General features: G+C 42.0%; 113 protein-coding genes, 7 tRNA genes and 3 rRNA genes (2 of these 123 only partly in view). 54 read left to right on the top strand and 69 right to left on the bottom strand.

The genetic code is table 11. The features are described from left to right. From ftsH3 to coaBC, 4 genes are all read right to left on the bottom strand, one after another. On the bottom strand, positions 1 to 1,367 hold the 5' portion of the coding sequence (gene ftsH3 / locus SOI82_RS05395; RefSeq protein ID WP_320666450.1) for an ATP-dependent zinc metalloprotease FtsH3. Its footprint begins 484 nt before the window's first position; the window shows 1,367 of its 1,851 coding nt (coding positions 1-1,367); the start codon lies at positions 1,365 to 1,367; its stop codon lies beyond the left edge, outside the window. Positions 1,368 to 1,413: 46 nt separating this feature from the next. Further along, on the bottom strand, positions 1,414 to 2,586 hold the full coding sequence (gene sat, locus SOI82_RS05390) for a sulfate adenylyltransferase (protein WP_320668342.1): 1,173 nt from the start codon (positions 2,584 to 2,586) through the stop codon (positions 1,414 to 1,416). Between the two features lie 159 nt (positions 2,587 to 2,745). Beyond that, positions 2,746 to 3,540, bottom strand: a complete 795-nt coding sequence (gene psbO / locus SOI82_RS05385) for a photosystem II manganese-stabilizing polypeptide (RefSeq protein WP_320668341.1) — start codon at positions 3,538 to 3,540, stop codon at positions 2,746 to 2,748. A gap of 217 nt (positions 3,541 to 3,757) precedes the next feature. Further along, the gene (gene coaBC / locus SOI82_RS05380) at positions 3,758 to 5,044 is read right to left on the bottom strand and encodes a bifunctional phosphopantothenoylcysteine decarboxylase/phosphopantothenate--cysteine ligase CoaBC (protein ID WP_320666449.1); all 1,287 of its coding nucleotides are present in this window, start codon (positions 5,042 to 5,044) and stop codon (positions 3,758 to 3,760) included. A gap of 346 nt (positions 5,045 to 5,390) precedes the next feature. On the opposite strand from coaBC, the gene SOI82_RS05375 reads away from it, so the two are divergent. Then, the gene (locus tag SOI82_RS05375; protein ID WP_320666448.1) at positions 5,391 to 5,732 is read left to right on the top strand and encodes a DUF565 domain-containing protein; all 342 of its coding nucleotides are present in this window, start codon (positions 5,391 to 5,393) and stop codon (positions 5,730 to 5,732) included. A 39-nt stretch (positions 5,733 to 5,771) separates the two neighbouring features. Here the strand turns inward: SOI82_RS05375 and SOI82_RS05370 are convergent, their stop codons facing one another. Together SOI82_RS05370 and SOI82_RS05365 are read right to left on the bottom strand one after the other, a co-directional pair. Further along, positions 5,772 to 6,788: an aspartate carbamoyltransferase catalytic subunit gene (locus tag SOI82_RS05370; RefSeq protein ID WP_320666447.1), complete on the bottom strand. Its 1,017-nt coding sequence runs from the start codon at positions 6,786 to 6,788 to the stop codon at positions 5,772 to 5,774. Continuing rightward, entirely contained in the window at positions 6,785 to 7,429 is a 645-nt protein-coding gene (locus SOI82_RS05365) for a DNA-3-methyladenine glycosylase (protein WP_320666446.1), read from the bottom strand. The genes SOI82_RS05370 and SOI82_RS05365 overlap by 4 nt, the downstream gene beginning before the upstream one ends. Positions 7,430 to 7,703: 274 nt before the next feature. Between SOI82_RS05365 and SOI82_RS05360 the strand changes: the two genes are divergently transcribed. Together SOI82_RS05360 and gatC are read left to right on the top strand one after the other, a co-directional pair. Further along, positions 7,704 to 8,504, top strand: a complete 801-nt coding sequence (locus SOI82_RS05360; RefSeq protein WP_320666445.1) for a creatininase family protein — start codon at positions 7,704 to 7,706, stop codon at positions 8,502 to 8,504. Then, a complete protein-coding gene (gene gatC, locus SOI82_RS05355) occupies positions 8,501 to 8,794 on the top strand; it encodes an Asp-tRNA(Asn)/Glu-tRNA(Gln) amidotransferase subunit GatC (protein WP_320666444.1) in 294 nt (97 codons plus the stop codon). Before SOI82_RS05360 ends, gatC begins: the two co-directional genes overlap by 4 nt. Here gatC and crtR read toward each other — a convergent pair. Beyond that, positions 8,791 to 9,834, bottom strand: a complete 1,044-nt coding sequence (crtR, locus tag SOI82_RS05350) for a beta-carotene hydroxylase (RefSeq protein WP_320666443.1) — start codon at positions 9,832 to 9,834, stop codon at positions 8,791 to 8,793. The two genes, gatC and crtR, sit on opposite strands and share 4 nt — an antisense overlap. A gap of 54 nt (positions 9,835 to 9,888) precedes the next feature. Then, positions 9,889 to 9,970 (bottom strand) — tRNA-Leu (locus tag SOI82_RS05345). Between the two features lie 53 nt (positions 9,971 to 10,023). On the opposite strand from SOI82_RS05345, the gene SOI82_RS05340 reads away from it, so the two are divergent. Both SOI82_RS05340 and ileS read left to right on the top strand, forming a co-directional pair. Then, a complete protein-coding gene (locus SOI82_RS05340) occupies positions 10,024 to 10,572 on the top strand; it encodes a Ycf66 family protein (protein ID WP_320666442.1) in 549 nt (182 codons plus the stop codon). Positions 10,573 to 10,593: 21 nt separating this feature from the next. Further along, on the top strand, positions 10,594 to 13,503 hold the full coding sequence (gene ileS / locus SOI82_RS05335) for an isoleucine--tRNA ligase (protein WP_320666441.1): 2,910 nt from the start codon (positions 10,594 to 10,596) through the stop codon (positions 13,501 to 13,503). Between the two features lie 129 nt (positions 13,504 to 13,632). On the opposite strand, the gene SOI82_RS05330 is transcribed toward ileS, so the two are convergent. After that, a complete protein-coding gene (locus SOI82_RS05330) occupies positions 13,633 to 14,244 on the bottom strand; it encodes a DUF3177 family protein (protein ID WP_320666440.1) in 612 nt (203 codons plus the stop codon). A 107-nt stretch (positions 14,245 to 14,351) separates the two neighbouring features. Here SOI82_RS05330 and trmB point away from each other — a divergent pair, with 107 nt between their 5' ends. Continuing rightward, the gene (gene trmB / locus SOI82_RS05325) at positions 14,352 to 15,035 is read left to right on the top strand and encodes a tRNA (guanosine(46)-N7)-methyltransferase TrmB (RefSeq protein ID WP_320666439.1); all 684 of its coding nucleotides are present in this window, start codon (positions 14,352 to 14,354) and stop codon (positions 15,033 to 15,035) included. 57 nt (positions 15,036 to 15,092) lie between these two features. Here trmB and glmM read toward each other — a convergent pair whose 3' ends face one another. Continuing rightward, a complete protein-coding gene (glmM, locus tag SOI82_RS05320) occupies positions 15,093 to 16,496 on the bottom strand; it encodes a phosphoglucosamine mutase (protein WP_320666438.1) in 1,404 nt (467 codons plus the stop codon). Between the two features lie 275 nt (positions 16,497 to 16,771). Between glmM and SOI82_RS05315 the strand changes: the two genes are divergently transcribed. Further along, positions 16,772 to 17,341, top strand: a complete 570-nt coding sequence (locus SOI82_RS05315) for a thioredoxin domain-containing protein (RefSeq protein WP_320666437.1) — start codon at positions 16,772 to 16,774, stop codon at positions 17,339 to 17,341. A 6-nt stretch (positions 17,342 to 17,347) separates the two neighbouring features. On the opposite strand, the gene thyX is transcribed toward SOI82_RS05315, so the two are convergent. Genes thyX through SOI82_RS05300 form a run of 3 tightly spaced genes read right to left on the bottom strand, consistent with a single transcriptional unit; the run spans position 17,348 to position 19,187 of the window. Beyond that, the gene (thyX, locus tag SOI82_RS05310; protein ID WP_320666436.1) at positions 17,348 to 17,980 is read right to left on the bottom strand and encodes an FAD-dependent thymidylate synthase; all 633 of its coding nucleotides are present in this window, start codon (positions 17,978 to 17,980) and stop codon (positions 17,348 to 17,350) included. Between the two features lie 2 nt (positions 17,981 to 17,982). Continuing rightward, positions 17,983 to 18,576, bottom strand: coding sequence for a dCTP deaminase (dcd, locus tag SOI82_RS05305; RefSeq protein WP_320666435.1), 594 nt, complete (start codon positions 18,574 to 18,576; stop codon positions 17,983 to 17,985). After that, positions 18,576 to 19,187 carry a cob(I)yrinic acid a,c-diamide adenosyltransferase gene (locus tag SOI82_RS05300; protein ID WP_320666434.1) on the bottom strand — a complete coding sequence of 204 codons (612 nt, stop codon included), beginning with the start codon at positions 19,185 to 19,187 and terminating at the stop codon, positions 18,576 to 18,578. Before SOI82_RS05300 ends, dcd begins: the two co-directional genes overlap by 1 nt. A 139-nt stretch (positions 19,188 to 19,326) precedes the next feature. On the opposite strand from SOI82_RS05300, the gene rph reads away from it, so the two are divergent. The 4 genes from rph to SOI82_RS05280 all read left to right on the top strand — a co-directional run bounded on the left by rph (position 19,327) and on the right by SOI82_RS05280 (position 22,289). After that, on the top strand, positions 19,327 to 20,049 hold the full coding sequence (rph, locus tag SOI82_RS05295; RefSeq protein ID WP_320668311.1) for a ribonuclease PH: 723 nt from the start codon (positions 19,327 to 19,329) through the stop codon (positions 20,047 to 20,049). Positions 20,050 to 20,129: 80 nt separating this feature from the next. Then, on the top strand, positions 20,130 to 20,864 hold the full coding sequence (gene ntcA, locus SOI82_RS05290) for a global nitrogen regulator NtcA (protein WP_320668310.1): 735 nt from the start codon (positions 20,130 to 20,132) through the stop codon (positions 20,862 to 20,864). Between the two features lie 58 nt (positions 20,865 to 20,922). Beyond that, a complete protein-coding gene (locus SOI82_RS05285; protein ID WP_320668309.1) occupies positions 20,923 to 21,855 on the top strand; it encodes a DUF3084 domain-containing protein in 933 nt (310 codons plus the stop codon). Continuing rightward, positions 21,852 to 22,289 carry a resolvase gene (locus tag SOI82_RS05280; RefSeq protein WP_320668308.1) on the top strand — a complete coding sequence of 146 codons (438 nt, stop codon included), beginning with the start codon at positions 21,852 to 21,854 and terminating at the stop codon, positions 22,287 to 22,289. The genes SOI82_RS05285 and SOI82_RS05280 overlap by 4 nt, the downstream gene beginning before the upstream one ends. On the opposite strand, the gene SOI82_RS05275 is transcribed toward SOI82_RS05280, so the two are convergent. Genes SOI82_RS05275 through psbH form a run of 4 tightly spaced genes read right to left on the bottom strand, consistent with a single transcriptional unit; the run spans position 22,267 to position 23,673 of the window. Next, positions 22,267 to 22,524 carry a DUF3146 family protein gene (locus SOI82_RS05275; RefSeq protein WP_320668307.1) on the bottom strand — a complete coding sequence of 86 codons (258 nt, stop codon included), beginning with the start codon at positions 22,522 to 22,524 and terminating at the stop codon, positions 22,267 to 22,269. The genes SOI82_RS05280 and SOI82_RS05275 overlap by 23 nt on opposite strands. Before the next feature lie 8 nt (positions 22,525 to 22,532). Further along, positions 22,533 to 23,138 (bottom strand): aminoacyl-tRNA hydrolase, encoded by a 606-nt coding sequence (gene pth / locus SOI82_RS05270; RefSeq protein ID WP_320668306.1) that lies wholly within the window; start codon positions 23,136 to 23,138, stop codon positions 22,533 to 22,535. A 43-nt stretch (positions 23,139 to 23,181) separates the two neighbouring features. After that, positions 23,182 to 23,424 (bottom strand): TatA/E family twin arginine-targeting protein translocase, encoded by a 243-nt coding sequence (locus SOI82_RS05265; protein ID WP_320668305.1) that lies wholly within the window; start codon positions 23,422 to 23,424, stop codon positions 23,182 to 23,184. Positions 23,425 to 23,472: 48 nt separating this feature from the next. Next, positions 23,473 to 23,673: a photosystem II reaction center phosphoprotein PsbH gene (gene psbH / locus SOI82_RS05260; protein ID WP_320668304.1), complete on the bottom strand. Its 201-nt coding sequence runs from the start codon at positions 23,671 to 23,673 to the stop codon at positions 23,473 to 23,475. A gap of 370 nt (positions 23,674 to 24,043) precedes the next feature. Between psbH and SOI82_RS05255 the strand changes: the two genes are divergently transcribed. After that, complete coding sequence (locus SOI82_RS05255; protein WP_320668303.1) at positions 24,044 to 24,172, top strand: photosystem II reaction center protein I; 129 nt, start codon at positions 24,044 to 24,046, stop codon at positions 24,170 to 24,172. 107 nt (positions 24,173 to 24,279) lie between these two features. Continuing rightward, a complete protein-coding gene (locus tag SOI82_RS05250) occupies positions 24,280 to 27,477 on the top strand; it encodes a DUF3769 domain-containing protein (RefSeq protein WP_320668302.1) in 3,198 nt (1,065 codons plus the stop codon). 65 nt (positions 27,478 to 27,542) lie between these two features. Here SOI82_RS05250 and SOI82_RS05245 read toward each other — a convergent pair whose 3' ends face one another. The 5 genes from SOI82_RS05245 to SOI82_RS05225 all read right to left on the bottom strand — a co-directional run bounded on the left by SOI82_RS05245 (position 27,543) and on the right by SOI82_RS05225 (position 32,387). Then, positions 27,543 to 28,172: a 3-isopropylmalate dehydratase small subunit gene (locus tag SOI82_RS05245; RefSeq protein WP_320668301.1), complete on the bottom strand. Its 630-nt coding sequence runs from the start codon at positions 28,170 to 28,172 to the stop codon at positions 27,543 to 27,545. An 18-nt stretch (positions 28,173 to 28,190) separates the two neighbouring features. Next, complete coding sequence (gene leuC / locus SOI82_RS05240) at positions 28,191 to 29,606, bottom strand: 3-isopropylmalate dehydratase large subunit (protein WP_320668300.1); 1,416 nt, start codon at positions 29,604 to 29,606, stop codon at positions 28,191 to 28,193. A 34-nt stretch (positions 29,607 to 29,640) separates the two neighbouring features. Then, positions 29,641 to 30,915, bottom strand: coding sequence for a competence/damage-inducible protein A (locus SOI82_RS05235; protein WP_414153524.1), 1,275 nt, complete (start codon positions 30,913 to 30,915; stop codon positions 29,641 to 29,643). Positions 30,916 to 30,926: 11 nt separating this feature from the next. Further along, a complete protein-coding gene (glyA, locus tag SOI82_RS05230; RefSeq protein ID WP_320668299.1) occupies positions 30,927 to 32,195 on the bottom strand; it encodes a serine hydroxymethyltransferase in 1,269 nt (422 codons plus the stop codon). Positions 32,196 to 32,313: 118 nt separating this feature from the next. Continuing rightward, positions 32,314 to 32,387, bottom strand: a tRNA-Arg gene (locus SOI82_RS05225). 90 nt (positions 32,388 to 32,477) lie between these two features. Between SOI82_RS05225 and SOI82_RS05220 the strand changes: the two genes are divergently transcribed. Together SOI82_RS05220 and SOI82_RS05215 are read left to right on the top strand one after the other, a co-directional pair. Continuing rightward, the gene (locus SOI82_RS05220) at positions 32,478 to 32,768 is read left to right on the top strand and encodes a DUF3181 family protein (RefSeq protein WP_320668339.1); all 291 of its coding nucleotides are present in this window, start codon (positions 32,478 to 32,480) and stop codon (positions 32,766 to 32,768) included. A gap of 25 nt (positions 32,769 to 32,793) precedes the next feature. Beyond that, complete coding sequence (locus tag SOI82_RS05215) at positions 32,794 to 33,057, top strand: cytochrome-c oxidase (RefSeq protein WP_320668298.1); 264 nt, start codon at positions 32,794 to 32,796, stop codon at positions 33,055 to 33,057. Here SOI82_RS05215 and murJ read toward each other — a convergent pair. After that, on the bottom strand, positions 33,044 to 34,651 hold the full coding sequence (gene murJ / locus SOI82_RS05210) for a murein biosynthesis integral membrane protein MurJ (RefSeq protein WP_320668297.1): 1,608 nt from the start codon (positions 34,649 to 34,651) through the stop codon (positions 33,044 to 33,046). The genes SOI82_RS05215 and murJ overlap by 14 nt on opposite strands. Before the next feature lie 82 nt (positions 34,652 to 34,733). Here murJ and sfsA point away from each other — a divergent pair, with 82 nt between their 5' ends. The 4 genes from sfsA to SOI82_RS05190 all read left to right on the top strand — a co-directional run bounded on the left by sfsA (position 34,734) and on the right by SOI82_RS05190 (position 39,128). Next, positions 34,734 to 35,483: a DNA/RNA nuclease SfsA gene (gene sfsA, locus SOI82_RS05205; protein ID WP_320668338.1), complete on the top strand. Its 750-nt coding sequence runs from the start codon at positions 34,734 to 34,736 to the stop codon at positions 35,481 to 35,483. Between the two features lie 169 nt (positions 35,484 to 35,652). Next, positions 35,653 to 37,116, top strand: a complete 1,464-nt coding sequence (locus SOI82_RS05200) for an ammonium transporter (protein WP_320668296.1) — start codon at positions 35,653 to 35,655, stop codon at positions 37,114 to 37,116. A gap of 109 nt (positions 37,117 to 37,225) precedes the next feature. Beyond that, complete coding sequence (locus SOI82_RS05195) at positions 37,226 to 38,440, top strand: 4-hydroxy-3-methylbut-2-enyl diphosphate reductase (protein ID WP_320668295.1); 1,215 nt, start codon at positions 37,226 to 37,228, stop codon at positions 38,438 to 38,440. A gap of 127 nt (positions 38,441 to 38,567) precedes the next feature. Further along, positions 38,568 to 39,128, top strand: a complete 561-nt coding sequence (locus tag SOI82_RS05190) for a DoxX family protein (RefSeq protein WP_320668294.1) — start codon at positions 38,568 to 38,570, stop codon at positions 39,126 to 39,128. 96 nt (positions 39,129 to 39,224) lie between these two features. Here SOI82_RS05190 and purH read toward each other — a convergent pair whose 3' ends face one another. Beyond that, complete coding sequence (gene purH, locus SOI82_RS05185) at positions 39,225 to 40,781, bottom strand: bifunctional phosphoribosylaminoimidazolecarboxamide formyltransferase/IMP cyclohydrolase (RefSeq protein ID WP_320668337.1); 1,557 nt, start codon at positions 40,779 to 40,781, stop codon at positions 39,225 to 39,227. A gap of 62 nt (positions 40,782 to 40,843) precedes the next feature. Here purH and SOI82_RS05180 point away from each other — a divergent pair, with 62 nt between their 5' ends. Next, positions 40,844 to 41,452, top strand: a complete 609-nt coding sequence (locus SOI82_RS05180; RefSeq protein WP_320668293.1) for an alpha/beta hydrolase — start codon at positions 40,844 to 40,846, stop codon at positions 41,450 to 41,452. A gap of 12 nt (positions 41,453 to 41,464) precedes the next feature. Here SOI82_RS05180 and SOI82_RS05175 read toward each other — a convergent pair whose 3' ends face one another. Further along, the gene (locus SOI82_RS05175; RefSeq protein ID WP_320668292.1) at positions 41,465 to 41,833 is read right to left on the bottom strand and encodes a DUF3155 domain-containing protein; all 369 of its coding nucleotides are present in this window, start codon (positions 41,831 to 41,833) and stop codon (positions 41,465 to 41,467) included. A 383-nt stretch (positions 41,834 to 42,216) separates the two neighbouring features. Here SOI82_RS05175 and SOI82_RS05170 point away from each other — a divergent pair, with 383 nt between their 5' ends. Beyond that, positions 42,217 to 43,353, top strand: a complete 1,137-nt coding sequence (locus tag SOI82_RS05170) for a HAMP domain-containing sensor histidine kinase (RefSeq protein ID WP_320668291.1) — start codon at positions 42,217 to 42,219, stop codon at positions 43,351 to 43,353. Here SOI82_RS05170 and cobS read toward each other — a convergent pair. Next, complete coding sequence (gene cobS / locus SOI82_RS05165; RefSeq protein ID WP_320668290.1) at positions 43,322 to 44,110, bottom strand: adenosylcobinamide-GDP ribazoletransferase; 789 nt, start codon at positions 44,108 to 44,110, stop codon at positions 43,322 to 43,324. The genes SOI82_RS05170 and cobS overlap by 32 nt on opposite strands. A gap of 65 nt (positions 44,111 to 44,175) precedes the next feature. Here cobS and tgt point away from each other — a divergent pair, with 65 nt between their 5' ends. Both tgt and SOI82_RS05155 read left to right on the top strand, forming a co-directional pair. Further along, positions 44,176 to 45,294: a tRNA guanosine(34) transglycosylase Tgt gene (tgt, locus tag SOI82_RS05160; protein ID WP_320668289.1), complete on the top strand. Its 1,119-nt coding sequence runs from the start codon at positions 44,176 to 44,178 to the stop codon at positions 45,292 to 45,294. Positions 45,295 to 45,324: 30 nt separating this feature from the next. Next, positions 45,325 to 45,468 (top strand): photosystem II reaction center protein K, encoded by a 144-nt coding sequence (locus tag SOI82_RS05155; RefSeq protein WP_320668288.1) that lies wholly within the window; start codon positions 45,325 to 45,327, stop codon positions 45,466 to 45,468. 324 nt (positions 45,469 to 45,792) lie between these two features. On the opposite strand, the gene SOI82_RS05150 is transcribed toward SOI82_RS05155, so the two are convergent. The 3 genes from SOI82_RS05150 to SOI82_RS05140 form a co-directional block, all read right to left on the bottom strand. Continuing rightward, positions 45,793 to 46,797 (bottom strand): Gfo/Idh/MocA family oxidoreductase, encoded by a 1,005-nt coding sequence (locus SOI82_RS05150; protein ID WP_320668287.1) that lies wholly within the window; start codon positions 46,795 to 46,797, stop codon positions 45,793 to 45,795. A gap of 33 nt (positions 46,798 to 46,830) precedes the next feature. After that, entirely contained in the window at positions 46,831 to 48,117 is a 1,287-nt protein-coding gene (locus SOI82_RS05145; protein ID WP_320668286.1) for a hemolysin family protein, read from the bottom strand. A 12-nt stretch (positions 48,118 to 48,129) separates the two neighbouring features. Then, positions 48,130 to 48,202, bottom strand: a tRNA-Ile gene (locus SOI82_RS05140). 109 nt (positions 48,203 to 48,311) lie between these two features. Here SOI82_RS05140 and pyrE point away from each other — a divergent pair. Beyond that, positions 48,312 to 48,896: an orotate phosphoribosyltransferase gene (pyrE, locus tag SOI82_RS05135; protein ID WP_320668285.1), complete on the top strand. Its 585-nt coding sequence runs from the start codon at positions 48,312 to 48,314 to the stop codon at positions 48,894 to 48,896. Then, a complete protein-coding gene (locus SOI82_RS05130) occupies positions 48,893 to 49,744 on the top strand; it encodes a tRNA-modifying protein YgfZ (protein WP_320668284.1) in 852 nt (283 codons plus the stop codon). The genes pyrE and SOI82_RS05130 overlap by 4 nt, the downstream gene beginning before the upstream one ends. Before the next feature lie 9 nt (positions 49,745 to 49,753). On the opposite strand, the gene SOI82_RS05125 is transcribed toward SOI82_RS05130, so the two are convergent. Beyond that, entirely contained in the window at positions 49,754 to 51,217 is a 1,464-nt protein-coding gene (locus SOI82_RS05125; RefSeq protein WP_320668283.1) for a TM0106 family RecB-like putative nuclease, read from the bottom strand. Positions 51,218 to 51,276: 59 nt separating this feature from the next. Here SOI82_RS05125 and SOI82_RS05120 point away from each other — a divergent pair, with 59 nt between their 5' ends. After that, the gene (locus tag SOI82_RS05120) at positions 51,277 to 52,737 is read left to right on the top strand and encodes a phosphoglucomutase/phosphomannomutase family protein (protein ID WP_320668282.1); all 1,461 of its coding nucleotides are present in this window, start codon (positions 51,277 to 51,279) and stop codon (positions 52,735 to 52,737) included. Beyond that, a complete protein-coding gene (gene rdgB, locus SOI82_RS05115) occupies positions 52,730 to 53,332 on the top strand; it encodes an RdgB/HAM1 family non-canonical purine NTP pyrophosphatase (protein ID WP_320668281.1) in 603 nt (200 codons plus the stop codon). The genes SOI82_RS05120 and rdgB overlap by 8 nt, the downstream gene beginning before the upstream one ends. Before the next feature lie 44 nt (positions 53,333 to 53,376). Here rdgB and SOI82_RS05110 read toward each other — a convergent pair whose 3' ends face one another. The 3 genes from SOI82_RS05110 to fabI form a co-directional block, all read right to left on the bottom strand. Further along, positions 53,377 to 54,870, bottom strand: a complete 1,494-nt coding sequence (locus SOI82_RS05110) for a carotenoid oxygenase family protein (protein ID WP_320668280.1) — start codon at positions 54,868 to 54,870, stop codon at positions 53,377 to 53,379. Between the two features lie 84 nt (positions 54,871 to 54,954). Continuing rightward, complete coding sequence (gene hisB, locus SOI82_RS05105) at positions 54,955 to 55,566, bottom strand: imidazoleglycerol-phosphate dehydratase HisB (protein WP_320668279.1); 612 nt, start codon at positions 55,564 to 55,566, stop codon at positions 54,955 to 54,957. Positions 55,567 to 55,602: 36 nt separating this feature from the next. Beyond that, positions 55,603 to 56,385 carry an enoyl-ACP reductase FabI gene (gene fabI / locus SOI82_RS05100; protein ID WP_320668336.1) on the bottom strand — a complete coding sequence of 261 codons (783 nt, stop codon included), beginning with the start codon at positions 56,383 to 56,385 and terminating at the stop codon, positions 55,603 to 55,605. A 125-nt stretch (positions 56,386 to 56,510) separates the two neighbouring features. On the opposite strand from fabI, the gene SOI82_RS05095 reads away from it, so the two are divergent. After that, positions 56,511 to 57,143, top strand: a complete 633-nt coding sequence (locus tag SOI82_RS05095) for a thioredoxin family protein (protein ID WP_320668278.1) — start codon at positions 56,511 to 56,513, stop codon at positions 57,141 to 57,143. Positions 57,144 to 57,185: 42 nt separating this feature from the next. Beyond that, positions 57,186 to 58,379 carry a DegT/DnrJ/EryC1/StrS family aminotransferase gene (locus SOI82_RS05090; RefSeq protein WP_320668277.1) on the top strand — a complete coding sequence of 398 codons (1,194 nt, stop codon included), beginning with the start codon at positions 57,186 to 57,188 and terminating at the stop codon, positions 58,377 to 58,379. Positions 58,380 to 58,451: 72 nt separating this feature from the next. On the opposite strand, the gene SOI82_RS05085 is transcribed toward SOI82_RS05090, so the two are convergent. Together SOI82_RS05085 and folK are read right to left on the bottom strand one after the other, a co-directional pair. Further along, positions 58,452 to 59,012 carry an NUDIX hydrolase gene (locus SOI82_RS05085; RefSeq protein WP_320668276.1) on the bottom strand — a complete coding sequence of 187 codons (561 nt, stop codon included), beginning with the start codon at positions 59,010 to 59,012 and terminating at the stop codon, positions 58,452 to 58,454. 67 nt (positions 59,013 to 59,079) lie between these two features. Then, positions 59,080 to 59,661: a 2-amino-4-hydroxy-6-hydroxymethyldihydropteridine diphosphokinase gene (gene folK / locus SOI82_RS05080; protein ID WP_320668275.1), complete on the bottom strand. Its 582-nt coding sequence runs from the start codon at positions 59,659 to 59,661 to the stop codon at positions 59,080 to 59,082. A 48-nt stretch (positions 59,662 to 59,709) separates the two neighbouring features. Between folK and bchD the strand changes: the two genes are divergently transcribed. Then, entirely contained in the window at positions 59,710 to 61,860 is a 2,151-nt protein-coding gene (bchD, locus tag SOI82_RS05075; protein WP_320668335.1) for a magnesium chelatase ATPase subunit D, read from the top strand. A gap of 22 nt (positions 61,861 to 61,882) precedes the next feature. Here bchD and SOI82_RS05070 read toward each other — a convergent pair whose 3' ends face one another. Both SOI82_RS05070 and SOI82_RS05065 read right to left on the bottom strand, forming a co-directional pair. Continuing rightward, positions 61,883 to 62,740 carry an MlaD family protein gene (locus tag SOI82_RS05070; protein WP_320668274.1) on the bottom strand — a complete coding sequence of 286 codons (858 nt, stop codon included), beginning with the start codon at positions 62,738 to 62,740 and terminating at the stop codon, positions 61,883 to 61,885. Positions 62,741 to 62,745: 5 nt separating this feature from the next. Then, on the bottom strand, positions 62,746 to 63,489 hold the full coding sequence (locus SOI82_RS05065; protein ID WP_320668334.1) for an ABC transporter ATP-binding protein: 744 nt from the start codon (positions 63,487 to 63,489) through the stop codon (positions 62,746 to 62,748). A 255-nt stretch (positions 63,490 to 63,744) separates the two neighbouring features. On the opposite strand from SOI82_RS05065, the gene SOI82_RS05060 reads away from it, so the two are divergent. Further along, the gene (locus SOI82_RS05060; protein ID WP_320668333.1) at positions 63,745 to 65,061 is read left to right on the top strand and encodes a gluconeogenesis factor YvcK family protein; all 1,317 of its coding nucleotides are present in this window, start codon (positions 63,745 to 63,747) and stop codon (positions 65,059 to 65,061) included. On the opposite strand, the gene SOI82_RS05055 is transcribed toward SOI82_RS05060, so the two are convergent. Genes SOI82_RS05055 through SOI82_RS05045 form a run of 3 tightly spaced genes read right to left on the bottom strand, consistent with a single transcriptional unit; the run spans position 65,058 to position 66,746 of the window. Beyond that, complete coding sequence (locus tag SOI82_RS05055) at positions 65,058 to 65,639, bottom strand: NAD(P)H-quinone oxidoreductase subunit J (RefSeq protein WP_320668273.1); 582 nt, start codon at positions 65,637 to 65,639, stop codon at positions 65,058 to 65,060. The two genes, SOI82_RS05060 and SOI82_RS05055, sit on opposite strands and share 4 nt — an antisense overlap. Beyond that, on the bottom strand, positions 65,636 to 66,379 hold the full coding sequence (locus tag SOI82_RS05050; protein WP_320668272.1) for an NADH dehydrogenase subunit K: 744 nt from the start codon (positions 66,377 to 66,379) through the stop codon (positions 65,636 to 65,638). The genes SOI82_RS05055 and SOI82_RS05050 overlap by 4 nt, the downstream gene beginning before the upstream one ends. 4 nt (positions 66,380 to 66,383) lie before the next feature. After that, positions 66,384 to 66,746 carry an NAD(P)H-quinone oxidoreductase subunit 3 gene (locus SOI82_RS05045; protein ID WP_320668271.1) on the bottom strand — a complete coding sequence of 121 codons (363 nt, stop codon included), beginning with the start codon at positions 66,744 to 66,746 and terminating at the stop codon, positions 66,384 to 66,386. Positions 66,747 to 66,919: 173 nt separating this feature from the next. Between SOI82_RS05045 and SOI82_RS05040 the strand changes: the two genes are divergently transcribed. The 6 genes from SOI82_RS05040 to SOI82_RS05015 all read left to right on the top strand — a co-directional run bounded on the left by SOI82_RS05040 (position 66,920) and on the right by SOI82_RS05015 (position 69,168). Beyond that, entirely contained in the window at positions 66,920 to 67,279 is a 360-nt protein-coding gene (locus tag SOI82_RS05040) for a rubredoxin (protein ID WP_320668332.1), read from the top strand. A 17-nt stretch (positions 67,280 to 67,296) separates the two neighbouring features. After that, on the top strand, positions 67,297 to 68,310 hold the full coding sequence (locus tag SOI82_RS05035; protein WP_320668270.1) for a photosynthesis system II assembly factor Ycf48: 1,014 nt from the start codon (positions 67,297 to 67,299) through the stop codon (positions 68,308 to 68,310). A gap of 109 nt (positions 68,311 to 68,419) precedes the next feature. After that, on the top strand, positions 68,420 to 68,668 hold the full coding sequence (psbE, locus tag SOI82_RS05030) for a cytochrome b559 subunit alpha (RefSeq protein ID WP_320668269.1): 249 nt from the start codon (positions 68,420 to 68,422) through the stop codon (positions 68,666 to 68,668). Positions 68,669 to 68,671: 3 nt separating this feature from the next. Next, positions 68,672 to 68,809: a cytochrome b559 subunit beta gene (gene psbF, locus SOI82_RS05025; RefSeq protein WP_320668268.1), complete on the top strand. Its 138-nt coding sequence runs from the start codon at positions 68,672 to 68,674 to the stop codon at positions 68,807 to 68,809. Positions 68,810 to 68,829: 20 nt separating this feature from the next. Continuing rightward, positions 68,830 to 68,949, top strand: a complete 120-nt coding sequence (locus SOI82_RS05020) for a photosystem II reaction center protein L (RefSeq protein ID WP_320668267.1) — start codon at positions 68,830 to 68,832, stop codon at positions 68,947 to 68,949. Between the two features lie 12 nt (positions 68,950 to 68,961). Further along, positions 68,962 to 69,168 (top strand): photosystem II reaction center protein J, encoded by a 207-nt coding sequence (locus SOI82_RS05015; RefSeq protein ID WP_320668266.1) that lies wholly within the window; start codon positions 68,962 to 68,964, stop codon positions 69,166 to 69,168. Between the two features lie 107 nt (positions 69,169 to 69,275). On the opposite strand, the gene mtnP is transcribed toward SOI82_RS05015, so the two are convergent. After that, complete coding sequence (gene mtnP / locus SOI82_RS05010; RefSeq protein ID WP_320668265.1) at positions 69,276 to 70,190, bottom strand: S-methyl-5'-thioadenosine phosphorylase; 915 nt, start codon at positions 70,188 to 70,190, stop codon at positions 69,276 to 69,278. A gap of 216 nt (positions 70,191 to 70,406) precedes the next feature. Between mtnP and selD the strand changes: the two genes are divergently transcribed. Then, on the top strand, positions 70,407 to 72,644 hold the full coding sequence (gene selD, locus SOI82_RS05005) for a selenide, water dikinase SelD (protein WP_320668264.1): 2,238 nt from the start codon (positions 70,407 to 70,409) through the stop codon (positions 72,642 to 72,644). Positions 72,645 to 72,687: 43 nt separating this feature from the next. Here selD and SOI82_RS05000 read toward each other — a convergent pair whose 3' ends face one another. From SOI82_RS05000 to SOI82_RS04990, 3 genes are read right to left on the bottom strand one after another with little or no spacing between them, the layout of a single operon-like run. Next, positions 72,688 to 73,944 carry a CCA tRNA nucleotidyltransferase gene (locus SOI82_RS05000; protein WP_320668263.1) on the bottom strand — a complete coding sequence of 419 codons (1,257 nt, stop codon included), beginning with the start codon at positions 73,942 to 73,944 and terminating at the stop codon, positions 72,688 to 72,690. A gap of 57 nt (positions 73,945 to 74,001) precedes the next feature. After that, positions 74,002 to 76,428 carry a UvrD-helicase domain-containing protein gene (locus SOI82_RS04995; RefSeq protein WP_320668262.1) on the bottom strand — a complete coding sequence of 809 codons (2,427 nt, stop codon included), beginning with the start codon at positions 76,426 to 76,428 and terminating at the stop codon, positions 74,002 to 74,004. A 57-nt stretch (positions 76,429 to 76,485) separates the two neighbouring features. Beyond that, a complete protein-coding gene (locus SOI82_RS04990) occupies positions 76,486 to 76,710 on the bottom strand; it encodes a hypothetical protein (protein WP_320668261.1) in 225 nt (74 codons plus the stop codon). 311 nt (positions 76,711 to 77,021) lie between these two features. On the opposite strand from SOI82_RS04990, the gene SOI82_RS04985 reads away from it, so the two are divergent. The 3 genes from SOI82_RS04985 (at position 77,022) to SOI82_RS04975 (ending at position 78,875) form a co-directional block, all read left to right on the top strand. Then, a complete protein-coding gene (locus SOI82_RS04985; RefSeq protein WP_320668260.1) occupies positions 77,022 to 77,570 on the top strand; it encodes a bleomycin hydrolase in 549 nt (182 codons plus the stop codon). A 59-nt stretch (positions 77,571 to 77,629) separates the two neighbouring features. Then, positions 77,630 to 78,097, top strand: coding sequence for a bleomycin hydrolase (locus tag SOI82_RS04980; RefSeq protein WP_320668259.1), 468 nt, complete (start codon positions 77,630 to 77,632; stop codon positions 78,095 to 78,097). Between the two features lie 142 nt (positions 78,098 to 78,239). Then, positions 78,240 to 78,875 (top strand): HEAT repeat domain-containing protein, encoded by a 636-nt coding sequence (locus SOI82_RS04975; protein ID WP_320668258.1) that lies wholly within the window; start codon positions 78,240 to 78,242, stop codon positions 78,873 to 78,875. 15 nt (positions 78,876 to 78,890) lie between these two features. On the opposite strand, the gene SOI82_RS04970 is transcribed toward SOI82_RS04975, so the two are convergent. Then, entirely contained in the window at positions 78,891 to 79,784 is an 894-nt protein-coding gene (locus SOI82_RS04970; RefSeq protein WP_320668257.1) for a HEAT repeat domain-containing protein, read from the bottom strand. A 225-nt stretch (positions 79,785 to 80,009) separates the two neighbouring features. On the opposite strand from SOI82_RS04970, the gene SOI82_RS04965 reads away from it, so the two are divergent. Further along, a complete protein-coding gene (locus tag SOI82_RS04965; protein WP_320668256.1) occupies positions 80,010 to 81,359 on the top strand; it encodes a HEAT repeat domain-containing protein in 1,350 nt (449 codons plus the stop codon). Between the two features lie 17 nt (positions 81,360 to 81,376). Here the strand turns inward: SOI82_RS04965 and SOI82_RS04960 are convergent, their stop codons facing one another. The 15 genes from SOI82_RS04960 to psbB form a co-directional block, all read right to left on the bottom strand. Beyond that, complete coding sequence (locus SOI82_RS04960) at positions 81,377 to 81,988, bottom strand: chromophore lyase CpcT/CpeT (protein ID WP_320668255.1); 612 nt, start codon at positions 81,986 to 81,988, stop codon at positions 81,377 to 81,379. 21 nt (positions 81,989 to 82,009) lie between these two features. Next, complete coding sequence (locus SOI82_RS04955) at positions 82,010 to 82,543, bottom strand: phycobiliprotein lyase (RefSeq protein WP_320668254.1); 534 nt, start codon at positions 82,541 to 82,543, stop codon at positions 82,010 to 82,012. Beyond that, a complete protein-coding gene (locus SOI82_RS04950; RefSeq protein WP_320668253.1) occupies positions 82,533 to 82,721 on the bottom strand; it encodes a hypothetical protein in 189 nt (62 codons plus the stop codon). The genes SOI82_RS04955 and SOI82_RS04950 overlap by 11 nt, the downstream gene beginning before the upstream one ends. A 49-nt stretch (positions 82,722 to 82,770) precedes the next feature. Further along, positions 82,771 to 83,724, bottom strand: a complete 954-nt coding sequence (locus SOI82_RS04945; RefSeq protein ID WP_320668252.1) for a phycobilisome rod-core linker polypeptide — start codon at positions 83,722 to 83,724, stop codon at positions 82,771 to 82,773. Between the two features lie 108 nt (positions 83,725 to 83,832). Next, positions 83,833 to 85,233: a BCD family MFS transporter gene (locus SOI82_RS04940; protein WP_320668251.1), complete on the bottom strand. Its 1,401-nt coding sequence runs from the start codon at positions 85,231 to 85,233 to the stop codon at positions 83,833 to 83,835. A 579-nt stretch (positions 85,234 to 85,812) separates the two neighbouring features. Further along, a complete protein-coding gene (locus SOI82_RS04935) occupies positions 85,813 to 86,055 on the bottom strand; it encodes a hypothetical protein (RefSeq protein ID WP_320668250.1) in 243 nt (80 codons plus the stop codon). 337 nt (positions 86,056 to 86,392) lie between these two features. Further along, positions 86,393 to 86,465 (bottom strand) — tRNA-Phe (locus SOI82_RS04930). A gap of 168 nt (positions 86,466 to 86,633) precedes the next feature. Then, positions 86,634 to 86,906, bottom strand: a complete 273-nt coding sequence (locus tag SOI82_RS04925) for a DUF2470 domain-containing protein (protein WP_320668249.1) — start codon at positions 86,904 to 86,906, stop codon at positions 86,634 to 86,636. A 208-nt stretch (positions 86,907 to 87,114) separates the two neighbouring features. Then, positions 87,115 to 88,353: an FGGY-family carbohydrate kinase gene (locus tag SOI82_RS04920; RefSeq protein WP_320668248.1), complete on the bottom strand. Its 1,239-nt coding sequence runs from the start codon at positions 88,351 to 88,353 to the stop codon at positions 87,115 to 87,117. A 48-nt stretch (positions 88,354 to 88,401) separates the two neighbouring features. Then, the gene (gene metK / locus SOI82_RS04915) at positions 88,402 to 89,625 is read right to left on the bottom strand and encodes a methionine adenosyltransferase (RefSeq protein ID WP_320668247.1); all 1,224 of its coding nucleotides are present in this window, start codon (positions 89,623 to 89,625) and stop codon (positions 88,402 to 88,404) included. 24 nt (positions 89,626 to 89,649) lie between these two features. Next, on the bottom strand, positions 89,650 to 90,438 hold the full coding sequence (locus SOI82_RS04910) for an HAD-IA family hydrolase (RefSeq protein WP_320668246.1): 789 nt from the start codon (positions 90,436 to 90,438) through the stop codon (positions 89,650 to 89,652). Positions 90,439 to 90,452: 14 nt separating this feature from the next. Then, the gene (locus tag SOI82_RS04905; protein ID WP_320668245.1) at positions 90,453 to 91,559 is read right to left on the bottom strand and encodes a 30S ribosomal protein S1; all 1,107 of its coding nucleotides are present in this window, start codon (positions 91,557 to 91,559) and stop codon (positions 90,453 to 90,455) included. A 115-nt stretch (positions 91,560 to 91,674) separates the two neighbouring features. Then, the gene (nrdR, locus tag SOI82_RS04900; RefSeq protein ID WP_320668244.1) at positions 91,675 to 92,151 is read right to left on the bottom strand and encodes a transcriptional regulator NrdR; all 477 of its coding nucleotides are present in this window, start codon (positions 92,149 to 92,151) and stop codon (positions 91,675 to 91,677) included. Positions 92,152 to 92,352: 201 nt separating this feature from the next. After that, a complete protein-coding gene (locus tag SOI82_RS04895; protein WP_320668243.1) occupies positions 92,353 to 92,454 on the bottom strand; it encodes a photosystem II reaction center protein T in 102 nt (33 codons plus the stop codon). Between the two features lie 45 nt (positions 92,455 to 92,499). Then, a complete protein-coding gene (gene psbB / locus SOI82_RS04890) occupies positions 92,500 to 94,059 on the bottom strand; it encodes a photosystem II chlorophyll-binding protein CP47 (RefSeq protein WP_320668242.1) in 1,560 nt (519 codons plus the stop codon). A 667-nt stretch (positions 94,060 to 94,726) separates the two neighbouring features. On the opposite strand from psbB, the gene psbM reads away from it, so the two are divergent. From psbM to SOI82_RS04870, 4 genes are all read left to right on the top strand, one after another. Beyond that, the gene (psbM, locus tag SOI82_RS04885) at positions 94,727 to 94,879 is read left to right on the top strand and encodes a photosystem II reaction center protein PsbM (RefSeq protein WP_320668241.1); all 153 of its coding nucleotides are present in this window, start codon (positions 94,727 to 94,729) and stop codon (positions 94,877 to 94,879) included. A gap of 185 nt (positions 94,880 to 95,064) precedes the next feature. Then, a complete protein-coding gene (locus SOI82_RS04880; RefSeq protein ID WP_320668240.1) occupies positions 95,065 to 95,502 on the top strand; it encodes an acyl-CoA thioesterase in 438 nt (145 codons plus the stop codon). 52 nt (positions 95,503 to 95,554) lie between these two features. Continuing rightward, complete coding sequence (locus SOI82_RS04875) at positions 95,555 to 96,427, top strand: HemK/PrmC family methyltransferase (protein ID WP_320668239.1); 873 nt, start codon at positions 95,555 to 95,557, stop codon at positions 96,425 to 96,427. Further along, positions 96,424 to 97,047 (top strand): L-threonylcarbamoyladenylate synthase, encoded by a 624-nt coding sequence (locus tag SOI82_RS04870; RefSeq protein WP_320668238.1) that lies wholly within the window; start codon positions 96,424 to 96,426, stop codon positions 97,045 to 97,047. The genes SOI82_RS04875 and SOI82_RS04870 overlap by 4 nt, the downstream gene beginning before the upstream one ends. Positions 97,048 to 97,323: 276 nt before the next feature. On the opposite strand, the gene SOI82_RS04865 is transcribed toward SOI82_RS04870, so the two are convergent. The 6 genes from SOI82_RS04865 to ctpZ all read right to left on the bottom strand — a co-directional run bounded on the left by SOI82_RS04865 (position 97,324) and on the right by ctpZ (position 102,278). Then, positions 97,324 to 97,395: transfer RNA gene (locus tag SOI82_RS04865), tRNA-Thr, on the bottom strand. 277 nt (positions 97,396 to 97,672) lie between these two features. Next, positions 97,673 to 97,996: a cell division topological specificity factor MinE gene (gene minE, locus SOI82_RS04860; protein ID WP_320668237.1), complete on the bottom strand. Its 324-nt coding sequence runs from the start codon at positions 97,994 to 97,996 to the stop codon at positions 97,673 to 97,675. Between the two features lie 4 nt (positions 97,997 to 98,000). Then, a complete protein-coding gene (gene minD, locus SOI82_RS04855) occupies positions 98,001 to 98,816 on the bottom strand; it encodes a septum site-determining protein MinD (protein ID WP_320668236.1) in 816 nt (271 codons plus the stop codon). Positions 98,817 to 98,991: 175 nt separating this feature from the next. Then, complete coding sequence (gene minC, locus SOI82_RS04850; protein ID WP_320668235.1) at positions 98,992 to 99,666, bottom strand: septum site-determining protein MinC; 675 nt, start codon at positions 99,664 to 99,666, stop codon at positions 98,992 to 98,994. Positions 99,667 to 99,708: 42 nt separating this feature from the next. After that, the gene (locus SOI82_RS04845) at positions 99,709 to 100,950 is read right to left on the bottom strand and encodes an HD domain-containing protein (RefSeq protein ID WP_320668234.1); all 1,242 of its coding nucleotides are present in this window, start codon (positions 100,948 to 100,950) and stop codon (positions 99,709 to 99,711) included. Next, a complete protein-coding gene (ctpZ, locus tag SOI82_RS04840) occupies positions 100,950 to 102,278 on the bottom strand; it encodes a carboxyl-terminal processing protease CtpZ (RefSeq protein WP_320668233.1) in 1,329 nt (442 codons plus the stop codon). The genes SOI82_RS04845 and ctpZ overlap by 1 nt, the downstream gene beginning before the upstream one ends. Positions 102,279 to 102,345: 67 nt before the next feature. Here ctpZ and petB point away from each other — a divergent pair, with 67 nt between their 5' ends. After that, positions 102,346 to 103,002 (top strand): cytochrome b6, encoded by a 657-nt coding sequence (gene petB, locus SOI82_RS04835; RefSeq protein ID WP_320668232.1) that lies wholly within the window; start codon positions 102,346 to 102,348, stop codon positions 103,000 to 103,002. Positions 103,003 to 103,069: 67 nt separating this feature from the next. Further along, positions 103,070 to 103,552, top strand: coding sequence for a cytochrome b6-f complex subunit IV (gene petD, locus SOI82_RS04830; protein WP_320668231.1), 483 nt, complete (start codon positions 103,070 to 103,072; stop codon positions 103,550 to 103,552). A 16-nt stretch (positions 103,553 to 103,568) separates the two neighbouring features. Here the strand turns inward: petD and SOI82_RS04825 are convergent, their stop codons facing one another. Then, positions 103,569 to 105,023, bottom strand: coding sequence for a glycoside hydrolase 100 family protein (locus SOI82_RS04825; protein ID WP_320668230.1), 1,455 nt, complete (start codon positions 105,021 to 105,023; stop codon positions 103,569 to 103,571). Positions 105,024 to 105,719: 696 nt separating this feature from the next. Between SOI82_RS04825 and SOI82_RS04820 the strand changes: the two genes are divergently transcribed. The 5 genes from SOI82_RS04820 to rrf all read left to right on the top strand — a co-directional run bounded on the left by SOI82_RS04820 (position 105,720) and on the right by rrf (position 111,138). After that, a 16S ribosomal RNA gene (locus tag SOI82_RS04820) occupies positions 105,720 to 107,204 on the top strand. Positions 107,205 to 107,382: 178 nt separating this feature from the next. Continuing rightward, positions 107,383 to 107,456 (top strand) — tRNA-Ile (locus SOI82_RS04815). A 9-nt stretch (positions 107,457 to 107,465) separates the two neighbouring features. Next, positions 107,466 to 107,538 (top strand) — tRNA-Ala (locus SOI82_RS04810). A 495-nt stretch (positions 107,539 to 108,033) separates the two neighbouring features. Continuing rightward, positions 108,034 to 110,909: ribosomal RNA gene (locus tag SOI82_RS04805) — 23S ribosomal RNA — on the top strand. Positions 110,910 to 111,021: 112 nt separating this feature from the next. After that, positions 111,022 to 111,138: ribosomal RNA gene (rrf, locus tag SOI82_RS04800) — 5S ribosomal RNA — on the top strand. Together the 16S, 23S and 5S rRNA genes with 2 tRNA genes alongside form the textbook arrangement of a ribosomal RNA operon. 205 nt (positions 111,139 to 111,343) lie before the next feature. Here the strand turns inward: rrf and SOI82_RS04795 are convergent. Further along, positions 111,344 to 112,219, bottom strand: coding sequence for a DNA-formamidopyrimidine glycosylase (locus SOI82_RS04795; protein ID WP_320668229.1), 876 nt, complete (start codon positions 112,217 to 112,219; stop codon positions 111,344 to 111,346). Between the two features lie 10 nt (positions 112,220 to 112,229). Next, positions 112,230 to 112,442 carry a photosystem I reaction center subunit IV gene (locus SOI82_RS04790; protein WP_320668228.1) on the bottom strand — a complete coding sequence of 71 codons (213 nt, stop codon included), beginning with the start codon at positions 112,440 to 112,442 and terminating at the stop codon, positions 112,230 to 112,232. Positions 112,443 to 112,573: 131 nt separating this feature from the next. On the opposite strand from SOI82_RS04790, the gene SOI82_RS04785 reads away from it, so the two are divergent. Further along, positions 112,574 to 112,874 carry the 5' end (the start) of a hypothetical protein gene (locus SOI82_RS04785; protein WP_320668227.1) on the top strand. 746 nt of this gene lie beyond the right edge of the window, so the window shows 301 of its 1,047 coding nt (coding positions 1-301); it begins with the start codon at positions 112,574 to 112,576; the stop codon falls past the right edge of the window.

Raw genomic sequence — 112,874 nt, 5'->3', positions numbered from 1 at the left:
AAAGTGAGTCCCCCTGCTTGACCTCTGGGAATAATCGAAATTTTCTGAACAGGATCATAATCTGGCATTAGAGCACCTACTAATGCATGTCCTGATTCGTGATATGCAACAAGCCTTTTACGCCTTTCGCTCATAACACGATCTTTCTTTTCTGGTCCTGCCATCACCCGTTCGATTGCATCGCTAACTTCGTCGTTGCTGACTTCAGTTAATTCACGCCTGGCTGCCAAAATCGCAGCTTCATTAAGCAAGTTGGCTAGATCAGCTCCTGTAAAACCAGGTGTTCTACGTGCCACTTTATCAAGATCAACATCTTTTGAGAGTGTTTTGTCGCGAGCATGAACTTTGAGTATTTGTAGTCGGCCGGAATAGTCAGGTCTGTCTACTACAACTTGACGATCGAATCTGCCTGGTCGCATGAGTGCCGCGTCAAGTACATCAGGTCTGTTGGTGGCAGCAACAATAATGATGCCTGAATTACCTTCAAACCCATCCATTTCAGTGAGGAGTTGGTTCAGGGTTTGTTCCCTTTCGTCATTGCCGCCACCTAGACCTGCACCACGTTGACGACCGACAGCATCGATTTCATCAATAAAAACTATGCAGGGAGCATTTTTTTTTGCTTGCTCAAAAAGATCACGTACCCTGCTCGCACCAACACCCACAAACATTTCAACAAATTCGGAGCCAGATATTGAAAAGAAAGGTACTGCTGCTTCTCCAGCAACTGCCTTTGCAAGGAGAGTTTTACCAGTACCAGGAGGGCCGACAAGAAGTACTCCTTTAGGTATCTTTGCACCAACAGCAGTGAAACGATCAGGGTTTTTGAGGAAATCAACTACTTCAGTAAGTTCTAGTTTGGCCCCTTCTATTCCAGCGACATCTCCAAACGTAACTTGAGTAGATGGCTCCATTTGCAAACGAGCTTTACTCTTCCCAAAATTCATTGCGGGGTTGCCTCCACCTCCATTGCCTTGTGCCCTACGGAACAGAAAAAACAGACCTCCTAGTAGCAAAATGGGAAAAAGCAGACTGCTGGCTGCTTGTTGCCATGGACTGGGTTGGCGGGTTGGTTGAACAGCGATATCAACATTATTTTCAGTCAAAAGTTTTAATAGATCTTTGTCAGGGGCGAGATTCACTACTGCACGACCACCATCACTTTCTATGACTTGAGCAGTTCCTTTGTCTGGTGATAGAAGTACACGGCTTACTTGATTGTCTTGAACTGCTTCTACGAAATCGCTATAGCGAAGTGAGCGTGTAGCAGTAGCAGGATCTGGCCGATCGAAAAAAGCGGTGCCAACAATGATTACAAATATCACTATGAGCACGTAGAGCCCAACGTTGCGTAAGCGTTTGTTCAAGGTTCTTTTCTCTCTAATGAAAGGATGTTAATAGGATTAATTGCGGTTATGTGGTTCGAAGGACTTCTACCACGCTACGAAAAGCAAACCATTCTGGAATTTCTTCTCCACTGCGAAGCATTTTGCGGAACTGTGTCCCGCTGAGTTTTTTGACATGTAGACCACGTGCTTCAGCATGTTCAGCTGTGACATAGCCTTCTTCTTCTGTAAAAACAAGATTTAAGGAGGGAACTGTTTCCATTGCTAGTTCGGGAGCACATTCTCTGGCGAAGTTTTGAGCTTCATATGCATCGTAGAAATCCTCACCAGTTAAATGGGACTTACAACCAGCCATATCACGACCAATTATGAAATGTGTGCATCCATAGTTTCTTCTGATGATCATGTGTTGTAGAGCTTCTCGAGGACCTGCCATATGCATTGCATATGGCAGGTAAGCCCATTTGATACGTGGATTATTTACTTCTGAAGCTAGTCGCTCATAAGTTTGAAAGCGAATCGTCCCTGGGATGTCATCGTGTTGGGTTGGCCCACAAGTGGGATGTACTAAAACGACAGCGTTCTTACTCACATTGTTTGCATTTAATGCTCTTGTAAAAAGCTCGTAATGTGCACGATGAATAGGGTTTCGACATTGAAAAGCAACTACGTCTTCCCCAGCAGGCAATTGACTTCTTACTTCTGCTGGTGTTTTGCAAGGAAATATTCGCTTGGGTAGTTCTAGACCTTGTAGTTTTCCTCCTAAGTAGAAGCGTTTTCGTTCAGTTGCAATCATTCGAACAGCTGGATGTTCTAGTGAGGTTGTCCCATAACAGCCTTTTGCTTCAACTACTTTGTCTGGTTCCCATTTGTCATCTATGTCCATTACAGCCAAAGATTGGCCTTTATAGTTCAGAAGTACCTGATCTCCTATCTTCAAATCATCGCGATCAGTATCCATGACAACTGGGAGTCCAAATAAATATCCAGAAGTTGTTCTATGTCCTTTAACAACCGCTTGGTAATCAGCCTGATGCATGAATCCACGCTCAGGAGAAAATCCACCAGAAATAAGTAATTCAATATCGCAAGCATTTCTGTCAGAGCATTCCAATGTTTTGGTAATGCTTTTTTTGATTATTTCTTTTTGGTCCTTCGGGACCATTAGATCTACCAGGGTTCCTCCATATGGAGCGATGACTCCTGCTTTCTTTGCAGAGGGTGATTGGCTGGTGATCATTACAAGCCTGAGGGTTCCGAGAAATTCTCCCAGATCAATGGCCATAATTCCTAAAAATTGGCTAGTAAAATTCTTTCAATAAAAAAAGGGCCCTTGGGCCCTTTTTTTATTGAATTCTGTTCAGTTAGGTTTGAACAGAGATAGTGATAAGCAATTTGATTAGGCTTTGCGGCCATACAGATTGCCAGTCAGCTTCACATCTACTGGTTCTTTCGATCCCAGATCATTATCTGAAGGCTGTATAGCCTCGAAAGTGCCAGCAAATTCATTTCCAGCCACACTGCCTATTGAAAGGGTTATTTGGCCATCCCCACCTAGATCTTGTTTGATGTTTTCTTTGGCAAGCTCTTCATCATCACCACCTAAGGCAACGAGACCCTGCGCATAATCAACACCAGTGTCCTTAGCGCGACTCTTGGGATCAAGGAAGTCACCAGTACGGTAGCTAGGAATGGATGTTGTTCCAGTGAACTCTTCTCCAGGAGCTATGGACTTGCCTCCACCTGCGACCATATCTTTAACAGAGAAGGCTAAAGGAAACTCTTCTCCATTAGGAGCAAGAACTGTAATTAATGAGAAATCAATGCCACCTTTTGCAGTGAACTTTCCGCCGGATAGGTCACCGTAGACCTGGTCAACGCTGCTGTTAAAGCGGGGGCTGATAATTTTTGCAGGGACAAATTCAGCTGATTGGCGCTTGTTGGATGCAACCTTCACAAATATCTTTGTTGGTTGTAAACAGAGTTCTTTAAAACTTCCATCAGCGCTGATGGAACCTGAAGACCCAGCAGGAAGGGTTCTGCAAACTCCGTTTTGCCCTGAACTAACGGACTTGCCAAACTGGGCATTACCCCGTTCGCGACCTTGTACGAACGCGGCAGAAACACTGTTTGGGGCAGCTGCAAAGGTAAGACAGAAAGCTAGCACCAAGGCCAGCAAAGGACGAAATCGCATGAGAAGAAGCCGAAAGGCCAGATGACTGCGGTATAAACCGCCCAATGAATCAGTTGGGATACTACAGGGGGCAAATGCTCCTAAAGGCCAGCCTTTTGCAGCTCTCAACAACCTGTCGCTTCTTTAAATAGTATGAATGCCTTCTTTTACTTCGAAACTCCTTTGATACCAATGCTTTTTCGTTTTTAGGCGCAAGCTATAAAGAGATAAAACTTTATTAATTTTTTTTGGAAAAATTTGGCTTTAACCCGATTAAGGCATCGAGCAATTGATGCGCTAAGGCCAATTTTGAGGTTACAAGCATGGGTTTTACCATCCCTTCAGGTCCCAAAAGGATCCCTCCATTGGCATTTTCTTCAAAGCCTTGACCAATTCGATCAATGGGATTTGCCATTAGAAGATCGCAACCTTTGCTTTGCATTTTTTTTCTACCAAGTTGTTCAAGTTCTATGTCGTTACCAGTTAGTGCGGCAAATCCAAGTATTGCCTGATCTTTTGGCCGTCCACTGGCTATCTCAGCGAGGAGATCAGGAACCACTTCAAACTCCTGGCTTATAGAAGCCAATAAAGCTTCTTTGCTGATCTTCTTGGATATTGGGCCTCCTTTTTTCCTTAAATCTGTCACTGCAGCTGCCATGGCAATTGCGTCTGCAGATGGTTGTAATTTTGTCAGTGTTGTTTGCATTTCTATAGAGCTTTTTACAGGGTGAGTCTTTAACCCCTCTAACCAGCTGTGGGGTAGTTGCAGTGGACCATGAATTAAATCAACCTCTGCCCCTCTACACTTTGCGGCTTGAGCAAGCATTACACCCATCAGCCCGCTACTTCGATTAGTCATTTGCCTTGCGGGATCCAATGCTTCGATAGTTGGCCCTGATGTGACAAGCAATCTTTTCCCTCGCCAATCACTTTTAAGTACCTCGTCTTTACTTTTATTCACTAGGCAATGAGCTATTGAGAGCTGAATAAATTCTGGATCAACCATCCGACCGTCCCCTAAGCGGTCACAGGCCAATAAACCCGAAGAAGGAGATAAGGCCATGACTTTAGGGTTGTCTTTAATTGCCGCCCAATTCTTCTGAACTGCTTTGTTTGCCCACATGCCCGTATTCATTGCAGGGGAAGCAATGACAGGACATTCACAGGCCACTAGCAGACTTGCTAAAAGCCCATCCGCAAGTCCTTGACTCCAACGAGACAAAGAAGAAGCGCTTAGCGGTGCGATCACAACAATTTCAGCCCATTCTGCTAATGCGATATGTAAAGGCCTTGCTTCTTTTGAGCTCCATTGATCTTCATCTTGATAGCAACGATTTCTACTTAAGGTTGCAAGTGAAACTGGACTGACAAGGCGTGAAGCACTTGGAGTAACAACGCAACGAACTTCAGCGCCTGCTTTGATTAAGTTGCTTACAAGTATTGGGGTTTTTACTGCCGCGATACTTCCACAGGCCGCCACTAGGAGCCGCCTGCCCTTTAAGGGACTTATTTCCTCAATCATCATCGAATGTTCTTTGCACTATTAAACTTAAGAAATTAATTGTTAAATCAAGGGGGGTGTAGGACTAATCATTCCAAGCAATAAACCCTAAGAAGAATAATAGACAAAACATCGCTTTAGAAGAATGAGTATTACCTCTTCAATAGACTAATTCCTAAGATGAGCGAAAAGAGCGCTCTAAATTGAAGTTCAAGTTTTGAGAGTTAACTGTATAATTGCTTCATCTAAGCTCTTTTTGGTTGAGTGTTATGAGGGTCGTTGGAAGAATTAGGAGAAAAGACTATTTTTACCTCTTTTTACTATTTCTTTGAAAGTCAACGAGCTCTTTCCTTTGACTACTTAATTCCTCATGACGAAGAGACTGCAATCTACAAATTTACATAAAAGTTTTGGAAAGGCCTTTGAGAGATTAGAGGATTGGGCTATTAATCCATGGAGAAGATATTCAATACTTTTAATTGTTCTGCTTATAGGTTTTTTCCTAGGTAGCTCTATTGGAATGATTAATGGTACTTTGGCACTAATGGATCCAGTAGGTGCATTCTTTACAGTTTTGATTTTGGAAGTAATGGTTCGATTGCGAAGGAATTGGCAGCTTGGAGAAAGGAATTCACTTTCATTAGAGTTGATTGATTCAGCAAGAATAGGAATTTTATATGGACTCTTACTGGAAGGGTTTAAATTATTGTAACCCTTTTTTTTCGCTTTTAAGTGTTGCTTGCGTTGTTTTTTAACTCCTTGTTGTTACTAATAGATAAAGAAGTGCCATGCGAATAGGAATTCCATTACTTACTTGCTCCCTAACTAGGCAAATTGAATCATCTTCCAGAAGAGCACTGCTCATTTCTACGCCTCTATTTACTGGCCCAGGGTGAAGAACTGGTACATTTCCTTTACACCATTTGAGCGATTCATGAGTTACTCCATATTCACAATTGTATTGATATAGATCTGTAAGTAAGTTTTCTCGCATACGTTCTTTTTGAAGTCTTAGCGTTATTACTGCGTCCGCTCCTTGGAAGGCATCTTTTAAAGACCTCATTACTGTTATTTGTCCACGCTTAACGATTGGGTCATACTTTTGGCCAGATGGTGGGGCATCAACAAAAGAGGTAAATTCTTCAGGCAAAAGAGTGGGTGGGCCACATAGGACAATATTTGCACCACAGGCAGTGAGAGCCCATAGATTGGATCGAGCCACCCTTGAGTGAAGAATATCGCCAACAATGACGATTCTTTTGCCTTTAATTGCTTCAGGCGAAGGATTATTAGGGCTGAAAAATTTTGCCAGTGTATATAGATCTAATAATCCTTGACTTGGATGGCTATGAAGACCATCGCCTGCATTCAGGACTCCAGTTTTGTGCCCACTTTTCTCTAAACAGTGAGCTAATTGTGCAGGAACATTTGTTGAACCATGCCGAATGATTAGGATATCGGCTCCCATTGCTACATATGTCAGGGCAGTATCTAATGGTGTTTCCCCTTTGCTTAGAGAGCTGCTGTTAGCAGAGAAGGTTTGAACATCCGCTGAAAGTTTCTTGGCGGCAAGTTCAAAACTGCTTCTTGTCCTAGTGCTTGGTTCAAAAAATAATGTTGCAATTAAACTTCCTTGTAGGGCGGGCAACTTTCGAGTGCCTGTATTGATTACGGCTTTGAATCGATTTGCTAGCTCCAGAACTGAGGAGAAATCCTCAATGGAGAAACTTGCAAGATCCAGAACATGACGATGACTCCAGCCGCTCATGGATTATCGCCTTCGCTTGGTTTCCAAGCCTTCATTTTGGTTGGAGTGCGATCATTTTTTGCTCGCTTGCTTACACTTCTGCTGTTCTGCAGATACCAACGCCAAGGTAAATCTTTTGCTTCTGAGATGCCAATTCTGGTTGTTTGAATAATCTTTTGCATACTTACCTTTGATGACCGGCCAGCCAGCCATAAACCATTCTCTAATGAGATGGGCAAACTGTCATGAGTTCTGTTTAATTCAAATTTTTTGGCCAACAAGCCAGGCCCAGAAGCAACTCTTTCATGCTCCCCTGGTAAAGCTATAGAGCGCAATAGAACTCCACTTGCCCAGTCAGCTTTATCAGTCACAATATTTACACAGTGGTAAATGCCGTAAGTCAGATAGACGTAAAAATGTCCAGGCTTGCCAAAGAGTGTTTCGTTACTTGAAGTTCGACGCTTGTATCCATGGCAGGCTGGCTCTTCTTGTGAATAAGCTTCTGTTTCTACAATTATTCCAAATAGATAATTATTACCTGCTTGTTCCTTAACAAGCATGCATCCAATTAAATCAGGCGCCACGTATTGTGCAGGACGGCAAAAGAACGAATTTGGCAGCATTGTTTGAGTATCTATAGCAATAATACTTTTAGGAGACATATTGAAATTCTCTTACTTTGATAGGACCTTTTTGATTGTGTACTTCATTGGAACTTTGCGGATTCACACTGTAATAAAAAATGTCAAAGATTTTACAGAAGTATTTAGTATTTATATATGCAACTCTTTGTCTAATTTCAACATTGCCGGGAATCTCATGTGGATTTGTAACTTTTTCTCCAACCAATCTTCCCTATTACTCTTTAAGGTGGCCTAGACATCATTCACAATGACCTCGAAGAGTGTGAACCCTTTGAGATTGAATTACTTAGCAATGTCTTCTGATATCTCGTCCAATTTTCTTGGCCCTGTAAAAGATTCTTCTTCTATTCGTTTAGATCTTCACACTTGGCCAGAAGTAGATGACTATCTACAACATTGCAAGGGTATTATTTTGCCACTTGGCTCAACAGAGCAACATGGCCCCACTGGGGCGATCGGAACAGACGCATTAACAGCAGAGGCTGTTGCAATGGAGGTAGGTCGTCGAACCGGAGTGCTTGTTGCACCCACTCAATCTTTTGGCATGGCTGAACATCATCTTGGGTTCCCAGGAACAATGAGCCTTAAGCCTGCGACTTTGCTTGCCTTGCTGCATGATCTTGTTTTGTCATTGGCCAGTCATGGCTTTGAAAGAGTTTTCGTTATTAATGGGCATGGAGGCAATATTGCAACCGCCAAGGCAGCATTTATGGAGGCTTACAGTACGGTTTTGAATCGAAAGCTTCCAGTTGCTTCAAGATTTCAATGCAAGTTAGTTAATTGGTTTATGGCGGCTTCGGTCTTTACTTATGCCAAAGAGCTTTATGGTGAAAGAGAAGGACAACATGCAACCCCAAGTGAAATTGCATTAACATTGCATTTGGAGGCAAGCTTGCAAAGTAAGCAGCAACCTCTTCCCGAGCCTGCTCCCGTTGGACCAATTCATGGTCCTGAGGATTTTCGCCTTAGATATCCAGACGGTCGCATGGGTTCAGACCCTTTTTTGGCCAAGGCGGAACATGGGTCGGAAATTCTTGATAAAGCCTCAACTGCCTTGACGGAGGACCTTTCTAATTTTCTTAAGCAATCATGAGCAAAATTACTTCTGAAGATGTACTCAAAGTTGCAAAGTTGGCTCGCCTAGAAATACCTGATGATCAGATCGAAATCTATACCAGTCAGTTGGAAAAAATTCTTGGCTATGTTGCTCAGCTTGAGGAAGTAGAAACTAAAGACGTATCTCCCACAACAAGAGCTGTTGAAGTGGTAAATGTGGTTAGAGAAGATGTAGTAATTGAATCAACTATTAAAGAGGACTTACTAGATCAAGCTCCTCAAAGAGAAGGTAATTTTTTTAGAGTACCTAAAATTCTTTCTGATTAGTCACCATTGCGCTTACTTGTAGGTATTACAGCTGTTCGTTGAAGTAATCCAATCCACTGACGCCTTAAACGACTGTTAGGTAGAAGCTTCGCTATAGGTCTCATTTTGCTTCTACGTTTTTTGTGACTTCTTATGCCTAGAAGTACATCATATAGAAAATTAAATCCATCTTCACGGGTCTCAAATATGCCTATTCTTTGTGGTGAGCCTTTTGCATCTAAAAGTGGCTTTGTTGCTTCATAGGCAGGCTTGTATTCAAACCAGGGAATAGAAGGCCAAAGATGATGAACTAGATGATAATTTTGTCCCATTATTAACCAGTTCATCAACCTGCTTGGATAAACTCTTGCATTTTTCCATTTACTTCTTGAAAGGAAAGGCCTATGTGGTAAATAGTCAAAGAAAATACCTAACGTCACCCCAACCATCAATGCTGGCCCAAACCAGAGGTTATAAATGACATTCATAAAGTCATAATGTATTCCAGCAAGCACAATTGAAATAAACAAACTTCTCTCAAAGCCCCATTGAATCAGTTCGAATCTGCGCCACAGCTTTCTTTCGAAGAAGAAATATTCGTGATAGAAAAATCGTGGAGCAATTAGCCAAACTGGGCCAAAAGTACTCACAATGTGATCGGGATCATTTTTGGGGTCATTGACATGAGCATGATGCTGGAGATGCACTCTTTTAAAAACTGGAAAGCTGAAACCGAGCAAAATTGCTGAGCCATGGCCCATAGCCTGATTGATCAATGGGTTTGGGTGTGCAGCATTATGAGTTGCATCGTGAATGACTGTGCCTTCCATATGAAGGGCTAGAAATGCCAAAGTGATTAGGACTGGTAACGGCCAAGTACCTTGATACCACTGCCAAATACTTAGTGCAGCTAAGACATAGCCTCCTAGGAATAAGCCCACTGTGATATTCCATCCCTTAGGAGGGTCCAAATATTGCCGAATGACTTTTTGCCAATCAGCAGTACTAAGAAATTTTTGTGACAACTCATTTGAGTGAGGTGTCTGTAATGCCTTGGTCATTGATTTAAGTGATTATCGCAAAGAAGCAAACACCTAACCAAGTTACGAAACAAATGCCCACCGGGGGACTTGAACCCCCACGACCTAGGTCACTGGTACCTAAAACCAGCGCGTCTACCAATTCCGCCAGATGGGCTTCAGCATTAACTCTAATCTCACGTACAAAATAGATCAGGGTATAGGTAAATCATGCTGGCTATTTTTATTGGCGCTTTAGCTCTTTTACTAGGGTTTTCGATAATGCTGTTACCTCTTCTTGTAACAGAGCTTAGTCGTCCTAGAGATGCTCTTTGGGGTGCTATAGCAATTTTGTTGGGTCTTGTGCTTATTACGTCTAATGACCGTTTAAGTATTCTTTCCTCCCTGGAAGTCTCTTTAGGCGCTCTCTTAATTGGAAGGCTGGGTTATGAAGTTGCAATAAGTCGTTGGCAACTTCTCAGCAAGGAAGAAAAGCTTCGAATTGTTTCTATTGAAAGATGGACGACTGGCTTCAAGCAGATAGGTGCAAGTTTTCTGCAATTAGGCGGGATTGGGAGCAGTGTTATGAAATTTGTTTTTCGCAAGTCCAGTTCTAATACCATTCAAAAAAAATGGGTGCGCCCAGAAAATAGTGATGATCTAACACCTGCAAAACTCTCTAAGAGCAATTCAATGGAGAAATTACAAATCTCAAAAGATGGCTCGCAACAACAGCCTAAAAAGACATTGGAAGGACAGAGTGCCCCAAAGGATTCATAATCGCTTTACTGAAGCGAGATTGTGACCAAGGAGCCGTCTACTAAGGGTGAGGACCGCCGCCCGTCTTACAAAGGGACATTAAACCTTTTGCAAACGAACTTTGGCATGCGTGCTAATGCGAGGCATAGAGAGCCTGAATTGCAAAAATTTTGGAAAGAGAAAGGAATTGATTTACGGCTCGGTCTAAGCAACAGAGGCCGAAGTTTTACATTGCATGATGGTCCTCCATATGCAAACGGCTCCTTACATATGGGCCATGCTTTGAACAAAGTGCTGAAGGATATTATTAATAAGTACCAGATTTTGAGAGGGCGAAAAGTACATTTTGTACCTGGTTGGGATTGCCATGGTCTACCAATAGAATTGAAGGTTTTACAAACTCTTCATAAAAAAGAAAGGGAACAATTAACTCCTCTCGGCTTAAGAAAAAAAGCCGCTGCTTATGCACTTAAACAGGTTTCTTCTCAAATGGAGGGCTTTTGTCGCTGGGGTATTTGGGGCGATTGGGAGAAATCTTATTTAACACTTCAGAAGGATTATGAGGCTGCACAGATAAATGTTTTTGGTCAGATGGCTCTTAAGGGATATATCTATAGGGGTCTGAAGCCAGTCCATTGGAGTCCAAGCTCTAGAACAGCACTAGCTGAGGCTGAGTTGGAATATCCTGAAGGTCATACTAGTCCAAGTATTTACGTCGCCTTCCCAGCTATAGAGGTTCCAGATAATTTACGAATAGCTCTTTCTAGTCAAGATTTAAATCTGCCTCAAAGCAAATCTGAGTTAGAGAAAGTTCTTAAGATTGCAGTATGGACGACAACACCATGGACATTACCTTCCAATTTAGCAATATCAGTCAATGATCGCCTTGAATATGTTTTTGCCTCAGATGAAAATGGTCAGGTATTTATTTTAGCTGCTGCACTTTTATCTATTGTTAGTCAAACTCTTGACTTGAAATTAACAGTTAGAGCCACTATTAAAGGAAAGTTTTTAGATGGTCTTTTATATCGACACCCTTTGTTAGATCGAACAAGTTCAGTAGTTATAGGAGGAGACTATATAACTACTGAATCTGGCACAGGACTAGTGCATACTGCGCCAGGGCACGGCATAGATGATTTTAAAACTGGTGCTAAATATGGCTTGCCCATTCTTTGTCCAGTTGATGAAAGAGGAGTTCTGACATCTGAAGCTGGTAGATTTGCAGGTTTAGATGTTTTAAAAGATGCAAATCTAGTGATTATTGATGCACTGAAAGAGGCTAATTCTTTATTAAAACAAGAAAGCTATTCTCATAGATATCCATATGATTGGAGAACAAAGAAGCCAACTATTTTTCGTGCAACTGAACAATGGTTTGCTTCAGTAGAAGGTTTTCGTGAGGATGCTCTTGCGGCAATAAAAACTGTTGAATGGCTCCCTAATTCTGGACGTAACCGTATAGAGGCTATGGTTCGTGACCGTGGGGATTGGTGTATTTCACGTCAACGAACATGGGGAGTTCCTATTCCAGTTTTTTATGAAAAAGATGGGGGAGAAGTGCTATTAAATTCTGACACCTTGGAGCATATTGAGAGTTTGGTCGCAAAGCATGGGGCAGATATTTGGTGGGAAGAAGATGAATCAGTGCTACTTCCACCTTCTTATGCCAATCAATCAGAACGGTGGACAAAGGGTACTGACACGATGGATGTTTGGTTTGATTCTGGATCAAGTTGGTCAGCTGTTACAGATTTAAGAAAGGAAATCACATATCCTGCTGACCTCTATTTAGAGGGCTCTGATCAACATCGTGGATGGTTTCAATCCTCTTTGCTCACATCAGTTGCAGTAAATGGGAAAGCCCCCTATCAAACTGTTCTTACACATGGCTTTGCATTAGATGAAAATGGACGGAAAATGAGTAAATCTCTCGGAAATATTATTGACCCCTCGATAATTATTAATGGTGGCTCGAATCAGAAAAAAGAGCCTGCATTTGGTGCAGATGTGTTGCGACTTTGGGTTAGTTCGGTTGATTATTCAGTAGATGTTCCAATTGGCTCTAATATTTTGCGTCAATTAGCAGATGTATATCGAAAGGTAAGAAACACAGCAAGATATCTTTTGGGTAATCTGCATGACTTTGAACCATCTAGAGATAAAATTAATATCGATGAATTACCACTTTTAGATCGTTGGATGCTTCATCGAACAGCTGAGGTCATCGATGAAATTACGATTGCTTTTGAAAAATACGAGTTCTCTAGATTCTTTCAGCTTCTTCAGAGCTATTGTGTTGTCGATCTTTCAAATTTTTATTTGGATATTGCTAAAGATCGACTGTATGTGAGCGCACCATTTGACTCACGTAGACGTAGTTGTCAAACTGTTTTGTCTCTTATAATTGAAAACTTAGCAGGAGTTATCTCACCAGTTTTATGTCATATGGCAGAAGATATTTGGCAAAATTTGCCTTATACGGTCCTTGAAGAATCAGTTTTTCAACGAGGATGGCCAAAGATTCCTGAAATATGGAGAGACCCTTCTTTAGTTAAGCCCTTTAATGATCTAAGAGAATTACGTAGTTCTGTTAATCGTGTTTTAGAAGATTGCCGCAGTAATCATTGCTTAGGTGCAGGCCTTGAGGCGGCCGTTCGCTATGAGCCTAATTTAGAATCTATGGATGAGGCTCTCAAATGGATAAATAAGAAGGGCGACTCTGAAGTTGATTGTTTACATGATTGGTTGTTAGTCTCTCAATTGCAGGTTGGAGGTGAGCCTTGGGCAGAAGTCTTAGTGACTGAAGAGACCGAGATTGGTCTGATCGAAGTAGCTAAGGCTCGGGGCGTTAAATGTGAGCGCTGCTGGCATTACGTCACAGATGTAGGAAAGAATATTGAATATGAAGATCTTTGTGGACGCTGTATAGATGTTCTTGAAAGATTGTAAGAAGTAAAGGGTTCTAATTCTTCTTTAAAATTTATATTTAATTGAGTAATTGTATGATTTCTATATAAACTTTTGCTTTCCTTAAGCATAAAAATTTTCTCGGGTTTAAAAAAGTTTGATAAAGAACTTTTAGAAGCCTCCTGCAATTCTCCCATGTTTTGGCATATATACGAGGAGCCATTGCAAGATGCCGATGACATATATCACTAAAGCTAAGTATCCAATAAAGGAAGCTAAGGGTTCGTTCCAATTCCCACCAAATAGGAACCCGAATATTCTTTCGGTACTTTGGTGCAAAAGTTGTGGTGCCTCAATCCATGCAAAGCATTTTGTATTTTCAATTGTTTTGATGCAAGGGAGTGCAAATGAGGAAAGAGTTGCAAATATCACGCCAAAGCCAGTTAATGCCCATCGCCAGAGCCTTACTGTTAGGGGCAATGGTCGCCAGGGAGGAAGATCTGCTAGCTCTTCATTTAGATCTACCCAGAACCATACTGAGGTAACCATCAACAATGGTGCTATAAAAAAAGTTAGATACCCAATAGGGCTTTGATTAGTTAGTAGAAGCATGCTGATAGCCATTAGACTGGAAATCTTCCAGTAGATAGATAGCAATCTCACCATGGAAGCTTCTTTGCGGAATGCAGCCCAAATCAGAATTATTAAAGGCACTCCAAGAGCAAATGTTGCAGCAAGGCGATAGGAAAGCCACACAAAAATACGATAAGAAAGCTCTGTCACTGATTAGCTTCGTAAGAGGTCATTATCAATCCTGTGCTCATTTTTACAAGGCTTGTTAGGTTTTAGTTAGATATACCATTGTCTTTTTTAATCCTAGAACTTACTAAGTGCGTCAACATGTCAACCCACTGAGCAGCTTTTTTCAGCTTCCTCTTGAGCTGCCAGGCCCTTCTGAATTATTTGAGAATGCAGAATTACCAATGCACCTAGATATTGGTTCTGCTCGAGGCAAGTTTTTGTTGGAAATGGCTAGCTTGCAACCTGATTGGAATTATCTTGGAGTTGAGATTCGTAAGACTTTGGTTGATGCCGCTGAGAGAGATAGGAATCAGCTAGGTCTGAAAAATCTAAGATTTATATTTTGCAATGCCAATGTAAGTTTAGACTCTTGGCTATCTGACTTGCCAATTAATTTTCTTGCAAGAGTATCAATACAATTTCCTGATCCATGGTTTAAAAGGCGTCATAAGAAAAGAAGGGTTTTGCAACCTCGATTATTAATTTCATTGGCCAAATCACTTGGACCTGGATGCGAATTATTTATACAAAGTGATATTTTAAATGTTATAGAGTCAATGACTTCTCTTGTTGAACTTAGTAAATGCTTCAATAGATCTGAAGACTCTAGTGGAATATGGCTAGAGAAGAATCCTTTTCCTGTAAAGACAGAACGAGAGAACTATGTTCTTGCTAACTCTTTGCCAGTTTATAGAGCTTTATATATACGCAATTCGCATTCATTGCCTGACTTGCAAAGATTAAACCTTGAATATCAATTGTTGAAGAATTAATCATTTTTAGATTGTCAAGATTTTATGTTTTAATTTCGCTCAATTCAGCTTTGCGTATTATGCAGCATCAAGATGCTCTTCTATTGTTTTAGCTATATGTGAGCTCCAAGAATCAACATCAAGTTGATTCTTGGCTTCAACCATTACTCGAATTAATGGCTCAGTGCCACTTAAACGTAAAAGAACTCGTCCATCTTCCCCCATAGCAGCTTCTGCCTTATTAACAGCTTTTTGGATGGGCTCACAGCTTTCCCAGTCTGTTTGGTCATTGAGGTTGGGCAGAGGTACATTTACCAACTTTTGGGGAAAAGCCTGAAAACTTTCATCTCGCCATTGCTCAAGGGTGAGTCCCTTTTCATGGCAAATAGTCGCTATCTGCAGTGCTGTAAGTAATCCATCTCCACAAAGACCATGTTTGGCGGAGAGGATGTGACCAGATTGTTCTCCGCCTAAAGCTGCTCCTGTGGAAATCATTTTTGAATGTACATTTTGATCACCTACAGGAGTTCTTTCTAATAACCCTCCTCTTGCTTTCCATGCTCTTTCAAACCCTAAATTTGACATAACTGTTGCCACAAGTCTGTTGCTTGGAAGTTGTCCATGGTCTTGAAGGTTTGATCCCCAGAGATAAAGGACATGATCTCCATCGATTAACCGGCCATGCCTATCCACAGCAAGCATTCGATCAGAGTCCCCGTCGAATGCGAAACCCATGTCGGCTTGAGTTTCAAAAACTGCCTTTCTCAATGGAGCTAGGTGCGTGGAGCCGCAACCTACGTTGATTTGCCTCCCATCAGGCTTGTCATGCAGGACTGTCAGATCAGCACCTAGAGATTTAAAAACTTCTGCACCACAAGCAGTAGCAGAACCCCAGCACAGGTCTAGTACTACCCTGACGCCATCTAGCTTTTTGTTTTCAACAGAAGAAATCAGTCCTTCTTGGTAAGTATTTAATAGATCTGTACGTTGATGTGTGGTTCCAAAATTGGTGGTCTTAGAGAGAACTTTTGGATTGGATAATTCTCCTCTAAGTCTTGATTCAATTAAACGTTGTTGTTCTGAATCAATTTTACTTCCATGCTCATTAAAGATTTTGATTCCATTGTCTTCAGGTGGATTATGACTCGCAGAAACCATTATTCCTCCTGACGCACCTACATTTTTTATTAGATATGGCACTGCTGGGGTAGGACATAGACCAATTAGCCATACCTCTTTACCAGCAGCAGTTAATCCAGCAGTTAACGCAGCAGAGACCATGTCTCCACTCTGGCGTGAGTCTTTACCTATTAGTACTGGCCCTTCCCTAGGTAGAACATGACTTGCCCAGAAGCCTAATTGCATTACTAGAGCTGGAGTTAAAGCTGTACCAACTTGGCCCCGGACTCCATCAGTTCCAAAAGTTGCGGTGTTTATGCTGCCTACTGGAAGGCCAACAGGATGCATCGCATTGCTGACCATTTGATTCAAGAGTGAATTAAACGTTAAATTTGAGGAGACCTTAGCTTAAACAAAGCTAATTTTTAGAAAATTGGAGATTGAATTTAAGAGAAAAGCTCTTTGCCTGAAATCCTGGGTTAGCAAGGAACATGCTTCTCTTTTAGAGAATTATTTTATTTATTAGATCAAGTTTGTTTATTTAAAATGGAGCTTTTAAGATAGATCTTCTTTTTTTAGTAAAATAAAATTAGAGAGATTTTTTTAGTAGGCGATCAAAACTTTTTAAATATCACACTATGAATTCTAATACTAACAATCCTTCCATTGGCCAGGCCCAAAGAGTTGCATTACTTCTGATCGCATTTGGTTTATCAGCACTGCTTTTCTTTATTCGAGGTGGGATAAACTCACAGGCTCCTCTTGATCAACTTGCTCGTAACTCCCTCTCTCCAGAAGTTGCGCTTTCAAATGGCAAACCAACAATTTTTGAGTTTTATGCTGATTGGTGTGAAGCATGCCGACAAATGGCACCAACTATCTTGGCTATTGAAAGTCAAATCGATAAGCAGGTTGACATTGTTTTGTTGAATATAGAAAACAATCGCTGGTTGGACCTTATTGAGAAATATGGGGTAAGTGGGATACCTCAATTAAATTTCTTTGATGATCAAGGTAATTTTGCTGGAACAGCAATCGGTGTACAAAGTGAGGAGAAACTGAGGGAGTTAACACTCGCTCTGATCAATCATCAAGAATTGCCAATGATATTAAATCCTGGAAAAGTTAGTAATTTGGAAAAAACAATTAACCAGAAAATTGGTTCTCAGAGTCCTACTAAAAATCCTAAGCCAAGAAGCCATAGCTGAGTATTCCTACCATTCCAAAGCCTTAGATACTGTAGGAAACTGGGCACAAAAAATATTCTTGCATTTATTAGCAATTTGCATATGCTCTTTTTGGGTTCCATGTCCTGTCCTAAGCTTGATATAGTGAATCCAGGAACGGCAAGATCCAGTCATATATATTCGTGTCGGAGTTGCAATAGGTAATACAAAACGCGCACATTCTTTTGCAACCCCTGACTCAATCATTTCTTCATAGAGTTGTGTTGCTTGTTCGAATTGAATTTTTATTCTTGATTTGAACTTATTCGCAACTTCACTGGGTAAGTCAGAGAATGAATTTTGCCTGTTTTTATTATCTTGACGACGTAATTCTGGAATTGGAATCTTTCCAAGTTGCGTACTGTCGGCATATCTCTGAGAAAACTCTTGGAAAGTAAAAGACCTATGGCGTAAAATTTGCGCTGCAATTCCCCTATTAGTCTCTATTTGTAAAGTCATATATGCTTGTTCAAATACACTCCAGTGTTCATGGTTTATACAATATTGAATTAACTTTGTGAAGTCTTGATTATCTTGATTTTTAGGATTACTTACTCTTGCAACATATGCCATTGTTTTCTCTGCATCTGGAGTTGTTGCAACCAGTTCAACAATATTCATGATTAAATCTTTGCGAGCGTAACGCGCTCAGGTTGATGCTGGTATTTACCTTTGCGATCACTATAAGTCGTTTCACAAGGATCACCTTCAAAAAAGAGTAATTGGCATATGCCTTCATTGGCATAAATGCGGCAGTCAGCACCAGAACTATTACTGAATTCAAGTGTTAAATGACCTTCCCAACTGGCTTCGGCTGGTGTTGTATTTACTATTATTCCCAGCCTTGCATATGTACTTTTACCTAGGCATATGACGGTAATATTGGGGGGAACTTTCATTTTCTCAAGCGCTACACCTAGTCCATAGGAATGGCCTGGAAGTATAAAATAATCTCCATCTTTATCCTGGTGGAGGGCAGTTGACTCTAGGTTTTCTGGATTAAATCTTTTGGGATTCATTATTGTTCCTGGAACATGTCGAAAAATAAGAAATTCTTCAGAGGAAAGTCTCAGGTCGTATCCATAGGACGAACATCCGAAACTAAGTACAGGATTTTTGTTGGACTCTGGTTGAAGATGTCGTACTAGTGATTCTTGAAAGGGTTCAAGCATTCCCTCTTTGGCTTGTTTGGTTATCCAGCGATCGTTTTTTAGCATTAGTGTCCTGAGCGTAATTCTGTGACTTGATCAGCCATGGACATTATTCTTGGTGGGATAGCAGGACCTGTAAGGATCACATCCATAGCGTCTGGACGTTGCTCAAGAGTGGTGATCAAATCATCTTCTTTGAGATAGCCAAGGGCAATGGCTAGGCCCACTTCGTCTAAAACAAGTTGATCGATGATTCCTTCAAGAATGTTCTCTTTGCAAACCTGCCATATTTCTCTAACGGCATTTCTTTCATTTGATTTGTTTTCGATGCAAGACTTTTCTTTTGCGTTCTCAACTAGACAGCAGGAGATGGAAGGTCTTAGCCATTTCAGTCGTCCACATAGTTGAACAGCTCCTTCGGGGCCTTGGGAGACTCCTCCTTTTAAGAATTGCGCCACAATTACTCGACTTCCTAATCCTGCGGCTCTTAGTGCCTCGCTAAGGACGCCTGAGAAACTTCCTCTAAAGGGTGCGGTGTGTACTTGCAGTTGACCTTCTGAAGTAACTAAATGGAGATGTGCTCGCTTGCCAGGAGTAGAAACAGGATGCAGGCCTGCTCTAGTTTCAATTGCTCGGCTTTGTTTAGGAAGATACTCAGGGCTAATTCTTGAGATCATAAAAACTTCAGGCCCCAAACCTCTATTCCATGAATCTAGCGGTGAGAATTCAATAAACAACTTTTTTGACACTATCTATAGTGTATTGCTAGAAATTCTTTAAGGCTTAAAGCAATCTGTATATTTGTTTTTCGAAATCATGAGTTCTGTTCCTGAGATGAGAGCAACGGGCCGTTTTTCAGATGAATTAAGGCATTGCCAGGTAACCCTGGACCCGATGGGATTTGCTCTTAGTTCCTTGATTATCAAGACAGGTCACACAAGTGTCCTTTGCAGTGTGTCCATGAGGGAAGGTGTGCCTTCCTGGTTGGAAGGGAGCGGGAAAGGCTGGCTTAGTGCTGAGTATCGGTTATTGCCTGCTTCTACTCCTACTAGACAAAATCGTGAGTTAATGAAGCTTTCAGGTCGAACTCAGGAGATTCAGAGGCTTATTGGGAGAAGTCTTAGAGCAGTGCTGAATATGGAAGTGCTTGGAGAAAAAACTTTCTTGATTGATTGTGATGTGATTCAAGCTGATGCGGGTACTAGGACAGCTTCTATCACTGGATCCTGGATCGCACTCAAATTGGCTTGTTTAAGGCTTTTAAAGAAAGGCATTTTAATTAATGATCCCATTGCAGGCCAAGTCGCGGCAGTCTCTGTGGGTTTAAAGGATGGGACTTGTTTGCTTGACCTTGATTACAATGAAGATTCATCAGCGGATGTTGATATGAATGTTGTCATGGACGCTGATGGCCGTTTGCTTGAGCTTCAGGGCACTGCTGAAGGTAAGCCTTTTTCAAGAGCAGAGCTCAATAATTTGCTCGATATTGCTGAGCCAGGTATTAAGCAACTTCTTGCGGTTCAACTTTCAGTTTTATAAAAGTAAGATTCAAAAACGTCATTATTGCTACAAGTTATTTGAAGCGCTCTCCTTAGCGTCCTGCAATCTGCTTCGCCGAAATGGCCGGCGCTATTCGCGGCTTTAGCCGCTATGCACCACAACCAGACTCACCAAAAACAACAAATCTGATTAATGGGCCGGGGCCTGTTAGTGGAACCTTGCTTGATGTCATGAGAGGTCTTGATGGAGCGAATACTGAGTTGATAGAGCGATCGAAAACTATTTTTTTTCCTGGAGACCCAGCTGAAAGAGTTTATTTAATACGTCGAGGCGCTGTTCGATTATCGAGAGTTTATGAATCTGGTGAAGAAATTACAGTGGCTTTGCTAAGGGAGAACAGTTTATTTGGAGTTCTTTCTTTGATTACGGGCCAACGTTCGGATCGTTTTTATCATGCTGTCGCTTTTACAAGAGTAGAAATGGTGACAGCTCCAGCAGCTTCAGTTCTGCATGCTATAGAAGGTGATGCAAGTGTTGGGCTTTTACTACTGCAAGGGTTATCTACAAGGATTTTACAGACCGAAACTATGATTGAAACCCTGACTCATCGTGATATGTCATCGCGCTTGGTGAGCTTCCTTCTTGTCCTTTGTAGAGATTTTGGAGTCCCAGGACAAAAGGGAATCACAATAGATTTAAAGCTTTCACATCAAGCAATTGCTGAAGCAATTGGTTCTACGAGAGTAACAATTACACGATTGTTAGGTGACTTGCGGAACTCCGGCTTGCTACAGATTGAGAGGAAGAAAATATCGATCCTTGATCCAATAGCACTTGCTAAACGATTTAGTTGAGTCACGCGTTGTTTCAGGATGGTAATACAAAGGCTCATTACTAAATTCACTTTTTTCTGTGTCTGGTTGGCTCCTGATCATTGCTTTGTTATTTCTCGGTGGCATCCTCGCAACTTTGGGGGATTTGCTTGGAAGTCGGATTGGGAAAGCCCGCCTTAGCTTCTTTAATCTCAGGCCACGTAGGACAGCAGTTTTAATAACAGTTCTTACTGGCAGCCTCATTAGCGCTATTTCTCTTGGCTTGATGCTTCTAGTAAGTAGGCAACTACGTGTTGGGTTATTTGAGTTAGAGGCTATACAAGCAAAAATTAAATCAGGAGAGAAGGATCTGAAAAAATTGGGGAAGAATTTGTACGCTTTGCGTAGGGGCGATGTTGTTATTAGTAGCGGTCAACCTTTAGCCACTGCAACAATTCAATTGGATCAATCAATGAATGCAAAAAAAGAAGTTGATCTTTTACTGCAAAGAGCAAATTATGAAGCCTATCGAAGAGTTATGCCTGGACAAAGGCCTTCAAGGAGAATAGTTCTAGCATTAAGAGGAGACATTAAAAGACTAGAAGAGATAATAAGTAAAAAAGGCTCATGGGCAGTTAATATTCGCTCTGCAGGTAATGTTTTGTTGGGTGAAAAAGCAGTCTATGTTTTTCCTGAAGTAAGGCCCAATATAAATATTGTTAATGAGGGAGAGGTAATAATTAGCACAGCTATTGAATTAAGTCAGATGAATAACGAATCTTTAGCTAAACAGATTCAATTGTTGTTTGAATCAACATCTGCTGAGATTAAGAGAAGAGGTTCTTTGAGCTCAGTAATTCAATTTAATTCCAGTGAAGTTAATAAAATGGCTAAGGAATTGCTAAAGAGGAAAGAAGGTTTTGTTGAGTTGGAAGCAATTTCTTTGCGTACTAGTCAGACTGCTGATCCCGTGGCAATCTCTTTACAAGTCAGGGAAAAAGTACAAGGGAAGATTTCAAAATATAAATTATGAGAAGCTTTATTGCTATTGACCCAGGCAACAAAAAGTGTGGACTATTACTCGCTGATCTTGAAGCAGATCTTGTTTTAGATGGGAGAGTAATAGATAGTAATGCGGTGATTGATTGCATTCTTGAGTGGAGAGCTCAGGGGCCTATAGATGGCATTGTTCTAGGCAATGGCACTACCAGCAAATATTGGGAAGTGAGGTTGAAAGGTCTTGCTCCTATTGAGATTGTTGAGGAAAGGGGTACTACTTTGCGTGCTCGAGAGCGCTATTGGGAACTTTGGCCGCCAGGTATTTGGTTGCGTTGGTTGCCAAGAGGTTTGCTCTTACCAACGAATCCTTTGGATGCAGTGGCTGCATTGGTGCTATTAGAAGATCATTTGAGCAAGAAGTTGAATTGGACAGGCCCACCAAATTTCAAAATTTCGCTCGAACGGTAAAGATATAGTCCCCACCAGCTTCTAGTTTGTAGTCTGCTTTTATAAGAAATCGCATTAGAGCATCTTGAATCAGGGCTCTTCCCAAGGAAGGTTCAAGTATTAGCTCTCCTTTGTTGAAAGTCCATGTGAATTGCCATTCAAAACCTCCTGCTGAAACTTCTCCATCAAGACATTGATCAATAAAACTTTGACGATATATCCGTAAGTGAGCTTTGGTAACTGGTAGTTGACTCATTTTGGCTATCACTGTTTGGGTCTATAAGAATTAAGGCGATTGGTTCCATGCTCTAGACCAAGAGCTTGAATCAAGTCCAATCCTTCAAGAACTTCTTGAATTACTTCATTAACTATTGGCACTTCTTTTGATGAGAATGTACCTAGAACATGTGGGATTGTCTTTTCCTTGCGCTCTTCTTGTTTAGCAGCTGGAGAACCAATACCTATTTTTATTCTGCAAAAATTTTCAGTACCTAAGTGTTGAATGATGCTTCGAAGGCCATTATGGCCACCAGAACTGCCTTGAGCCCTAATTCTTATACGACCTAAGGGTAGGTCCATATCATCGACTAGTACTAAAAGCTGGCTTACTTCAATATCAAACCAATCCAATGCAGCCCGAATAGATCTGCCACTCTCATTCATATATGTAGTTGGCATAAGTACACGGGTTGCAGTTTTGCCAAATTCAACCTCAGAGAGATTGCCATGAAGTTTTTTTGCATGACGAAACTTCACTTGCTTCTTTGTTGCAAGTTCCTCTAAAACCCAAAATCCAATGTTATGCCTTGTTGAGGTGTATTGGGAACCCGGATTTCCTAGACCTACCAATAACCGGAAATCTCCGGACATAAAATTTCAGCTTTTAAGAGAATTTGTTACCTCATAGTTGTGATTATTTTTGTTCGGTCGAATCTTTTGTGTTTGCAATTTCATCCTTGGAAACTTCCTCGATAGATTCATTCTCTGACATTGCCTGTTGTATTTCTTTTTCGAACTCTGTTGAGGCTGTTTGAAGACCTTTTAGTGTTTTACCAAGAGTTCTTCCTAACTCAGGCAATCGTTTGGGGCCAAAGATAATCAGCGCCAAAGCGCTGATTACAGCTATCTCAGGCAGACCTACGCCAAAGATGTTCATCAGCGCTCCTCAGCACCTTTTACTTTTTTAAACTGATTTTCATTTGGGTTAGACCCCATTCCAATCGACTGAGAAGCCTTGAAGGAGAACTGATTGGTTGTAGATATTCAGCATGATTAGTAGAAAGATAATAAGCATGGCACCAACAAAAGCCATAACTGGTGTTGCCCCCCATCCTGGAACTACCTTGCCTTGGTTACTATTTCCAATTCTTTTAAGCAGGCTTCCAAGCGCAGTTTTCTGTCCCATGACGTTGCTCGAGTCTGAATCGATGAATTAGTGACAACATTGTATGGGCATGCCCCTTCAATGCTGCCTCCTTTGGGGATATTTGATGCAAATTTCTTCTCTGTTGCCTTTTTGAACCAGCCTAATTTCCATGAATTCTTGGTTTTTCTATCCCAAAGCTAGGTTTTGATGAATGAACTCAGCTCAACTTTACGAAGATTGAGGTTCATTGGAGTGTGTTTTGAGGACCAGATTTGGCGAGATTTACATGAGAGCTACTTCGAAACATTTCAATCCACGCCAATCGAAGGGTCTAGAGAGGCATTTTTAGTGCGATTACACCTCAAAGCCTCATAAGATGAGATTGCTTAAATAGTCGTGGTCGCTTTTCATGCTTGCGCTCAAGATTTCCGTTTACACGGTCGTCTTCTTTTTTGTCGGGACCTTTCTCTTTGGTTTCTTGGCTAGCGACCCAAGCAGGACCCCTGCAAGAAAGGATCTCGAAAGTCCACAAGACTGAGAAAGTGTTTTAAAGGCCTTTCTTTAGTCACGCCACATACTGGACCTGTTCTATCCAGTGTGATGGTTGTTTATGGGAAGATTACGGGCTTTAGAAGGCAGTTCTAGGTGTCGAAAGGCCCGCATATCGTTATTGCCGGGCTGATTGGTTCAGGTGTCTTTAGTTTTCTCAATTTTTTTGAAATTGCTAAGGCTGAAACAAATCTCCCAAATATTCGCTCTAAGGGAAAAGAGGCTTCTTATGGAGACACTCCCAATATTTCCAATGAAAATTTATTCATTCGCGGCCTTACAAAAAATGGCCCTTCTATCAATGGTTTAAGTCCACCTCTTGAATTGCAACTGCGAGCAGATCGTCAAAGCTATGACTCTCGACAGAAGCGTTTCGTCGCAGAAGGAAGGGTTAGCGCAATACTAAATGGAGCCATTCTTAAAGCAGACCGTATTGAGTTTGACAGGGATTTCAACACTCTTCTTGCCAGTGGAAGAGTTCGATTTAAAAAGGGTTTTCAATATTTCCAGGCCAGTTCTTTTCGTTACAACCTAATTCAAAAAATTGGTGAGTTAAAAGATGTATATGGCGTGCTTGACCTTGAGAATTTAGATGAAGATCTGAAGATTATTTCTTCAGATACTTATCGAAAGTCGCTTCTCTCGGAAACTCCAGGGCAAAAGCAGTCTTCATCTCTTATCCAAAATTCTCAATTTGGTTTTAAGCAGCCTTTTTTAGAATCATCTCAGAAAAAAAATGATTTAGATCTTCCTTCGAGCCAATTAATTGCACCCCTCAATTCATGGGCCAGGCCTAATAAACCATTCTCAGCGCTTTTATCGCCTACTGAGGAAAAAGGTGATGTTGCCTGCCCACCTGCTTTGCCGCTTATCTCTACTTGGCATCAACATCCTTGGGCGGTAACGGCCTGGGGTGGGGCGATGACCGATTCTGACTTTGGTGAGTCTTTCCTTTTCGCTGGTGATGCCAGAGATGAATATCTCTTAGGTCTTGGCTTAAGTAAAAGAATTTATCGCAATGGTCCTTTCTCTATTGAACTGGGAGCAGATTTATTTAGGCATTTTGCCAATGAAGAAGCAGGGGGGCCTTATCAAGATGGACCATATGCTGCAACCTCTGCAAAAAGTTTTGGTGAGGGGGTTTTAGGCATAGGAGCAAGAGTTTGGTTGCGACCTTGGTTAAGTGTTGGGTTTATAGAAGGCGTTAGTTACAACACTTCTTTAAGTAACTACGAAAAAACAAATAGGAACAAAGCATCACAACTATTGAATTATCTAGGGGCTGAAATAGAAGCAAAGGTCACAGAACAGTTTTCATTAGTAGGTCGAATTCATCATCGCTCTGGTGCTTTTGGGACTTTTGGAGGCGTTAGAGGAGGTAGTAATGCTTATTTGATTGGATTTCGATATCGCTGGGGAGAAGATAAGCAAACGGAAAAAACAATTTTGCCTGCTCCTATTGGATGCTCTCAATCAGGGACCAGAATTAAGTATTATCCTAAGGAAATTAATGAGAGCTTAGAATCTATTTCACTTAGAAAGCTAAAACCTTTCTCTAAGCATGAGCAACTAAATGGATTTGAGATAGATACTCCATTAAAAGTAAATGCTGAATTATCTAAGACTAAGTCTTCTGCTCTTTCCTTTTCAGAACAAGAACGATTAAGAAAAAGATCAATTGCTTTAATTGATCAAAGAATTTATAACTTACAGAGTAAAGAAGGTTTTGGTATTCGAACTAAAGTTGGGATAAGGAATATTTCAGAAAAAACAGTAGAGAAGAATCAGCCAGGCAGTGTCAAGATTACCCAATTAAACCCGAAAGGTCGTTCCAAACTTATAAGTGGATCTATAACTCGTTGGAGAATTCAATCTGGAAAGATTAAACTCAATCCAGAAGGATGGGAGGCAGATAGAATGAGTTTTAGTAATGATCCTTTTACTCCAACTCAGACACGAATTGAGGCTCGCAATGTAGTAGCAAAAGAAGAAAATAATGGAGATATTGTAATAACATCAAAGCGTAGTAGGGTTATTTTTGAAGAGAGAGTTAGTCTTCCTATTGTTAACTCTACAAGGATTAAAAGAAGTGAGAGTGTTGAAAATCGCTGGGTGATTGGAATAGACCGTGGAGACAGAGATGGCTTGTTTGTGGGTCGTTCCTTCAAGCCAATAGATTTGTCTAAAGGATATGAGCTTTCTCTTCAGCCTCAGTTCCTTCTGCAACGTGCAATTAAAAATGAAACTAATAGTTATATTGCTAATGATTCTTCGGTTACATCTGAAAATATTCGTAGTTCAATTAAAACATCTGATTTGTTTGGATTAAAGACTAGGTTGAAGGGGAAAACATTAGGTTTCGATACAAGGATAGATGGAAACATTAGTACATTTAATAGTGAAAGGATTGCTAATGGAAGTAGGTACTGGGCGAACTTAAAGAAAGTATTGACGTTCCCTATTTTGAATAATGTTGATACTACTTTGTTTGGAGCTTATCGATATAGGGTATGGAATGGCTCAATAGGTGAAACAGATATATACACTGCTTATGGGGGCTCTATAGAGAAATCAAAGACTTGGGATTGGGGCGATTTAAGTAATACATATCGCTTTAGAGTGGGTGTAGGAAATTATCAAGCAGAGACCTCTAAGGGCGGAAGTCTTATTGAACTCTGGAGAGCTAATGTATATTCTTCCTTAAAGAGTAAATATACGATTTGGGAAGGGCAGTCTGCAAAACTAACTCATGATGCGGCTTATCGCTATTCCCCTGTCCCTATCATTCCAGGTTTAACACTTGATACACACTTTAGTACGGCATATTTTTCATATGAGGGTGGTGCTACCCAAAGAATAATTAGTTTTACAAGCGGTCCTACAATTACTTTCGGTACTTTTAGTAAGCCCTTTCTAGATTATACGAAATTTTCTATTTACTCTGGTGGCTCATTAAAACAAGGTGGCAGTCCATTTTCTTTTGATGATGTTGTTGATTTGGGGACATTAGGAATAGGCCTGACTCAGCAAGTAGCTGGACCATTAGTGCTTACTACTGGAGTTGAATTGAATATAGATGGTGGTTCTAATTATTATGGTAAAACCATTGATTCTAATGTTGAGCTTCGTTGGCAAAGAAGGTCATATGACTTAGGCATTTACTACAAACCTTCAAGTGGGATAGGTGGCATTAGTTTCCATTTGAATGACTTTAACTTTAGTGGTACTGGAGTTCCTTTTGTGCCATCAGCTTCTCCTGGATTTAATCAGGAGCAGGTAAACTCTGTATTTTGATTCGCAATTTGCACATAAAAAATTATTGATTAATTCTTGGCAAGATTTTGGATGTGAAACTTTTGCTATTCTTTATGCCATTTAAAATTGTTTAGATAAGGAATATTGTTCATGGTTTTAATTAATAAATCTTTTTTGTTAATTAGTTGTGATGTTGCATCCCACTCACCTGTCGAAAGCATGTCTAAAGGGCCGGTTTCGATATTTACTTTCAAGTTATTTTCGCTATTACTAAGTAGCTTTGTTAGAAGGTTAAGCTCCCAATTCTTTTGAGGGTTTTTGTCAATTTCTTTTTGCAGATAGTTGATTTCATCTGATGTTAGGGTCGCACAAGGAATGCCTAGTGCTAAACAATTCCCAAAGAAGATTTCTGAAAAGCTTTGACCAATTACCGCACGTATACCCCAACGCATTAATGCTTGTGGTGCATGTTCTCTACTGGAACCGCAACCAAAATTATCGTTGACTACAAGAATTGAGCTGCCTTGATTGACAGCAAGATCAAAAGGGTGAGAACCTTTTAACTCTTTTCTGTCATCTGCAAATACGTGATTACCTAAATCTTGGAAACTTACACATTTAAGAAATCTTGCAGGAATAATGCGATCAGTATCTATGTCATTGCCATGCAAAACAATACATCGACCGATCACTTTTTTAATTTCGCCATGAGGGAAGGGAGAGTTCGTTCTCATGAAATTTTCCTTGGATTATTAGGCAAAGTTTTGAAGCATGATTCGTACATCTGTAACTTTTCCATTTATTGCGGCGGCGGCAACCATTGCTGGACTCATCAGTAGCGTCCTCCCATTTGAGGAACCTTGCCTCCCTTTGAAGTTCCTATTACTTGAACTGGCACTAATTTGTCGTCCTTCAAGCTTGTCAGGATTCATTGCAAGACACATTGAGCATCCTGGTTCTCGCCATTCAAAACCAGCTTCTCGAAAGACAATATCTAAACCTTCTTTTTTAGCAGCTATAGCAACTTTTTCGGAACCTGGGACTACAAAAGCTTTGAGGCCTTTTGCTACATGTCGACCTTTTGCAATTGCTGCTGCTGCTTGAAGATCGCTTAGACGACCATTTGTACAGCTTCCTATAAAACATACATCTACAGGAAGACCAGCAATACTATCCCCAGGCTTCAAATCCATATATTCGCAGGCTTCTGCAGCTATTTGACGTTCATTTGGATTTAGAGACTGTAGTAATGGGATATTTTCATCTATAGCTACACCTTGTCCAGGCGTTATCCCCCAAGTAACTGTTGGTGCTATTGATGATGCATCAAAGTGAACCTCATCATCGAAAATGGCTGCAGATTCACTTGCAAGGCTTTGCCACCAATTGATTGCTTGATGCCATTGCTCATCATTGGGCGCGTAAAGTCTGTTTTGGAGGTAGTTAAAGGTCGTTGAATCAGGATTGATATAACCGCAACGAGCACCTCCTTCTATCGCCATATTGCATATCGTCATTCTCTCTTCCATGGAGAGGAGCTCTATTGCTGGTCCTGCAAATTCATATGCATATCCAACGCCTCCTTTAACACCTAAGGATCTAATTACGTGAAGGATTAGATCTTTTGCAAAAACACCTTTTCCTAATTTCCCATCAAACCAAAGGCGTTTGACTTTTAGTTTGTCTATCGCAAGACTTTGACTAGCAAGAACATCCCGCACTTGACTTGTTCCTATCCCGAATGCAATGGCTCCAAATGCTCCATGGGTTGAGGTATGAGAATCTCCACAAGCAACTGTCATGCCTGGTTGTGTTAGACCTAGTTCAGGGGCAATGACATGGACGATCCCTTGTTTACCGCTTCCAAGTCCAAAGAGCTGGATTCCATGTGTTTTGCAGTTTCGTTCCAAAGTGCATAGCATTTCTTCTGCTAATGGATCTGCAAAAGGACGCTTCTGATTAATTGTGGGAACTATGTGATCCACAGTTGCCACAGTTCGATTAGGGCAACAAACCTTTAAACCTCTTTCTTCCAGTGCAGAAAATGCTTGTGGGCTGGTCACTTCATGAATTAAATGCAGTCCAACAAAAAGCTGTGTAGACCCTCCAGGTAGATCAGTCACCCGGTGTAGATCCCAAACTTTGTCGTAGAGCGTTCCTGAGCTCAATTTTGAATTAAGTGGAGTTGCAAGAATGAAAAGATTAGCTCTGTGAGAGCAAAAGCAAACGGAGTTGTTCTAATCCATTTAAAACACTGAGGCGTTGAATGCCTATTCTGCCTCTGTTGGCTCCAAAATTTTGTGGGTTTGATTCACAGCTTCTAGGACCAGCAACAGCTATGTGAACAGTTCCAACTGGCTTATCTTTAGTGCCCCCAGCTGGTCCAGCCAGTCCGCTTATTGCGATTCCCCAATCTGAGTTCAATTTTTTGCGAGCACCTTTTGCCATGGCTCTGACAACTTCCTCTGAAACAGCACCGTGATTGTCAATTAATTCTTTGGGAACTCCTAGTAACTTTTCTTTGATTGCATTGCTATATGCAATAACTCCACCTACAAAGACATCCGAAGCTCCAGGTAAGGCAGATATGGCAGCCCCTAGCCCCCCTCCTGTACAAGACTCTGCAATTGCAAGTGTTTCATTTCTTTGTCGTAGAAGTTCAAGAACAACAGAAGCTAAGCTTTCATTTCCAGATCCATAACATTTAACCCCAACTCTATTGCGTAATTCTTGTTCTAAAGGGAGAAGCAGTTTTTGTGCCTCTTCAATGTTTTTCCCTTTAGCGGTAAGACGTAACTTTACTTCCCCAAGACTTGCATATGGAGCCAAAGTGGGGTTGTTGTTGTTGAGAAGATCAGCTACTTCATCAGAAAGAGTGGATTCTGAAATTCCTGAAAATTTTAGAACTTTACTAATCAAAGTATCTGTTGCACCTCCATGTTGCTTGAGCCATGGGACAGCAGTTTCAGTCCACATTTCTTTTAGTTCTGAAGGGACTCCAGGGAAAGTCAGTATCGTGAAATCTTCTTTGGGATGCCAGATCATTCCAGGAGCAGTTCCTGACCGATTTGGAATTACCTTTGCATTGAAGGGTAACAGGGCTTGCTTACGATTACTAAGGCTTGATATTTGACTGTTGACCGACATTTTGTTTTGTATATCTATCCAAAGTTCTGTCTTTTCTTCTAGTGGCATGTTAAAAGCAGCGGCTAATGCTTCTGTAGTGAGATCATCAGGAGTTGGCCCTAGTCCTCCAGTAGTGATAAGAATTTTGCTGCGCTTGGCAGCTTCAAGAACTGCTCTTTGGAGTCGAGCAATATTGTCTCCTACAACGGTCTGTAAATAATGAGGTAAACCTAAGATTGCTAACTCTTTGGCAATCCAGCGCGCATTACTGTTAAGAATATCTCCAAGAAGTAGCTCTGTACCAATACAGAGAATTTCTACGCCATGTTTTTTGATTGGTTGCTCAGACAAGTTTTTAGAGATTATTTTTTGTATAGAGGAAAACGTCTACAAAGCTCACTAACTTTCTCAAGACATTGACCTTGGATCGAGGCATCCTCGGGGTTCAGTAAACGTTTGGCAATTACATCAGCAACTTCATAAAAAGCTTCCTCAGTAAATCCTCGAGTAGTAAGTGCTGCAGTTCCTAGCCTCATGCCACTAGTAACAAATGGAGACTCCGGATCAAAGGGAACAGTGTTCTTATTCGCAGTAATTCTGACTTCACTGACCAGCCGATCTGCAAGCTTTCCTGTCATGCCAATGGATCGAAGATCTAGTAACACTATATGGTTGTCAGTGCCATTGCTTACAACATCGATACCTTGATCTTGAATACCTTTTGCTAAGGCTTTTGCATTAGCTACTATCTCGCGACTATAGATTTGAAAACTTGGCTGAAGTGCTTCTCCAAAGGCTACAGCTTTAGCCGCTATGACGTGTTCTAGTGGACCTCCTTGGCTGCCTGGGAACACAGATTTGTCGAATTTGCGTCCAAACTCTTCGTCTCTGCATAGGATTAACCCCCCTCTGGGACCTCTCAAAGTTTTGTGAGTAGTAGTAGTTACTACATCGCAATGAGGAACAGGGTTTGGATGTTCTCCTGCAGCTACTAGTCCTGCGATATGGGCCATATCAGCTAGTAGATAGGCATCTACTTCCTTGGCAATAGAGCTGAAAGCAGCAAAGTCGATTGTCCTTGGATATGCAGAAAACCCACAGATAATTAACTTTGGCTTATGAGTTAGCGCTTGTTGTCTTATTGCTTCCATTTCGAGCCTTTGACTCTCTCTGTTGACGCCGTAATTAACGACGTTGAACCACTTACCACTTACGTTTACTGGGGAGCCATGAGTGAGATGTCCGCCATGAGATAAGTCCATACCCATGATGGTGTCCCCAGGATTGAGGAGGGCTAGAAAAACCGCAAAATTAGCCTGCGCTCCACTATGAGGCTGAACATTTGCCCAATTAGCGTGAAAGAGTTGCTTCGCGCGTTGAATCGCTAACTCCTCGATTGCATCTATATGCTCACAGCCTCCGTAATAACGTTTTTGTGGGAGACCTTCTGCATATTTGTTAGTAAGAGCAGAACCTTGAGCTTGCATTACCGCTCGAGAGGCGAAATTCTCACTGGCAATTAGCTCTAGATGAGTTTCTTGTCGTTCTTGCTCTTTTTCAATTAAAAAGGCAATAGGGGCATCTGCATCCTTTAAATCGGCGTTAATCGAAAGCAAGGAGACAACCTCCATTTTGGGATTAGAAGCTTTGGGATAGTAGGCAAAGTCGTCGCAATTGGATACTCAGGGCAGTATTTTTGCCTTTATGATCACAAATTAAAAAAAACTGCCCTTGGGGCAGTTAAAAAAACGCGCCTGGAGAGATTCGAACTCCCGACCCTCTGATCCGTAGTCAGATGCTCTAATCCGCTGAGCTACAGGCGCTTGACCAAATCAATCACACTCCATGAAGGGCACCTTCGTCAACTAAGCAATCGAATTGATATCACAATTAGAGAAATTGGAGTTTTCCTTATGACTTTTGACCAGTCTCACCTGCGTGATATTCAGATTGCTATAGGTGACCGTCTTTATATTCAAGTTGCTAGTTGGCATCTTTATTTAGGAGATGCTGGGTTAGCCGAAACTCTTGCTATTGAATGTCTGGCTCATTTGGATCAAGGGTCAAACGTTGCTGCACGAAAGGCACTTGAGACAGTACAAGTACCACTGGCTGGAGGCAGTATGCGATTACCTCTGTCCAGATTAATTCCGTCAGGACAGATTTTTGATCTTGAAGATATTTTGGACCCTTATTGCAGATAAGGTTGAAATAACTTAGGGAGGCCCCTTGTTGATTATCGAGGTCACCAATGCCCGTGAAGTAATGCGTGAACGCATAGGACTTTTGGGTGACAGGTTAATAGGGAAAGTACTTGATGCTGAAGCTCAGGTAGAGAAAGCTTTGATTCAAGAGATAGAACTTTCTTTTCAGGAATTTGGTATTCAAGCTCGAATCGTTTCAGTTCAAGGACCTAAGTTGACGCGTGATAATCAGCTGGAGTTCCCAATTAAGGTCAGGCAAGAACGTGAGGTTTCATTCAAAGACGAATAATGCCCTTTGTAAGAAGTATGAATAATTCTTTGACTTCTTTAATTTTCATGGAGCTACCGATCAATCCAAAAACAAGCAAACTAGTGGCCCCTGACAGAATGACTTGACTTAATAGTCCTATTCCATTCTCGGGCCATGTCACAGCTGTTTTCATGAACCAGGCAACTAATCCAGAGGTGAACCCTGCTATCAGTAGCTTGATCCCATCCAAGCTCCATTCTTTAAGAGGTAACCTTCCAATGCATGAATTCAACTTAAATAAGAGTGCTGTGCAAGTTAGGAAGTTAATTGCAGCTGTGGCCAAAACAAGACCTGGCGCTCCAAAATTAAAGGGCATTTGATCCCCCCAAGGAGTTGGCCCTCCAACTAATACCCAGTCAAAAAGAATATTTAAGATAATTCCTATACTTGAAAGATAAAAAGGAGTTTGACCATCTCCTAGGGCATAGAAAACCCTTACCAATAAATCTCTACATAAATAAGCTGGCATTCCTATGCCATAGGCAATTAATAAGGCTGCAACTAAGTTAATAGCGTTACTTTCAAAGGCTCCTCTTGCATAGAAAAGAGCAACTATTGGAGTACCTAGAGTTATGAAGATTGCGCCTAGAGCAATCATGCTTGCAGCTGAAAGCATGAGCCCTTGACGAATTCTAGCGATTAGTAAATCTTGTTCATTTGAGTTAGTTAGCTTCGCAAATGTAGGAAGAAGAGGGATTATCAAGGCATTAGAAACTAGCCCCAAAGGCGCTTGAATTAAAAAGTTTGCATAGCTAAGACCAGCTGCAGCTCCTACAATGCCAGATGCGAAAAAAAGATCGGTAAAAACGTTGATTGTCAACATCCCTGACGAGAGTGTTGCTGGTCCAATAATATTTAAGACTTCTTTGACACCAGGATGTCGCCAATCCCAGATTAACTTAACTCTGAAAAGACTTTGCTTAAATAAGGTGGGAAGTTGCACAAGCCATTGAATTAATGCACCTATTAATGTTCCCAATGCCAGTACTAGTCCACCTATTAGGGCAAGTTGCTGAGATTCGTAAATTGCACCTTTATTCAGCCAGAAAATGCCTGTAAAGGTCATTAGAGTTAAACTTGAAATTAAGGGCGATATTGAAGGTAGGAAGAATTTATTATTAGCATTGAGTGCGCCAAATCCAATGCCAATTAGACCAGCTAATAAAGCAATAGGTGCCATTATTTGTAGTTGAAATACGGCAATTTTATGAATATCAGTGTTCAGTCCAGGGCCCAAAATTTTAATTAGAGGATCTGCTGCAATGACAAGAATTGCAGTTATTAAAATTAGCCCGGTACTAATTAATGTATGTATTGCAGAGAGGATATATGAACCTTCCTTTTTGGTTTTGCGGCTAAGTACAGTAACTATTGCATTATGAAATGGGCCATTTATGCCTCCTAGAAGGATCAAAAAAAAGCCAGGCAGCACATATGCATAGCTATAAGCGTCATAGGCGGCACCTATACCAAAAGTACCTGCAATGACGAGTTGCCTGGCAAAGCCACCAATTTTGCTGACCAGTGTCCCTGAGGTGACGACCAGAGCAATGTTTTGGAGGGATCTCGTCATTAGTTGGCCGAGTTAATCAGTTCATTGAGTGGTTTGATTAGGGCTCTTAATGAGCCACTATGTCAGAAATGCATTAATCCCAATGGTGGTAAAGCCATTGCTTACGTTCCCATCCTTAGAAGAGGGAATATTGCTGAAGCGATACAAGCGTTTTTTAGCGGATGTGGAATTAAAAGGTGGGCAAATTGTGACTGCACATTGCGCAAATACTGGGCCCATGAAAGGTATTTTGCATCCTGGTGGTCGTATTAGAGTTCGCTATTCACCATCCCCTTCTCGCAAATTAGATTGGTCTTGGGAGCAAGCAGAAGTACCTGATGAAGAAGGTGGATCATGTTGGGTAGGAGTTAATACATCGTTGCCTAACAAACTTGTGCGACTGGTTATTGAATCTGGTTACTTGATAGAAGAATTGGGCCAAGTATCCGAAATTCGTCAAGAAGTTCCTTATGGTTTTGAAAGGCGAAGCAGAATTGATTTATTTATAAAGCCGAAAGCAGAATCTGCTGATTTAAGGCCGATTTATTTGGAGGTGAAAAACACTACTTGGAAAGAGGGAAAAATCGCTCGCTTCCCTGACACTGTGACTGTGCGTGGCCAAAAACACTTGAAGGAGCTTATTGGTGTACTTCCTGAAGCTAGATCAGTACTAGTTCCATGTCTTAGTAGAAATGATGTGGATTTTTTTGCACCTGGTGATTCTGCTGACCCTACCTATGGAAAACTTTTTCGGATGGCTGTACTTGAAGGAGTTGAGGTGATCCCATGCTGTTTTGGATTTCACCGAGACAAAATCACTTGGGAAGGTAAACGGCCCATTTTAAAAAGTTAAAGTTTGGAGTCCCCTTTTTGGAGGCTGATTAATAAGGATCTTTTCATTTGCCCTTAGAGATTCAAGGTTTTGTATCAACCACCACTTCCTTGAAGCCGACTTTAGACAATCTTTGTACTTTACAAATTGGACCAACTAGTCCCGTTTAATTAGCAGCTTCAAATTTTCTATGACCACTGCTTTCCATGCACCTCCACGGAGACGAGCCTCTCGCCTTCAGGAGGCCAGCTTAATTGAAGGACCAATGCTTCTACTAAGAAGTATTCGTGGATTGAGCTCTTATCGCTCTTTTCTTTGGTTGGCCTGCGTTCCACTTGCTTTTTTAGGTTTAGGCCTTTTTAACCTTTCAGCGCATGCTGCTGATTTGCCTGACTTGAATGCGGCTTTCTTAGCGAATAATCTTTGGCTTTTAGTCGCGACGATTCTTGTCATCTTTATGAATGCAGGCTTTGCAATGGTCGAAGCAGGAATGTGCCGTCAAAAAAATGCAGTAAACATCCTTGCAAAAAACTTGTTTGTATTTGCTCTTGCTGTAACTGCATATTGGTTTGTTGGCTATTCGATAATGTATGGCGATGCCGTCGCTGCAGGATGGCTCTTCTTCAGTGGTCTTTTCTTTGATCCAACTGTTACTCCTGAAGTGATAGGTGAAGCAGGATTGGTTCCAACCGTTGACTTCTTATTCCAAGCTGCCTTTGCAGGTACTGCAGCCACAATCGTTTCAGGTCTAGTTGCTGAACGTGTCAAGTTTGGAGAGTTTGTTGTCTTCTCTTTAGTACTTACAGCGATTATTTATCCAATTTCAGGAAGTTGGCAGTGGAACGGTGGTTGGCTGAGCGAAGCAGGCTTCATTGACTTTGCAGGCTCGTCAATTGTTCATTCAGTTGGCGCTTGGGCTGGCTTAGTAGGAGCAATGCTTCTAGGACCTCGTATCGGCAAATTTGTAGATGGTAAGTCTCAGGCAATGCCTGGCCACAACATGGCTATTGCAACTCTAGGTGCACTAGTTCTTTGGATTGGTTGGTATGGATTTAATCCAGGCTCTCAGCTAGCTATGGATCAGTGGGTTCCATATGTTGCTGTTACTACAACACTGGCTGCTGCAGGTGGAGCAATTGGAGCAACCATTGTTTCTACTCTTACCTCTGGTAAGCCTGATTTAACGATGATTATCAATGGAATTCTTGCTGGTCTCGTAAGTATCACAGCAGGATGCGCAAACCTCACAATGTCAGGAGCTTGGTTAGCGGGCGTTATAGGTGGGGTGATTGTTGTCTTCTCAGTATCCGCTCTTGACTCTTTAGGTATTGATGACCCTGTTGGTGCTTTTTCAGTTCACGGTGTTTGTGGCATCTGGGGAACTTTAGTTGTTGGTCTTTGGGGCTATGACATCCAGGGCTCTGGAGCAGGTCTTGGACTCTTGACTGGTGGCGGAATTGGCCAGCTTTGGATTCAGTTCATTGGTTGCCTGGCTTATGCAATCTGGACTGTTGTGACTTGCTGGATTGCTTGGTCAGTGATCGGTGGATTGTTTGGAGGAATCCGTGTCTCCGAATCCGAGGAAATCCAAGGTCTTGATATAGGTGAGCATGGAATGGAGGCTTATCCTGATTTTGCGTCGTCTGGTAATTAAGATTTTTCAGGAATCATTTTCTTATTAAGCCTGGCAATAAGCCAGGCTTTTTTTTGTCAGTCTTGTGGATTTTCTAATAGATTCACTGCAAAGATGTAGCCTTCCTCATATGGATACTCAAGCTTTTAAGCGTTCGCTGCATCAATCAGAACGTTATAACAGGAGAGGTTTTGGCTCTCCTGCTAAACGAGCACAAGCGCTCGAAAAGGTTTATCAAAGTAATTTGATTAGTTCTATTCGAGATAATGGGTATCTCTTGGAGCATGGAAGATTAAAAGTCAAGCTTGCAGAAGCGTTTGGCTTTTGTTGGGGCGTAGAGAGGGCGGTTGCTATGGCTTATGAAACCAGAAGGCATTATCCAAATGAGCAAATTTGGATAACCAATGAAATTATTCACAACCCTTCAGTGAATGATCATTTGCGCAAAATGAACGTTCGCTTTATATCAGCAGAAAATGGGATAAAGGATTTCTCAGATGTAGAGAATGGTGATGTTGTAATTTTGCCTGCATTTGGTGCAACTGTTCAAGAAATGCAGCTTCTCCATGAGCGAGGTTGTCACATTATTGATACCACCTGCCCATGGGTTTCAAAGGTATGGCATACCGTTGAAAAGCATAAGAAACATACTTTTACATCAATAATTCATGGTAAATACAAACATGAAGAAACTCTTGCCACAAGTTCATTTGCAGGAACCTATCTTGTTGTACTAGACCTTGAAGAAGCTCAATATGTTGCAGATTACATTTTGGGGAAAGGAGATCGTAATGAGTTCCTTAGGCGATTTGCTAAAGCTTCTTCTTCAGGATTTGACCCAGATAAAGATTTAAACCGTATTGGGGTCGCTAATCAGACAACAATGTTAAAAAGTGAAACTGAGGAAATAGGACGGTTGTTTGAATTAACGATGTTGAAAAAGTATGGGCCAAAGGAATTAAATGATCATTTTCTTGCCTTTAATACCATTTGTGATGCTACAGAGGAAAGGCAAGGGGCAATGTTCTCTTTAGTTGATGAACCATTAGATATGCTTGTTGTAATAGGTGGATTTAATTCTTCTAATACTACTCATTTACAAGAGATTGCAATTAGTAGAGGCCTTCGCTCTTTTCATATAGATGCACCGGAGAGAATTAATGAGATAGAAAATACTATTACTCATATGCCATTAGGTCATTCCTTAGTGGAGGAGGAGAAGTTTTTATCTGAAGGAAATATTTGTGTGGGTATTACCTCAGGTGCATCTACCCCTGACAGAGTTGTTGAACATGTGATCCAGAAGTTGATTAAGCTGAGTGAGCGTAAGCTTTTAACTAATTAATTTAAAGTTCTGACTTGGAGGGGGATTCGAAAATTGTTTTTTACTTAATAGCTATTCCTTCTATTTCACTAATTGATTTGATGGAAAGGAAGTAGGAGTAAGATGCTTTGGCTGAAACTTGCCTCAAATGGAAGAAAGCGAATCCCAATTGAGTTCAACCCCTAATTTAAATGCCTCAAAGGCACCTCCCAAGGTTGAGGTTGTCGTCCAGAGTCCAAATTCACAGGGTGAAGTCAACATCACTGCTGAATTGGCTTTATTTATTCTTCGCATCGGCTTTTGTTTGTTGATGATTCACCATGGATTGGAGAAGCTTCAGGACCCAGAAGGCTTTGCTGAGTTTGTTGTAGGAAAATATTTTGGCTTCCTCCCTGGAAACCCTGTTATTTGGACTTATGCAGCAGCTTTGACCCAGCTGATTTGTCCAGTGGGACTTGCTATTGGATTCTTTGCTCGAATTTCAGCACTGGGTCTTTTTTCTACAATGATATTTGCAGTTTATTTTCATCTAGTTGATACGGGCTTGGAAGGATTCCCATTTGCTGTAGTAGAAAATCATAACTATAATTTTGAGTTGTCTGCTATTTATGCAGCAATAGCATTTTATTTTGCATGCGCAGGCCCTGGAAGATTGTCTGCATTCAGAAAGACAAATACCATTACTTACTATCCAAAAAGTGAAAGTTGAGATGGCCTCAATTTATTATTAACTTAATTATTCAATTGTTGAAATTAAGTTTATCTAAATCCAATCCTAAAGAAATAATCAGTGAAGAGAAACTAGTTAATGGAGAAAATGACGCATGCCTGTGAAAAGCATGGTAATTCCTAACTCGTCACAGGCTGCGATTGAATCTTTATCTCTAATGCTTCCTCCTGGTTGGATGATTGCTTTGATTCCATATTCACCTGACATTTTTACGGTGTCATCAAAGGGAAAGAAGCCATCACTTGCTAAAACTGCGCCTTTTGCTTTCTCTCCAGAAGCATCTAGGGCTAATTTAGCTGAACCTACTCTATTCATTTGGCCAGCACCTATTCCCAAACTTTGGCCAGAAGAAGCAATTACTATTGCATTTGATCGTACATGTCTTACTAAACTCCAGGCAAAAGCAAGATCCTTCTTTTCTTTTTCGGTGGGGCACCGCTTTGTGACTACCCTCCAGCTTTCGGGCCTTATTATTTGATTATCTTGATCCTGCACTAAGATACCTCCTAATATACTTCTCGCATGATTTTTGCTAACTTGGGTTAGGGACTCTGGAGTTAATTGCAAAAGTCGCAAGTTTGGCTTTTTGGATAGAATTTCTCTTGCTCCTTTATCAAAAGAAGGTGCAACAACACATTCTAGAAAAAGATTAGTTAGTAAAGTTGCTGCTTCTGAATTTACTGAATAATTAAGTGCAACTATTCCACCAAATGCGCTAACTCGATCTGCTTCTAGTGCGCGACTGATGGCATCACAGGACGAAGTGCTTATTGCTACACCGCATGGATTTGTGTGCTTAACAACTACCGCAGCTTTTTGTTTATCAGGATTTGTCTCATCATTGCTATAGCCAAATTCGCGAACTGTCGATAGTGCTGCTTCTAAATCAAGCAGATTATTTGTGCTCAATTCTTTGCCTTGAAGTTGAGTAGCGCCACCCCAGCCTTTGTTCTTTGAGCTATACCAAGATGCACATTGATGGGGATTTTCGCCATAGCGGAGCTTTTGCTGTAGAGGCAAAACCTCTAGCCATTGTGATTTGTCTAGCTTTAGCTTTTCTGCTATCCAGTTACTAATAGCAACGTCATATGCTGCAGTGTGTTCAAATGCTTCCAGAGCGAATTTTTGACGCATTTGTTCTGTGACTTGATCGGCTTTTAATGCATCGAGGAAATAGCGGTATTGATTTGGATTAGTGAGAATTACAACATCAGAATGATTTTTTGCTGCTGCTCGAACCATTGCAGGACCACCAATATCTATATTTTCAATCGCAGTTTCCCAGTGCACATTTGGATCTGTCACCGTTTGCTGAAAGGGATAGAGATTGACAACAACTAAATCAATTTTGGAGATATTTTGCTGCTCTAAATCTCTTAGATGTGTTGATTCAGTTCTTTTGGCAAGTATGCCACCATGCACTCGGGGATGGAGAGTCTTGACTCGGCCATCAAGTATTTCTGGAGACCCTGTGTAGTCAGCTACTCTTGTAACTACAACATTTGCTTCTTCAAGGCTTTTTGCGGTGCCTCCACTAGAAATGATTTGATAACCATAGTCTTCAGTGAGGGTTTTAGCTAAAGGCACTAAGCCTTCTTTATCTGAAACACTTAACAAGGCTATTGGTGCCATTAGAGATAAGGGGAGAGGCATTCCATTCGTCAACCTACGCACTAGAGATGCAAATTACTGGAATGGAAAACGAACTTATTTGTGAAGGTACTGCGGGTGCCACCCATAGATTGATTTTGCTACATGGTTGGGGTGCAGATGCTGAGGATTTGATTTCTCTTGGTCAAGTGCTAAGAAAAGGACTGAAGAGGAACAAACTTGAATTAATTGCACTTCGGGCTCCTCAGCTGCATCCTGGTGGTTCTGGGCGCCAGTGGTATGGATTGTTTCCCCCTGATTGGTCTTCGGTGCCTGCAGCGATTGATGCTCTTAAGCTTCGAATAAAGGCTTTTTGTAGAACTTCGATCGGTTTAGAGAAAACTGTAATTCTTGGTTTCTCCCAAGGTGGAGCGATGGCATTAGCTTCTGGATGTGAGCTCCCATTGGCGGGATTAATTGGTTGCAGTGCTTATCCACATCCGAATTGGAGCCCGCCAGAAAATTTCCCACCGGTCCTATTGATACATGGACTGCAGGATGAAGTTGTTCCGATTGATGCTTCTCGAAAATTACTGACTTTTTTCAAAGCACAGCAAGGAAACGTCGATCTTTTGATATTTGAAGGTGGGCACCAAATTCCTGAAGAGCTGATAATTAAAATTCAACAGGCACTTGATAAATGGTTGGTTTGATATCAAATATTTTCAAACAAATGCATATTCATACTCTTCAATTTCTTCCCAGTCGTCTGCTGTGAGCTCAAGGCCCTCAAAAATGAGAGATTCGCCGATAGCGTCAACTATTGATCTAAGTGAAGGGAATAGAAAATGATTTTCTTCCGCGTATTGGGCACTAAATAGGCCTTTTTCACCCCAGAAAAACCTGTCGGTTGTGTGCTCGTTTCGGCGGACATTCAAGATTGCTGGTGAAGAGAGCCCAATCTCTGCTATGTAACGACGGGCTGCTGTAACAGGTTTGTGCTCTCCTGTCTCGAGATGGAATATTGGGACATGAGCCAAAACCCTCTGACCAGCTAGGCGTCTGCGGCTGATCCGCTTGCGCTTTTTTGACATTTAAGTGAACTCGTTTAGGAGTGAGATGGGGAGAGAACTGAAGCGGCTGAATGCCGTTCTTTGTAAAATCTCGGGCTATTGCACGAGTAGTGAGAGTCACAACCGACAGAGATCCGCGAGTAATTTTTGTCGTAGTAAAACCAGGACAAGTTATTTAGTGCAAAAATCAACTCGACCGCTTCATAGACAGAATTCATCTGTCTGTGCTGTAGCTTTGGTAGCACTGTGCGTGCGATGCTGCCGAGTCGACCTTTAAGCAACAAACGGGAAAGTGTTGTGACGATCGATACCTCCATCTTAATACTTTTTTTTGAATTTTCAACTTTTTCGCTCTGTCGATTTAGAGCTAAATCTGCTATCAAATCAACCGGGGATAGATGACTATGCAGTTATCGGAACGGTTTTTGAATCTTGTTCAACAGCAGTTAAAAAGTTTTGACAGTGAGGTTGGCGTTCAGCGTCTGGTCGTTTATGTGGCTCAGTCTAAAGATGGTCAATCTCCAAGTTTGGAAGCTGTAGGGCAATGGCCAAGTCTTGGTAGAGCTTTGCCTCCTGTAGAAGATGATCCGGGACTTCGCGCTCCATCCCCTGATAGAAGGTGGTATCCGCTTCAAGAAGGTTCCATCTTGCTAGGAGTCCTTAGGGCTGAATGCATTGGGGGGGATCAAGCTTGGTCTGAAAAACTGGATCAACGCTTGCAGGCGACTGCAGCAGCACTTGCACAGTGTCTTGGGTTAGAACTTGACCGTAGAAGACTTCTTGATGAACTGACTCAACAACGTGAGCAAATAGGGCTCATGGTGCATCAGTTGCGGAATCCATTAGCTGCGTTGCGGACATATGCACAACTTCTCTTGCGAAAACTTGGACCTGATAGTAATCATCGTGTTCTAGTTGAAGGCTTGTTGAGTGAGCAGGATCAGCTCAATAGATATGTATCTGCACTTGATGAACTGAGTCAGTCAAAACTGCTTTCATTTGATGGACCACCTACTTCATTGTTGCTCCCTCCAGTTTTCGCTGGAGGACCTTCATTAGATGTGCAATCTTTGCTGAAGCCATTAATTGAACGAGCGGCTGCTACTGCACATTTGCAAGGGCGTAAATGGTTCGGACCCAGGGAATGGCCAGTTTGGACAAATAGGCCTAGGCCTTCAGGCGATGGAGTAATTGCTGAAATTGTGGCCAATCTTTTGGAGAATGCTTTTCGCTATAGCTCTTCGACGATTCCAATAGGCCTTTTTATAAATGAAAGTGGACTGTGTGTTTGGGATCGAGGCACACCAATCGCTATAGATGAACGAGAAAGGATTTTTCAAAAAGGTGTCAGAGGAAAAGATACTAATGATTGTTCTGGGAGTGGTCTTGGTTTGGCATTAGGACTCCAATTATCAGAACAGATAGGTGGAGAGCTCAAATTAATAATTCCTCCTTCAGAAGTTGACTCTACTTTGCCAAAAGAAGGCAATGCTTTTTACTTAACCCTTCCTAAAGAAACAATGCCAGAAATAGAAGCATAAATGTTTCTACACAAACAACAGATGCTCCATAGGAATCACCATTGTGACCACCCAGTTTGTGACCTATTAGTTCCGGAAAAATAAAAGCAGGAAAAACACCACTTAGCAAACCAATTGTTGCATGAAATTGATTAATTGATTTGATTGGCGTTAGGTTTAAAATCAACAAGAAAACTGTAATAGCAATCAATGTTGCTTTTAGTTCGCTGAACCTCTTCCAGTGCAGCTTATGGAATGAACCTGCACCATTCTTGTGGAGATAAGAGAATTTTTGAATTGCCCAGAATGGTGCACATCTACCCCAGAATGTTGCTATTGGAATAGCAAGTGGAACAAGAGAATTAAGTTTAATTAGTGCTGCCAATTGAATTAGAAGAATAATAATTAAAGCTTGTACTCCACCCGCCCCAACTCTGCTGTCTTTCATTGCTTTTAAACATTTAACTTTTCCTGCGGCAAGTCCATCAGCAGTATCCATTAGTCCATCCAGATGAAGCCCTCCAGTAATCCAAATTCCAACTCCAATGGTCAGAAGAGCTATTGACTCTTTCTCCCAGCCGATTCGAGAAAGTAGTACCCATAAACCCGCTTGAACGAGGCCTATGACTATTCCGATCAAGGGGGCGAATCGGGCAATACGCTCAAATCGTGGCTTTATCCATGGAAAGAAAGGTAGAACAGTATAGAAAATCCAAGCTCCTGCAAGGTCTCTCGGCCATGTGAAATTGCTTAGGGTGCGAAATTTCAGTAAGTTCAAAGCTCAAACGAGAGTTTGGTTAGCTAAAGCTTTAATGGACTTAGGCCTTGTTTGCAAAATTGGATGTGTTTGATTTTCAGATCAAGGCTCAGTGCCCTAATACCAATGCTAGAGCGGGTTGTTTTGTTACCCCCCATGGGCGTGTGCTGACTCCAAGATTTATGCCAGTGGGCACCTTAGGGACTGTTAAAGGGGTCTCGTCTAGCCAACTGGCAGAAACGGGTGCTCAGATGATTCTTGCTAATACGTACCACTTGCATTTGCAGCCTGGCGAGGCAGTAGTTCATGCTGCTGGAGGCTTGCACAAATTTATGGGTTGGACTGGACCAATCCTTACTGATTCAGGGGGTTTTCAGGTATTTAGTTTGGCCCAGCTAAATAAGATTGATGATCAAGGGGTTTCTTTTCGGAATCCGCGTGATGGCAGTCATATTCATTTGACTCCTGAAAAAGCAATTGCGATCCAGATGGCTCTCAGGTCTGATATCGCTATGGCTTTTGATCAGTGCCCTCCCTATCAAGCTACAGAGAATGATGTAGAGGATGCTTGTGATCGCACCCATCACTGGCTTGAGAGATGTATAGAGACTCACGATCAACCAGATCAAGCTCTTTTTGGCATTGTGCAAGGTGGATGCTTTTTACACCTCCGAGAAAAGAGTGCTCAAACTGTTGCGAGTTTTGATCTTCCTGGTATAGCAATTGGAGGAGTAAGTGTTGGAGAGCCAATAAAAGAAATACACAAACTTGTGCGTGAGGTTGCGCCACTGCTTCCAGAGGATCGGCCTAGGTATTTAATGGGGATAGGTACTTTTCGAGAAATGACAATTGCTGTTGCAAACGGTATTGATCTTTTTGATTGCGTACTCCCTACTCGACTAGGCCGCCATGGTGCTGCTTTGGTTAGAGATGAACGCTGGAATTTGAAAAATGCTTGTTTTCGCGAAGATTACCAACCTTTAGATCAAACCTGTACCTGTGAGGCTTGTACCACTTACAGCAGGGCATATCTTCATCATCTTGTTAGAAGTGGAGAGCTCCTTGGTTTAACGCTTTTGAGTCTGCACAACCTTACTAATTTGATTCGTTTTACTAACGCGATAAGGCAATCAATTATTGAAGGATGTTTTTCAGAGGATTTCGCTCCATGGAAATCAGACTCGAAAGCACATCACACGTGGTAGCGTCAGTCGAACGACCATAAATTCCTAGGGATGGCAGCCTTTACTTTTGACTTGCTGGCTCAATTGCCTGAGGCTTATCAGGCCTATGCTCCAACTGTGGATGTGCTACCACTAATTCCTATTTTCTTCTTCTTGCTAGTTTTTGTTTGGCAAGCAGCAGTTGGGTTCCGTTAAGCGGAATTAAAGGAAGAAAGAGACCAAGGGCCTTAAAAGTCTTAAAAGTCGCCCATCCAAACAAGATTTTATAAGTTTTTATTTCTGGCTGCCTATTTTCAGCCGGAAATATTTTTGTGTTTTTTTTTAACCAGAAGAAATAAAATAGAACATTAATCTTTGCGAGTTAATTAAAAAAGAAGTTTCAAGGTCCATGGGGTATTGTTCCAGAAGAAATCTGCTTGATTTTTGGATTTAAATTATTATTTTCAATTGAATAGGCTGAGCTTTGATAAAGCGGTTACTCGTTATATTCCATGAGCTTTGAAGCATAGAAGATGATATTTATACCCAATCTTCTAGACAAAGTTCTCGTTGAGGTTCTTCAACTGCTTTCTCTATTAAATCTGCAAGTTTTAGGGCCCTTGAAGCTTGTTGGCCATCTACAGCAGGCTTTTCTCGTCCTCTTACACATTGCAGAAAATGTTCCAGCTCCGCATAAAGAGGCTCGATTGAGGTTGTACTTACTTCTTCAACGAAACCATCATTTCGGTATAACAATTCCCCATGGTCTGCTGAGTACCACTCATGAGCACGACGATGAATTTGGAGCGTGTGGTTTAAAAAGTCCGTTTCAACAAGGCTCCCTCTGCAATGTGCGCTTAAACTTCGAATTTTTCTGTGACTCATTTTGCTTGCACTCAGACTTGCAATAACTCCATTATTGAAACCAAGGGTGGCATTTACATAATCGATAGGTCCATCAGTGCTGCGCCCTCCAACTGCAGATAATTTCACAACGGGTGCCTGCGCTAACTCCAGAATTAGATCCAGGTCATGGATCATCAGGTCGAGTACTACCGAAACATCATTTGCACGATCTGCATTAGGGCTATGTCGGCGAGCTTCTAGTACTACAACTTCTTCGTTGGCTACTACTTTGATTAATTCTCGAAATGCTGGGTTAAATCTTTCGATGTGGCCTACTTGTAGTAATCGACTAGCTTTACTGGCTGCTTTGATTAATGAAGAAGCTTCTTCTTGACTTGCCGCGATTGGTTTTTCGATTAATACATGTTTAGTTGCTTGAAGACATTCAATGCCTACTTTGTGATGAAGCAAAGTAGGCACGGCAATACATACTGCTTCTACTTCCTTTAAAAGTGTTTGATAGTCCGCAAACCATTTACATCCAAACTGCTGAGTAGCCAGGAGGCCTCTTTCTTTGTCTGGGTCGGCAACACCAATTAGCTCGGCATCTTTTAAAAGACTAAGGACTCTGGCATGATGCCATCCCATGTTGCCTACACCTATAACTCCAACCTTTACTGGAATCATTGGTGGAGTCATTCGATAGATATTGTTGTTCTGATTGATTATCGACTATTGATTTCCCTCTTGAGCATTTGTGGTAAATATCAGTTTTACAAGATCTATTCTTGGGCCTTTCATAGAGCAGATTTCAAATTGAACATTTTTGTATATGAAGGTTTCTCCTGATACAGGAACATGTTGGAGTTTCTCAAGAACAAATCCAGCGAGTGTGTGGTGATCAGCAGATTCCGGTAAATCAATGTTTAATTGTCGGTTTAGTTCAAGAATCTCAAAATCTCCTGTGGCTACCCATTGCCCATGTTGACCTTCTAAAGCTTTTAAAGGTGTTTCTTCTTTATCTGCCTGTAGCTCGTCACCCACTATTTCACCTGTCAAATCTGCAGCAGTGACAAGTCCTTCTGTTCCGCCATGCTCATCTACCACTACAAGGAGAGGATTACCACTACGGAATAGTGGTAAAAGTTCAGCTAGCGTGCTTGCCTCAAGAACCATTTTGGCGGGTTTTAGATAGGGCCTAAGTGGTGTATTTGCTTTTAATGTTCCTTTGGAAATATGTTCGGCGAGTTCTCTGAGATCTAGAACTCCTTTTACCTCATCTAAAGAGTCGCCTATTACTAAGAACCGAGCATGACGAGTACGGTGGACCTCTTGCATTAGTTCTGCAAATTGAACATCCAATGAGAGGGTGACCATTCTTGATCTAGGCACCATTACTTCTCGGACCTGAGTATCTCGTAGTGCAAAAACACCTTCAAGAATGTTTTGTTCATCAGGACGTAGCCCAGTTACACCACCTGTTTCAATAAGGGTTTCTAACTCCTCTGCGGATAATGCTGGTACTAATGAATCCCATTTCGCATTTAAGCCAACTAAACGCAGTAGTAGTGATGTGAATGCCTCTAGGAGCGCGAGTGCTGGAGCCAAGGCTCTCATGACAGCTTCTAGAAGAGGCGCTAGATGAAGAGCTGCGGTGTCTGGTCTATTAAGAACTAGCGCTTTTGGAAGAAAGCCAGCAATTATTGTCGCCAGAAGAACTATTACAAGGAAGAGACTCAGATCCCAGATTCGACTTGCTGGCTGTTCATTAGGCCACCAGCGGGCGCTTAGCCCCCTACCTATCCATCCAAGAGTTACTAAAGCAAGAGTTCCGCCTAGTTGTGAAACCATTAAAGCTCTTCGCAAGCGACGCTGAAGCCGATTAATTGCTTTTGCTCCTGGTTTCCTTTCTTCGACTAAACGTTGTACACGGCTAGGTCGTAGTCGCAACAGAGAGACTTCTCCAGCAGCAAAAAATGCTGGTAGAACAAGCAATAATCCTAGGATTAGCAGTCTCATTAATGGGTTTGATGGGGGTCGCGAGGATCGAACTCGCCTTAGCCGAATTATGAGTTCGGTGCATTCACCAGATTGCTAGACCCCCTTATGTTGGATCTATCAAAGTTGCTTGATAATAATGAAGACCTTGCAGAAATAACAATTACGGTTGTTTATACCAAACTAGGAAATGATTCTGAAACCCATTAGTCACTATGGTTGCTCTCCCCACAACTAAGGAGGCTTGTAAAGACAAACTTCTCAACATGCTTGCAGGAGGAGCATATCGTTCTGGGGATTTCACGCTGGCTTCTGGCCGAAAAAGTGCTCATTATGTCAATTGCAAGCCTGTAAGCCTTAGTGGTGTGGGCCTTTCACTGATAAGTACTTTGCTTTTGGATCAAGTACAGGATGATGCTTTATCTGTCGCAGGCTTAACCCTGGGAGCTGATCCTCTTGTTAGTGGTGTAGTGATGAAGGCAGCACAAATGGGACGCTCTCTCGACGGTCTTATAGTTAGAAAGGAGGCCAAAGGGCATGGAACAGGTGCTTGGCTTGAAGGCCCTCTTCCTCCAAAAGGCTCTTTAGTAACAATTCTCGAGGATGTAGTGACAACAGGTGGATCTTCTTTGAAAGCAGTTAATCAAATACGAGAGGCTGGTTTTTGCGTTAAGCGTGTTGTCACTATTATCGATCGTCAGGAAGGAGGAGATGTTGCAATGAAGAATGAAGGCTTAGATCTGATTAGTCTTTTTCTACTTAAGGAGATTGAGTTAAGGGCAAATTCATTTATGCAATGACTAGAAATAGAAAACTTCTTTGGGATCAAATGATGCCTCTTCTGAGGCTTGAGGGTAGAGGGACTAGATCTTTTCTCCATGGACAGACAACCGTAGATTGTTTAAGTGCCAATCCAGATACATTTGTTCATGGCTGTTGGTTGAGTAGTACAGGTCGAGTTAGGGCCTTATTGGAAATTCGCTTGTTGGATGAGGGGGCAGAGATTTTGATCCTTGGAGGAGATGCTGAAAAGTTAGTGAAAGGATTTGATCAGGTCATATTCCCAGCTGATCAAGTACAGATAAAGCCTCTGAGCACTATAAGGAGAGTCCAATATTTGGCCTCTCCCAATCCCCAAAGGTTTAATGAGGTGTCTTGGCTATACCCTGATCAATCCTTACCAAATGAACTAAAGCCTTTTGAATCGGCAGCTCCAGAAAATTTTGAGAGATGGAGAATAGAGCAGGGGTTGCCAATTTCAAAGGGTGAGTTAAATGGAGAAAATAACCCTTATGAATTGGGTTTGTTCGATTTGATCAGTCTCAATAAAGGCTGTTATTTAGGACAAGAAACATTGGCGAAATTGGCTAATTTGGGCAAGGTGAAACAGGAACTTAGATTTTGGGAATGTGACGGTAAAATTTCCGTTGGGGAAAGGATAGTTAAAGCTTTTTCAAATTTAGATACTAAGGAGAGTGTCGGTTTAGTTACTTCTTCGGTGATTGATTCAGTAAGAGATTGCAGCTATGGCTTGGCAATGTTAAAACGTTCGGTTTTGTTAGAAGAAGAGCTTTTTCTTGAGAAAGATTTAAGGACTATGAGGATTAAAATGCCTCTGGGCTTTGTCGCTCTTCCCAAAGGAGATTGAAGACTTTTTTTAATCAAAAGAGTCTTGCTTTAAAAGCCATGATGCAACTGACCAAGTTGCGAGGCAATCGTCATGGTTGTATTTAAGTAGCCATTTCAAGGCATTTATATGGCCTCTTTTTTTGTCTCCGGCCCCTTTCCATTGTCTCCACCACATCAGTGCCCTTGCACCTTCTGCTCCTGCATGACTCCATTGGAAATTTGTCCAACTCGCGACTGTTTTTAATCCATAGCTATTTAATGGCAGGAGCCAGTAGAGTCTTAAACGAGCATGGATGTCGATAAAACGCTTTCTCAGTTCCTTCAGTTCAATGTCTTGCGCGCCTTGCCTTTTGGCTAGGCTCAAAATGCTTCTAGATTCAGTTTCACCATAATGAAGAATGGGCCAGTCTTTGAAAAAGGCCAGTTTGCGGTTAATTCTTTTCCAGCAAATATCTTCTCCATGGTCACTGAGCGTAAGGATTGGTTGGTATTTGGCGGCTTGTAAGTCCCACTCTCCATTATTTCTTCGGTTTAAGCGAACAAATCCATGAAGGAAGTCATCATGATTGTCTGGATCGGCCTCTATGTCGTACAACAACACACCAGGAGCATTAATAAGCTCTGGTAAGGCTTGAAGTCTAGATAATCTTTTTTCCTTTCCAGTGTGTTGTGCTTCTGCTTGAGCTACAAGTTGATGGGCAATTGCCGCATGTTGTTCTCCAAAACGGTTAAGACTTTTGCTAAGTACTTGAGGATTGGTTTTTGCTAAGTCCTGAAGTTTGTTGATGCCAAGTTCTTGCAACATTTGTTCTCGCTTAGCCCCTATCCCACTTATTTCACTTAATTGACCTTGTTCAGATGCTTCGTTGTTGCAAATTCCTCTCCATGAGCAAAGCGAGCATTTGCGGCGATCTGATGTGATTTGTGGGATTTCATCCCTTTTCAGATCTGCATTTAGCTTGATAAGAGCAACCTTGAGTTGATCTTGCAGCTTTTCAGATAATGAAATTGTTTGTCGCTCTAGATATTCGCCTGCTTTTGAAACAATTACTCCTTGAGTGACTGATGCTTTTTGAACTTGCTCTAGTAATAGGCCAACAAAGCACAAAGTTAGGCGGTGCTCTCGTGTGATTTTTCGCCCTTGCCGAGTCAGGACTGGTCTATAAACATATTTTCCCCATTTACACTCTCCTCCCATTCGTTCAAGTAATGGGGGATGTGCTTCTAACAATTCACCTGATGGCCCTACACCTTTTAGTCGCAAGCCTATGACTCCTTTCTTGCCCTGTTGACACGCCCTTAATCCTTTCCCAGCTTTCATGGGCAGTAGTTCAGCTAAGCACCTTTGCTGGTGATCTAACTGAAGAGCCCTATGAGCAGACCAAACTCGTTTTGTTTGATTACCAAATCGATCCAGCCAAGCTTTGCGCTTGCAGCGAACCCAACTTCGCAACAAACGATCAGTAATGATATTCGAGCTTTGAAAGTTCATATCCATATCTCGACGTTAAGTTCCTTGCCTTTTACTTCAAGCTCATCTAACCCTTAGTCATGGAAAAAAACCCACTGCGGCTATATGCCTCGCCTATTAAATTTGGGACGGATGGATGGCGCGGGGTTTTAGGGGTTGATATCACCCTTGAGAGGCTTCTAATTGTTGCTGCTGCTGCTGCACGAGAGTTGGCCTTTCGAGCACCCCTAGGTTTAAAGAGCCGAGTGATTGTAATTGGATATGATCATCGGTTCCTGGCATCTGAATTTGCAGAGGCCATTGCTTCTGCTGTAAGAGGCTGTGATTTAGACCCCCTGCTAACTACAACGCCAGTCCCTACTCCGTCTTGCAGTTGGGCAGTCGTCAAATATCAGGCTTTGGGTGCATTGGTCATAACTGCTAGTCATAATCCACCTGAATGGCTTGGATTGAAGATTAAAGGGCCTCTGGGTGGTTCAGTAGAAGGAGATTTTACTGAGGCTGTTGAGAAGAGACTCTCTGTGGGAGGTATTACGACTCCTATTGAGGGGAAGACTCAAAGATTTGATGGACGAAAAGAGCACCTAGATGGGCTACGAAAAAAAGCAGATATTTCTTCATTGACCAGGGGGCTTAAGGCAATGGGGCTGAAAGTTATTGTTGATCCAATGCATGGATCTGCTGCAGGTTGTATAGCCGAGCTTTTGGAGGCAGATCGGAATCAACTTGTCTCTGAAATCCGAGGAGAACGTGACCCTTTATTTGGTGGAAATCCTCCTGAGCCTCTAGCTCCATATTTAAAAAAGCTTATTGAGCGTGTGAAAGCATCGGCCTTAAAGGGGCAATCAGCTTTAGGAGTTGTTTTTGATGGAGATGGTGACCGAATCGCTGCTATTGATGAAAAGGGGAGGTTTTGTAGTACTCAGCTGCTTATTCCGCTTCTAATAGATCACCTTGCAAGGGTTAGACAATTGCCAGGATGTGTCATAAAAACTGTTAGTGGTTCTGATTTGATGCGTTTAGTGGCAGAAGATTTAGGCCGTGAAGTCCTTGAGCTGCCAGTTGGATTTAAGTACATTGCTTCTGAAATGCTTATTAAAGATGTACTTATAGGGGGTGAAGAGTCTGGAGGTATTGGCTTTGGTAGTCATTTGCCCGAACGTGATGCATTGTTTGCCTGCTTGCTTTTGTTGGAGGCATTAACTGAATCTAGGCAGACCCTTGCCGAAAGATTAGATGAACTTCAAGGCCGCTTTGGAGCAAGTCACTATGAACGTATCGATCTGCGGCTTAAAAATTTAGATATAAGAAAGCGTTTAGAAGCTTTTCTTCAAGCCACACCTCCTTCCAATGTTCTAGGGCAACAAGTAAAAGATGTCATTAGGATTGATGGTGTGAAGCTCAGACTAGATGTAATGCATTGGGTGATGTTCAGGTTTTCAGGTACTGAACCTCTCTTAAGAATTTATTGTGAGGCGCCTACGAAAGAAAAAGTTGATCAAGCACTTCACTGGGCAAAACAACTCGCCGAAAATGCATGAGCAAACCAAATATTTGAAATCTTGTCTGGTTATTGCCAGTGGAAATGTTGGGAAGATCTATGAATTTAGAAGGCTTTTGGCTGATTTCCCTTTAACTATTCATGGGCAGCCTGAGGGGTTGCATGTCGAAGAGACAGGGAATACTTTTCTTGAAAATGCACGTTTAAAGGCACTGGCTGTTGCAAATGCCACTGGCAAATGTTCTTTGGCAGATGACTCTGGATTAAGCGTGGATCACTTGGCCGGTGCTCCAGGTGTGCATTCAGCACGATATGCCAGTACTGATGAAGGACGAATTAGTCGTTTGCTCAGAGAAATGGAAACTTGTAAAAATCGCTCTGCTCACTTTAGCTCTGCTATTTGCATTGCTTCCCCGAACAATGAGATTTTGCTAGAGGTGGAAGGGAGGTGTGAAGGATTGATCACTAATAAACCAAGAGGGTCAAAAGGTTTTGGTTATGATCCAATATTTGAAGTTTTAGATACAGGGTTAACTTTTGCAGAAATGGGAATAGAAAAAAAACAGTTATTAAGTCATAGAGGTAGGGCCTTTGCTTTGCTTAAGCCAGGCTTAACAAACCTTCTTCAACTTTGACCAAGTTTAAGACTATTAATTAGCAGCAACTTATTTTTCTATTCTTAGGATTCATTAACCCAGCTTCCATGAAGCCCATGTGGAATTGAAATAGGTAGTTCAATTAAAGCTTCTTCTTTGAGATTATTTGCATTTAGTATTACTAGATCTGTTCCACGGCGTGAACCATTCCAGACTAAAACCAATATCCATCCTTCATCTTCGACGTGAGAGTTGGGTCTTGGAATCATTAGTGGTTCACTAACAAACCCTCTAGGTGCAGCACTCCAAATGGATTGCTCAAGATTTACTAAATCAAGTTTCTTTATAGCTTGCAGTGGCGCATACCCTTCTTTTCGTTCTGCAATTGCCATCCAGCTATAGCGAGCATGACGTCCCTGCTTTAGAGGATTTGTCGTAGCAAATTCACAACATTGATCACTAAATCTTGTAGTTATGACTTGTTTACTAGCAAGATTTATCTCACAACGTGAGAGTATTCCTGCAGGGATTTGATCAAAGTTCATTGTAAGAAAATCGTCCTGCGGTCCTACTTCTGGGAAATCCGGATAATGAATACTTTCAACTACGATTTGCTTGTTTTGTTCCCATGCATTTAGATGGTGGAAAACAAATCCATCTGGAGCATCGAAACTTCTAGGTTCTTGTCCTGCAAAAATTCCACAATCTCTTGGAATAAGCAAGAATTTTCCTTTGCTACCAGGTTTTGAAGACAAACATTGGGCAGCTCCTTTTTGCCCAAGTATGAATGGCAGTGGGTTGAATGAAATTGCATTTTGCAAAAAGATTGCCCAGTTTGGTGTAATTGCGAAGTCATGAAGAAATGAGAATCCATTAAAGCTGTCTTTTCGACTACTTATAAGTTGACCAGCATTTTTCCCTTCTGTTTCGAACTCCATTAATCGAACAGTACTTTTGGGACCAGTCTTTACCCCAAAAGTCACCATTCGACGAGTTCCGTGATGCCCAGGATCAAATCGAGGATGTGCGCTAAAGGGTTCTCCCTCTTTGAGGACTCCATTGAGATTGGAAAGTCCGTAGGTTTCAAGAGTAATGGGGTTAAGTGCGTGTGGTCCTGCTGCTTCCCAAAGAGCTAGTAGTTGGTCTCCAAGCTTGACGACATGGGTGTTGGCAATGTTTTTAAAACGGAGGTCAAAGGCATTTGCTATTGCACCACCTGGCTTTTGTGTTCCGAATACGCCTCTATAGATGAACTTTCCGGCCTCTTCTTCTTGTTGCCAACCTTCGGTCTGCACAAAGCGATTACTTAGCTTTAATTGACTTTCCTTGAAATGTAAGGAGGTGATCATTCCATCGCCATCAAATGGGTGATGCACTCTTTGACCATTGCGCTCTAAGCGACCTGGACCATTGCGATAAAAGAATCCACAAAGTTCCTTAGGGATTGTTCCTCTAAGTGGTTGAACTCTGACATTGTTCAGCTCTTTTTCAACATTGCAATAACCACTGGCCCAGTCATGTCGATCAAAATGCCTGGTCACCTTTGTAGTGGCAGGGTTTAAGGCAGATTTAGACACAGGCGATTGACTTCATGGATCATTAATAATCGCGTAAACAGGAGGTGGATTGAGGGAATGACTTTGGTAATAGAACTTTTAGCCTTAGACACCAGCTTGCTCTAAGACACCTTTGCTACTAGGTACAGTTCCTGATCTGCGAGGGTCGAATTCCGTTGCCATTCTTAGCGCTCTAGCGAAGGCCTTGAAGCATGCTTCGACAATGTGATGAGAATTAGACCCAGCTAATTGTCGAATATGTAATGTCAGGCCACTATTGTTCACCACTGCACCGAAGAACTCTTTGACTAATTCGGTGTCATAAGTTCCAATTTTTTGAGTTGGAATTACAAGTCCATAGCTTAGGTGCGGTCTGCCAGAGCAATCAAGAACAACTTGCACTAAAGCTTCATCCAGTGGCGCAACAAAATGGCCAAAACGCTTAATCCCAGAACGACTGCCTAGTGCTTGAGCGAGGGCTTGACCAAATGCAATTCCAACATCTTCATTGGTGTGATGATCATCTATATGCGTATCTCCCTTGGCTTTGATTTCTAGGTCTAGTAATCCATGGCTAGAAATTTGCTGCAGCATGTGATCAAGGAATGCAATGTCAGTGGCAACATTGCATTGCCCTTTCCCATCAAGTCCTAAACGAATAAATACGTCAGTTTCGCCAGTTTTGCGATGGATATTTCCAAGTCTTTGAGATGTCATATTCCTATTACAGATTAAGTAATGATGACAGTCAAATTACATTCCGTTAATGCAATATCCTGCATCAACATAAATAGTTTGTCCTGAGATACCGCTCCCAAGATCACTAAGTAAAAAGGCTGCAGTATTGCCGACTTCTTTTTGGGTCACTGTGCGACGTAATGGGGCTTTCTCTTCAACGTTATGGATCATCTCGAGGATGCCACCGATAGCGGAGCTTGCCAAGGTCCTTATTGGCCCAGCGCTTATAGCATTAACTCGAACTTTTTTTTCTGGGCCTAGTTCCGCCGATAGATAGCGAACTGATGCCTCGAGAGCTGCCTTTGCGACTCCCATGACGTTGTAGTTAGGGATTGCCCTATCTGCACCTAGATAGGTCAGTGTGACTACACCTGCTCCTTCACTGAATAGGGGTTTGGCATGTTTGCACAGGGGTGCCAGTGAGTATGCGCTAATTTCCAAAGCCCTTGAAAAGCCTTCGGAAGTTGTGGCGCTGTAATCACCTATCAATTCTTCTTTGCCTGCAAAAGCAAGGCAATGCACTAGGCCATCTAATTGACCCCATTGGCTCTCTATTGCCTGGAAAACCCCCTCTATCTGAGTTGAGTCTTGGACATTTAGTGGAAGAAAAAGGCTGGGGGTTAGTGGTGCAGTTAGCTCTCTTACTTTGGATTCAAAACGTCCCTTATCATCTGGCAGATAAGTGACTCCAATTTCAGCGCCTGCAGCATGTAATTGTTGAGCAATGCCCCAGGCGATGGAGCGATTATTGGCGATGCCTGTTACGAGGATCTTCTTGCCGCTGAGGTCTAGAAGCATCTGAATGGAATTATGGAAGTTATTTCTTTGATTCTCTCCCATGTGGTGCACAGCCTCTAAAAAATGCACAAATCTCGCTAATAATTAATTATTTAAGCCACGATGAAGGTCTGCTTTTAAATCTCATGGTCAAGACCCTTTCGACAATGCTGCCTTTGGGCACTACCCTTCCTGAGTTTGAATTGGCTGTTGTAAAAGGAACCCCTCTTTTTCGAAATGCTCGGCTAAGAGGGTTAGATCAAATCAACAACACTTTACTTGAGTTAAAGCCAGTTTTGGTGATGATTATTTGCTCACATTGCCCCTTTGTTAAGCATATTGAGGAAGAACTTACCAAGTTGGATGATGACTATGGCAATAGAGTGCAAATGCTTGCAATTGCTAGCAATAGTTTGATTACTCACCCTCAGGATGGACCTGAGAACCTTGCATCTCAAGCTCAGAAGCAAGGTTGGACGTTCCCATATTTGTTGGATACAAATCAAAACTTTGCTAAGGCGCTTAACGCAGCTTGTACTCCTGATTTTTTTCTTTTTTCACCTGTTAAAGCTGACCAGCAACAGCTTCGTTATCGAGGCCAGTTAGACGGTAGCCGTCCAGGTAGTAAAACACCCGTGACTGGAAATGATTTGCGCTTGGCTTTGGATGCAGTATTGGAGGATAAGGACGTCTCATGTGATCAAACACCTTCTATTGGATGCAATATCAAATGGCATCCAGGGGAAGAGCCTTTTTGGTTTAGTGGAACATTGAGCTAATTAATCAACAATCTTGTTAAAGCAAGTCCTAAGGTTATTTGCATGCAGATTCCCCCCTTTAGTCTTTCTAAACAAATTTCCTTGTTGGGAGATGATCTTAATTCAGCATTATTGAGGGTTTTGCAAAGTGGTCAATACATCGGTGGGGAAGAAGTAAACACATTTGAAGAGTCTTTTGCTGCAAGTATTGGTGTTCCCCATGTAGTGGGATGTAATAGTGGTACAGACGCATTAGTCCTTGCTCTGAGGGCGCTTGATATAGGAGCAGGAGATGAGGTTATAACAAGTTCTTTTAGTTTTTTTGCGACTGCTGAGGCAATTAGTGCTGTAGGTGCAAAGCCCATATTTGTCGAGATAGATCCAAGGGATTATTTAATTGACCTATCTCAGATTGAGAAAGTAATTAATTCGGCGACTAAAGCGATTTTGCCTGTCCATCTCTTTGGTTGCCCAGTTGATATGGAGCAGCTAATGGCGTTGGCTATGAAAAATGGCTTGAAAGTCATTGAAGATTGTGCCCAGGCATGCGGTGCGAAATGGCAGGGAAGATCAGTTGGTAGTTGGGGAGATATTGGCTGCTTTAGTTTTTTTCCTACAAAGAATTTGGGCGCTGCTGGAGATGGGGGATGTATTTCAACTCAAGATGGTCAACTTGCCCAAAGAATCCGCGAATTAGCTATTCACGGAATGCCCCGGCGATATTTGCATACTGAGCTTGGGTATAACAGCCGATTGGATGCAATACAAGCCGCTGTTTTGAACGTCAAGTTGCCTCACTTGGCTAATTGGGTAAAGAAAAGGGACCTTGTAGCGAAAAGATACTTAGATGCTCTAGATAATTTGCCTGGAGTTGAACTTCCTTCAACGAAATCTACAATTCATATGCTTCATGCTTGGAATCAATTTGTTGTAAGTGTGAAAGACATTTCTTCGAAGGACTCTCTTTCTAGTAAATTGTTTAGTCATCAAGAGATGAGAAGTTCTAATTCACCTGAAAATCAAAATCGTCGAGATTGGTTAAAGAATAGTCTTCGTAATCATGGTGTTAACACTATTATATATTACCCAATACCTATTCATTTGCAACCTGCATACTCTGAGCTTGGATACACGTCAGGGAGCTTGCCTATTACAGAGAGGCTTTGCAGCGAAGTTTTGAGTCTTCCAATCTTCCCTGAAATTACTTTTGAAGAACAGAATTATGTTATTAAAGTAATAAAGAACTTGCTTGCTTGAGGCTGATTATTTACTCTTCGATATTTAGGCTTCACCTTCTTATTGACTTAAAAAGAGCATGTTAAATTATTTTTATATTTTCAAGAATTGACAGGCCCTATACCAAGCTGTGATGCTCTTTCCATCAAGTAACTCATCTCCACTTTCTATGTATTCATTTAATTTATCTTTTGACATGTGAAGGACCTCAATGTCCTCATCATCATCCCCAGCGGGTCTTTCCTCTAATGCACTGAGATCGCGAGCTAGAAACATGTGAATGATCTCGTCTGAATAGCCTGGACATGGTGTCATTTGTCCTAGGAAATCCCATTGAGAAGCTGCATAACCAGCTTCTTCCCCTAGTTCTCTTTGCATTGAGAATAATGGAGCTTCCCCATCTTCTAATGTCCCAGCTGGGAATTCTAAAATTCTTCTAGAAATAGCAAATCGATATTGGCGAAGTAGAACAACCTCTCCATTATTTGTGATAGGTATTGCAATAGCTGCGCCAGGGTGATGAATTATTCCGAAGTTAGTTTCTATCCCCATTGGCAGTTTGATCCGATTTATGTCAAATCGAATCTTTTTAATTGTGAGTGAATCCTTTGTTTCTAAGAGGATCGATGGTTCTGGAGGCGGCAATGGCGCCATAAAGAAGCTTGTGATGAGCTACCAGCATGGCTCCTAATGGTGCAAATGGTTACTCATCGAGGGAACCTCACTCTGGCCAATCAAGCTGAGGTGGAAGACGACTGGGTTTGGTTTCGCCTTGATTAAGTGCTTCTCCTAGAGGGACAACCACAAAGCTCCTTGCTGTGAGACGGGGATGTGGAAGCGTGAGGAGTTCATGTTTTACTTGCAGTGTTCCCCATGCCAATAGGTCTAAATCAAGTGGGCGAGGCCCCCAGCGAATAGTGCAATTTTTGCGGTCTCTTCCAAAATAGGTTTCAATTTCTAAGAATCTTTCTAACAAATTAAGTGCTGATTTTTGCGTGGGTTTTAAAGAAGAAACCTTTGTTCCATCTACCACAACTACTGCATTGATATAGGGAGATTGCCCTATAGGTCCCCCCATTGGATCTGTTTCAAATAATGGGGACCAACGCCAACGCAAATCTGTAGAACTCTTCTCCTCATCTATTTTTTCGCCAAGTGATGTGTATAGCCAGTCACAAATAACTTTCTCTAATTGAGGCCTCACAGCAATTAGCGTTGAGGTAGGAGGTCCAAATGGACTGGGAACGTTTGCACCTAATGCGACAGCAAGAGTGATTTGATCCTTTTGGGTCGGTTTAATCATGAGCCGATCAGCCAGACTGTTGAGAAATTGATTAGTTGGGAACTATCCATGGTTGCAAGCGGATCAGCCGCTCCTCAAGACACCTCAAGGCCGACTGAAAGAGTGGATCAGGGAATGGCTAATAGAGCCTTCCCATTGGCGGCAATTACAGGGCATGGAACTTTGAAGTTGGCGTTGATGCTGGCAGCCGTGGATCCAGGTCTGGGCGGGGTGATTATTGCTGGTGGACGCGGCACAGGTAAATCAATCTTGGCTAGGGGGTTACATGCTTTGTTGCCACCAATAGAGATCTTGGATTTGGATTATGAAGAGCAATCGCCTACAAACTTGCCTCACCTTCGTCCTGTTGGATTGAACCTTGATCCAAAACTCCCTCAAGAATGGGATGAAGGAACAAAACAAATAATTGCACAAAAATTTCAAGGTCAGGAGCAATGGGCAGATGAGGACCTGCCGACAAAAGTTGTTCCTTCGCCTTTTGTTCAGGTACCTCTTGGAATTACAGAAGATCGGCTTGTTGGGGCAGTAGATGTCACTGCCTCTTTGGCCAGCGGATCGCCAGTTTTCCAACCAGGGCTCTTGGCTGAAGCGCATCGAGGCGTTCTCTATGTTGATGAGCTGAACCTTTTGGATGATGGGATAATTAATTTGATGCTTGCTGGAGTAGGGGCTGGAGAGAATCGTGTTGAGCGAGAGGGCTTAAGTCTGAGTCACCCATGTCGGCCACTCCTTATTGCTACATATAACCCTGAGGAAGGTGCAGTTCGTGATCATTTGCTTGATCGGTTTGCAATTGTCCTTTCTGCTAACCAGATAGTTACTAATGAGCAAAGGGTCGAAATAACTCAGGCGGCATTAGCTCATGGTCAGGGCAGTGAAAGCTTTGCAAAAACTTGGTCTGAAGATACTGATGCACTGGCAACTCAGTTGTTGTTGGCTAGGCAATGGCTGCCTGATGTAGAAATCACTCAAGATCAGATTACCTATCTAGTCACTGAAGCTATTCGCGGAGATGTAGAAGGGCATCGATCAGAGCTTTATGCGGTTCGCGTCGCAAAGGCACATGCTGCTTTAAGTGGGAGAGATCAAGTTGATGCCGAGGACTTGCAAGTTGCAGTTCGCCTTGTTATTGCACCTCGTGCGTTGCAATTGCCTCCACAGGATGAACAAATGGAGCCTCCTCCTCCTGAAGAACAGCAACCACCTCAGGATCAAAGTCAAGATGATTCTTTGGATGAAGAAGATACTGATCAAGATGAAGAGGATGAAGAGGATACTCCCGATCAGGAGGCATCACCGCCCATCCCGGAAGAGTTCATGCTTGATCCTGAAGCTTGTGCTATCGATCCAGACCTATTGCTTTTTTCTGCGGCCAAGTCCAAAAGTGGCAACAGTGGCAGTCGCTCTGCGGTGATGAGCGACAGCCGTGGTCGTTATGTTAAACCTGTCCTTCCCCGTGGCCCTGTTCGCCGAATAGCCGTAGACGCTACTTTGAGAGCTGCTGCTCCTTACCAGAAAGCAAGACGTGCTCGACAGCCAGAGCGTAAAGTTATTGTTGAGGAAGGAGACCTGAGAGCGAAGCTTTTGCAAAGGAAGGCAGGAGCTTTAGTGATATTTTTGGTGGATGCAAGTGGCTCTATGGCACTCAATCGCATGCAGAGTGCGAAAGGTGCAGTTATTAGACTTCTTACAGAGGCTTATGAAAATAGAGACGAAGTTTCGTTAATTCCTTTTAGAGGAGATCAGGCTGATGTTTTATTGCCTCCAACCCGCTCGATTACTGCAGCCAAAAGAAGATTAGAGACGATGCCATGTGGCGGAGGTTCCCCTCTGGCACATGGCTTAACCCAAGCAGCACGTGTAGGAGCTAATGCATTAGCTACTGGAGACCTTGGTCAAGTTGTCGTTGTTGCGATTACTGATGGCCGTGGAAATGTACCTTTAGGTAAATCATTAGGCCAGCCTGAACTTGAGGGAGAAGAGCCAGTGGATTTAAAACAAGAAGTACTTGATGTGTCAGCGCGGTATAGGAGTCTTGGGATTAAGCTTCTTGTTATAGACACTGAAAGAAAGTTTATTGGCAGTGGGATGGGTAAAGAGTTGGCAGAAGCCGCAGGAGGGAAATATGTGCAACTCCCTAAGGCTAGCGATCAAGCAATAGCAGCAATTGCAATGGATGCTATTGGAACAGTTAATTAATTTGATATTTTCTGGGAAACAATTAATTAGAGCTTGATGGGTAAACTTCATTAAAGAATTTCCCAAGTCCAATAGTTACACTTCTGAGTGCATTCATCAATTCATCATCATCCATTAGTTTATTTACCTCAGTCCCCATAGTATCAATCTTTTTTGACAAAGATCTAGCATTGCTTGCTGTTTCCTTTATGTCATTCAGTGTTTCAGGATCATCTATAGCGGCTAATATGTTATTTATATGCGCGCTGGCTTCAGAAAGTTCGGTTATAATGGGCTGTGCTCTTTTGACTTCTTTTTTTGTTTGAATTATGAGACTTTCTAGTTCTTTTTGTGTCTTGTCAAATTGATTGGTCGAATCGACTAGGTTTTGAATAATATCTTTTTGGGAAGCTTTTCTGACTATACGCTCAAGCTCTGTAGTAAGTGTTGAAATGCTTGTTAAAGGCTCACCCTTTATTAGATCGTCTTTGCAAAGTATTTGTGAATTAAAGCAATTCTCATCTCCAGGCAAAGTATTATTTATTCCAAGTAATTTTCCACTACTTATTAAAGCAACTTGCACGTCGCCACCTAATAAAGAGTTTTTGACAACTCTTGCTATCACAGGAGTAGGTAAATAAAGATCTGGTTTGTCGATTTTTATTGTTGCTTGAACTGCTTCTGGCCTTACTTCTATTGCTCCAACTTCTCCAACAAGTATCCCTCTATATGTAACGGGTGAACGTTCGGAGAGTCCACTTGCATCTGAGAAGTTTGCTTTTATTTGCCAAGAATTGGCTCCCAACTTAATCCCTCTAAGCCAAAGCATTATCCCTCCAAACGCAATGATCCCTCCTACTATTGATAATCCGACAATGGCATCCCGAACACTGCGTCTCATGGCATTCAATGATCTGCAGGTTGCATTGGTCCTTGAAGACTACCTGTACGAAACTGATTTACATAGGGATTTTTACTTTCTCTGAATTCTTCGATTGATCCTGCCCATTGGAACTTCCCTCCATAAAGCATCAAAACCTTTGCTGCGGTTCGTTCAACAGTACTAAGAACATGGCTTACAACTATTGAACAGCCACCTGCAATGGTTGTTGTTTTTACTATTAAATCTTCGATCCTCGTACATGCTATTGGATCTAGTCCTGCTGTTGGCTCGTCATACAAAAGAAGAGGCATGGCATCTTTTTTTTTGTAAGGTTCACTGATTAAAGCTCTAGCAAAACTAACGCGTTTTTGCATGCCTCCACTTAGTTGTCCTGGAAATTTATCTGCAATGTCGTAAAGGCCTACTTCTTCTAGGGAGGTTGCTACAAGTTTACGAATATTTTCTTTTGGAAGTTTCGCTTTTCTTTTGAGAAGAAAACCTACATTTTCTTCGACTGTTAAAGAACCTAAAAGAGCAGGATTCTGAAAAACTAATCGAACATCTGGAGGTTGTAACTGATCCAGTCTGAGGTAATTTTGTCTTTTCCCAAATAACTGAAGCTCACCTGTTGTTGGCAAAATCAATCCAGCTAAAAGTTTGAGAATTGTTGATTTACCACAACCTGAAGGCCCCACTATTGCAAGACGCTCCCCAGGTTTCATTGCTAAGTGCAATCCATTAAGCACTTGGATATTTCCCCACTGCATTGTTAGGTCTTGCATCTTGACCACTGTTGTGGGTTGAGCCACGAGAAAACCTAAAAGCGCATTGATTTATCTCATATTGCCTTGTCTGTTCAATTTTGGAAGGACACTTAGAGTTCTGAAGGCTGACTTAGATCTAGCTCTACACCGCATTTGACTTCACGGAACCAATCTTCTTATCAACGTCGCTATAAAAGGCGCATTGCTTTGAGGCGGCCTAGAAGATCTAAAAGACGATCGCATCCAAAGGGTATAGCAATGCGAACTGTTAGAGCAGTTCGCTGGTTATTGCCAGGGTTAGTGGTTAAGCGATGGATGTTGACCTCGGGTCTGGGTTTGCTCTTAGCACTTTTGGGAGCTGCAATTTGGGCTGATTTGACCCCAATTTATTGGAGTATTGAAACTCTTTTTTGGTTTTTAACTGCGATTACTACATTCTTGCCAAGGAGTATCACTGGCCCTTTGGTTTTTATTTTGGGTGGTGGGCTTTTGTTGTGGGGGCAGAGTCGTAGCTTTGGTTCGATTCAGCAGGCACTAGCCCCCTCCAAGGACACAGCTTTAGTAGATGCACTTAGGGCTAAGAGCAAATTAAATCGAGGCCCCAATATTGTTGCTATTGGAGGTGGGACAGGTCTTGCGAGTTTGCTAAGTGGCTTGAAGAGCTATAGCAGCCGAATAACAGCGATTGTCACTGTTGCAGATGATGGAGGAAGCAGTGGAGTCCTGCGCCGTGAATTAGGCGTACAACCTCCTGGCGACATACGTAATTGTTTAGCAGCTCTTTCAACAGAGGCCCCTCTTTTAACTCGGTTATTTCAATACCGTTTTTCTTCGGGGAGTGGATTAGAAGGGCATAGTTTTGGGAATCTATTTCTTTCCGCTTTAACTGCTATTACAGGGAATTTAGAGGCGGCTATTACTGCTTCTAGCAGAGTGCTTGCGGTGCAGGGGCAAGTTGTACCAGCTACGAACGTTGATGTAAAGCTATGGGCTGAATTAGAAAATGGTCAGAAAATAGAAGGTGAATCTGCGATCGGCAATGCTCCAAGTCCGATTTTGAGAATTGGTTGTTATCCAGAAAAACCTACGGCTCTACCGCGTGGCCTAGAAGCAATAGCTAATGCTGATCTCATCTTGCTTGGCCCAGGGAGTCTGTATACGTCTCTTTTGCCAAATCTGCTTGTACCAGAATTAGTGGATGCAATTCAAAGCAGTAATGCCCCAAAATTGTATATATGCAATTTGATGACCCAACCAGGTGAGACTGATGGTCTTGATGTAAGTGGGCATGTCAGAGCAATAGAAGCTCAACTAGCAAGTTCTGGAATTAGTAAGAGGATTTTTAATTCAATTCTCGCTCAAGATGAAATCGAGCCTTCTCCATTAGTGGACTATTACAAGGCAAGAGGTGCCCAGCCTGTTACATGTGACAAAAGAGCTCTGAAATTACAGGGGTATAAGGTTATACAAGCTCCCCTGCAGGGTCGCCGTCAAACGCCTACATTACGCCATGACTCAAGGAGTCTTGCCTTGGCAATTATGCGCTTTTATAGGAGTTACAAAAAGGATATTTAATATGCATCTTGCATTTCATAAAAGTCAGGTTGAACGTAGTCCTTTCTCAGAGGCCAGCCTTTCCAGTCTTCTGGCATAAGCAATCTTTTGGGGTGCGGGTGATCATCGAAATTAATCCCGAACATGTCATATGTTTCTCTTTCTTGCCAGTCAGCACCATGGAATAGACCGTAAAGACTTGGAACACTTAGGTCTCCAGAGCGAGGTAAGAAAACTTTGATGCGAACTTCTTGAACATTTGAGTTCGATGAATCATTCGTTGATAGAAAGTTCTGTATTGAAATTAGATGATAAAAACTGACAAGGTTTAATCCTGGACCTTCGTCGTATCCCCCTTGACATTGTAAATAATCGAACCCGTAGCTTTTTAAGGCAGTTGCAATTTCACGAAGATGAATAGGTTCAACACTTATTGTTTCAATTCCAAGGTGATCATTGTCAAGAATAGTGTGGTCAAATCCCTTGGAGCTGAGCCATTTACTCACTAGGCCTGGCTGAAGTGCCTTTTCAGCAGAGATTTCTTGGCTATCGTTTTCTTGTGATGGAGCAGGTGAATTTGGAGGTGTTTCCTCGCTCATGATTCGTTCTTGTTGTTTGATTTTAGGATTGCTTGATCTTTGACGAGATCTTCTTGCTCCAGCTTTATACCAACTCCTGATGGCAGTGCTTTTTTTTGCGTTTCCGCATTCAAGTACTTGCCGGTAATAAGAGGCTCTACTCTCTTCATTTGATGACTAATAGTGTAGTAACGATGTGTCTGACTGATTTTATTTCGTTCGGCTACTGATTCATTTCCCACTTTTTTACGTAGCTTAATTACTGCATCAAAGATTGCTTCTGGCCTTGGAGGACAACCAGGCAGATAGAGATCTACAGGAATTAGTTTGTCTACTCCTCGAACAGCTGTTGTGGAGTCTGCGCTAAACATTCCACCGGTAATTGTGCATGCGCCCATTGCAATTACATATTTGGGCTCAGGCATTTGTTCGTAAAGCCTTACCAGTGCTGGAGCCATTTTCATTGTGACTGTACCTGCCACTATTAAAAGATCTGCCTGCCGGGGAGAACTTCTTGGTACTAATCCGAACCTATCAAAGTCGAATCGTGATCCAATCAATGCAGCAAATTCTATAAAACAGCAAGCTGTCCCATATAACAAAGGCCATAAACTACTTAGTCGCGCCCAATTATGAAGGTCATCCAGACTGGTCAAAATGATGTTCTCACTTAGCTCACTGGTAACCGTTGGGGCCCCAACGGGTCCACATGTGGCCGAGCGTAAGTCTCGTACTGCTTTGATAGAAGGGCTTTCAGTCACTGAATCAACTCCATTCAAGTGCTCCTTTTCTCCATGCATAGGCTAGTGCAACTACAAGAATGGCAATAAAAATAAGTGCTTCTATAAAAGCCAATAAACCTAGACGATTGAAAGCTACTGCCCATGGATAGAGAAATACGGTCTCCACATCAAAAATCACAAAGACAAGAGCAAACATGTAATAACGGATATTGAATTGAATCCATGCGCCTCCGATGGGTTCCATTCCAGATTCATATGTCAGCTCTCGCTCCCCTTCTCTGCTGCTAGGAGAAAGTAGTTTGTTGGTAATTAAAGCGAGTGCTGGGACAGCCGATGCGAGCAAAAGAAACCCTAGGAAAGCGTCGTAGCCAGGTAGTGAAAACATAGATATTTGCTACTCAATTGATACTGGCTATTTGAATGATAAGTCCCATATTCGCTGAAAAGTGTCAGCCTAGATAGAGTTGTCTTGAATTGGAGAGCATCGTGAGCGATGAAATCAAAAAAACAGAAGATATTGGCGAAGTAAGTAAGTTGGATCTTGAGGCTGTTGAAACAATGTCTTCATTAGCCTCAGAAGGGGCATCAGAATCAATCCCTGAGAACACCTCTCATCGATTTGAGTGCCGCAAGTGTGGCTATGTTTATGACCCTGCCGATGGTGTAAAAAAGTTTGGTATTGCGAGTGGAACAGCATTCATGGATTTGGATCAGGGCAATTTTCGTTGCCCTGTATGCCGTTCAGGAGTTGAGGTCTTTAGAGATATTGGCCCCAAGGAATCACCTAGTGGATTTGAGGAAAATTTAAATTATGGTTTTGGAATTAATAATCTCACTTCAGGGCAGAAGAATGTCTTGATTTTTGGAGGCCTGGCCTTTGCCGTCGCTTGCTTCTTGTCTTTGTACTCCTTGCATTGAACCTAATCAATTCCTCTATGAACCGTTTTCTTTCGACCTTGATCAATTGGGTCCTTATCTTGGGCATAGGCCTAAGTTTGGGTGGCTGTGTCTCAACTCGCTTGTCAGTTGCGAGTGCAAGTCCTTGGCAAGTCGTTGAGATCAATACAGATGCCAACCCTCTGGATATTAGTTTTGTTGATCAAAATCATGGTTTTTTGATTGGAACGAACCGTTTAATTCGTGAAACTAATGATGGAGGTAAAAGTTGGGACAAGAGAAGCCTTGATATTCCTAGTGAAGAGAATTTTCGTTTGATTAGTATTGATTTCTTTGGTGATGAGGGATGGATTGCTGGTCAGCCAGGCCTAGTACTGCATAGTCGAGATGCTGGGCAAACTTGGACTCGTTTGGCACTAGGTAACAAATTGCCTGGGGAGCCTTATCTAATTAAAACTCTTGCGACAGATTCCGCAGAACTAGCTACTACAGCAGGAGCGGTTTATGTCACGACAGACGGAGGACAGAATTGGGAGGGGAAAATAGAAGAAGCTTCAGGTGGTATTAGAGATATAAGGAGAGGTAGTAATGGTGAATATGTAAGTGTTAGTAGTTTGGGAAATTTTTATGCGACTTTGGATCCTGGCCAAAGCTCCTGGCAGCCACATCAAAGAGCTAGCAGTAAGAGAGTCCAAACAATGGGATATAAGCCAGATGGATCACTGTGGATGATTTCAAGAGGTGCTGAGATTCGTTTTGCTGATTATTTTGAGGCTCAGGAAGATAGTTGGGGTAAACCAATAATTCCTATAGTTAATGGCTACAACTATTTGGACTTGGCTTGGGACCCAAAAGGGACAATTTGGGCAGCGGGTGGTAATGGAACACTCTTATTTAGTAAAGATGGAGGAGATTCTTGGGAATCTGATCCTGTGGGAGATGTGCAACCTTCTAATTTGCTTCGAATTTTGTTTAATGCCAGTGATGAGCAGGAAAAAATCAGTGGCTTTGTACTGGGAGAAAGAGGAACTTTGCTCCGTTGGGCTGGATAAGCCTGCTTAAAAAATAAATTTGCACAACGCTCTGTAACCAAGCCTGCAAGGCATCCACATAGATACGTCAGAGCCTTGATAAGATCTATGGGCTGATACGCATGAGGTTATGGCTGCCGGCTCTACGGGGGAACGCCCGTTTTTTGAGATCCTTACCGACATCAAGTTTTGGGTTATCCAAATTGTAACCCTGCCAGCTATCTTCATATCTGGGTTCTTGTTTGTGTCTACAGGTCTTGCCTATGACACTTTCGGGACTCCAAGACCTGATGCATATTTCCAGGGTTCAGAGACAAAGGCTCCAGTTGTGAGCCAACGCTATGAATCCAAGTCCCAACTAGACCTGCGTCTGCAATAAGACATGACACAATCTGCTCCTCTTCAATCTGATCGCGTCTACCCGATTTTTACGGTTAGATTCTTTGCTGTGCACGCCTTGGGCGTTCCCACGGTGTTTTTCCTAGGTGCAATTGCTGCCATGCAGTTCATCCGTCGCTGATTGATCACTTTCTACTAGCAATGCAAGTCAATCCAAATCCCAACAATTTGCCCGTTGAGTTGAATCGCACAAGTCTTTATTTAGGACTTTTGCTTACCTTCGTCATGGGAATTTTGTTTTCCAGCTATTTCTTTAACTGAACCTTAGGAATCATGAGCACCAAACTTAAGGGCCCTGACGGTCGAATACCTGATCGACTTCCAGATGGACGTCCAGCAGTTTCTTGGGAACGCCGTTGGACAGAAGGATCTCTGCCTCTTTGGCTTGTAGCCTCTGCAGGTGGAATAGCGGTATTCTTTGTTCTTGGTATTTTCTTTTATGGTTCCTACACCGGTGTAGGGAATGCTGGAGGCTTATAAATTTAGGGATTTGAATTAAGGAGTTCCTTCGCTATTAAAGGTTGAAGTGCTTAAATCGAACTTCCATTTAATGGAAGTTCGATTTTTCTTTTGGAAAGATAATTTTTTTATTGGTTACTGAAATGGCCCCAGTAAGGCCTTGTTAATAAATCAAGCTTCTTACGAGTTTCATTTGGCACCCTCTCTTTGGCTGTCATTAGTCCATCTTTGAGTGCATGATGTGCTGTGCTTTTTGGCCTAGTTGTTGAAATCTTTGCAGCTGTTGCACGAACAATTTTTGAGGCCAAGCTCGCATTAGCCCGAAGGTTGTTCATTACCATTTCTACTGAAACAGTTTCTTCACTTTCATGCCAGCAGTCATAGTCGGTGGCCATCGAAAGAGATGCATAGGCAATTTCAGCTTCTCTCGCCAATCTTGCTTCAGTATGGTTTGTCATCCCAATTACTGAGCAGCCCCAGCTTTTGTATAAGTTTGATTCGGCGCGAGTTGAGAATGCAGGGCCTTCCATGGCTAAATAGATGCCACCTTTATGCATTTGTCTTCCTTCAGGCATCAGCCTTCCTCCTTCTTCCGCTAGCAACCTTGCAAGATTGGGGCAAAACGGATCTGCCATGGTTACATGAGCAACAGCGCCATCAGAGAAGAAAGATAGAGGCCTTTGATGGGTTCGATCGATAAATTGGTCAGGTACGACCATGTCTTGGGGTCTTATTTGTTCTTGCAGTGAGCCAACCGCTGATGGTGCTAATAACCAACTAACACCTAGTGATTTGAGTGCCCAGATGTTTGCCCTATAAGGAATATCTGTCGGTGTAATTGTGTGATGTCTGCCATGCCGAGCAAGAAAAACCACCTCCATCCCACCTAATTCCCCTAAACGTAATGTGTCAGATGGTGCACCAAAGGGAGTTTTAATGTTCAACTCTTGTACATTTTCGAGCCCGTCTATGTTGTAAAGGCCACTCCCTCCCAATATGCCAAGACGCGCATCTTTGAGAAGAGTAATTTTAGAAAGCTGCAATTAGGTTTTCTCAATCCTTTTCATCTTAGCTTCTTTGAAATAAATATAGTTTGAACATAACTTTAAGTTTTTGTGTTTACTTAGTCTTAAACCTTGCCTTTTGCTAAGGAGTTTTGACTGGAAATTTTAAATAGTTAATTTATCAATAGCAAAGAGAATATCCTCATTAGATAACTCAATCAAGTTTATGGTAGTAAAATTGTCAGAATTAGTTTATTGCCTTTACAAACTGTTCACTCTATTGCCCTCAAAATAATGCTTGATGATCATCTTGTTTTAGCGGGAGGAGGACATACCCATGCTTTGATACTTCGCAGATGGTGCATGGATCCTAGCCTTAGACCTAAAGGTTTGATCACTTTGATTAGTCGAAAAAGCACCACAATGTACTCAGGAATGCTTCCAGGTTTAATTGCAGGATATTATTCACTAAATGAAGTTTTGATTAATCTAAGAACCTTGTCGGAGAAAGCTAAGGTCGTGCTCGTAATAGATGAAATTAGAGGTTTAAATGTGATTGATAATTGTATCTTCTTGCAAGATCGCCCTCCAATATATTTTCAACGACTGAGTTTAGATATTGGTTCTGAAGCCTGCGAGGATAAAGAACATGTTCAAAAGACAGGCATAGATTTAGGGATACCAATTAAGCCTTTAACTGCAGCAATGCAATGGATTGAAAACCAAGAGAAAGATACTCTTGATTTTGATAAAAAGCCATTGACGGTAGTTGGATCAGGCCTTTCGGCCTTGGAGGTTGTTTTAGCGCTTCGTAGTCGTTGGAGTAATCGCTTTTTGAGATTGCAAGCAGATATGTGTAAATTAAGTCCCACATTTAAAAAGGCGCTTGATAAGGCCAAGATTGACCTGATACCTAGGAGGGCTTCAATCTCAGGCCACGTATTGTTTTGCACTGGAAGTAAAGCACCTAATTGGCTTAAAAAAAGTAATCTTGAAGTTGACTCTGATGGCAGAGTTTTTACGACTAATACATTTCAAGTAATTAATTACCCATATATTTTTGCGGTAGGTGATTGTGGTGTCATCAAAAAGCAGTATCGACCTGCTTCAGGCGTTTGGGCGGTACGTGCTGCTGAGCCTTTAGCAAGGAATCTTGAGAGATTTAGTAAAAACTTGGAGCCTTCTGGTTGGTTGCCTCAAAAAAGAGCTCTTCAGTTGATTGGTGGTGGGGGGTATCAATCTAAAAAGCCTGTAGCTTGGGCTTCGTGGGGACATTTCTTAATTGGCCCTCACCATTTGCTATGGAAATGGAAGGAGAAAATTGACAGAAAGTTTATGGCGAAGCTTGACGTTGAATTTGGTATGGATTCATCAGAAAATTCAATTGATTCAGATATGGGTTGTCGTGGTTGTGCAGCGAAACTGCCTTCAAAACCTCTAAAAGAAGCTTTGGATCAGGCAAATCTTTCAGCTTTGAGTGCTAATCCAGAGGATTCTGTTTTTATTGCATCGCTACAAGGAGGGAAAGGTCTTGTGCAAAGTGTAGATGGATTCCCTGCTCTGATAAGTGATCCCTGGCTTAATGGGCGATTAACAGCTTTGCATGCATGCTCTGATCTTTGGGCAACCGGTGCGTGCGTTTCTTCTGCGCAGGCTGTAATTACACTTCCCAATGTATCTGACAAAATTCAGAAGGAATTATTAGCTCAGAGTTTGTCTGGTATTAATTCAGCATTAGAAATCCAAGGCGCAAAACTTGTTGGGGGTCATACTGTTGAGGATAGAAGTGATGCTCCTGAACCAATCAGTCTTGGAATTCAAATAGCTTTATGTGTCAATGGATTAGTTTCTAGTGGAATCGACCCGTGGACTAAAGGAGGCTTTTGCGAAGGAGATGCGCTAATGCTGAGTCGAGGCTTAGGTTCTGGCGTTCTATTTGCTGCAGCTAGAGCTGGCAAAGTTTGCTCTCAAGACTTGGACGCAGCAATCAATGAGCTTGCGACTAGCCAACACATTCTTGTGGAGGCACTACTTAAAGCTCAAGAGAGGAATCATTCAAATCCAATTGTGCATGCTTGTACTGACATTACAGGTTTTGGATTGTTGGGCCATTTGGAAGAGATGCTTTTTGCTAGCAATTCTAAACGCATTAAATTAGGTCAATCTCTACTACGAATTCAATTAGAGGCTGAATTAATTCCTTCATTAAAGGGCGCATTAAGTTTGCTTAGGGATGGTTATGCGAGCACACTCGCCCCAGCGAACCGCAGAGCATGGAGCCTTCTCGATAAGAGGGATGGATCACCTGCATTTGTTGAATTATCTTTAGGGAAAGGCCTCTATGCGGGATGTCAAGAATATGAGACAATCATGGAGCTTATAGTTGACCCTCAGACCTGCGGACCATTATTGATAGCTTGCCCAAACGAAGACGCAATAAGATTAGAGAATGAAGCTCCATGGATCAAGATTGGCAATGTTTTATCTATATAAATGGTCGTTTATATATTGCTTTAAATAATTAATCGCAGTCTTTCTAATTTATTAACTTATCTAGCTCTTCGCTCCTTAGTTTTTTTAGTTCTTTTCCTAATAAGGGTCCTGCTTCCCATCCTTTCTGAATCAGCTCTTTAGCAGAAATTGGCGACTTAATGAATCGCCAACAATTTAACCATTTATAAAACGGACGCCAAATAGGACCACCATTGCATATTGAAAGAGCTATAGCATCACAGTGCCAATTATTACTTTCAATTTCATGACTCCATATAGAAGGTGTCCATGATAAATACTCTTTTCTCTCAAGAAGATCACAAAGGAACTTTTGAATTTCTAGACTTTGAATAAGTATTTGTTGTTGATGTTGAGGTAATTGCAACCTTGCTGCCACAACACCAGGGTTTCTTGAGCCGGCTAGAAATGCAGTTAGTAGATCTACTCCGAGCTCTGAAGCCTTTTTTAATCTGTTCCCCCAACCCTTGTCTGCTTGGAGTCCGCTTTCAAGTAATACTAGGCCTCCCCAACTTTGTAGATTCTCTAATGCTTCTGCCCATAACTCTTCATGAAACAAGAGTTCCATTTCTAGGCGAAGCCTCGTCGCTAGAGCTGGAGGAGCAAGATTCGGAGAATCACCTTGCTTCCACTTCCAAGGCCAATGTAAAAGAGTTGATTTAATTTGTTTATGAGCTTCAGGTGCTAAATCGAATAGCAGTCTTGCAGAATAGCGAGCGGCTCGAATTATTCTGGTTGGGTCTTCCTCAACGCTTTTCGAGTGAAGAAACCGAAGTTCTCGATTAGCGAGAGAAGCTTGCCCCCCATAGGGATCGATTAGTCGCATATTTGATAACTCTAGTGCCATAGCATTAACTGTGAAATCTCGGCGCTGAAGATCTTTTTCAATGCTGCCAGGGGTGACTTGAGGGTTTTGCCCTGGCGATTTATATTTTTCTATTCGTGCAGTTGCGAAGTCGAATGGGTACCCATCTATTTTTATCTCCGCGGTGTCATAATCGGGATAAATCCGCAATCCAGATAATCTCCTAGGCTCTAATTCATCCTTTAAGGCTTCTGCTAATTGAGTTGCAGATCCTTCTACTACTAGGTCTAAATCTTTTGGGGTTTGTAAAGGTTGTTCCTTAATTTGGTTAAGTAATTCATCTCGAACTGCGCCGCCAACGATTGCAACAGAATTGATTCCTGCTGTATTGGCTGCTTTTAGAATTTCATCTAAAGGCAAGTTTTTGAGCAAGCTTGGCCATTCAAGATGAGACTTGCTGCTCTCAGTGGGCTCCATTCTTAAAAACTAGCTCCTTTTGTTTCAATATCAATTTCTGAAGAATTGGTTCTGCATCTATTCGCATTCGTGCAGTTCGATTGGTGCGAGACGTGGGTCAAGAATTTTTGGACCTAAACCATCAAACTTCACTGCGATTGAAATTTTCTCACCTTCGCCAAATATATGGCTGATTGTCCCTAACCCAAAGCTTTTGTGGATTACCTTGTCTCCGATAGACCAATTCTTTCCTGCTGAAGGCCCTGGGTGTTTTCTCCTAACAGCATTTTTTGGAATGTTGTTAGGCTCCAGAGCCTTGTTTTGGATGTAATTTCGGTCAATTCTTGTTTGCCTCTCAAGGTTTCTTTCCCGCCTCAATGAGGTACCTCCACTTAATGGGACATCACCTTGAATTAGCTCTTCAGGAATTTCAGAAAGGAATATAGATGGTAAAGCAGCTTCTCTCATGCCGCCCCAAACTCTGCGCTCTGTTGCATGAGTAAGAAAGAGTCTTTCTTTAGCTCTTGTCAGTCCTACATAACACAATCTTCTTTCTTCTTCTAATGAGGCTGGATCATCAAGAGAACGATAACTAGGAAATAATCCTTGTTCCATTCCAACTAAGCAAACAATTGGGAATTCCAAACCTTTGCTGCTGTGAAGTGTCATGAGTGTGACTCGATCAATTTGAGTATCTTTGTTGTCTGCATCGCTTGCTAGAGCGGCTGATGCAAGAAAGCCCTCAAGGTCAGCGGCCTCATTTTCCTCTTGATATTGCAATGCTGCATTTACAAGTTCTTGGAGATTTCGTCTGCGTTCTTCTGCCTCATCAGTTCCTTCAGCAATAAGCCCACTGATATAACCACTTTTCTCCATGACTAGTTGTATTAATTCTGAGATAGAAGAACTAACTAAGTGACTATTTAAGAAATTAATGAGTTCACAGAATTCCAAAAGACCTTTTGAAGATCTTCCGCCTAAAGAACGTACGGCTTCAGCATCAGATACCACCTCCCAAAGAGGAATGCTCAATTGATTAGCTGCATCTGTAAGTCGTTGAATAGTTGTTTTGCCAATACCCCTTTTAGGTACATTCATTACCCGAAGAAGACTCACATTATCTGCTGGATTAATTAAAAGTCGAAGGTAAGCCAAAATATCTTTTATTTCTCTTCGGTCATAAAAGCGAAGCCCTCCAACAACAACATATGGAATACCCCAACGAACTAAAGACTCTTCGATTGCTCTTGATTGTGCATTAGTTCTATAGAGAACTGCCATATCGCCCCAACGCACTTCAGGGTTTGCAGCATTAATCATCCTTAGTCGATGAACTATTGCTTCTGCTTCTGCAATCTCATCGTCACATTTAGTGAGTTTGATTAGTTCACCTTCGGCTCTTGTTGCTCGTAATACTTTCTCTATACGTTCCGTGTTGTGAGAAATCAATGAATTTGCAGCTTCTAGGATGTTAGATGTTGATCGATAGTTCTCTTCAAGCTTGACCATTGTCGAGGTTGTCGTATCTAGAGACTTATCACCAAAATCCGCTTGAAACCCCATCAGAATTCTGAAGTCAGCAGCTCTGAAGCTATAGATGCTTTGGTCAGCATCCCCAACAACAAATATTGATCGATCCTTCCAATTTTTAAATGAAGATGGCTCATTCCCATTGGTCACTAAAAGCTTGATTAATTCATATTGAATTTGATTAGTATCTTGATATTCATCAACTAATATATGACGGAATCTTTGATGCCAATAATCTCGAACATCTACATTTTGCTTGAGTAGTTGCACAGGTAAAAGAAGAAGGTCATCAAAATCCAAAGCATTATTTGCCGCTAGAGAGTTTCTATAGAGCTTATAAGCTTTTGCTGTAAGTTCGTCTATTCTCCCTTGCGCCTTTTCTGCTAAATGATGTGGTAAGAAACCTTGATTTTTAGCCCTACTTATAGACCATCTGATTTTTTTTGGGTCAAAGCGTTTGGGATCAAGTTGCATTTCCTGAGTGACTATTTCTTTGATCAGGTTTTTGGCATCTGTTTCGTCATAAATAGAGAATTGTCTGGTCCATCTAAGACCTTCAGCACCCGTAAATTTCTCTATATCAAACCTTAGTAATCTTGCAAATAGAGCATGAAAAGTCCCAATCCAAAGTTCTTTAGTTATTTCTGTATAGATGCGTTGACGTAATTGACGTTGTTCGATCGTAGGAAGTGTGCTCCAGGGTTGGCCAAATTGAGCATTGGCTAATTTTTTTGCTAAGAGTAATTCTAATCTCTCTTTCATTTCTCGAGCGGCCTTATTGGTAAAAGTAACCGCAAGGATTTCGGCTGGATCTACACCATGGTGCCCGATTAAATGTGCTATTCGATGTGTGAGTGCTCTGGTTTTTCCACTCCCAGCACCTGCAACTACTAAAAGGGGGCCAACATGATGATCAACTGCTTGCCGTTGGGCATCATTCAGTCCTTCAAGGAATTCAAAGCTAGGCTCATTCATCTTGATCGAAAAAAATTATTTTGTTTGTTATAAATTGATGGGTATTGCTTTGATTGATTATTCTTGGGTTTGATTTAGTTTCTTGTCACGCTGTTCTACAAGATTAATTATTACTTGTTTTATATTGCTTAACTCTGAATTTTTATTTAGAGTTGTAGTTATCTTGGCTTGTGGCATTTGCAGCTTCTTTGTAATACTTATTACTTCTTCCTGGAGCCTATCATGATAGTTGGAAAGTAATTTAATTGATTCATTAAGCTCATGAATGCTCGGTTCTGTCATTGATCTAGTTATTTTCAAGATTGACTTAACTTATTAATCTAGCTTTCCTTATAGAAGTTTGCTTTTTTTTAAAGCAAATAAATTGAATTGATAATTAAGAGCCCTTGTGAAACTCTATTTCACTGGTTTGTGATAGTTCTGCCCTCTATTCAGAACAAGGCTTTCACGATAATCTTCGGTTAAGAACCGTTGCGGACTAATCTATTAATAACTTTCTACGGAAAGCTAAGAAGTAGGTTGGTAGATGGTGCTTTTCCTTATGGATCCAAAGCACTTACTCACATATCTGACTCGGTTGTTCCGACCTCCCAATGCTAGACGCATTCTCCCGTGCTGTTGTTAGCGCTGATGCCAAAGGCGCCCCAATTGGGACAGAGGATTTGGCTGCTCTCCGCAAGTATGTTGCTGACGCGAATAAGCGTATTGATGCGACTCTTGCTATTACGCAAAATGTTTCTTGCATAGCAGCAGATGCAGTTTCAGGGATGGTTTGTGAAAACACTGGCATGACTCAGCCAGGAGGTAACTGCTATCCAACTAGGCGAATGGCAGCTTGTCTAAGAGATGGAGAAATCATTCTCAGGTATGTCAGCTATGCACTTCTTGCAGGTGATGCTTCTGTACTTGATGATCGCTGTCTCAATGGGTTAAAGGAGACTTACCTTGCTTTGGGTGTGCCACTCTCAAATGCAATACGTTCTGTAGAAATCATGAAGGTTGCCACAGTCGCAATCATGACTGAAACAAATACGGGACGTAAAATGTTTGAGGGACTTAACTCAGGTTCAGGTGCTCAATGTAAGGAAATTGCTTCTGAAGCGGCTTCCTACTTTGATCGAGTGATCAATTCTCTTAGTTAGTTGATTAATTCGATCATGTTGATTCTTGCCAATTATTCTTCCTTTAGAGGAAGTGGAAAATGAAATCTGCAGTCACAACAGTGCTCTCCGTAGCTGATGCAGCTGGACGCTTCCCTAGCATGAGTGACATTGAGGCCGTAAAGGGCTCTTTGGATCGTGCAGCCGCTCGAATGGAAGCTGCTGAAAAGTTAGCTGCTGGGATTGATAAAGTCACAGCAGATGCCATAGATGCTGTTTATGGAAGGGGTTCTTACGAGCAGGCAAATAAAGATAAATGTGCTCGAGATATTCATCATTATCTGCGCTTGATTAATTACTGCTTAGTTACTGGCGGTACAGGCCCTTTAGATGAATGGGGGATAGCTGGTATGCGAGAGGTCATCAGAATACAAGTTTTGCCGACAGCTGCTTACATAGAGGCTTTTACACATATTCGAGATAGAGTTTGTGTTCCAAGAGACATGAGTCAACAAGCAGCTACTGAATTTAAAGGGTTACTAGATTACTTGATAAATGCATTAGCCTAAGAAGATTAAGTTGATGTTCCGATATTATTTCCTATTGGCATCAATAACTAATAGATTTTCAATGGATATAATCAATATTTAAATTACACAAATATATTTAGTCAAAAGGCGTATTCTAATTTCCTATTTAATTTCTTGTTACGTGAGCACTTACTCTTCAAAGAGGAACAAGCCTTCTTTAGATGATTTATTTGAAGACTTGGCTCACCCTAACCCCAATATTAATAAGAGAGCTTATGTTGATATGGCTACTTATTGGCCAAAGGCTTCAATTGAAAGGCTAATTGGCAATTTAAATACAAAAGACGTAGAGCTTAGGAGGAAGTCAGTTAAGGCCTTGGGGGGCTTTGGTGATATTGCTTTGTTGCCTGTTGTTCGGATTTTCTTTTCTAGTGAGGATATTTCAGTTCGGACAAGTTGCTTAAAAGTTTTTGTCAAAATAGCTGCGATTGAAACATATAAATCAATCCCTGAACCTTTGATAAAGGTGATAGACCTTTCAATAAAAGATGATAACCCTCAAATTAATTTGTCAGTTGTTTCACTTCTAAGGCAGTTAGGCAAGCAAGGTTTGCCTAAACTTATTGAGATTGCTAAACAAGAAAATGTTTTACTCGCTAAAGCTTCGGTTACTGCAATTGGAGAGATAGACGATCCTTCTTCAGTAGATTGCTTGAAGGCTTTGTCGGCGAATTCATCAATAGATAAGCTTGTCCAAGAAAGCGCTATTTATTCATTAGACTCTTATATTAAATATCTATACCCTAAGAATAACTAATTGATATTTATTAGTCTAGCCTTTGCTTAAATTATTGATTACTAACTTTAGGACTGGAGAGACTTCAGCATCTTTTTCAGTTCGATAAATCTTCTTTAGTTCATTGATTGCATCACTTGCCTTTAGCTTCATCAAGGACAATGCCGCATTTTTTCTAACACCAGGATTTGGGTCTGCAAGCCTTTTTATTAGTAAAGGTCTTGCCCAGAGTGGATCATCAAGCTTTCCCATCAAAGTTGTAGCAGCTGCTCTCACTTCAATTGCAGGATCTTCTAAAGCATTTACGACTAAATTTTTTGCCGATTTATCTCCTAATAATTGAATTTGTTCTCCAAGTGCTGAGATCGCCGCAGCTTTTACAACTGCATTTTTAGATTGTGCAGCTTTTCGAAGGGCTTTCGGCGCTTCTGCTCCAATAAATGAGAGCCCCCAGGAAGCTAGACCGCATTGAGTTGTGGTGCTATTTGAGTTAACCAGCACTGCCAGTAAATATTCGACAGCACTTTCACCAAATATTGCCATTGCGGCAACAGATGAGCCTTGTACAACAGGGTCTTTATCATTTATTAGTGCTAGTAGAAGGTCTGGGAGAGCACTTGGGTCTCCTACTAATTTGAGAGCTTTTGCCGCTGCTCGTCGCACGGTGACGTTGGAATGTTGAATTAGAGCTTTACGCAGTGCTGGAACAGTTGATTTACCTATAGCCCCAAGACTTTCAGCAAATGTTCGTCTTAGCAGCCCTCTACGATCGCCAAGGCCTGCAATTATTAGTTGTATTCTTTTTTCATCTGCTGTTGGGATGCTGCCTCTTTGAAGTTCTGACTTGAGCTCATCAGCTAGCTTCGAAGCTTCATCTTCTCCAAGAACTATTTCCTCTGACGATTGTTGGAAGTGAGTTTTTTTTGACAATTTAATAGGAGCAGGCTTTTATCAGTTGTCTAAAACCTAGATAAGAGTCTGGCTAAGGTAAATAGAATACTGATAATTTAAAACAACTATAAAAGAGTTTTTGCTTATTTTTTACTTCCAATATTAATAGTACAAAAATTATTTTCCATATGTTTTATTTATGCGCTATAATATGATTAATTTAGATCAGTTATATTTCTGATAAGCTGACTATTTCTTCAAAGAGTGAAAAAAAATCCTTTTGATAACCTTCCAATATTGAGCAAAGAAGAGGCCTTCAATATTCTCTCTAAGCGCACTGATGAACTTACACGATCTAGTGATTACTATAAAGCAGCCTTTCATTTGTTTAAGTATCCAGGCCCTGATACCCAAAAAGTACTTTTAAAATTAGTTGAATCTGAATCTGAAGCGCATTGTGTTGTTATTGCCAGAAGAAAAGCTATTGAGGTTTTAGCTCGTCACAAGTGTGTAAGTGCAATCCCTGCTATTGGTCGATGCTTGAAGAGTCCTGATCCATACCTAGTCGAGAATGCTGCTTGGGCCTTGCAAGAACTTGATTGTAATGATTCTGGCTTGATTCAATTAATGGCAGATTTGCTTGATGATTCAAAGCAGAATAGAAGAGTCTTAATTCAGGCTCTCGGAAATTTAGGTGCAGTTTCACAATTACCACGCATAGAACTTTTCTTAAAAGGCTCTTGTGTATCGCCTGGAATTCTAGGAGCTTCTATAGCAGCAGTTAAAAGATTATCTGGAGCATCTAATCAAGTTGAAGAACTGATTAAACTCTTATCTTTGCCAAATCAGAATGATAGACAATGTGCTGTTAATGACATCATTGATTTTGGAGATATTCAGTTATTGCCATATATTTTAAAAACCCCAGTTGCTCCTTCATTTAGAGTTCGAGCTGTGAACCTTCTTTGGCCAAAGAATATTGAAAACACTAATGGAATTGATTTACTGAATACAATTGACTCCTTGATTTTGGATGACCCTAATTATTTCGACCTTCCCAATAATTGTGAAATATTTTACGATGAAGAGCTTCTTGTATTGGAACTCCTAAATACTGACTATAAAAGGTCATACCTTGCTTTAAAAGTACTTTTACAAAAAGATCCTAATAACCTGTGGCCAATTTTATCCAGACATATAAGTAGAATGAAAAGGGACTATGGTGCTCTTTACTTTTTAATGATTCTTTTCAGGTCCCTTAAAGGATGGAACCATCTTGCCCTCATAGAAATTAAAGAAATTACATTGTTTTGTCTGGGACAGAATTGGCCTGACTTTATGAAATTCAAGCCAGCTGCAATATTAACCTTGGCAAAATTATTCCCATCTATTGCTGTAAAACACACTGTAAGTTGGTTGGATGCGTCAATTACGCCTTTTTGGGTGTCACGTTATGCAGCCCTGATGGCAATTCAAAAATATCCTGTGACAGGAATAGACCAAAAGATCAAAGATCAAATATTAATAAGTAGGAACGATAGTAATCGATTTATCAAGCTAAAAGCCGAAGAGATTAGTAGTAAGTATTCTTCTGAAAATTTATCTTTAGGATGAATAAGTCACTAAAATCTTCATAATTCTAGCCATTGATCAACAAAGAGATTTTTGAAGTTTTGGATTTTTTTGAATTTTAAATAGCCATGTTCAGCACCCCAGATCTTCTTATTTGTATTAAGGTCAAACCCTTCATCTAAGCTTAGCCATTTATCTTTTCTTAATTCAATATTGCTAACTAGATAGGACATTCTGTCTCCTTTCTGAATTAGACACCTTTGCCCAGGCTCAACCTTTCCTAAATAAATATCTGAACTGACTTGAGTGAAATGCATGGCACAACCATCTCTTTTACGAAAAGAATTTTCTCGTATGTCTTTTAGTAGATCTGGCATAAAGCCACTACCAGCAAACTTTTCAGGCGAATTTAGTGAATAGTTTTCAACTATAAAAATATTATCTATACTTAGAATTTGATGTATGCCTTGCCTATAAGGTGACCAAGGTGCGTAGTCATAGCTTTGTTCCGAGTAGAACCATGCTCCTTGTAAAATTGACCACTCTATTGGTAAAAAGTAAATATTAATATGAGCAAAATCCCTGGGATTTTTTTGAGCTTGCTCAACATTTGAATACTTGCCTGAGAGGTTTTCGGCGAATTGCAGCAGTGGACTTTTAGTTCTTATCATCTTTACTTTTTTATTGATTCTTTAAGGCTTGAGATGCTTGATTTCTGAGGCAAAGGAAGTTTGCAATATCCCTGATGTTTTTGTTGTGTAGACCACCGATGACCGACAGCGGACATTCTCTGAGAGGTGCCAGATACGTTCTTCAGTAGTCGTTTTCTCGTATTTACTCTTTAGCTTGAATGTACCATCACTTAAGAAGCAGTATGTTGATATTAATGGAATAGCCTCTGTATAACCAATACTTCTTATAAGCAAACCACTAGATTTTGTTTTTGGGATTGGAATCAATATGCTAGAGCCTGAGCTATTCTCTTTACTAATCTCTTTAGACCAGTCACTTTCTGCTTCCCATTGAATCAAGAATGGTGTTGTGTACTTTGCTCTATTTTCAGGACTTGAGCTTAGTAGATCTATAACTCTTGGGTCATTGCCTCCTAATATTTTGACTGTGATGGTACTGAGGATTTGCTCGAATTGCTGAAAAGCAAGTGAGTGCCCACTCCTCATAGATCTCCATTCTCCTTCGCTTCGAGCAACAAACTGCTCAATTGTCATCAAAACTGTCCTTGGCTTCTTCACTATCTAGATTTGAAGTATTCTTATTTGCTTTTTGGATCATTCTGACCATTGAATCAACCATCATTGACATTGCAGTTGGAATCTCCTTGCCTGAGGGCGTTTTTGAAGATTGATCGCCAGGTCTTTCATCAGATGGTGGGTGAAGTATTGACATGAATTTGATCTGTTGTGATGGATAATTTAGATTGGTTAATCCAAGATATCTAACTTGGGAATGATTCATTGATTAGTACTGTGTCTGATTCTTTCTTCTTTGTTGATAGGTATTCAGCATGCTTGGGAAAAATAATTTCATATGGGCTTTTATTTGTTAAACTGTGAACTAATTGACTTACTCCACTTTTTTCGCTTGAAAGTGTTTTTCGCTTATGAAGTGCATTGTCGCTAGTCGCGAAACTTTGTGTTAGATAATAAGTATTAATGAAGCTTGATGTTCTGGCACCACTTGGTGAATTCCAGCAACGTTGATATGGAACAATAAATGGGCCAAAGGCTTCCTGATATTCAATTGAATCTATTAGCTTGTCAACATGGCTATCAAAGCCTTCTTCTGACATCACTTCTATACTTTCAATTACCTCTTGTTGGTGTAATGGTGGTCTGCCTAAGAGATGTTTAAAGTTTAGTTCAATGCACCTTTGTTGAGACACATTTTCCAAATAATGAGCTTTATAAAATTCTGACTTTGAAAGTAATCTGATGAACTCTCGAATAACTAGATCCCCATTCCTAAGCCTCCTTTCTAATTCTATTGGCCGCTCACTTTCCATCAGGTGGAAGTTACCAAAGACCTGGCGGTAAGAAGACTTAATAGCCAGGTTTAGTGATTCATCATCATTAGGTACATATTCATCATAAGTAAAGGAATCTCTTGCAGTTTTTGGGAATTTAGTTCGCATTGGAACTTGACCCTCTAAATATCTTTCACGCCTAAATGCTCTCATGACTTTATTGTCGCTAACCTTGTCTCCAATGCCAGGACTGGTTCTTGAATTGGTCATAAACAGTTCTTGCTGTCCTGGCATGCAACCTCCTTTGGAATGGAGGATATAACTAACTTGTGTACTCCCTGAAATTCTAGTTTTGTCATAGGTAATGGGTTGCTCTGTCAAGCTTTGGCCGCCGAAGGCAAGGGCATCAACTGGAATAGAAGACATTCAGAATCCTCTAGAGAGAAATTTAAATTGAACGATTTTGAAATTAATTCTATCTCAATAAACAAATTTAATTAAAGAGGATACAGTTTAATATGTTTTGTAATTTATTTATGCGTCTAATTCAGCCATCATAAAAGTCTCCATCTTTGTAGAAGTCTCTTCTCTAAAACGCTTAACACTTACCTTTTCAAGTACCAATATAGCAAGAACCATGACAATTATTTCTAACAAGAAAACAAATGCAAATGCCATGTATGTATTCTCTGGCGCCGTTATTGCTCTTCCGATATCTAGAAGACCTCCTCCGAATACTTTCCCCATTGCTCTAGACAGTGCTTGTGCCAGTCCCCAAACACCTACAAAAGTCCCTGCAACTTCTGGAAGTGTTAGATCTAACATTAGAGATAGCGCGCTATTAGTTGCCAAGCCAGCCGCAACGCCAAAGATCACTAGTACTCCATATAGTCCGTTTACAGTTTGAGTAGACCCACTAATAATTAGAAGTCCTAGAGAGACAATAATCATCCAACACCCAATCCTTGCCGTTGATAATTTTCCAAGGCGTGGAGTGACCCATAATCCACCAAGAAGTAGGCCAAATAGTGTCCCTCCTCCCCAAAATGCATTGAGAAGAGTCGTTTTTGAAATTGGTAAGTTAAAAACCTCTGCACCATAACTTTCCAGTATTGGATCTTGAAGGAAAAGTCCTAATGTGTAAAGAATTAGAAAGGTAAAAAAGATTATTATCTGAGGACTCGAAGTGATTAATGACCACGCTTCCTTTAGTCCTATCTCCTTTGTTTGCTTTGTCTTACCTGTACCTATCTTTTTGTTTTTTGGCTCTATCCCCCAGCAGGCAAATATTGAGATTGCTAAGACTATTGCACTCACCCGTATCATAAACTTCTGCAGTGCTGGTTCTAGTAACTCCACATCACTTACCCCATCTAATCCTTTAGTGGTAATTGCAATTGCAATTGCCCCAACTATTATTCCGATTGTGAGCATGCACCAAATAATCCCGATTGCTTTTGGTCGCTCTTGCTCATTAGTCAAATCAATGACAAGGGCGAGGTATGGAGTGGTAGCCATAGAAACGGCTAAGCCATAAAGAGAAAAAAGAATGCAGAGAGCTACTGAGCAAAGAGCAATAGGCATCAAACTCCCTTGCCTTAAAGCTTCTTCTGTAATGAAAATGAGAGGAATAGAGAGAACAGCCATCGAACAAAAACCAGCTGCACCAAGCCAAATGTAAGGAGTTCTCTTCCTGCCACGAATGGGCCAGCTGTCTGAGATGTTCCCAAAAAGAACTCTGGATGGAGCCATTAATTGCTCGAATGCCAACCCTCCGCCAACCAGGATTGCTGGAAATGCAAGTTCTGAAATCATTATTCGATTAAGCATTCCCGCAAAGATCACCGCCAGGCAACCTAAACAGGCCTGAAATAAGCTCAACCTAAGCAAGGTTAGGAGGGGTAATTTGTTATCGCGATTTAAAAGAAATCTCATTTTGATTGAGTTTTTTTCATTAGTGAGCTTGCTAGGGCCAATGTCGTTTTATTAGCCTGAAGGGGATGGAAATTAAGCCAAGCATCGATAGTATCAATATTATTACTTCTATAGTTCTTTCTTTATAGCCATGAGTATGCAGACTTCTTTTTTGAATAGTGGTTTACTAACAATTTGCATTGTTTTGGCAAATTGTGTTCAATATTGATATTCAGACTACTTGAGGGTAAAGCAAAAATCGCGGATTTTAAGATTAGACAGATAATTGGGCCTTAAGTTGTGTATTAATCTATAGAGAATCTTCTTCAAAGAGTGAATCTAAAAAATTAGACGCCAAAAAATTTTCTTGATACTTAATTTTCCCTGAAGATGAATTTGCAGAACCTAGCTTTTTGTTGAAAATATTGAGACAAGTCCTAACTTGAGGTGAAACGAAAAAAAAGTTTCTATGGATTTAAATATTAAAAACAATTGAATTAGATTGATAGCAATACTTTGTATCCATGAAGTTGATTAGTTGTGATGTTTATCATAAAAACATGACTATCAAATACCTTTGCTTTAAAGATTATCTTTAGCTTAGTCAAGCTTTAACAGTCTGAGGCGAAATTCAGCTATTTTCTTTGCCTCCCTAGGATACTCATTTAGGAATGGATGATCTTTAATTTCTGAGAGAATAATTTTTATCTTCTCCTCTTTACTGGTTACAGATTTGTTAGGCTGAGAAGAGAAACTTTTCCATTTATCATCAAAGGCCATAGCAAAACTATCAGCATTGTTGTAGTATCGATCATTCCCTTGATTGCTAGATGTGAAGGCCATGTTATAAATCCTCTTATTGTTTGGTTGGCTAAAAAAAGAATCAAAGCATATTTCAGCAAATAAAAGTAAATAGACCTTCTCCCCGTAATAAAAAATGGTTGATTGATAAAAAAGTTGCCATCCAAGTGTACTAACTCGACCTAAGGTCGAAGATTTTTTAAAAGTTTCTAGAAATCAAAAGGGCTATAGCATTTGTTTATAAGAATACACTTTGTGCTTTTTAAATAAAATAATTACTGGTCAATCAGACCGTTTGATCAGTAATTGAATATCAAGTTCAAAATGGCTTTTAAAAGGAAAGTCTTTAAAGAAAGTGAATTCCTGATTTGGGGGGGTATGCCAGGACCCAGATTTGAACTGGGGACACGGCGATTTTCAGTCGCCTGCTCTACCAACTGAGCTATCCCGGCTTTTTGCCTGTGCATCTGCTCAGGACTACTAAATCTTAGAACACAGTGTGAGGAAAAGTTTTTTTGACAGTTGCTGCTGCTGGTTTCGTTTAAGAGATCAGAATTTAAATCAAAGTTTTAATAGGTTTTGAAATTTTTGGAGTGTTAGGAGTTATCTGACTTTGTGAGTCAGGAGCGATTTGGTGTTTCTTCAAGCATTGCAACTAGGCTTCTGTGAGCATCTGAGCTGTCGATGAGTCTGTGATCAAAAGCGATATTTACAGTATCCCCATCCACTTCCAGCTTCATCTCTATTGGGTTTAAATCAATCATCTTCACCTGTTTAGGCTTAACAACTCCTCCAAAATGCTTTGCATATTGAATTAATGCTTCTTGGTGATCAGCATTCATATGGTTGCAGATTCGTTTGCTGATATCTGGAGTTAGTGGGGTTGCTTTCATTAGAGTTTTATTTAGATCTAAACTCTAAAGATATACGCTATATCGCAATCTGAGGCTTAGGCAAATTTCAATACTAATAATGTGAGGCTGATTGATCTCTAAAGCTCATCTAATTAGTAACTAGCAAAAGGAGAAAATATAGATAATGTTCTTGGGTTTTCCAAACTGGTCTTGGTTTAGGGATTCTAGTCTTTTGATGATGTTGAGATCAATGCTTTTTTAAGATTGCTTTTAAAGCAATAAATGCTGCTCCTTGTGCTGGGAAATTCCTGCATGTCCTTATTGGAAATCCCATGATCCTTTCTCTAATAATTCTCCATTGAGGATTTTTAGCACCGCCTCCAATCGTAATAATTCTTTTGGGCCTTGGAGCGCCAAGCTCAACAAGTTTCTGCCAGCAATGGCTTTCTTTTTGGGCTAGTCCTTCAAATATTCCATGCAGATAGAGTGAATCACTTACGGGTCTTGGCTTCATAATTGGTTTTAAAGAGGGGTCATCAACTGGGAATCGCTCACCTTGAAAAGGCATGGGTCTGAGGTTTAGACCGCTATCTAAATATGGATTGATTTGTCGACTTAATTCCTTCAGATGAATATCACTAAAGAGTGGACGTAGAACTGCGGCTCCAGTATTGGAAGCACCTCCGCAGATCCAACGATTTAAAATACGATGATTAGTTATACCAGCTCCTTTTATAGGACTTTCTACAAAGCGCTTAACTACAATTGTGCTACCTAATATTGTCAACCCATCGTCTTTTTCTAACTCTGCACTTAAAACTGCTGCATTTGAATCAGTTGTCCCGGCAATGATTAGCAGATCTTTTGGCAAGTTAAGACTACTTGCTTGCTTATTAGAAATGGTTGTGAAAATCCTTCCACTTGGAACAATTAGAGGTAAAGACCTTTGCAATGAAAGTTTTTTAAAGTTTGAAGGCCATGACTTGCTATGAGGGTCCCACCCAAGTCGGAGATTATTACTCTCTTCGCCCCAGTCCCAATTCCCTAGTAACCAGCCTGTGATCCAATCTGATTGATGCCTTAAGAGGAGATCGGGACCATATTGTTTTATTAGGCGAAGAGCTCTTGCAAGACTGCTGTTGACACTGGAGGCGATGCCACCTTCGGGAAGTATTTTCGCAAGAGGCAGTTTTTGTTCAGAACAGCAGAGGTAATAGGGCAAAGCCGGTCCTAATGGGCTTCCTTTTTTGTCACAGGCCAGTAGTGTCCCTGATGTGCCGTCTATGGCACATGCCATGAGGCAATTTCTTATGCTTTTTGGAATTCCATGAATAAGTGTTTTGCAGCATTCTTTCCAACCTTCCCATGAAGATAAATCATTTGGGTAGGCCATCTCTGCACTATGGATCAAGACTCTACTTTCATTTATTACAGCTATTCGAACACCACTTGTGCCTAGATCTATTCCCATCACTAGAGAAGGCATTTTCATTGGGATTTAGACCTTTTTATCTGTAGCGATAACTCTGTGATTTTATTTTTGAAGCTCTTTTGCTTTCTGCTCAACATCTTCCCAGGGAAGATTTAGGTCTGTTCGACCAAAGTGTCCGTATGCAGCAGTATCTCTATAAAAGCGACCATTTCTTCTCTGTGGCAATGTCCTTAATTGAAATTGCTTGATAATGGCTCCGGGGCGAAGATCAAAGTGCTTTTTCACTATCTCTGTTAGTTCACTGTCAGCAATGATGCCAGTTCCAAAAGTTTCCACCAGGATTGAAACTGGTTTTGCTACCCCTATGGCATAACTAAGTTGGACTTCTGCTTTTTTAGCAAGTTTTGCTGCTACAAGGCATTTCGCTACATATCTAGCTGCATAGGCAGCTGATCGATCCACTTTTGTTGGATCTTTTCCTGAAAACGCTCCCCCTCCATGCCGTGCGTAGCCTCCATAAGTATCAACGATAATTTTTCTGCCAGTTAGGCCTGCATCCCCTTGAGGTCCTCCTACTACAAATTTCCCAGTGGGATTTACTAGAAATCGTGTGGTGTGCCTTTGTGGTTTCAAATGAAGATCAGCAGTTGCAGGTTCTACAACATGCTCCCAGAGATCTTTTGTAATGCGATCTTTTATGGCTTCTTCGACTTCAATGCCTTCAATATTTGAGGTGTGTTGAGTTGAAATTAATATTGTATCTATTGCCACTGGCTGGCCTCCTTTGTAGAGAACACTAACTTGGGTTTTTCCATCAGGAAGTAGGTATTTCAGCAAGCCTTGATGACGCACTTGAGCAAGTTTTCTTGATAGGCGGTGCGCCAGGCTTATAGGTAAAGGCATTAATTCTGGCGTCTCATCACAGGCATAGCCAAACATGATCCCCTGATCGCCAGCCCCTACCTTGTCAAGAGGATCACCTGAATGATCATCAGCTTCATCTACTCCTTTAGCGATATCCGGTGATTGCTGATCAAGAGCAACTAAAACCGCACAGCTTTTGGCATCAAAGCCTCCTGCTCGAGCACCGTCATAGCCAATTTCTCGTATTACATCTCTTACAAGTTGAATGAAATCAACTTTGGCTTTCGAACTTATTTCGCCTGTAATTAAGCATAAGCCTGTATTTACAACTGTTTCACAGGCCACCCTGCTTTCTGGATCCTCTGCCAAGAGAGCATCTAGCACTGCATCACTAACTTGATCGCAAATCTTGTCAGGGTGCCCTTCTGTTACTGATTCGGAAGTAAAGACGTAAGTACTCATAAGACATCTCTTTCATGGTGCACTTTAGTGTTTGCTTTGTTTAATAGTTAGCTCATTCCATTTATTGATTAAGTATTCGTGCTTCGTCAGATGTGGTTTCTGGCTCCAACCACCTGTATATCCAAGAGTAATGCCTACACCTGATTGACGGGCCATAAGCAGGTCTGAATCTGCATCCCCAATAAGTGCACATTCAGATGGATGGAGGTTGAGCTTGTTGCATAGTCCTATTACTGCAGCTGGATGTGGCTTAGCTGGGGAGTGGTCAGCACTCCAAAAATTATTAAATAAGCTTTTAAGATTGTGTTTGGATAAAAAACTTTGAATTCCTGAGCCACTGTCGTTACTTATTAATGCGCAAGTTATATTTGCTTCTCGTAGGTTTTGTAATGTAATCCGAACTCCTGGTAAAAGTGTTCTGGGTATTGACTTGTTGCTGATTTTCTCGTCGAGAAGGTCTACTAATCTAAAGACCTTATTTGATAATTCTAATGCTTTTGGCCAGGTTTCCCCTATAAGGCAAAGTACAGTTGCTGTTGAGAGCAAGTTGTGTGCTCTTGAAGCAATTGCAGTAGTTCCATTTGGACTTATTCCTTGTTCGTTAAGTCCATAGGCTTTAGGAAGTAATTCTTGCAAGTTTTTAATTGCTTTGGAGCTTGCACCTTTTTCTTTGAGTAATTGAGAAGCTGTCTGGACCCTTAGCTCTGCCAGTTTAAGAAGGTGTTCTTCGCTGTTGGAAAGGGTGCCATCTTTATCGAAAAGCACCCCTTTTATAGTGCCGATAGGTTCTCCCCTCAGCAAAATCGTTGGCATTGAATGAAATCAGTTCAAACTGACATAACTGCTATTGGGTCTTCTCCTTCTTCTGCTTGCTCAAGAAGCATTTGCTTATAACGAGCTGCCATCTCTTCCGCTTTGTCAAACACTTTTTGTGGGTCTGTGAGCATGTCACCAGGCTCGGGCTCTAGAGCTTTTGTTGATAAGGAAATTCGACCTCGTTCAGCATCAAGATCGATGATCATTACCTTCATTTGATCATTGACATTGAGAACTGAGTGAGGAGTCTCAATGTGCTCGTGGCTAATTTCTGAGATGTGCAGTAGGCCACTAACTCCTCCTATATCGATGAAAGCCCCATAAGGTTTAATCCCGCGTACTGTTCCTATGACAACTTCACCTACTTCAAGGCGATTCATTTTTCTTTCAACTAACGCTCTCCTATGACTTAGAACCAGACGGTTGCGCTCTTCATCAACTTCTAGGAATTTGAGAGGTAAAAAGTCTGCGACAAGTTCTTCTTTGGCCTTCCGAGTACTGATATGAGAACCAGGAATAAACCCTCTAAGACCTTCTACACGTACAAGTGCTCCGCCTCTGTTTGTCGCAAATACTTCTGAATAAATGGTGGCATCTTCTTTTTGTAACTGTCTGACCCGTTCCCAGGCTCGTTGATATTCAATGCGGCGGATGGAGAGTGATAGTTGGCCATCTTCATTCTCCTCACTCATGATGAAGAATTGTCGGATCTCTGATGGTTGCAGTACGTCGCTTAATCCTTCTACTCGATTTATTGAGACTTCTTGCATAGGCATAAAAGCGGCTGTTTTAGCACCTATATCAATCATTGCTCCTTTCGATTCCAGGGCAAAAACTGTGCCGTTGACAATATCTCCTGGTTTGAAGTTGTAGTCGTATTTGCTTAAAAGGGAAGCAAACTCATCGAGTGTGAATCCAGCACCCTCTAAATCTTTCTTGTTGACCCTGCTACTTGGGTCATCTGCAGTGGGAATATCAGTTGGGATGATTAGATCTTCTTCAGAGGTTTCTGCACTTGCATCATCAGAAGTCTCTGCAATTGCAATAGCATTTGGATCTTGCTCGTTACTTGTTTCTGAATCTGATGCCTGAATAGGCTCTGTGGGGTTAACAGGCATGGTGCTTTGGCGGTCTGTCCAAAGGACAGTGCGTAGGATTTTCGAATGGCCCGCCTGCCTTTCGAAATTATTTGCCTACTCTACAGATATGCCCATCAGATTTTGCTTATCAAGCTTATGCAACTGTGGCTAATTGTCCTTTTTTGGAATTAAATGTCTCTAATGTTTCGACAAAATCATTAATTCCATGGAATTGTCTATAAACCGATGCGAAACGTACATATGCAACTTCGCTAATACCCTTTAAATGATCTAGTACCATTTCCCCAATCTCAGAACTATCAATTTCTCGAATATTTCGTTGTTGCAGTTGTAGCTCTAGCTCATTAACAATTACTTCGACTTTATTACTTTGAACAGAAGTTTTTTCACAAGCTCTAGTGAGACCATTAAGTAGTTTGTTGCGATTAAATATTTCTCGGTTGCCATTTCGTTTCAAAACAGTCATTGGCACCGTCTCTACCCTTTCGTAGGTAGTGAAGCGGAAATCACAATTTAGGCATTCTCGACGCCTTCTAACACTTCTCCCTGAATCTGCCGAACGAGATTCGAGAACTCTGCTATCTGTGTTTTGGCATGAGGGGCATTGCATACTGCCCTATCTATTCAAAGGTAATTATCCTTACTGTATACATTGATTAGTAATCTGAGAAGTCCTTTAGTTAAGTATTTGTTTTTAGAAAGGTTTGAGAACTATATTTTTCTTGGAAATTTAGTGTGGTAATTGGCTTGATTTGATGAGCTTTAGATGCCTGATAAGCAAAAAAAAGCCCCACAAAGGTGGGGCTTTTTTTTAACGATCGTTTTTGTATTTCGGCGGATCGCGGAAGGCGACGCAGAAAAAGAGTGTGACAAGCGCTAAGGCTGTTACAAGGGTGTAGGTGAATGCTTCCATAAAAAGATTCTAATTTAGGTAACAGAGCTTTTGTATGTCCTGATCTTAGGCACGACCAGGAACACGACGTGTGGATTCGTCTCCAAGCTTTTTGAATAGACCGAATTCCACTTGATCGCCCATGTCTGGATCGACACCAGCAAAGACATCTCCGTAGAGAGACCTTGCAGCATGCCACCAATGGCCAAACAGGTAAAGCAAGCCAAAACAAAGGTGAGACCAAGCAAACCAGGTTCGGGGACCACTGCGGAAAACACCGTCTGACTTGTAGCGATCCCTATCAAACTTAAAGGATTCTCCAAGCTGAGCTTTCCTTGCAAGACGCTTAACGACCACAGGATCGTTGAAGGTCTGTCCATTGAGCTCTCCACCATAAATGGTTGCAGTAACTCCGGTCTGCTCTATGGAATACTTTGCCTCGGCACGACGGAATGGGATGTCTGCACGTACTACTCCATCTTTATCTTCTAGAACTACAGGGAAGTTCTCAAAGAAATTTGGAATTCTACGAACTTCAAGATCGTTGCCATTCTTGTCACTGAAGCCGATATGACCTTGCCAGCCTGTTGGAACACCATCTCCATTGACCATTGCTCCTGGTCGGAATAAACCACCTTTCGCTGGACTGTTGCCAACATAGTCATAGAAAGCAAGTTTCTCGGGGATGGCCGCATAGGCTTCCGCCTTACTTGCTCCATCAGCCATAGAGGCTTCTACACGACGGTTGATTTCAGTCTTGAAATAGTTGCTATCCCATTGATAACGGGTTGGGCCATATAGCTCAACAGGAGTGCTGGCAGTGCCATACCACATTGTGTAGGCAACTATTATCGATACAAAGTGAGTAGCCGCACAGGCACTGGAAAGAGCACCTTCTAAGTTACCGATCTTTAATGCTCTATAAAGCCTTTCTCCAGGTCGGTTAAAAATGTGCCAGTGGCCACCAATTACTCCAAGAAGTCCAGCGCCTATATGGTTGGCAACGATTCCGCCTGGGTTGAATGGGTTGAATCCTGCGGCACCCCAAACTGGATCAATTTTTTCAACGTGACCTGTAAGTCCATATGGATCAGATACCCATAGACCTACAAATTGGGAACAATGGCCTAAACCAAACCAGAAACATATAGTTCCTGCAAGAGTTAGATGAATCCCGAAGATTCTTGGGAGGTCTAATGCTGAGTCACCGGTGCGGGAATCTTCCCAGAGTTCAAGATCCCAGTAGGTCCAGTGCCAGATGGCAGCCAAAATCAGTAGACCACTTAAGAAAATATGGGCTACGGCAACACCTTCGAAGGTTGCATAAGGAAGAGCTTTGCCCCAGAAACCCAATGCATCAAAATCAAATGAACCAACCCCGCCGGTTATATCCCAGCCGTTCCAGCTGCTTGTTACACCTAGACGTGCTGTCATAGGCATGACATACATACCCTGGCGCCACATTGGGTTCAGGATTGGGTCAGATGGATCAAAGATGGCCAGCTCATATAGGAGCATGGAGCCGGCCCAGCCGGCTAACAAAGCTGTATGCATGAGGTGCACGGCCAGAAGTCGGCCTGGGTCGTTAAGAACGACGCTGTGCACCCGATACCAGGGCAATCCCATGGGCTCAGATTTCGTGAAACAAAGCTGCTCAATGCAGCTAGACCCGACGATCGTAAGGCTTCTGCCTTTATCTAAGGAAGATCTTGTTGTCAGCTGAAATGTCTAGTGACACTTGAAAACTCCAGAAATAGGCTTTATTCCAGTTGGGGTGACGTGTTTTTTAATTTCAAACGAACGAAGAATTTTTGGTCACAAATCGCAATGCCAACTGGTTTAGGGGTCTTTTGGATTTCCTCTTTGGACGCAAATGCTTGGTTGGGTTCCCTTTATTTGGGAATTGCAGGATAGTTAAAGCCTCATGTGATTTTGCAGAAGAAATCTACGCAGCCTTGATCGGGTTAATTGGTATTAGGTGCCGGATTAGCGCTTCTTGGATAAAAAAATTTGCTTCTCTTCCATCAATTCTCCGTATTTTTTCTTGTCATGGTTAAAAGTGTCTCAGAGTGGAGAGTTACAAAAGGTTCCCAAAACCAAATGGGAAATTTTAGGCTGTTTGATCTGCTTAGTGCTTCTTAATTGAGTCGCTGCTTGGGGATTGAGTGATATTTCAGGACCTAATTCAGAGCAAGAAGTGTTGTTTCTCTTGTAAAGCCCATGAAGAGCCCTGACAGGAATCAGCTTTATAGGGCCTGTTAGTGATAACTTCTGTGGGTAACCATTCGTCTCAATGGAAACCACCAATTTTGGCGCTGCCGCCACCCTTCTTTTTGTAGCTGTTCCAGTGCTTTTCCTACTTGGGACATTTCTTGTTACCAATGAAGGAGAGAAGTCGAGTTTCTTATCTGCAAAGGGCAAGGGAAAAATCGGCCCAACAATATAAAAAGCAATAGGGGTTTTGCAAGCACAATCCCTATTTCTCAAACCCATAGCTCAATAAAGGCCTTCTAAAGTTAAGTAAGGCCTATTTCACTATGTTTTGCATTAGCCTAATTTAACCCTATTAGAGGTAATGACCAAAAGTCTTTTGGATACAGTTAACTTTTAATTGAAATTAAGTACTAAATTGTGATAGATAAATTAGATAGAAAACCTTGGAGAATTCAGAAAAGAGTATTGCCCCAGCATACTGATCATGCAGGAGTTATGTGGCATGGGGCGTATCTAAATTGGCTTGAGGAAGCAAGAGTGGAGGCTTTAAATCAGGTTGGTTTGCCTTATAAGAATCTTTCAGAGGAGGGATATGAAATGCCAGTAATTTCACTGGAGATTAATTATAAAAGTCCTCTTCTTCATGGGCAATTGGTTTGGCTTGAGAGTTGGTCATTGCCTAGAAATCGGGCACGTTGGCCATGGATGACTAATTTCTTGAGAAATGGAGAAGTGGTTGCTGAGTCGAAGGTTGATTTGGTACTTGTTAAAAATATTGATAAGAAGCATCGCCTGATTAGAAATGTGCCAGATCACATCTTAAGTCCTTTGCTGAAACTGCAGTTCGGGGAATAACTAGCCATTAAACTTTTTGGTTTTATTTGTGTGAAAGCCCTATTGTTGTTTTATGGCACTCTTGGATATTTCTGGCGCAGAGTTATTGCTTTGGAGAAGAAAACTTTTATCAAAAGGTGGTAGGAAGGTTGATATAGATTGGCTTTTGGATATTGGGGGTGGAGTTCGTTGGAGTCAATTGCAACAAATTCATCTTGATCCAAAGCGCTCTTTAAAGCTTGAGGAACCATTGGAGTATTTAGAAAAACTCTGGTGTTCGCATTTAGAGGATCAGATCCCCTTGCAGTATTTAGTTGGCAAGTGTCCTTGGAGGGATTTTGAACTTGAGATAAGCCCTGCGGCATTAATTCCTAGGCAGGAGACGGAACTTTTAGTTGATTTGGCTTTAAGCAAATTCGACTCAGACTTTCTCGGCCTTTGGGCAGACTTGGGGACTGGCTCAGGCGCTATTGCTGTTGCCTTGGGAAGATCTTTGCCTCGTTCAATTGGACATGCTGTGGACTTTAGTCAGGATGCTTTATCTCTCGCTCAAAGGAATTTGCAGCAACTATCTCCTATTGCACAAGTAAGTCTTCATTGTGGTAATTGGTGGGAGCCTTTAAAACCTTGGTGGGGATCATTTGGTTTTGCCCTAGCAAATCCTCCTTATATTCCAGCTTCCCTGATAGACGGGCTTGACCCAATAATTATTAGAAATGAGCCATATATTGCTCTCTCTGGAGGAGCTGATGGCTTAGATGCGATTCGAGAAATAGTTAGTGGTGCTTTTAATGCTATTCGTAATGAAGGCTGGTTATTTCTTGAACACCATCATGATCAGAGTGATGATGTGTTGGAGCTTATGAGCCAGTCTGGTTTCCAAGATGTTGACTTTGAGACGGACCTGCAAGGTATAAGACGCTTTGCATTAGGTCGTCATCAATGAATTTGAACCCTTGCATGATGGAAGAGGTGAAAAAAATTTGCACATATGATTCAGTTGATCTTTCTGCAAAATTGCAGAAAGGTGCTGCAGTTATATTCCCTACAGATACATTGCCAGCACTAGCATCATGCCCACTATTTGCATCTCAATTGTGGGAGATAAAACGTAGGCCAGCAAATAAACCTTTTATTTTGATGGGTTCGAATTCGAATCAATTATTCGAATATATATCTAAGAAGGCATTGAAGGATGCGCAATTAATGGCAAAGAAATTTTGGCCAGGTGCTCTTACTATGGTTTTACCGGCTTCAGGGGGAATCGTTGAGGCTCTTAATCCAGGCGAATCGAACCTAGGGATGAGAGTGCCAGCCTGTGAACTTGCTATTGACCTCCTGTCCAGGAGTGGTCCATTAGCTACAACTAGTGCAAACTTATCAGGAGAGCTTCCTTCTACGAATGCAAAAGATGCAGCAAAGAATTTCCCTGAGTTGCCATTGTTAGGTCCTCTTCCTTGGCCAAGCGCATCAGGGTTAGCCAGTACTGTGATCTTGTGGCGAAGCTCAGGCCGCTGGCAGGTTTTGCGAAGTGGTTCTTTGACTCTGGAAGTCGGTTCAAATTAATGATTTGGCTTATAGGTGTTGTCCTAATCCTTCAGGCTTGCTTCTACTGGATTTTGAAGCCTGCAATTTTGATTGCTACTCCAATAGTTGAATTTAGGAATTTAGCCTTCTGGATTTTGGTTATAGGGCTTTGGCTTTTTTCTGGAAGATCTGAGCGAGAAGGACCTCTTTAATTTTTTATCAAACTCTCATTGGAGTTTGTTCTTCCTCTTGCCAAAATACCTTTATTACATATGGTGCCTTGTGGTCAATTCAATCTGGGAGCTTAATTATTGAAGCCGGCTAACGGATTTGAACCGATGACCTTCGCTTTACAAAAGCGCTGCTCTACCACTGAGCTAAGCCGGCATACTTCAAAGTTTAACTAAGAAGGCAGCTGAAATCCTGCCTAGAAGTTTTTAAGAGAAGCATTTCTTTGCTAAAACTAAATTTTATTTGGCTTTACTTGGCATTATTTTTGTTTTCGTAAGGCATCTAATAAATAAGGTAAGGTTGAAATTTTAATTAAGAATTAAGCTTAATTTTTTTGCTGCTTTGCTTTGATTGTTCCTAAATATATAATCTCATCAAATCCATTGTTATTATTAGCGAATGCAGCTTAGTAGTTTCAATGAATAAGTATAAGTCAGCTCTGTTCTGATGTCTCTTCCTCTAAGCTATTAGCTAAGTCTTTGGTTTTAATTGCCCCTGAGGAGTCTCGTTTTATAGGTAAGTTAGCGACAAGGGCAGTCATCCTGTCTTCAGTCTCCAAACTTACAGCTCCATCTTCTATGTCGATCTCCACGTATTTGGCGACAACTTCAAGAATTTCTCGCCTCATTTGATCTAACAGATCTGGACTGAGATCAGTGCGATCGTGGGCAAGAACTAATTGAAGACGTTCTCGTGCTGTGTTAGCACTTGCTTCTTGACGTCTTAGTAATTTGTTGAGGATGTCTCGCAGTGTCATGGATTCAGAAAATCTTGGTTTGCATCAAACGCCTGAACTTGTTACGAATTCCTGAGCCTTCTTGAGATGGGTCGATTAAGGGCACATCTTCACCTTGCAAGCGACGAGCAATGTTCGAGTAGCAGCGAGCTGCAGGAGAATTGCTTCCGCTGAGAGTTAAAGGCTCACCTCTATTAGTACTAACAATTACTTGCTCATCTTCCAGAACTATCCCAAGTAATGGCAACGCAAGAATGTCTGTCACATCTTCCACTGAAAGCATCTCTTGGCTGGCAATCATTTTTGGACGAACTCTATTTAGAACCAATTGAACTGGACTTACCCCATGAGTATTGAGAAGGCCAATAACTCGGTCAGCATCCCTAACAGCAGAAACCTCAGGATTAGTAACTACTATTGCTTCTTTAGAGGCAGAAACAGCATTTTTGAAACCGTCTTCAACCCCAGCTGGACAATCAATCAACACATATTCAAACTGCTCACTCAATAAGGAAACTATTCGCTGCATATCATCAGGCTTCAGCCAATCAAGCATACGAGGGTTGCCTGCTGGTAAAAGCGCAAGATTTGGTTCTTGTTTGTGTTTAACAAGTGCTTGATCTAGGCGACAACTTTCTTCAAGAACTTCTTGTGCCGTATAGATAATGCGATTTTCCAGACCCAGGAGTAAATCGAGGTTCCTTAAACCAAAGTCGGCATCCAAAACCGCTGTTTTAACACCTTGTTTAGCAAGGGCGATCCCCAAATTTGCCGTCAGAGTTGTCTTCCCGACGCCTCCTTTGCCAGAGCAGATAAGAATGATGCGTGTATTTGGCGCCACGGACCTCTTAAAAGTGGGCGCATCCTACGTGGCATTCAGATTAGGAAACAGCAAAATGGGTCAAGATTTGCATTTGAAAGTCTTTCTGAATGTTGTTTTGGTTAAATCTTGTTCACTGAATCCCAATCCTGCATTGGCTTCACACTCATTCATTGAGAAAAAGTTAGTTTTGATATCAGTTACGCTTAAAAGAATTTGTTCTTGCTGGTTTGATCACAATTCGTCCAGATTCAATAAGAGCTTCTTCAGCTAAGCCTTCTTGAGGCTTTTCTTCTGGGCCTCGGGCAACTTTATTTGAAATTCTTAGTTGAAGTGGTCTGAGTTGAAGGGCCATGATTTTCGCCTGATTATTTCCTGACTTGCCTGCATGGGCGATACCAAGCAGTCTTCCCAAGACCAATACGTCTCCTTCTGCAGAAACTTTTGCACCTGGATTGATATCTCCAAATAACAGAAGGTCTCCCTCAGCCTCTAAACTTTCTCCGGACCTAAGTGTTCCTTGATGAAACAGGAGAGATTGTTTTGGGTCTGACGCGGGGGCTGCAATTTTTCTATTGCTTAAGTTATGTTGGCTGTCTTTTAGGTTTAAATAAGTTTGATATCCCAGTGATGAAGCACTGATGATAGTTTCAGGTACATTAGATTGAATGAGCTTTATTTTCAGGCCTGCTTTTTCTAATAAAGCATTTATTTGTTGAAAATCTCTGCAACTAAGAAACCAGTCTAGACAATTAATTATGATTGGTCCTGGTTGGAGCTCAATTAGTTTGAGAGGAAGCACTTTCCTCCAATCTTCTTTACGGCTCAATGGGAAATTAATGGTTTGAAATTCTGCTTGACTTTTATTCATTTAGGTGGCCTAGTGAGTTTAGTAAAAGGTAAGCATTGAGAACTAGAGATTGATTTCTTTTTTAAGTTCTACATGGATCTCTTTGGGGTGAATTAACCAAGCTGCTCCTGCAGGATTAACTAATCCTGCAACTAATGGTGAAACATTTTCTAAGGCTTTAAGCTCTTCGCCATCCCATAAACGAAGACCCTTTTTATAGGGTTGATAACTTTCTAGTTTCTGGTGGCGTAAAGTACATAAATAGTCAGGGTTTTCCCCTTGCTTTTCAACCATCTTTCTGGCCTTTGCTAGTAACTCTAACTGAGACTCGCTATTGAGATGATGGACATCTAATGCTTTTAATAAGTTTCGATTTAATATACGTTTGCAGGCTTGAGCAAGTACTTCAGGAGCTTCTTCTTGCCATCTTGTTAAGTGGTAGCAAGTTCTTATATCATCATTTGCTAGAAATGTGTCCAATTCAATTTTATCTGACTCCCAAAGCCATTTGGCCATATAACTATCAGCCCAAACTTTTTGGGGTCCCAAGGACCGAGCAGTACAAATGATTTGTTCTAGTAACCAGCTACAAACTTCATTAATTCTGTGGTTATATACACTTCGATACATAAGATTCCTAACAACAAGATAATGTTCAACTGCCATTAGGCCTTTGGGATGAATAGCTAAATTTCCGTCAGGAGCAATTGTTAGAGCTGAGAGGATTCTCTCCAGATCCAGTTGGCCATATCTAGTCCCAGTGCTATAGCTATCACGCAATAAATAATCCAAACGATCACAATCAAGTTGACTACTTACAAGTGCTTTTAGGACTGGATAGTGCGAGTGATCTTGCTCAATAAGATCTGCGACTTCGATTGCTGTTCCTTTTGCATATGACTCCAAAGGATCTCTAATTAACGGATGTTCTTTAATTAATCGTGCGGTCCAGCTTTCATGCTTTAGACCAAACATTTCTTCTCCTGTATGACTAAGAGGTGTGTGCCCTAGGTCATGAAGTAGAGCTGCTCCATAAAGGATCCCTTTGTGTTCTTTTAGGCCAGAATCTAATCCTATTAATCTATTTAGTGCTTTTCTGGCGATATGGAAAACACCAATCGAGTGAGTAAACCGGCTTGATTCAGCTCCATGAAATGTCAGAAATGCTGGCCCAAGTTGCCTAATACGTCTCAATCGTTGAAATGGAGCTGAATCTATTAGTTCAATAACCATCGCTTCTGCTTGGTTATTGCTATCAAGGCTTATTCCGTGATGCAGAGGGTCGTGATAAGTCCTTTGGCTCATTAATTAGGCATAGGAATTTGATTTTCAAGGCCTAAGGTGGTTTCTGTTGAATCTGATTTGATTGGATGTGTAGATGATTTTTCAATTATTTGACGTTCAAGAATGGCGCTCATAAGTAGTTCTGCATCTTGAATCCAACGATCTTCATCACTTCCTGGGTTAATTGGTTCTGGCATATCTAAAAGACGGTCGGGTTTTAGTCCTTGATTTTGTATATCGATGCCATTGGGAGTTAAATAGCTTGCAACAGTTACTGCAAGTCCACTGCCATCACTCAGGGTGCTTAATGACTGTATTAGGCCCTTCCCAAAAGTATTACTCCCAATTAGTTGAGAACGATCATTATCTTGGAGAGCTCCTGCAAGGATCTCGCTTGCACTTGCAGTACCCCCATTAACAATAGTCACCATTGGACCGTCATAAAGAGTATCAATCCCTGCAGGTATGGCATCACTAATACCCTCACGATTCTTGGTTTCAACTATTGGTTTATTGCTAAGAAAAGCATCTGCGACAGCTAGTCCAGAGCTCACTAGTCCACCTGAATTGTTTCGCAAATCAAGAACCAGTCCTTCTACTTCTTTTTCAGCAAGTTCTTGAAGGGCTTCTTTGACTTGGCTTGGAACACTCTCACTGAATTGGGTAATGCGAAGGTATCCAATAGTGTGGGACTTATCTCTTAGACGGCGAGTGCGAACTGGGCGCAAATCAACACTGCGGCGTTCAAGGGTTAGTTCTTCGCTTTCTCCTTGAGGTGCTTTGACTTCAACTATTACTTGCGATCCAATTTCTCCTCGAAGTCTTGCTGCAGTTGCTTCTAAGCCAAGGTTTTGAGGAGATTCTCCGTTCACTTTTAGTAATAATGTTCCGCTTACCACACCTGCATCAGCTGCTGGAGACCCTTCTAAAGGAGCAATAACAACAATTTGCCCATCTTCGCTTCTGGCTCCTAATTGAAGACCGACCCCATTAATTTCGCTTCCAAGATTGCTTTCTTTCATTGCGTTGTAATCCTTAGGCCTCAATAGCCTTGTGTAAGGATCTCCTAAAGGAATAAGCATTTTCTCGATAGCAGAATAAGCCTCTTCACTTGTTGTAATAGGGCTTTCGAGTGCTTTTTCCCTTAGACGTCTCCATTGAATTTTGTCGAATTTTTTGGGGTCTAAATAGCCCTGATTAACTAGCGTCCAACTTTCTAAAACGATTTGCTGACCATCGTTTAGGGCAAATGTGATTGGTGCATTAAGAAACGCACAGCAGGTAACTATGCATAACGCCGTAAAAAGGCGCCAAAGAGCTTTTGACCAGGATTTAAAAGATGGCTGCATTGGATTGATCCTTGGCAAGGACCTTGGAGCATTCAGTAGAGTGTTGGGATACAAGCTCACCTCATAAATGGCGAACTCCTCACCCGTCTATGACTGGTTCCAGGAACGTCTTGAAATTCAGGACATAGCGGATGACGTCACTTCAAAATACGTCCCACCTCACGTCAATATCTTTTATTGCTTGGGAGGAATCACTTTAGTTTGTTTTTTGATTCAGTTCGCGACTGGCTTCGCGATGACTTTTTACTACAAGCCAACTGTTACAGAGGCCTATAGCTCAGTTAGCGCTTTGATGACTGATGTGAGTTTTGGGTGGTTGATTCGCTCAGTGCATCGTTGGAGTGCCTCAATGATGGTGCTATGCCTAATCTTGCACGTCTTCCGTGTATATCTGACTGGAGGCTTTAAAAGGCCAAGAGAACTTACTTGGATTACAGGTGTGACTATGGCTGTGATTACTGTTGCATTTGGTGTAACTGGGTACTCACTCCCATGGGATCAAGTTGGTTATTGGGCTGTCAAAATTGTTTCTGGGGTGCCGGCTGCAATTCCAGTGATTGGAGATTTCATGGTTGAATTGCTCCGAGGTGGAGAAAGTGTCGGACAATCAACACTTACTCGCTTTTATAGTCTTCATACTTTTGTTCTGCCCTGGGCGCTTGCAGTTTTCATGCTCATGCACTTTCTTATGATTCGCAAACAAGGTATTTCTGGTCCCTTATAAAAAAAGCGGGGTATACGTGCCCTTTTTTATTAATTTCTGTTTTTCTTCCTAAAGACTAGTTTTACCCATGTCAACACTAAAAAAACCCAATCTTGTTGACCCTAAATTGAGGGCCAAGCTTGCAAAGGGAATGGGGCACAATTATTACGGTGAGCCTGCCTGGCCAAATGATCTACTTTATATATTCCCTGTGGTCATTTTGGGCACTGTTGCATGTGTTGTAGGTCTTGCAGTTTTAGATCCAGCAATTCTCGGTGAGCCAGCGAATCCCTTTGCAACTCCATTAGAAATTCTTCCAGAGTGGTATCTATATCCAGTTTTTCAAATTCTTAGAGTTGTGCCAAATAAACTTCTTGGAATTGCCTTGCAGACACTTATACCTTTGGGCTTAATGCTTATTCCATTTATAGAAAATGTTAACAAGTTCTATAACCCATTTAGACGGCCAGTTGCAACTAGCTTCTTCTTGTTTGGCACTTTAATTACTATCTACCTTGGCATTGGTGCCTGCTTGCCCATAGATAAATCCTTGACTTTAGGCCTTTTTTAAAGTTGTTTGTCTTCTCTTAAGGCATGATCTCTTCAAGATCAAGCATTAATACATCTTCTGGGGCAACTCTCAAAAGATGGTGCAGCAAGAGAAACCCCACAATGGTCCAAGTTTGGTATGTCCTTGATTGCTGTCCAACCCAGGTTCCGGTTGGACCATCGAAGTACTCGGCCCATTTTTGACGTGGTAATTGATTTAGTTGACTCCAATAGCATTCCTCTAGGAGTGCTCGCATTTGCCCCATCAGCAATACGTCAGCATGTGGATAACGCTTTTCGTGACGAATTATTGATGCTCCAAAGAACCAAAGAAGACTTGGCCAATGCCCTCCATTGTGATAACTCCAAGGCCAATTTTTAGGATCCGATCCAGTCTTGTTTTGCCACTCTGCTCCATCCATAGGGGGGTGACAAATTCGCATTGGCATTTGGGCCATTAAATGCTCTCTGTTATGAAGAACAAGCCGAAAAAGAGCCCTTTGCTGTGGAGCTGTGAGGACGCCAAACATGCATGCCAGTGAATTTCCAAGGCTATAGAAGCGGAAATCAGGTCTACCGGTTCGAATGTTGCCGATTAAATACCCACCTCGGTTTTCTAGCCAGTCTTGTAGCCAAGAAGGAACAACTTGGGGCTGAACATTGAATTCGTTTTGGTGCTGATCTTCGCCATATTGTTCAGTTGGTCTTCTTCTAAGGACCTGCATTGTTTTACTTGTAACCCAATAGTGCTTCAGTAGGAATTGGCGCAAGTCATGGACCCATTGCCTTGTTAATACAAGCCTTTGATCGAGGAGACGACTGACCTGATTTTTTCGACTGAGTTCCATAAGCTCTATGCAGCTGCGAAGGCAGGCATATAGCAGGACTTCTACTTCTAGCGGCGCTCCCCATACATCCATAGGGCGATCAATCATGAATGCACAATCAGGAACAAATAGAACAGGTGTGCCTTCAAATGTGGGATGAAGGACTAGATCAAGCAGAAGTTGAACTCCTCTTTGAACCCGTTGACTTGTTCCAAAGCTGTCGTCTCCACTTCTTCTTACATAAAGCCAGCACAAAATTGGCCACCAAAGGCTTGCATCTGCAGATGTAATACGACCTATCGATCTTTGACCATAGTCAGCAATTAACTCCCCTTGCTCTTCAACAAAGCTTGTAGGAAAAACTCCTCGAGTTTGGTAGGTAGTGCTTTGTAGGTCTAAGCAAACACTTAAGAAATGTTTGACGATGTCATAGCGCTTCTGAGTAAGGAGGTAGATCATGACTGGCACGTTGTCACGGAGAAAAATCTCTCCGTAATTCAGTGCATCGTTGTTTGCGGGATGTTCAAGTGCCGCCACACTTCCCCCAACTTTTCCTGCAACTTCGATCAATGTGCGCTCGAAATGCTCTTTGGCCCTTTTGATAACTTGGTCTTCATTAGAGTTGGGGCGTACTCTTTGGTCTTGTTGACTGAAGCGTCCAGCCATTTAGTAATTCCTATTCTCCATGGCCAAACGCTAGTTCTTGCAGGGCAATTACGCAGCCTACGCAAGTCTGGAGATAGTGTTAAGCCATCTTTGTTGCCTTGCGTCCCTTAATGGTCTAAGTTATTTGGATGTGCAAGGGGCTGAGCCCTGAGGCACTCCCACGATTTCTTGAGGCGAAGGTCTTAATCAAGTCAGTGGGCGCTTACAAAGCTTGAAGGAGAAATCCTCCGGTGTTGTAAGTTTTAAATGCGGTCGTTTGGCCGCAGAGCCTGAGACTTCCTTATCTTTGGAAGTTGTATGGCAGAACCTGGACAACTGAAAAGTTTAGGAACTGACGCTTTTGTCGCGTTCATTGTTAGTTGAGCTTTTATAAGCTTTATCTCTTTGGACAGATATGCGACAGAAGTGTGAGGTCCCGTCAAAAGAAATTAGTTTCTAAAATCTGTTTACTGCATTTATTTTGCTTTCACGGGCTTGTTTAAATGTAAAAGGTGTAGCAGGTTGAGGAAACGACCGGATCTGAGATCCTGGAAAGTCACAAGGAAGAAATTCTTAAGTGCACTCTTTTGAACCCTTATCTATATATATGGAAAGGAGGCTGATACTGCTAATAGTACGCCAGTGCTCATTAGGAGGATAAGCAAATCAGACTGAATAGTTGAGTTTTAATCGACTCTCTATAAAAGGGCCTGATCTACTACGGAGAGTTTGATCCTGGCTCAGGATGAACGCTGGCGGCGTGCTTAACACATGCAAGTCGAACGAACCTTCGGGTTAGTGGCGGACGGGTGAGTAACGCGTGGGAATCTGCCCTCAGGAGGGGGATAACGGCTGGAAACGGCCGCTAATACCCCATATGCCGAGAGGTGAAACGAATTTCGCCTGAGGATGAGCCCGCGTCTGATTAGCTTGTTGGTGAGGTAATGGCTCACCAAGGCTTCGATCAGTAGCTGGTCTGAGAGGATGATCAGCCACACTGGGACTGAGACACGGCCCAGACTCCTACGGGAGGCAGCAGTGGGGAATTTTCCGCAATGGGCGAAAGCCTGACGGAGCAACGCCGCGTGAGGGATGAAGGCCTCTGGGCTGTAAACCTCTTTTCTCAAGGAAGAAGATCTGACGGTACTTGAGGAATAAGCCACGGCTAATTCCGTGCCAGCAGCCGCGGTAATACGGGAGTGGCAAGCGTTATCCGGAATTATTGGGCGTAAAGCGTCCGCAGGCGGCCTTTCAAGTCTGCTGTTAAAACGTGGAGCTTAACTCCATCAAGGCAGTGGAAACTGTTGGGCTTGAGTGTGGTAGGGGCAGAGGGAATTCCCGGTGTAGCGGTGAAATGCGTAGATATCGGGAAGAACACCAGTGGCGAAGGCGCTCTGCTGGGCCATAACTGACGCTCATGGACGAAAGCCAGGGGAGCGAAAGGGATTAGATACCCCTGTAGTCCTGGCCGTAAACGATGAACACTAGGTGTCGGGGGAATCGACCCCCTCGGTGTCGTAGCCAACGCGTTAAGTGTTCCGCCTGGGGAGTACGCACGCAAGTGTGAAACTCAAAGGAATTGACGGGGGCCCGCACAAGCGGTGGAGTATGTGGTTTAATTCGATGCAACGCGAAGAACCTTACCAGGGTTTGACATCCTGCGAACCTCTAAGAAATTAGAGGGTGCCTTCGGGAACGCAGTGACAGGTGGTGCATGGCTGTCGTCAGCTCGTGTCGTGAGATGTTGGGTTAAGTCCCGCAACGAGCGCAACCCACGTTTTTAGTTGCCAGCATTCAGTTGGGCACTCTAGAGAGACCGCCGGTGATAAACCGGAGGAAGGTGTGGACGACGTCAAGTCATCATGCCCCTTACATCCTGGGCTACACACGTACTACAATGCTACGGACAAAGGGCAGCGAACTCGCGAGGGCAAGCAAATCCCATAAACCGTGGCTCAGTTCAGATCGTAGGCTGCAACTCGCCTACGTGAAGGAGGAATCGCTAGTAATCGCAGGTCAGCATACTGCGGTGAATACGTTCCCGGGCCTTGTACACACCGCCCGTCACACCATGGAAGTTGGCCACGCCCGAAGTCGTTACTCCAACCCTTGTGGAGGAGGACGCCGAAGGTGGGGCTAATGACTGGGGTGAAGTCGTAACAAGGTAGCCGTACCGGAAGGTGCGGCTGGATCACCTCCTAACAGGGAGACAAAAACTGATTAAGATGTCTGAATCTTTTTATTTTTAGGCCTTAATCCTGTCACCTTAGGTCGATCGGTACCTCATTTTACTATCTTGAAAGTGAAATTTATTAGCTTTTAAAATCATTAGAATCAGTTCCTAAACTTTGTCTAGGTCACACCCAACAAGGGTACTCCTGGGCCATTAGCTCAGGTGGTTAGAGCGCACCCCTGATAAGGGTGAGGTCCCTGGTTCAAGTCCAGGATGGCCCATTCGGTGTTGGGGGTATAGCTCAGTTGGTAGAGCGCCTGCTTTGCAAGCAGGATGTCAGCGGTTCGAGTCCGCTTACCTCCACTGATCGACCTTTTGATAACGAAGTTCAAGGAGAACTTTGTTTGTTGTGATCTAGAATTTATTCTCAGTTAAAGAACCTAGCTTCTTGTCATTCCACTAAGGATTCTTATTTTTAGTATTTTTGATAAGATGCTGGGCTCCCTGCAATTCACATTATTGTTTTGCAGAGATCTTCAGTAGAACCTTGACAACTGCATAGAGTGAGTCTGGAAAAAATAAAGCATCTCATGGATGCATTGTTTTTTGAAATAGATTTAGAAGCTCCTAAAACAATTGGGAGTAATAGATTTATTTTAAATTATAATGTTTAATTCTTGAGCAAGAGCTGAGACTCTATAACGTTCTTTCTTTGTATTTATTACATTGAGAGTTGGATTTTTAATTTTGATTTTTGGACTTAAGTAATTGTGTATTTTCTCAATTGCTTGATTCTAAATTAACACTACAAAATTAAAGAAAACAGTGTTAACAACATATGGCGTTTTAGAGATTAATGGTCAAGCTACAAAGGGCTCACGGTGGATACCTTGGCACACAGAGGCGATGAAGGACGTAGTTACCTGCGATAAGTCTCGGGGAGCTGGAAGCACGCTTTGATCCGGGAATTTCCGAATGGGGCAACCCCTAGAACGACCAGCTGAATCCATAGGCTGGTACGAGCCAACCCAGCGAACTGAAACATCTTAGTAGCTGGAGGAAAGGAAAGTAAAAACGACTCCCTAAGTAGCGGCGAGCGAACGGGGAAGAGCCTAAACCGATAGTTTCGACTATCGGGGTTGTGGGACAGCATTGTGGACCAACAAACCTAGAAGAAGCGTTTGAATGGCGCGCCATAGAGGGTGAAAGCCCCGTAATCGAAAGGAGAGTTGGCCTAGCTGTATCCCGAGTAGCACGGAGCACGTGAAATTCCGTGTGAATCCGCGAGGACCACCTCGTAAGGCTAAGTACTCCTGTGTGACCGATAGCGCAACAGTACCGCGAGGGAAAGGTGAAAAGAACCCCTGGAGGGGAGTGAAATAGAACATGAAACCGTGAGCTTACAAGCAATGGGAGCCCGACTTATCGGGTGACCGTGTGCCTGTTGAAGAATGAGCCGGCGACTTATAGGCACTGGCGGGTTAAACCGGAAATGGTGGAGCCATAGCGAAAGCGAGTCTGAATAGGGCGTTTGTCAGTGTTTATAGACCCGAACCCGGGTGATCTAACCATGGCCAGGATGAAGCTTGGGTGATACCAAGTGGAGGTCCGAACCGACTGATGTTGAAAAATCAGCGGATGAGCTGTGGTTAGGGGTGAAATGCCAATCGAACCCGGAGCTAGCTGGTTCTCCCCGAAATACGTTGAGGCGTAGCGTCTAGTGCTCCAGCAGGGGGGTAAAGCCACCATTTCGGTGCGGGCTGCGAGAGCGGTACCAAATCGAGATGAACTCTGAATACCCTGTGTGTAACTAGGCAGTCAGACTGTGGGGGATAAGCTCCATAGTCGAAAGGGAAACAGCCCAGACCGCCAGCTAAGGTCCCAAAATCAACACTAAGTGATAAAGGAGGTGGGATTGCCCAGACAACCAGGAGGTTTGCCTAGAAGCAGCCATCCTCAAAGGAGTGCGTAATAGCTCACTGGTCGAGCGATCCTGCGCCGAAAATGAACGGGGCTAAGTGTTGTACCGAAGCTGCGGATTTAACTTGTTAAATGGTAGGGGAGCGTTCCATGTGGGGTGAAGCGTTAGCGTAAGCGGGCGTGGACTGCATGGAAGTGAGAATGTCGGCTTGAGTAGCGAAAACATGGGTGAGAATCCCATGCCCCGAAACCCTAAGGGTTCCTCCGGCAGGCTCGTCCGCGGAGGGTTAGTCTGGACCTAAGGTCAGGCCGAAAGGCGTAGTCGATGGACAACAGGTCAACATTCCTGTACCGGTTGTGTTTTGGGAAGGGGGACGGAGAAGGCTAGCCAAGCCAGATGTTGGTTACTGGTTCAAGTGTTCGAGGCGTTGAGGAGCGGAGAAAACGTTCTGAGCTGAGGCACGAGTACGAGCTGCTACGGCAGCGAAGTTGGTGATGTCATGCTTCCAAGAAAAGCCCTATACCCGTTAAGACATAACTGCCAGTACCCGAAACCGACACAGGTGGGGTGGTAGAGAATACCGAGGGGCGCGAGATAACTCTCTCTAAGGAACTCGGCAAAATGGCCCCGTAACTTCGGGAGAAGGGGTGCCAGCGAGAGCTGGTCGCAGTGAAGAGGCCCAGGCGACTGTTTACCAAAAACACAGGTCTCCGCTAAGTCGCAAGACGATGTATGGGGGCTGACGCCTGCCCAGTGCCGGAAGGTTAAGGAAGCCGGTCAGCGTAAGCGAAGCTGGCGACTGAAGCCCCGGTGAACGGCGGCCGTAACTATAACGGTCCTAAGGTAGCGAAATTCCTTGTCGGGTAAGTTCCGACCCGCACGAAAGGCGTAACGATCTGGGCGCTGTCTCGGAGAGAGGCTCGGCGAAATAGAATTGTCTGTGAAGATGCGGACTACGTACACCCGGACAGAAAGACCCTATGAAGCTTTACTGCAGCTTGGTATTGTGCCCGGGCTCTGAATGCGCAGGATAGGTGGGAGACGTTGAAGTAGTGCTCGCGGGTATTACTGAGTCAATGGTGAGATACCACTCTTTCAGAGCTAGGGTTCTAACGCTCACCCGTCATCCGGGGAGCGGACAGTATCAGGTGGGCAGTTTGACTGGGGCGGTCGCCTCCTAAAAGGTAACGGAGGCGTGCAAAGGTTCCCTCAGGCTGGTTGGAAATCAGTCGTCGAGTGCAAAGGCAGAAGGGAGCTTGACTGTGAGACCTACAAGTCGAACAGGGACGAAAGTCGGCCTTAGTGATCCGACGGTTCTGCGTGGAAGGGCCGTCGCTCAACGGATAAAAGTTACTCTAGGGATAACAGGCTGATCTCCCCCAAGAGTTCACATCGACGGGGAGGTTTGGCACCTCGATGTCGGCTCATCGCAACCTGGGGCTGAAGTCGGTCCCAAGGGTTGGGCTGTTCGCCCATTAAAGCGGTACGCGAGCTGGGTTCAGAACGTCGTGAGACAGTTCGGTCCATATCCGGTGTACGCGCAGGAATATTGAGAGGATTTCTCCCTAGTACGAGAGGACCGGGAGGAACGCACCTCTGGTGTACCAGTTATCGTGCCAACGGTAAACGCTGGGTAGCCATGTGCGGAGTGGATAACCGCTGAAAGCATCTAAGTGGGAAGCCCACCTCAAGATGAGTATTCCCATGGCATAAGCCAGTAAGGTCACGGGAAGAACACCCGTTGATAGGCTCTACGTGGAAGCCTGGTAACAGGTGCAGCGGAGGAGTACTAATAGACCGAGGGCTTGACCATATCTTTGCTCTTAATCAAAAGGTGGTTTTTATTTAATTCAGACATAGGTTCTTTTTTGAACCCTCACAAATCTATGCAGTTCTCAAGGCTCACTCCTTGGGACTTTAAATATCCTGGTGTTCATGGCGATGTGGACCCACTCCGATCCATCTCGAACTCGGTTGTGAAACGCATCAGCGGCGAAAATATTTGGGGGGTAGCCCCCTGAGAAAATAGCTCAATGCCAGGTAAAACATTCCCTTCAAAGTTCTTTATTCTTTAGTTTATTAGAACAAAAAAAACCTCCTATTTAGGAGGTTTTTTTTGTTCTTTTGACTTGAATTATTTATTGTAATTTTTATCTGTCTAGGTTCATTCGTATTCTATATATCGTTTTATATTTGATCTAAAAGTGTTATCAGACTTATCTTTTTATATTTCAAGCCAACCTTCCCTTACATTTGGCATCTTGGACACCAGTGCGTGCTTCTCCCTGAAAGCTTTTCTCTTTGAATTATCGCTCCACATTTGCGACAAGGCTTTTTGTTTCGTCGGTATACCCAGGCCTCTCCACCATATTTGCCATTGACACCTTCTAAGTCTCGAAAGTCACTGAAGGTAGTGCCTCCTTTCCCGATGCTTATTCTCAGTACTTTTATTAGGCTTTTGCACAATTTTTCAAGCTCTAATTCCTTCAGTTGTCCTGATTTTTTTTGTGGTAGTATCCCTGCATCAAAAAGGCTTTCGTCGGCATATATATTACCTGTTCCAGCGACTAAAGATTGATCTAATAGGGCTGATTTAATAGAGCGACTTTTACCTTCTAACCGTTGTTTTAGGTAACAAGCATTAAAATTCTTACTAAAAGGCTCTGGACCAAGATTTCTTAGCCCAGACATCACTTTTTCTGGAGTACTTTCTGGGTCTATCCACCACATTTGTCCAAAGCTACGGACGTCTACAAAACGAAGTTCAGAACCTTCTTTATTCCAAAAGCGCACTCTTGTATGAGGACAAGCAGGGATTTCTTTTTGATGTAATTGAAACTGCCCTGTCATCCTAAGATGAACTCCCCACCAACCACAAAGAGAAGAAAGATCTATTTTTTTCTGATCTTTCAGCTGCTCTCTATGCATAGATGCGATTAGATATTTACCACGTCTTTGCCAGTCCCCAACAAAATTACCTCTCATCTTTTTGATGAACTTCTTAGAGCCTCCTTGGCTAGCAATTGCACGTTCTCTACAAACTTCTAAACGCTCAATACAAAAATCCGCGAGACGATCATTTAACCCTTTACGGACCGTCTCGACTTCAGGTAATTCAGGCAAAAGAGGTAACTTAGACCGCTTCTAATTCTGATTCAGCATAGTTGGAGGTGCTGGTTCCACCGTCTACACCGCTGTAAACCTTGTAGTCCACTTTTTTAAAGCGGACAGTGACAGGGTACTTTCCACCACCTTCAGATACTACTGAAACTACTGTGCCTACCTCGTTGTACCAGTAAGACTCCGGACGCTTGATGCGCACCTGCTGACCTTTGGATACCGCCATTGCTGGTTTGTATAAAGCACTTCATTACCCAGGTTATCGCTGCAAAGGTGTGTGTTCGATTTAGCGTCACAGAATGTCGTCGCTGTGGCCTGACTCTGTGACAGCATCCGTTTCTTCTTCAATGTGTTTTTGTGAGATCGACACTTATTCCTGACCCTTCATTGCTGCAATTAGATTTGCCTGATCCAGACAGGGATGATCTGAATCATGTTGAGTTTTTAGCTCAACTTGAGAGGGCTTGGGCTGTATGTGATCGCTTTGATTTGCAGACTGAGATATGGAGAGGGAGAATTTTGCGCGTAGTTAGAGATCGGGAAAAACGAGGTGGAGAAGGACGTGGAGCAGGTTTTTTGCAATGGTTGAGAGAAAGAGATATAAGTAAAACTCGTGCATATGGATTGATTCAATTAGCTGATTCTGCTGATGATCTGG

This window comes from Prochlorococcus sp. MIT 1307 (assembly GCF_034092395.1).
GTDB lineage: Bacteria > Cyanobacteriota > Cyanobacteriia > PCC-6307 > Cyanobiaceae > AG-363-K07.
Note: the sequence above shows the minus strand (reverse complement) of the source record. Positions and strands in the feature narration are given on the sequence as shown.

Excerpts from the sequence above, each read along its gene's own strand:
- SOI82_RS04935 (WP_320668250.1), bottom strand. The coding sequence starts at position 86,055 with ATGGCCTTCACATCTAGCAATCAAGGGAATGATCGATACTACAACAAT.
- crtR (WP_320666443.1), bottom strand. The coding sequence starts at position 9,834 with ATGACCAAGGCATTACAGACACCTCACTCAAATGAGTTGTCACAAAAA.
- rph (WP_320668311.1), top strand. The coding sequence starts at position 19,327 with ATGAGTTCTGTTCCTGAGATGAGAGCAACGGGCCGTTTTTCAGATGAA.
- coaBC (WP_320666449.1), bottom strand. The coding sequence starts at position 5,044 with ATGATGATTGAGGAAATAAGTCCCTTAAAGGGCAGGCGGCTCCTAGTG.
- SOI82_RS05015 (WP_320668266.1), top strand. The coding sequence starts at position 68,962 with ATGAGCACCAAACTTAAGGGCCCTGACGGTCGAATACCTGATCGACTT.
- SOI82_RS05150 (WP_320668287.1), bottom strand. The coding sequence starts at position 46,797 with ATGACTCCACCAATGATTCCAGTAAAGGTTGGAGTTATAGGTGTAGGC.
- gatC (WP_320666444.1), top strand. The coding sequence starts at position 8,501 with ATGAGCAAAATTACTTCTGAAGATGTACTCAAAGTTGCAAAGTTGGCT.
- SOI82_RS05170 (WP_320668291.1), top strand. The coding sequence starts at position 42,217 with ATGCAGTTATCGGAACGGTTTTTGAATCTTGTTCAACAGCAGTTAAAA.
- SOI82_RS05340 (WP_320666442.1), top strand. The coding sequence starts at position 10,024 with ATGCTGGCTATTTTTATTGGCGCTTTAGCTCTTTTACTAGGGTTTTCG.
- purH (WP_320668337.1), bottom strand. The coding sequence starts at position 40,781 with ATGGCACCAATAGCCTTGTTAAGTGTTTCAGATAAAGAAGGCTTAGTG.
- psbO (WP_320668341.1), bottom strand. The coding sequence starts at position 3,540 with ATGCGATTTCGTCCTTTGCTGGCCTTGGTGCTAGCTTTCTGTCTTACC.
- SOI82_RS05045 (WP_320668271.1), bottom strand. The coding sequence starts at position 66,746 with ATGTTTTCACTACCTGGCTACGACGCTTTCCTAGGGTTTCTTTTGCTC.
- SOI82_RS05060 (WP_320668333.1), top strand. The coding sequence starts at position 63,745 with ATGCGAACTGTTAGAGCAGTTCGCTGGTTATTGCCAGGGTTAGTGGTT.
- SOI82_RS05315 (WP_320666437.1), top strand. The coding sequence starts at position 16,772 with ATGAATTCTAATACTAACAATCCTTCCATTGGCCAGGCCCAAAGAGTT.
- sat (WP_320668342.1), bottom strand. The coding sequence starts at position 2,586 with ATGATCACCAGCCAATCACCCTCTGCAAAGAAAGCAGGAGTCATCGCT.
- SOI82_RS04905 (WP_320668245.1), bottom strand. The coding sequence starts at position 91,559 with ATGCCTGTTAACCCCACAGAGCCTATTCAGGCATCAGATTCAGAAACA.
- pth (WP_320668306.1), bottom strand. The coding sequence starts at position 23,138 with ATGTCCGGAGATTTCCGGTTATTGGTAGGTCTAGGAAATCCGGGTTCC.
- SOI82_RS04925 (WP_320668249.1), bottom strand. The coding sequence starts at position 86,906 with ATGAAAGCAACCCCACTAACTCCAGATATCAGCAAACGAATCTGCAAC.
- pyrE (WP_320668285.1), top strand. The coding sequence starts at position 48,312 with ATGGTTGCTCTCCCCACAACTAAGGAGGCTTGTAAAGACAAACTTCTC.
- SOI82_RS04955 (WP_320668254.1), bottom strand. The coding sequence starts at position 82,543 with ATGACAATTGAGCAGTTTGTTGCTCGAAGCGAAGGAGAATGGAGATCT.
- SOI82_RS05145 (WP_320668286.1), bottom strand. The coding sequence starts at position 48,117 with ATGAGACTGCTAATCCTAGGATTATTGCTTGTTCTACCAGCATTTTTT.
- SOI82_RS04825 (WP_320668230.1), bottom strand. The coding sequence starts at position 105,023 with ATGGCTGGACGCTTCAGTCAACAAGACCAAAGAGTACGCCCCAACTCT.
- SOI82_RS04895 (WP_320668243.1), bottom strand. The coding sequence starts at position 92,454 with ATGGAAGCATTCACCTACACCCTTGTAACAGCCTTAGCGCTTGTCACA.
- SOI82_RS04790 (WP_320668228.1), bottom strand. The coding sequence starts at position 112,442 with ATGGCGGTATCCAAAGGTCAGCAGGTGCGCATCAAGCGTCCGGAGTCT.
- murJ (WP_320668297.1), bottom strand. The coding sequence starts at position 34,651 with ATGACGAGATCCCTCCAAAACATTGCTCTGGTCGTCACCTCAGGGACA.
- SOI82_RS05090 (WP_320668277.1), top strand. The coding sequence starts at position 57,186 with ATGCAGATTCCCCCCTTTAGTCTTTCTAAACAAATTTCCTTGTTGGGA.
- nrdR (WP_320668244.1), bottom strand. The coding sequence starts at position 92,151 with ATGCAATGCCCCTCATGCCAAAACACAGATAGCAGAGTTCTCGAATCT.
- SOI82_RS04990 (WP_320668261.1), bottom strand. The coding sequence starts at position 76,710 with ATGACAGAACCGAGCATTCATGAGCTTAATGAATCAATTAAATTACTT.
- psbE (WP_320668269.1), top strand. The coding sequence starts at position 68,420 with ATGGCTGCCGGCTCTACGGGGGAACGCCCGTTTTTTGAGATCCTTACC.
- SOI82_RS05195 (WP_320668295.1), top strand. The coding sequence starts at position 37,226 with ATGGATACTCAAGCTTTTAAGCGTTCGCTGCATCAATCAGAACGTTAT.
- SOI82_RS04845 (WP_320668234.1), bottom strand. The coding sequence starts at position 100,950 with ATGAGCCAAAGGACTTATCACGACCCTCTGCATCACGGAATAAGCCTT.
- SOI82_RS04945 (WP_320668252.1), bottom strand. The coding sequence starts at position 83,724 with ATGTCTTCTATTCCAGTTGATGCCCTTGCCTTCGGCGGCCAAAGCTTG.
- SOI82_RS05265 (WP_320668305.1), bottom strand. The coding sequence starts at position 23,424 with ATGAACATCTTTGGCGTAGGTCTGCCTGAGATAGCTGTAATCAGCGCT.
- SOI82_RS05155 (WP_320668288.1), top strand. The coding sequence starts at position 45,325 with ATGGCAGCCTTTACTTTTGACTTGCTGGCTCAATTGCCTGAGGCTTAT.
- dcd (WP_320666435.1), bottom strand. The coding sequence starts at position 18,576 with ATGCTAAAAAACGATCGCTGGATAACCAAACAAGCCAAAGAGGGAATG.
- SOI82_RS04940 (WP_320668251.1), bottom strand. The coding sequence starts at position 85,233 with ATGAGATTTCTTTTAAATCGCGATAACAAATTACCCCTCCTAACCTTG.
- petD (WP_320668231.1), top strand. The coding sequence starts at position 103,070 with ATGTCAACACTAAAAAAACCCAATCTTGTTGACCCTAAATTGAGGGCC.
- SOI82_RS04995 (WP_320668262.1), bottom strand. The coding sequence starts at position 76,428 with ATGAATGAGCCTAGCTTTGAATTCCTTGAAGGACTGAATGATGCCCAA.
- SOI82_RS05365 (WP_320666446.1), bottom strand. The coding sequence starts at position 7,429 with ATGTCTCCTAAAAGTATTATTGCTATAGATACTCAAACAATGCTGCCA.
- thyX (WP_320666436.1), bottom strand. The coding sequence starts at position 17,980 with ATGAATATTGTTGAACTGGTTGCAACAACTCCAGATGCAGAGAAAACA.
- SOI82_RS05040 (WP_320668332.1), top strand. The coding sequence starts at position 66,920 with ATGTCTTCATTAGCCTCAGAAGGGGCATCAGAATCAATCCCTGAGAAC.
- SOI82_RS05220 (WP_320668339.1), top strand. The coding sequence starts at position 32,478 with ATGACTTTTGACCAGTCTCACCTGCGTGATATTCAGATTGCTATAGGT.
- SOI82_RS05065 (WP_320668334.1), bottom strand. The coding sequence starts at position 63,489 with ATGCAGTGGGGAAATATCCAAGTGCTTAATGGATTGCACTTAGCAATG.
- SOI82_RS05070 (WP_320668274.1), bottom strand. The coding sequence starts at position 62,740 with ATGAGACGCAGTGTTCGGGATGCCATTGTCGGATTATCAATAGTAGGA.
- SOI82_RS05180 (WP_320668293.1), top strand. The coding sequence starts at position 40,844 with ATGGAAAACGAACTTATTTGTGAAGGTACTGCGGGTGCCACCCATAGA.
- glyA (WP_320668299.1), bottom strand. The coding sequence starts at position 32,195 with ATGGAGGTTGTCTCCTTGCTTTCGATTAACGCCGATTTAAAGGATGCA.
- SOI82_RS05120 (WP_320668282.1), top strand. The coding sequence starts at position 51,277 with ATGGAAAAAAACCCACTGCGGCTATATGCCTCGCCTATTAAATTTGGG.
- SOI82_RS04960 (WP_320668255.1), bottom strand. The coding sequence starts at position 81,988 with ATGATAAGAACTAAAAGTCCACTGCTGCAATTCGCCGAAAACCTCTCA.
- SOI82_RS05085 (WP_320668276.1), bottom strand. The coding sequence starts at position 59,012 with ATGGCGCCATTGCCGCCTCCAGAACCATCGATCCTCTTAGAAACAAAG.
- SOI82_RS05280 (WP_320668308.1), top strand. The coding sequence starts at position 21,852 with ATGAGAAGCTTTATTGCTATTGACCCAGGCAACAAAAAGTGTGGACTA.
- SOI82_RS04870 (WP_320668238.1), top strand. The coding sequence starts at position 96,424 with ATGAATTTGAACCCTTGCATGATGGAAGAGGTGAAAAAAATTTGCACA.
- psbH (WP_320668304.1), bottom strand. The coding sequence starts at position 23,673 with ATGGGACAGAAAACTGCGCTTGGAAGCCTGCTTAAAAGAATTGGAAAT.
- SOI82_RS05130 (WP_320668284.1), top strand. The coding sequence starts at position 48,893 with ATGACTAGAAATAGAAAACTTCTTTGGGATCAAATGATGCCTCTTCTG.
- SOI82_RS05020 (WP_320668267.1), top strand. The coding sequence starts at position 68,830 with ATGCAAGTCAATCCAAATCCCAACAATTTGCCCGTTGAGTTGAATCGC.
- SOI82_RS04910 (WP_320668246.1), bottom strand. The coding sequence starts at position 90,438 with ATGCCAACGATTTTGCTGAGGGGAGAACCTATCGGCACTATAAAAGGG.
- SOI82_RS05255 (WP_320668303.1), top strand. The coding sequence starts at position 24,044 with ATGCTTGCGCTCAAGATTTCCGTTTACACGGTCGTCTTCTTTTTTGTC.
- SOI82_RS04920 (WP_320668248.1), bottom strand. The coding sequence starts at position 88,353 with ATGCCTTCTCTAGTGATGGGAATAGATCTAGGCACAAGTGGTGTTCGA.
- SOI82_RS04950 (WP_320668253.1), bottom strand. The coding sequence starts at position 82,721 with ATGTCAATACTTCACCCACCATCTGATGAAAGACCTGGCGATCAATCT.
- minE (WP_320668237.1), bottom strand. The coding sequence starts at position 97,996 with ATGACACTGCGAGACATCCTCAACAAATTACTAAGACGTCAAGAAGCA.
- psbB (WP_320668242.1), bottom strand. The coding sequence starts at position 94,059 with ATGGGATTGCCCTGGTATCGGGTGCACAGCGTCGTTCTTAACGACCCA.
- SOI82_RS05245 (WP_320668301.1), bottom strand. The coding sequence starts at position 28,172 with ATGAGAACGAACTCTCCCTTCCCTCATGGCGAAATTAAAAAAGTGATC.
- fabI (WP_320668336.1), bottom strand. The coding sequence starts at position 56,385 with ATGCTTCTAGACCTCAGCGGCAAGAAGATCCTCGTAACAGGCATCGCC.
- SOI82_RS05175 (WP_320668292.1), bottom strand. The coding sequence starts at position 41,833 with ATGTCAAAAAAGCGCAAGCGGATCAGCCGCAGACGCCTAGCTGGTCAG.
- SOI82_RS05000 (WP_320668263.1), bottom strand. The coding sequence starts at position 73,944 with ATGGAGCCCACTGAGAGCAGCAAGTCTCATCTTGAATGGCCAAGCTTG.
- bchD (WP_320668335.1), top strand. The coding sequence starts at position 59,710 with ATGGTTGCAAGCGGATCAGCCGCTCCTCAAGACACCTCAAGGCCGACT.
- glmM (WP_320666438.1), bottom strand. The coding sequence starts at position 16,496 with ATGGTCAGCAATGCGATGCATCCTGTTGGCCTTCCAGTAGGCAGCATA.
- psbM (WP_320668241.1), top strand. The coding sequence starts at position 94,727 with ATGGAAACCACCAATTTTGGCGCTGCCGCCACCCTTCTTTTTGTAGCT.
- SOI82_RS05360 (WP_320666445.1), top strand. The coding sequence starts at position 7,704 with ATGTCTTCTGATATCTCGTCCAATTTTCTTGGCCCTGTAAAAGATTCT.
- SOI82_RS05275 (WP_320668307.1), bottom strand. The coding sequence starts at position 22,524 with ATGAGTCAACTACCAGTTACCAAAGCTCACTTACGGATATATCGTCAA.
- SOI82_RS05300 (WP_320666434.1), bottom strand. The coding sequence starts at position 19,187 with ATGATCTCAAGAATTAGCCCTGAGTATCTTCCTAAACAAAGCCGAGCA.
- folK (WP_320668275.1), bottom strand. The coding sequence starts at position 59,661 with ATGATTAAACCGACCCAAAAGGATCAAATCACTCTTGCTGTCGCATTA.
- petB (WP_320668232.1), top strand. The coding sequence starts at position 102,346 with ATGGCGAACTCCTCACCCGTCTATGACTGGTTCCAGGAACGTCTTGAA.
- psbF (WP_320668268.1), top strand. The coding sequence starts at position 68,672 with ATGACACAATCTGCTCCTCTTCAATCTGATCGCGTCTACCCGATTTTT.
- metK (WP_320668247.1), bottom strand. The coding sequence starts at position 89,625 with ATGAGTACTTACGTCTTTACTTCCGAATCAGTAACAGAAGGGCACCCT.
- SOI82_RS05125 (WP_320668283.1), bottom strand. The coding sequence starts at position 51,217 with ATGAACTTTCAAAGCTCGAATATCATTACTGATCGTTTGTTGCGAAGT.
- rdgB (WP_320668281.1), top strand. The coding sequence starts at position 52,730 with ATGCATGAGCAAACCAAATATTTGAAATCTTGTCTGGTTATTGCCAGT.
- SOI82_RS05035 (WP_320668270.1), top strand. The coding sequence starts at position 67,297 with ATGAACCGTTTTCTTTCGACCTTGATCAATTGGGTCCTTATCTTGGGC.
- minC (WP_320668235.1), bottom strand. The coding sequence starts at position 99,666 with ATGAATAAAAGTCAAGCAGAATTTCAAACCATTAATTTCCCATTGAGC.
- SOI82_RS05095 (WP_320668278.1), top strand. The coding sequence starts at position 56,511 with ATGGTCAAGACCCTTTCGACAATGCTGCCTTTGGGCACTACCCTTCCT.
- SOI82_RS05055 (WP_320668273.1), bottom strand. The coding sequence starts at position 65,639 with ATGAGCGAGGAAACACCTCCAAATTCACCTGCTCCATCACAAGAAAAC.
- SOI82_RS04980 (WP_320668259.1), top strand. The coding sequence starts at position 77,630 with ATGAAATCTGCAGTCACAACAGTGCTCTCCGTAGCTGATGCAGCTGGA.
- ntcA (WP_320668310.1), top strand. The coding sequence starts at position 20,130 with ATGGCCGGCGCTATTCGCGGCTTTAGCCGCTATGCACCACAACCAGAC.
- sfsA (WP_320668338.1), top strand. The coding sequence starts at position 34,734 with ATGGTGGTAAAGCCATTGCTTACGTTCCCATCCTTAGAAGAGGGAATA.
- SOI82_RS05200 (WP_320668296.1), top strand. The coding sequence starts at position 35,653 with ATGACCACTGCTTTCCATGCACCTCCACGGAGACGAGCCTCTCGCCTT.
- SOI82_RS05375 (WP_320666448.1), top strand. The coding sequence starts at position 5,391 with ATGACGAAGAGACTGCAATCTACAAATTTACATAAAAGTTTTGGAAAG.
- SOI82_RS04985 (WP_320668260.1), top strand. The coding sequence starts at position 77,022 with ATGCTAGACGCATTCTCCCGTGCTGTTGTTAGCGCTGATGCCAAAGGC.
- SOI82_RS05370 (WP_320666447.1), bottom strand. The coding sequence starts at position 6,788 with ATGAGCGGCTGGAGTCATCGTCATGTTCTGGATCTTGCAAGTTTCTCC.
- ctpZ (WP_320668233.1), bottom strand. The coding sequence starts at position 102,278 with ATGCAGCCATCTTTTAAATCCTGGTCAAAAGCTCTTTGGCGCCTTTTT.
- hisB (WP_320668279.1), bottom strand. The coding sequence starts at position 55,566 with ATGACATCTCAAAGACTTGGAAATATCCATCGCAAAACTGGCGAAACT.
- SOI82_RS04875 (WP_320668239.1), top strand. The coding sequence starts at position 95,555 with ATGGCACTCTTGGATATTTCTGGCGCAGAGTTATTGCTTTGGAGAAGA.
- SOI82_RS05190 (WP_320668294.1), top strand. The coding sequence starts at position 38,568 with ATGGAAGAAAGCGAATCCCAATTGAGTTCAACCCCTAATTTAAATGCC.